General features: G+C 66.0%; 108 protein-coding genes and 7 tRNA genes (1 of these 115 running past the window's edge). 38 read left to right on the forward strand and 77 right to left on the reverse strand.

From position 1 onward, the window contains the following. Nucleotides 1-101 precede the first annotated feature (101 nt). The 3 genes from FPH17_RS00555 (at nt 102) to FPH17_RS00565 (ending at nt 2,936) form a co-directional block, all read left to right on the forward strand. Nucleotides 102-803 (forward strand): ABC transporter permease, encoded by a 702-nt coding sequence (locus FPH17_RS00555; protein ID WP_238397274.1) that lies wholly within the window; start codon nt 102-104, stop codon nt 801-803. A gap of 269 nt (nt 804-1,072) precedes the next feature. Next, nucleotides 1,073-1,936 carry a COX15/CtaA family protein gene (locus FPH17_RS00560; RefSeq protein WP_154878572.1) on the forward strand — a complete coding sequence of 288 codons (864 nt, stop codon included), beginning with the start codon at nt 1,073-1,075 and terminating at the stop codon, nt 1,934-1,936. 40 nt (nt 1,937-1,976) lie between these two features. Further along, the gene (locus FPH17_RS00565) at nt 1,977-2,936 is read left to right on the forward strand and encodes a zinc-binding dehydrogenase (protein WP_154878291.1); all 960 of its coding nucleotides are present in this window, start codon (nt 1,977-1,979) and stop codon (nt 2,934-2,936) included. Here the strand turns inward: FPH17_RS00565 and FPH17_RS00570 are convergent. Then, complete coding sequence (locus FPH17_RS00570) at nt 2,933-3,964, reverse strand: heme o synthase (protein ID WP_425277691.1); 1,032 nt, start codon at nt 3,962-3,964, stop codon at nt 2,933-2,935. The two genes, FPH17_RS00565 and FPH17_RS00570, sit on opposite strands and share 4 nt — an antisense overlap. 236 nt (nt 3,965-4,200) lie before the next feature. On the opposite strand from FPH17_RS00570, the gene tkt reads away from it, so the two are divergent. From tkt to pgl, 5 genes are all read left to right on the forward strand, one after another. Then, nucleotides 4,201-6,282 carry a transketolase gene (gene tkt / locus FPH17_RS00575; protein WP_154878573.1) on the forward strand — a complete coding sequence of 694 codons (2,082 nt, stop codon included), beginning with the start codon at nt 4,201-4,203 and terminating at the stop codon, nt 6,280-6,282. A gap of 108 nt (nt 6,283-6,390) precedes the next feature. Further along, entirely contained in the window at nt 6,391-7,482 is a 1,092-nt protein-coding gene (tal, locus tag FPH17_RS00580) for a transaldolase (RefSeq protein WP_154878574.1), read from the forward strand. A gap of 53 nt (nt 7,483-7,535) precedes the next feature. Continuing rightward, nucleotides 7,536-9,083, forward strand: coding sequence for a glucose-6-phosphate dehydrogenase (gene zwf, locus FPH17_RS00585; RefSeq protein ID WP_244288032.1), 1,548 nt, complete (start codon nt 7,536-7,538; stop codon nt 9,081-9,083). A 16-nt stretch (nt 9,084-9,099) separates the two neighbouring features. After that, on the forward strand, nt 9,100-10,044 hold the full coding sequence (locus FPH17_RS00590) for a glucose-6-phosphate dehydrogenase assembly protein OpcA (RefSeq protein WP_154878294.1): 945 nt from the start codon (nt 9,100-9,102) through the stop codon (nt 10,042-10,044). A 22-nt stretch (nt 10,045-10,066) separates the two neighbouring features. Then, on the forward strand, nt 10,067-10,801 hold the full coding sequence (gene pgl, locus FPH17_RS00595; protein WP_414437230.1) for a 6-phosphogluconolactonase: 735 nt from the start codon (nt 10,067-10,069) through the stop codon (nt 10,799-10,801). Nucleotides 10,802-10,893: 92 nt separating this feature from the next. On the opposite strand, the gene secG is transcribed toward pgl, so the two are convergent. From secG to pyrR, 25 genes are all read right to left on the reverse strand, one after another. After that, a complete protein-coding gene (gene secG / locus FPH17_RS00600) occupies nt 10,894-11,130 on the reverse strand; it encodes a preprotein translocase subunit SecG (protein WP_095276455.1) in 237 nt (78 codons plus the stop codon). A gap of 105 nt (nt 11,131-11,235) precedes the next feature. After that, a complete protein-coding gene (gene tpiA, locus FPH17_RS00605) occupies nt 11,236-12,018 on the reverse strand; it encodes a triose-phosphate isomerase (protein ID WP_095553725.1) in 783 nt (260 codons plus the stop codon). 26 nt (nt 12,019-12,044) lie between these two features. Then, a complete protein-coding gene (locus FPH17_RS00610; protein WP_154878296.1) occupies nt 12,045-13,262 on the reverse strand; it encodes a phosphoglycerate kinase in 1,218 nt (405 codons plus the stop codon). A gap of 105 nt (nt 13,263-13,367) precedes the next feature. Further along, complete coding sequence (gene gap, locus FPH17_RS00615) at nt 13,368-14,378, reverse strand: type I glyceraldehyde-3-phosphate dehydrogenase (protein WP_154878297.1); 1,011 nt, start codon at nt 14,376-14,378, stop codon at nt 13,368-13,370. 445 nt (nt 14,379-14,823) lie between these two features. Further along, nucleotides 14,824-15,834: a DNA-binding protein WhiA gene (gene whiA, locus FPH17_RS00620; protein WP_154878298.1), complete on the reverse strand. Its 1,011-nt coding sequence runs from the start codon at nt 15,832-15,834 to the stop codon at nt 14,824-14,826. Nucleotides 15,835-15,912: 78 nt separating this feature from the next. After that, nucleotides 15,913-16,887 (reverse strand): gluconeogenesis factor YvcK family protein, encoded by a 975-nt coding sequence (locus FPH17_RS00625; protein WP_154878299.1) that lies wholly within the window; start codon nt 16,885-16,887, stop codon nt 15,913-15,915. A gap of 95 nt (nt 16,888-16,982) precedes the next feature. Then, nucleotides 16,983-17,864, reverse strand: a complete 882-nt coding sequence (gene rapZ, locus FPH17_RS00630; RefSeq protein WP_095276437.1) for an RNase adapter RapZ — start codon at nt 17,862-17,864, stop codon at nt 16,983-16,985. A gap of 76 nt (nt 17,865-17,940) precedes the next feature. Further along, nucleotides 17,941-20,013, reverse strand: a complete 2,073-nt coding sequence (gene uvrC / locus FPH17_RS00635) for an excinuclease ABC subunit UvrC (protein ID WP_154878300.1) — start codon at nt 20,011-20,013, stop codon at nt 17,941-17,943. A gap of 36 nt (nt 20,014-20,049) precedes the next feature. Continuing rightward, nucleotides 20,050-20,583: a PH domain-containing protein gene (locus tag FPH17_RS00640; protein WP_095276431.1), complete on the reverse strand. Its 534-nt coding sequence runs from the start codon at nt 20,581-20,583 to the stop codon at nt 20,050-20,052. 78 nt (nt 20,584-20,661) lie between these two features. Further along, on the reverse strand, nt 20,662-21,147 hold the full coding sequence (gene ribH, locus FPH17_RS00645) for a 6,7-dimethyl-8-ribityllumazine synthase (RefSeq protein ID WP_095276428.1): 486 nt from the start codon (nt 21,145-21,147) through the stop codon (nt 20,662-20,664). Nucleotides 21,148-21,272: 125 nt separating this feature from the next. Further along, nucleotides 21,273-21,950: a ribulose-phosphate 3-epimerase gene (gene rpe, locus FPH17_RS00650; protein WP_154878301.1), complete on the reverse strand. Its 678-nt coding sequence runs from the start codon at nt 21,948-21,950 to the stop codon at nt 21,273-21,275. A 10-nt stretch (nt 21,951-21,960) separates the two neighbouring features. After that, a complete protein-coding gene (locus FPH17_RS00655) occupies nt 21,961-23,466 on the reverse strand; it encodes an RsmB/NOP family class I SAM-dependent RNA methyltransferase (RefSeq protein ID WP_154878302.1) in 1,506 nt (501 codons plus the stop codon). Continuing rightward, complete coding sequence (fmt, locus tag FPH17_RS00660; protein WP_154878303.1) at nt 23,463-24,395, reverse strand: methionyl-tRNA formyltransferase; 933 nt, start codon at nt 24,393-24,395, stop codon at nt 23,463-23,465. Before fmt ends, FPH17_RS00655 begins: the two co-directional genes overlap by 4 nt. 108 nt (nt 24,396-24,503) lie before the next feature. Beyond that, entirely contained in the window at nt 24,504-26,513 is a 2,010-nt protein-coding gene (locus FPH17_RS00665; RefSeq protein ID WP_154878304.1) for a primosomal protein N', read from the reverse strand. A 19-nt stretch (nt 26,514-26,532) separates the two neighbouring features. Beyond that, nucleotides 26,533-27,747 (reverse strand): methionine adenosyltransferase, encoded by a 1,215-nt coding sequence (gene metK / locus FPH17_RS00670; RefSeq protein ID WP_238397081.1) that lies wholly within the window; start codon nt 27,745-27,747, stop codon nt 26,533-26,535. A gap of 141 nt (nt 27,748-27,888) precedes the next feature. Beyond that, the gene (gene coaBC / locus FPH17_RS00675; protein ID WP_154878306.1) at nt 27,889-29,115 is read right to left on the reverse strand and encodes a bifunctional phosphopantothenoylcysteine decarboxylase/phosphopantothenate--cysteine ligase CoaBC; all 1,227 of its coding nucleotides are present in this window, start codon (nt 29,113-29,115) and stop codon (nt 27,889-27,891) included. A gap of 100 nt (nt 29,116-29,215) precedes the next feature. Further along, on the reverse strand, nt 29,216-29,515 hold the full coding sequence (gene rpoZ, locus FPH17_RS00680) for a DNA-directed RNA polymerase subunit omega (protein WP_144717015.1): 300 nt from the start codon (nt 29,513-29,515) through the stop codon (nt 29,216-29,218). A gap of 16 nt (nt 29,516-29,531) precedes the next feature. After that, nucleotides 29,532-30,125 carry a guanylate kinase gene (gene gmk, locus FPH17_RS00685; protein ID WP_154878307.1) on the reverse strand — a complete coding sequence of 198 codons (594 nt, stop codon included), beginning with the start codon at nt 30,123-30,125 and terminating at the stop codon, nt 29,532-29,534. 2 nt (nt 30,126-30,127) lie between these two features. Next, nucleotides 30,128-30,451: an integration host factor, actinobacterial type gene (gene mihF / locus FPH17_RS00690; protein WP_095276401.1), complete on the reverse strand. Its 324-nt coding sequence runs from the start codon at nt 30,449-30,451 to the stop codon at nt 30,128-30,130. Nucleotides 30,452-30,753: 302 nt separating this feature from the next. Then, the gene (gene pyrF, locus FPH17_RS00695) at nt 30,754-31,578 is read right to left on the reverse strand and encodes an orotidine-5'-phosphate decarboxylase (RefSeq protein WP_154878308.1); all 825 of its coding nucleotides are present in this window, start codon (nt 31,576-31,578) and stop codon (nt 30,754-30,756) included. Then, nucleotides 31,568-34,924, reverse strand: a complete 3,357-nt coding sequence (gene carB / locus FPH17_RS00700) for a carbamoyl-phosphate synthase large subunit (RefSeq protein WP_154878309.1) — start codon at nt 34,922-34,924, stop codon at nt 31,568-31,570. The genes pyrF and carB overlap by 11 nt, the downstream gene beginning before the upstream one ends. Before the next feature lie 33 nt (nt 34,925-34,957). Then, nucleotides 34,958-36,151: a glutamine-hydrolyzing carbamoyl-phosphate synthase small subunit gene (gene carA, locus FPH17_RS00705; RefSeq protein ID WP_154878310.1), complete on the reverse strand. Its 1,194-nt coding sequence runs from the start codon at nt 36,149-36,151 to the stop codon at nt 34,958-34,960. A 9-nt stretch (nt 36,152-36,160) separates the two neighbouring features. After that, the gene (locus FPH17_RS00710) at nt 36,161-37,477 is read right to left on the reverse strand and encodes a dihydroorotase (RefSeq protein WP_154878311.1); all 1,317 of its coding nucleotides are present in this window, start codon (nt 37,475-37,477) and stop codon (nt 36,161-36,163) included. After that, nucleotides 37,478-38,398: an aspartate carbamoyltransferase catalytic subunit gene (locus FPH17_RS00715; protein ID WP_154878312.1), complete on the reverse strand. Its 921-nt coding sequence runs from the start codon at nt 38,396-38,398 to the stop codon at nt 37,478-37,480. It abuts the gene before it with no gap. Between the two features lies 1 nt (nt 38,399). After that, nucleotides 38,400-39,008, reverse strand: a complete 609-nt coding sequence (pyrR, locus tag FPH17_RS00720) for a bifunctional pyr operon transcriptional regulator/uracil phosphoribosyltransferase PyrR (protein WP_154878313.1) — start codon at nt 39,006-39,008, stop codon at nt 38,400-38,402. A 171-nt stretch (nt 39,009-39,179) separates the two neighbouring features. On the opposite strand from pyrR, the gene FPH17_RS00725 reads away from it, so the two are divergent. From FPH17_RS00725 to FPH17_RS00735, 3 genes are read left to right on the forward strand one after another with little or no spacing between them, the layout of a single operon-like run. Beyond that, nucleotides 39,180-40,514: a TIGR01777 family oxidoreductase gene (locus tag FPH17_RS00725; RefSeq protein WP_154878314.1), complete on the forward strand. Its 1,335-nt coding sequence runs from the start codon at nt 39,180-39,182 to the stop codon at nt 40,512-40,514. A gap of 24 nt (nt 40,515-40,538) precedes the next feature. Next, the gene (locus tag FPH17_RS00730) at nt 40,539-41,090 is read left to right on the forward strand and encodes a type III secretion system chaperone family protein (protein WP_244288033.1); all 552 of its coding nucleotides are present in this window, start codon (nt 40,539-40,541) and stop codon (nt 41,088-41,090) included. Beyond that, the gene (locus FPH17_RS00735; protein WP_095536200.1) at nt 41,080-41,538 is read left to right on the forward strand and encodes a YbjN domain-containing protein; all 459 of its coding nucleotides are present in this window, start codon (nt 41,080-41,082) and stop codon (nt 41,536-41,538) included. The genes FPH17_RS00730 and FPH17_RS00735 overlap by 11 nt, the downstream gene beginning before the upstream one ends. On the opposite strand, the gene FPH17_RS00740 is transcribed toward FPH17_RS00735, so the two are convergent. From FPH17_RS00740 to aspS, 16 genes are all read right to left on the reverse strand, one after another. Further along, on the reverse strand, nt 41,535-42,377 hold the full coding sequence (locus FPH17_RS00740; protein WP_154878315.1) for a PPK2 family polyphosphate kinase: 843 nt from the start codon (nt 42,375-42,377) through the stop codon (nt 41,535-41,537). The genes FPH17_RS00735 and FPH17_RS00740 overlap by 4 nt on opposite strands. A 115-nt stretch (nt 42,378-42,492) precedes the next feature. Next, nucleotides 42,493-43,122: a transcription antitermination factor NusB gene (gene nusB, locus FPH17_RS00745; RefSeq protein WP_154878316.1), complete on the reverse strand. Its 630-nt coding sequence runs from the start codon at nt 43,120-43,122 to the stop codon at nt 42,493-42,495. Then, nucleotides 43,122-43,685: an elongation factor P gene (efp, locus tag FPH17_RS00750; RefSeq protein WP_095276375.1), complete on the reverse strand. Its 564-nt coding sequence runs from the start codon at nt 43,683-43,685 to the stop codon at nt 43,122-43,124. The genes nusB and efp overlap by 1 nt, the downstream gene beginning before the upstream one ends. Before the next feature lie 84 nt (nt 43,686-43,769). Continuing rightward, nucleotides 43,770-44,861, reverse strand: coding sequence for an aminopeptidase P family protein (locus FPH17_RS00755; RefSeq protein ID WP_154878317.1), 1,092 nt, complete (start codon nt 44,859-44,861; stop codon nt 43,770-43,772). 34 nt (nt 44,862-44,895) lie between these two features. Further along, the gene (gene aroQ / locus FPH17_RS00760) at nt 44,896-45,333 is read right to left on the reverse strand and encodes a type II 3-dehydroquinate dehydratase (protein ID WP_095536203.1); all 438 of its coding nucleotides are present in this window, start codon (nt 45,331-45,333) and stop codon (nt 44,896-44,898) included. A gap of 2 nt (nt 45,334-45,335) precedes the next feature. Further along, nucleotides 45,336-46,412: a 3-dehydroquinate synthase gene (gene aroB, locus FPH17_RS00765; protein ID WP_154878318.1), complete on the reverse strand. Its 1,077-nt coding sequence runs from the start codon at nt 46,410-46,412 to the stop codon at nt 45,336-45,338. Between the two features lie 90 nt (nt 46,413-46,502). Then, nucleotides 46,503-47,117 (reverse strand): shikimate kinase, encoded by a 615-nt coding sequence (locus tag FPH17_RS00770; RefSeq protein ID WP_154878319.1) that lies wholly within the window; start codon nt 47,115-47,117, stop codon nt 46,503-46,505. Further along, nucleotides 47,104-48,369, reverse strand: coding sequence for a chorismate synthase (gene aroC / locus FPH17_RS00775; protein WP_154878320.1), 1,266 nt, complete (start codon nt 48,367-48,369; stop codon nt 47,104-47,106). Before aroC ends, FPH17_RS00770 begins: the two co-directional genes overlap by 14 nt. A 12-nt stretch (nt 48,370-48,381) precedes the next feature. Then, nucleotides 48,382-48,768 (reverse strand): prepilin peptidase, encoded by a 387-nt coding sequence (locus FPH17_RS00780; RefSeq protein WP_414437253.1) that lies wholly within the window; start codon nt 48,766-48,768, stop codon nt 48,382-48,384. Nucleotides 48,769-48,907: 139 nt separating this feature from the next. Next, nucleotides 48,908-49,762, reverse strand: a complete 855-nt coding sequence (locus FPH17_RS00785) for a shikimate dehydrogenase (protein WP_154878322.1) — start codon at nt 49,760-49,762, stop codon at nt 48,908-48,910. A 12-nt stretch (nt 49,763-49,774) separates the two neighbouring features. Further along, a complete protein-coding gene (gene mltG, locus FPH17_RS00790; RefSeq protein WP_154878323.1) occupies nt 49,775-50,926 on the reverse strand; it encodes an endolytic transglycosylase MltG in 1,152 nt (383 codons plus the stop codon). Beyond that, nucleotides 50,923-51,420, reverse strand: coding sequence for a Holliday junction resolvase RuvX (gene ruvX, locus FPH17_RS00795; protein WP_095536210.1), 498 nt, complete (start codon nt 51,418-51,420; stop codon nt 50,923-50,925). The genes mltG and ruvX overlap by 4 nt, the downstream gene beginning before the upstream one ends. 162 nt (nt 51,421-51,582) lie before the next feature. After that, a complete protein-coding gene (gene alaS / locus FPH17_RS00800; protein ID WP_154878324.1) occupies nt 51,583-54,252 on the reverse strand; it encodes an alanine--tRNA ligase in 2,670 nt (889 codons plus the stop codon). Between the two features lie 97 nt (nt 54,253-54,349). After that, nucleotides 54,350-55,741, reverse strand: coding sequence for a replication-associated recombination protein A (locus FPH17_RS00805; RefSeq protein ID WP_414437231.1), 1,392 nt, complete (start codon nt 55,739-55,741; stop codon nt 54,350-54,352). Nucleotides 55,742-55,752: 11 nt separating this feature from the next. Then, nucleotides 55,753-57,012: a protein kinase family protein gene (locus FPH17_RS00810; protein ID WP_154878325.1), complete on the reverse strand. Its 1,260-nt coding sequence runs from the start codon at nt 57,010-57,012 to the stop codon at nt 55,753-55,755. 103 nt (nt 57,013-57,115) lie between these two features. Beyond that, a complete protein-coding gene (gene aspS, locus FPH17_RS00815; RefSeq protein ID WP_154878326.1) occupies nt 57,116-58,906 on the reverse strand; it encodes an aspartate--tRNA ligase in 1,791 nt (596 codons plus the stop codon). Between the two features lie 171 nt (nt 58,907-59,077). Here aspS and ypfJ point away from each other — a divergent pair, with 171 nt between their 5' ends. Genes ypfJ through FPH17_RS00840 form a run of 5 tightly spaced genes read left to right on the forward strand, consistent with a single transcriptional unit; the run spans nt 59,078 to nt 64,073 of the window. Next, complete coding sequence (ypfJ, locus tag FPH17_RS00820) at nt 59,078-59,998, forward strand: KPN_02809 family neutral zinc metallopeptidase (protein ID WP_154878327.1); 921 nt, start codon at nt 59,078-59,080, stop codon at nt 59,996-59,998. Nucleotides 59,999-60,049: 51 nt separating this feature from the next. Continuing rightward, nucleotides 60,050-60,778 carry a CBS domain-containing protein gene (locus FPH17_RS00825; RefSeq protein ID WP_154878328.1) on the forward strand — a complete coding sequence of 243 codons (729 nt, stop codon included), beginning with the start codon at nt 60,050-60,052 and terminating at the stop codon, nt 60,776-60,778. A 31-nt stretch (nt 60,779-60,809) separates the two neighbouring features. Beyond that, nucleotides 60,810-61,952: a CE1758 family FMN-dependent luciferase-like monooxygenase gene (locus tag FPH17_RS00830; protein ID WP_154878329.1), complete on the forward strand. Its 1,143-nt coding sequence runs from the start codon at nt 60,810-60,812 to the stop codon at nt 61,950-61,952. A 34-nt stretch (nt 61,953-61,986) separates the two neighbouring features. Then, the gene (locus tag FPH17_RS00835; RefSeq protein ID WP_154878330.1) at nt 61,987-62,649 is read left to right on the forward strand and encodes an FMN reductase; all 663 of its coding nucleotides are present in this window, start codon (nt 61,987-61,989) and stop codon (nt 62,647-62,649) included. Between the two features lie 26 nt (nt 62,650-62,675). After that, nucleotides 62,676-64,073 carry an L-serine ammonia-lyase gene (locus tag FPH17_RS00840; protein ID WP_095536651.1) on the forward strand — a complete coding sequence of 466 codons (1,398 nt, stop codon included), beginning with the start codon at nt 62,676-62,678 and terminating at the stop codon, nt 64,071-64,073. Here FPH17_RS00840 and hisS read toward each other — a convergent pair. The 3 genes from hisS to tpx all read right to left on the reverse strand — a co-directional run bounded on the left by hisS (nt 64,060) and on the right by tpx (nt 66,636). Continuing rightward, nucleotides 64,060-65,379, reverse strand: coding sequence for a histidine--tRNA ligase (hisS, locus tag FPH17_RS00845; protein WP_154878331.1), 1,320 nt, complete (start codon nt 65,377-65,379; stop codon nt 64,060-64,062). The genes FPH17_RS00840 and hisS overlap by 14 nt on opposite strands. 11 nt (nt 65,380-65,390) lie before the next feature. Continuing rightward, nucleotides 65,391-66,071: an MBL fold metallo-hydrolase gene (locus FPH17_RS00850; RefSeq protein ID WP_154878332.1), complete on the reverse strand. Its 681-nt coding sequence runs from the start codon at nt 66,069-66,071 to the stop codon at nt 65,391-65,393. Nucleotides 66,072-66,138: 67 nt separating this feature from the next. Then, nucleotides 66,139-66,636, reverse strand: a complete 498-nt coding sequence (tpx, locus tag FPH17_RS00855; RefSeq protein WP_154878333.1) for a thiol peroxidase — start codon at nt 66,634-66,636, stop codon at nt 66,139-66,141. A 146-nt stretch (nt 66,637-66,782) separates the two neighbouring features. On the opposite strand from tpx, the gene FPH17_RS00860 reads away from it, so the two are divergent. Continuing rightward, nucleotides 66,783-67,745, forward strand: a complete 963-nt coding sequence (locus tag FPH17_RS00860) for a peptidylprolyl isomerase (protein WP_154878334.1) — start codon at nt 66,783-66,785, stop codon at nt 67,743-67,745. Nucleotides 67,746-67,957: 212 nt separating this feature from the next. After that, the gene (locus FPH17_RS00865; protein ID WP_154878335.1) at nt 67,958-68,344 is read left to right on the forward strand and encodes a hypothetical protein; all 387 of its coding nucleotides are present in this window, start codon (nt 67,958-67,960) and stop codon (nt 68,342-68,344) included. A gap of 433 nt (nt 68,345-68,777) precedes the next feature. On the opposite strand, the gene FPH17_RS00870 is transcribed toward FPH17_RS00865, so the two are convergent. From FPH17_RS00870 to FPH17_RS00975, 22 genes are all read right to left on the reverse strand, one after another. Continuing rightward, complete coding sequence (locus tag FPH17_RS00870) at nt 68,778-70,901, reverse strand: bifunctional metallophosphatase/5'-nucleotidase (RefSeq protein ID WP_154878336.1); 2,124 nt, start codon at nt 70,899-70,901, stop codon at nt 68,778-68,780. A 162-nt stretch (nt 70,902-71,063) separates the two neighbouring features. Continuing rightward, nucleotides 71,064-73,343 carry a RelA/SpoT family protein gene (locus FPH17_RS00875; protein ID WP_154878337.1) on the reverse strand — a complete coding sequence of 760 codons (2,280 nt, stop codon included), beginning with the start codon at nt 73,341-73,343 and terminating at the stop codon, nt 71,064-71,066. 76 nt (nt 73,344-73,419) lie between these two features. Then, nucleotides 73,420-73,977 carry an adenine phosphoribosyltransferase gene (locus FPH17_RS00880; protein WP_095545803.1) on the reverse strand — a complete coding sequence of 186 codons (558 nt, stop codon included), beginning with the start codon at nt 73,975-73,977 and terminating at the stop codon, nt 73,420-73,422. Between the two features lie 58 nt (nt 73,978-74,035). Then, entirely contained in the window at nt 74,036-75,655 is a 1,620-nt protein-coding gene (locus FPH17_RS00885) for an ABC transporter substrate-binding protein (protein WP_244288034.1), read from the reverse strand. A 91-nt stretch (nt 75,656-75,746) separates the two neighbouring features. Then, on the reverse strand, nt 75,747-76,973 hold the full coding sequence (gene secF, locus FPH17_RS00890) for a protein translocase subunit SecF (protein ID WP_154878338.1): 1,227 nt from the start codon (nt 76,971-76,973) through the stop codon (nt 75,747-75,749). Between the two features lie 2 nt (nt 76,974-76,975). After that, nucleotides 76,976-78,868 carry a protein translocase subunit SecD gene (secD, locus tag FPH17_RS00895; RefSeq protein ID WP_244288035.1) on the reverse strand — a complete coding sequence of 631 codons (1,893 nt, stop codon included), beginning with the start codon at nt 78,866-78,868 and terminating at the stop codon, nt 76,976-76,978. Between the two features lie 165 nt (nt 78,869-79,033). After that, entirely contained in the window at nt 79,034-79,330 is a 297-nt protein-coding gene (gene yajC / locus FPH17_RS00900; protein ID WP_095276293.1) for a preprotein translocase subunit YajC, read from the reverse strand. Nucleotides 79,331-79,361: 31 nt separating this feature from the next. Continuing rightward, nucleotides 79,362-80,447, reverse strand: a complete 1,086-nt coding sequence (gene ruvB / locus FPH17_RS00905) for a Holliday junction branch migration DNA helicase RuvB (RefSeq protein WP_154878339.1) — start codon at nt 80,445-80,447, stop codon at nt 79,362-79,364. A gap of 7 nt (nt 80,448-80,454) precedes the next feature. After that, the gene (gene ruvA / locus FPH17_RS00910) at nt 80,455-81,054 is read right to left on the reverse strand and encodes a Holliday junction branch migration protein RuvA (protein WP_154878340.1); all 600 of its coding nucleotides are present in this window, start codon (nt 81,052-81,054) and stop codon (nt 80,455-80,457) included. Continuing rightward, the gene (ruvC, locus tag FPH17_RS00915) at nt 81,051-81,608 is read right to left on the reverse strand and encodes a crossover junction endodeoxyribonuclease RuvC (protein ID WP_154878341.1); all 558 of its coding nucleotides are present in this window, start codon (nt 81,606-81,608) and stop codon (nt 81,051-81,053) included. The genes ruvA and ruvC overlap by 4 nt, the downstream gene beginning before the upstream one ends. A 123-nt stretch (nt 81,609-81,731) precedes the next feature. Next, entirely contained in the window at nt 81,732-82,484 is a 753-nt protein-coding gene (locus FPH17_RS00920) for a YebC/PmpR family DNA-binding transcriptional regulator (RefSeq protein WP_095276283.1), read from the reverse strand. An 88-nt stretch (nt 82,485-82,572) separates the two neighbouring features. Then, the gene (locus FPH17_RS00925) at nt 82,573-83,478 is read right to left on the reverse strand and encodes an acyl-CoA thioesterase (RefSeq protein WP_154878342.1); all 906 of its coding nucleotides are present in this window, start codon (nt 83,476-83,478) and stop codon (nt 82,573-82,575) included. An 11-nt stretch (nt 83,479-83,489) separates the two neighbouring features. Continuing rightward, nucleotides 83,490-83,990: a hypothetical protein gene (locus FPH17_RS00930; protein ID WP_095276279.1), complete on the reverse strand. Its 501-nt coding sequence runs from the start codon at nt 83,988-83,990 to the stop codon at nt 83,490-83,492. Next, nucleotides 83,987-85,099, reverse strand: coding sequence for a glycosyltransferase family 4 protein (locus FPH17_RS00935; protein ID WP_238397083.1), 1,113 nt, complete (start codon nt 85,097-85,099; stop codon nt 83,987-83,989). The genes FPH17_RS00930 and FPH17_RS00935 overlap by 4 nt, the downstream gene beginning before the upstream one ends. A gap of 12 nt (nt 85,100-85,111) precedes the next feature. Continuing rightward, a complete protein-coding gene (locus tag FPH17_RS00940; RefSeq protein WP_154878344.1) occupies nt 85,112-86,068 on the reverse strand; it encodes a phosphatidylinositol mannoside acyltransferase in 957 nt (318 codons plus the stop codon). After that, nucleotides 86,069-86,704, reverse strand: a complete 636-nt coding sequence (gene pgsA, locus FPH17_RS00945) for a phosphatidylinositol phosphate synthase (RefSeq protein WP_154878345.1) — start codon at nt 86,702-86,704, stop codon at nt 86,069-86,071. Further along, nucleotides 86,682-87,290 (reverse strand): ATP adenylyltransferase, encoded by a 609-nt coding sequence (locus FPH17_RS00950; protein ID WP_414437254.1) that lies wholly within the window; start codon nt 87,288-87,290, stop codon nt 86,682-86,684. Before FPH17_RS00950 ends, pgsA begins: the two co-directional genes overlap by 23 nt. Nucleotides 87,291-87,297: 7 nt before the next feature. Continuing rightward, on the reverse strand, nt 87,298-89,388 hold the full coding sequence (gene thrS, locus FPH17_RS00955) for a threonine--tRNA ligase (protein WP_154878347.1): 2,091 nt from the start codon (nt 89,386-89,388) through the stop codon (nt 87,298-87,300). A gap of 166 nt (nt 89,389-89,554) precedes the next feature. Further along, on the reverse strand, nt 89,555-90,739 hold the full coding sequence (locus tag FPH17_RS00960; RefSeq protein ID WP_154878348.1) for a Dyp-type peroxidase: 1,185 nt from the start codon (nt 90,737-90,739) through the stop codon (nt 89,555-89,557). A 22-nt stretch (nt 90,740-90,761) separates the two neighbouring features. Next, nucleotides 90,762-91,388, reverse strand: a complete 627-nt coding sequence (locus FPH17_RS00965; RefSeq protein ID WP_154878349.1) for a copper chaperone PCu(A)C — start codon at nt 91,386-91,388, stop codon at nt 90,762-90,764. Between the two features lie 10 nt (nt 91,389-91,398). Then, the gene (locus FPH17_RS00970; protein ID WP_154878350.1) at nt 91,399-91,974 is read right to left on the reverse strand and encodes a copper resistance CopC family protein; all 576 of its coding nucleotides are present in this window, start codon (nt 91,972-91,974) and stop codon (nt 91,399-91,401) included. 369 nt (nt 91,975-92,343) lie between these two features. Then, a tRNA-Val gene (locus tag FPH17_RS00975) sits at nt 92,344-92,415 on the reverse strand. 284 nt (nt 92,416-92,699) lie between these two features. Between FPH17_RS00975 and FPH17_RS00980 the strand changes: the two genes are divergently transcribed. The 9 genes from FPH17_RS00980 to msrB all read left to right on the forward strand — a co-directional run bounded on the left by FPH17_RS00980 (nt 92,700) and on the right by msrB (nt 95,881). Next, nucleotides 92,700-92,775 (forward strand) — tRNA-Gly (locus tag FPH17_RS00980). Nucleotides 92,776-92,791: 16 nt separating this feature from the next. Next, nucleotides 92,792-92,863: transfer RNA gene (locus FPH17_RS00985), tRNA-Val, on the forward strand. Between the two features lie 44 nt (nt 92,864-92,907). Continuing rightward, nucleotides 92,908-92,983: transfer RNA gene (locus tag FPH17_RS00990), tRNA-Gly, on the forward strand. A 32-nt stretch (nt 92,984-93,015) separates the two neighbouring features. Beyond that, nucleotides 93,016-93,089: transfer RNA gene (locus FPH17_RS00995), tRNA-Cys, on the forward strand. 15 nt (nt 93,090-93,104) lie between these two features. Continuing rightward, nucleotides 93,105-93,176, forward strand: a tRNA-Val gene (locus tag FPH17_RS01000). Between the two features lie 44 nt (nt 93,177-93,220). Beyond that, nucleotides 93,221-93,296: transfer RNA gene (locus FPH17_RS01005), tRNA-Gly, on the forward strand. A gap of 68 nt (nt 93,297-93,364) precedes the next feature. After that, a complete protein-coding gene (locus FPH17_RS01010; protein ID WP_154878351.1) occupies nt 93,365-94,096 on the forward strand; it encodes a pyrimidine reductase family protein in 732 nt (243 codons plus the stop codon). Between the two features lie 50 nt (nt 94,097-94,146). Beyond that, the gene (locus tag FPH17_RS01015) at nt 94,147-95,472 is read left to right on the forward strand and encodes a glycosyltransferase family 87 protein (RefSeq protein ID WP_240510461.1); all 1,326 of its coding nucleotides are present in this window, start codon (nt 94,147-94,149) and stop codon (nt 95,470-95,472) included. After that, nucleotides 95,465-95,881: a peptide-methionine (R)-S-oxide reductase MsrB gene (gene msrB, locus FPH17_RS01020; protein ID WP_095534717.1), complete on the forward strand. Its 417-nt coding sequence runs from the start codon at nt 95,465-95,467 to the stop codon at nt 95,879-95,881. Before FPH17_RS01015 ends, msrB begins: the two co-directional genes overlap by 8 nt. 63 nt (nt 95,882-95,944) lie before the next feature. On the opposite strand, the gene hemQ is transcribed toward msrB, so the two are convergent. Next, nucleotides 95,945-96,646: a hydrogen peroxide-dependent heme synthase gene (gene hemQ, locus FPH17_RS01025; RefSeq protein ID WP_095278957.1), complete on the reverse strand. Its 702-nt coding sequence runs from the start codon at nt 96,644-96,646 to the stop codon at nt 95,945-95,947. Between the two features lie 141 nt (nt 96,647-96,787). Here hemQ and FPH17_RS01030 point away from each other — a divergent pair, with 141 nt between their 5' ends. Then, nucleotides 96,788-97,423 (forward strand): DUF3000 domain-containing protein, encoded by a 636-nt coding sequence (locus tag FPH17_RS01030; RefSeq protein WP_154878579.1) that lies wholly within the window; start codon nt 96,788-96,790, stop codon nt 97,421-97,423. An 8-nt stretch (nt 97,424-97,431) separates the two neighbouring features. Next, complete coding sequence (locus FPH17_RS01035) at nt 97,432-98,634, forward strand: HRDC domain-containing protein (RefSeq protein ID WP_244288036.1); 1,203 nt, start codon at nt 97,432-97,434, stop codon at nt 98,632-98,634. Nucleotides 98,635-98,640: 6 nt separating this feature from the next. Here FPH17_RS01035 and dxs read toward each other — a convergent pair whose 3' ends face one another. The 4 genes from dxs to dut form a co-directional block, all read right to left on the reverse strand. Further along, the gene (gene dxs, locus FPH17_RS01040; RefSeq protein ID WP_154878581.1) at nt 98,641-100,563 is read right to left on the reverse strand and encodes a 1-deoxy-D-xylulose-5-phosphate synthase; all 1,923 of its coding nucleotides are present in this window, start codon (nt 100,561-100,563) and stop codon (nt 98,641-98,643) included. 81 nt (nt 100,564-100,644) lie between these two features. Then, on the reverse strand, nt 100,645-101,901 hold the full coding sequence (locus FPH17_RS01045; RefSeq protein WP_154878352.1) for a class I SAM-dependent RNA methyltransferase: 1,257 nt from the start codon (nt 101,899-101,901) through the stop codon (nt 100,645-100,647). Between the two features lie 9 nt (nt 101,902-101,910). Next, on the reverse strand, nt 101,911-102,867 hold the full coding sequence (locus FPH17_RS01050; protein ID WP_154878353.1) for a DUF3710 domain-containing protein: 957 nt from the start codon (nt 102,865-102,867) through the stop codon (nt 101,911-101,913). A gap of 135 nt (nt 102,868-103,002) precedes the next feature. Then, a complete protein-coding gene (gene dut, locus FPH17_RS01055; RefSeq protein WP_154878354.1) occupies nt 103,003-103,485 on the reverse strand; it encodes a dUTP diphosphatase in 483 nt (160 codons plus the stop codon). Between the two features lie 84 nt (nt 103,486-103,569). On the opposite strand from dut, the gene FPH17_RS01060 reads away from it, so the two are divergent. Further along, nucleotides 103,570-104,109: a DUF3093 domain-containing protein gene (locus FPH17_RS01060; RefSeq protein WP_154878355.1), complete on the forward strand. Its 540-nt coding sequence runs from the start codon at nt 103,570-103,572 to the stop codon at nt 104,107-104,109. A gap of 3 nt (nt 104,110-104,112) precedes the next feature. On the opposite strand, the gene FPH17_RS01065 is transcribed toward FPH17_RS01060, so the two are convergent. Further along, nucleotides 104,113-104,409: a DUF4193 domain-containing protein gene (locus FPH17_RS01065; RefSeq protein WP_095278964.1), complete on the reverse strand. Its 297-nt coding sequence runs from the start codon at nt 104,407-104,409 to the stop codon at nt 104,113-104,115. Between the two features lie 152 nt (nt 104,410-104,561). Beyond that, nucleotides 104,562-105,443 (reverse strand): inositol monophosphatase family protein, encoded by an 882-nt coding sequence (locus FPH17_RS01070; RefSeq protein ID WP_238397085.1) that lies wholly within the window; start codon nt 105,441-105,443, stop codon nt 104,562-104,564. Between the two features lie 80 nt (nt 105,444-105,523). Here FPH17_RS01070 and ppgK point away from each other — a divergent pair, with 80 nt between their 5' ends. Continuing rightward, nucleotides 105,524-106,291, forward strand: coding sequence for a polyphosphate--glucose phosphotransferase (gene ppgK / locus FPH17_RS01075; protein WP_154878357.1), 768 nt, complete (start codon nt 105,524-105,526; stop codon nt 106,289-106,291). Nucleotides 106,292-106,505: 214 nt separating this feature from the next. Beyond that, on the forward strand, nt 106,506-108,092 hold the full coding sequence (locus tag FPH17_RS01080; protein ID WP_154878358.1) for an RNA polymerase sigma factor: 1,587 nt from the start codon (nt 106,506-106,508) through the stop codon (nt 108,090-108,092). Nucleotides 108,093-108,161: 69 nt separating this feature from the next. On the opposite strand, the gene FPH17_RS01085 is transcribed toward FPH17_RS01080, so the two are convergent. The 3 genes from FPH17_RS01085 to FPH17_RS01095 are packed head-to-tail and all read right to left on the reverse strand — an operon-like array spanning nt 108,162 to nt 110,746. Next, entirely contained in the window at nt 108,162-108,665 is a 504-nt protein-coding gene (locus FPH17_RS01085) for a DUF4190 domain-containing protein (RefSeq protein ID WP_154878359.1), read from the reverse strand. A 54-nt stretch (nt 108,666-108,719) separates the two neighbouring features. Beyond that, nucleotides 108,720-110,495 carry a DEAD/DEAH box helicase gene (locus FPH17_RS01090; protein ID WP_095534728.1) on the reverse strand — a complete coding sequence of 592 codons (1,776 nt, stop codon included), beginning with the start codon at nt 110,493-110,495 and terminating at the stop codon, nt 108,720-108,722. Then, nucleotides 110,492-110,746 (reverse strand): DUF3039 domain-containing protein, encoded by a 255-nt coding sequence (locus FPH17_RS01095; protein ID WP_095278982.1) that lies wholly within the window; start codon nt 110,744-110,746, stop codon nt 110,492-110,494. The genes FPH17_RS01090 and FPH17_RS01095 overlap by 4 nt, the downstream gene beginning before the upstream one ends. 50 nt (nt 110,747-110,796) lie before the next feature. Here FPH17_RS01095 and FPH17_RS01100 point away from each other — a divergent pair, with 50 nt between their 5' ends. The 6 genes from FPH17_RS01100 to galE all read left to right on the forward strand — a co-directional run. After that, complete coding sequence (locus FPH17_RS01100; protein ID WP_154878360.1) at nt 110,797-111,303, forward strand: DUF3099 domain-containing protein; 507 nt, start codon at nt 110,797-110,799, stop codon at nt 111,301-111,303. Nucleotides 111,304-111,306: 3 nt separating this feature from the next. Further along, complete coding sequence (locus FPH17_RS01105) at nt 111,307-112,854, forward strand: DUF7782 domain-containing protein (protein WP_154878361.1); 1,548 nt, start codon at nt 111,307-111,309, stop codon at nt 112,852-112,854. Then, nucleotides 112,854-113,288: a D-aminoacyl-tRNA deacylase gene (gene dtd, locus FPH17_RS01110; RefSeq protein ID WP_154878362.1), complete on the forward strand. Its 435-nt coding sequence runs from the start codon at nt 112,854-112,856 to the stop codon at nt 113,286-113,288. Before FPH17_RS01105 ends, dtd begins: the two co-directional genes overlap by 1 nt. Nucleotides 113,289-113,475: 187 nt before the next feature. Beyond that, nucleotides 113,476-114,468 carry a sigma-70 family RNA polymerase sigma factor gene (locus FPH17_RS01115; protein WP_095278973.1) on the forward strand — a complete coding sequence of 331 codons (993 nt, stop codon included), beginning with the start codon at nt 113,476-113,478 and terminating at the stop codon, nt 114,466-114,468. Between the two features lie 94 nt (nt 114,469-114,562). Further along, nucleotides 114,563-115,255: a metal-dependent transcriptional regulator gene (locus FPH17_RS01120; RefSeq protein ID WP_154878363.1), complete on the forward strand. Its 693-nt coding sequence runs from the start codon at nt 114,563-114,565 to the stop codon at nt 115,253-115,255. 3 nt (nt 115,256-115,258) lie between these two features. Next, nucleotides 115,259-115,343: the 5' end (the start) of a UDP-glucose 4-epimerase GalE gene (gene galE, locus FPH17_RS01125; protein ID WP_154878364.1), read on the forward strand. Its footprint extends 884 nt past the window's final position; only the first 85 of its 969 coding nucleotides appear in the window; its start codon is at nt 115,259-115,261; the stop codon falls past the right edge of the window.

The following is a 115,343-nucleotide window of genomic DNA, read 5'->3' on the forward strand; positions in this document are numbered from 1 at the left end:
ATGATGCACAGCTGCACCGATCCCAGGACGGTCCAGCCCCCAATCCCAAGCTCGCGCCGGGCACGTTTACTCCCCGCCCGCAGCGCGCCTCCGTGGCCGCAATGGCGGTCGCCCAAGGGCGGATCGAGGCGAAGCTCATGCTGCGCCACGGTGAGCAGCTGCTGCTCAACCTGGTCATCCCTGCGGCGCTGCTCGTGGCGGCAGCGATCGTTCCGGTCTTCGGCGATACCGACTTCCACCAGCTGGTGCCGATGGTCTTCGCCGTCGCCACCACAAGCGCGGGCTTTACTGGCCAGGCCATCGCTCTAGCGTTTGACCGCCGCTACGGTGCGCTGAAGCGGACCGGCGCTTCCGGGGTGCCGCCGTGGACCATCATCGCTGGAAAAATCATCGGCGTCCTGGCCACCGTTGCGGTGCAGATCGTCGTCTTGGGCGCGCTCGCCGTTGCGCTGGGATGGCGCGTCAGTGCGCTCGGCGCCCTGTGCGGCCTGATCACCCTGCTGGTCGGCGTCGCCGCGTTCACAGCAATGGGACTGTTCATGGGAGGCACACTCAGCTCCGAGCTGGTCCTTGCTCTGGCAAACCTCATCTGGCTCGTCCTCATGGGCGTGCTCGGGTGGGTGCAGTACAGCGGTGACGTCGGAGACGCCGGCTGGTGGAACGCGGTCCCCACGGTGGCGCTCGCTGGCGCCCTGACCAAGGCGCTCGAGCTTTCTTTCCACTGGCAGGCGTGGCTGTCGCTCGTGTGCTGGGCTGGGGCGGCCATGGCGGCCGCGGCCCGCTGGTTCCGCTTCGAGGGGTAGCTCCTGTGGCGCACCGCTGCGGAGCTCAACTCGCTCCACGCCCAATCGGATCTCGGAGTTTGGGGCGTCATGCGTTAAGCTGAAGCAGTCATTTCTCAAACTAAAGTTGCACTGCAAAACTGCACACGTGAAAGGGAGCGCGTCTCGTGTCTTCTCCGCAGTTGGGGTCTCCCCAGACTGAGCACAACTCCAGCCACACCACCAGCGATTCGGCACAGGCCGTGGATGCACCAAAGGGGGCATCGCTCAAGGTGCAGCGCATTCTGGCCATGATCCTGTTGCTGTGCCAGGGCGGCATCACCGTCACAGGTTCGCTCGTCCGCGTCACCGGCTCCGGCCTGGGTTGTGATACCTGGCCGATGTGCCACCAGGGCTCGCTCGTCCCTGTCGCGGGGTCGGCTCCGTGGATCCACCAGCTCATCGAGTTTGGCAACCGCACGCTCACCTTCGTCGTTGCTGCAGCATCCATCGCCGTCCTCGTAGCGGTCGTCCGCGCGGGACGTCGCTCCGGTATCAAGTCGCTCGCGGCCGTCTCACTCGGCGGCGTCGTCCTGCAGGCCATCATCGGCGGCATCTCCGTCCTCCTGGACCTGAAGTGGTGGGCCGTCGCCGTGCACTTCCTGCCCTCGATGGTGCTGGTCGCCGTCGCCGCCGTGCTCTACATGCGCATTGCGGAGCCGGATGATGTCGCACCGACGAGGCGCGTCCCCAAGGCCGCCGTGACCTGGGCAATCATCGCCGCCATCGCGCTAGTATTCGTCCTGGTGACGGGCACCATGGTCACCGGCTCCGGTCCGCACGCTGGCGACGCCACCGCCGGTTTGGAAGGCCGCCTCGAGATGGACACCAGGGTCCTTGCGTACGTCCACGCAATCTGCCTGTACCTCTACCTCATTGCCACGCTGGTCACCGTGTACATGCTGCGCCGCCACAAGGCGCCGAGCGACGCGATGCGCACCGCCCTCGTCCTCATCGTGCTCATCCTGGTCCAGTGGGCGATCGGCGTCATCCAGTTCAGGCTCGGCGTCCCGCGCTGGACCATCCCGGCGCACATCGCAATGTCGTCCACCGTCGTCGCGTTTACCGCCTTCCTGTGGGCGCACAGTTCGCGTCGTCTCCCCACACTCGTCTAACCTCCCACGCACACCGCGCCCGCCGGGGTACGCTTTGGCTATGCACGCCATCATCAGCGATTCCCCCGGCGGGCCGTTCCGTTTCACTCGCGTCGATCCCCCAGTTCCCACACCCGAGCAAGTGCTTATCGACGTCACCTACGCCCACGTCCAACGCGACCCCACTCCCGCCCCTGGCACCGGCATCCCCGGTGCCGCAGGATGCGGGCGCGTGGCTCACGACCCTGTCGGTGAGATCGCCGCTGGCACGCTCGTCGCCTTTTGCGACGCGCAGGGAGCGTACGCGGAGCAGGTTGTCGTCCACCGGGACCGGATCGCCGCCGTCCCGGAATCCATCGACGATGAGGTCGCCGCGTGCATGCTCGCTCCCGGCATACTGGCGCACGCACTCCTCTACGGCGTCCGCGACACCGCGGACGGCGACACCATGGTGGTCACAGGCGGAGGCGACGAGCTCGGCCTCGCCGTGACTCAGTTGGCAGCGGGATTGGGCGGCACGGTGTTTTCAGTGGTCTCAACGGCACACGAGGAGGAATTGGCGTACGACGCCGGCGCGACCGGCGTCTTCCGCTACTTCCCTGACGCGGCGCAACGTATTTGCGAGGCCAACAGCGGCAGCGGCGTCGACGTCGTTATCGAGGCGTCACAACCGCCTCTGCCCGAGGCGCTCCACCCCTTCGACCTGGCGCTGCAGGCCTGCCGACCGCTTGGCCTGATCTGCGCCGTCGGCGGCTCGGTGCTCGCGGCTGGGAGGAGCGCAGACGCGCTCCTGAACGAACTCGACGAGCATGGGGGGCTGTTCCTTACCGCCCCTTCGTTGGACTGGTACACGCGCACTGCGGACGAGTTTCGCTTGCGGTCCCAAGCGGTCACGCGTGCCGTCGAGGATGCGACGCTGCGCTTCCCTATCGGCGGGGTGTTCTCGCTCGCCGAGGCGGACGCCGCGCACGAGGCGCTCGCGGATGCCCAGCGCGTTGGGAGTGTGCTGCTGCGCGCTTAGAAGAGGCCGCCGATTGTCGGCAGGCCGAGCACGGCGTCCACAGAGAGGCCGAGGAAGAGCGCGGCGAGGTAGTTGTTGGACAGGATGAATAGCTTAAGCGGCTTGACGTTCTCGCCGCGGCGCACGCCGTTGTGCAGGCGCGTGGCCATGACGAGGAACGCGGCACCGGACGCCACCGCCACGACGAGGTAGATCCAGGACGTCGCCGGGACGAGCGCGAGGGAGACGATGACCGTCCACCAGGAGTAGATGACGATCTGGCGCGTCGTCTCCTGCGGGGACGCGATCACCGGCAGCATCGGGACTTCTGCGCGGGCGTAGTCGTCCTTGTACTTCATGGCCAGCGCCCAGGTGTGCGGCGGGGTCCAGAAGAAGATGATGAGGAACATGACGATCGCCTGCCACCAGCGGTCCGGTGAACCGTCGTGCACGTTGTCCCGGATCGCAGCCCAGCCGACGAGGACCGGCATGCAGCCCGCAGCGCCACCCCAGATGACGTTCTGCCAGGTCTTACGCTTCAGCCACTTCGTGTAGATGAAGATATAGAAGAAGTTGGTGAAGATGATGAACAGCGCTGCCAACCATGACCCGCACACGAGCCCGAGCCAGAGCACGCTGACGATGAGCAAGACCCAGGCGAATACCGCAGCGCGGTGCTTGGTCACCTTGGCGCGCACGAGCGGGCGCGCGCGTGTACGACCCATCTTCTGGTCAATGTCGTAGTCAGCGACCATATTGAAGGCGTTGGCAGCGCCCGCACCCATCCATCCACCGAGCAGGGTCGCCAGGATCAGCCACACGTGGACGGTGCCGCGATCTGCCTGCAGCATCGCGGGGATGGCGGCTACCAAGAGAAGTTCAATGACCCTCGGCTTCGTCAATGCGAAATACGCCTTCACGGTCTCCAAAAACTTCTCCTTACAGCGTGTTGTCCGCGCCGCCGTCGGCGCAACTGCTTCGTGGGCGGCCGTGTTGGGATACGCTCGCAAGCGTCCTGCGGTTTTGCCACCCGTATCATTCCTTTGGATGATGTTAGCCCTAACCTTGCACTGCGCCCAATCGGACACGCACTCCTTACGGCCGGTGTGGGCGGATTGGTGGACGCTCACCGCAGTGACTCAAAATACACTGCCCGCACACGGCGCACCGCCGGGTGACTACACTAAGACGGGTGCCCGGCCCATCGCCGGAGCGGAAAAGTAATGCCAACCCAATGAATGAGGAAACTGTGACACAGTCGACGCTGCCCCCGGAACTTCAAGCCATGACCGTCCGGAGCTACCCGGACGACTGGACGCAGACCGATACGCGCGCGGTGGACACCGCCAGGATCCTCGCTGCGGATGCTGTTGAGCGCTGCGGATCGGGCCACCCCGGCACCGCTATGTCGCTTGCTCCGTTGGCCTACACGCTCTTCCAGCGCGTCATGCGCCTGGATCCCACCGACCCGCACTGGGTCGGCCGCGACCGCTTTGTCCTGTCAAACGGCCACTCCTCGCTGACCCAGTACGTGCAGCTCTACCTCGGCGGCTTCGGCCTGGAGCTGGATGATCTGAAGCAGCTGCGCACCTGGGGTTCCAAGACTCCCGGCCACCCGGAGTACAACCACACCAAGCACGTCGAGATCACCACTGGCCCGCTGGGCCAGGGCCTCGCTTCCGCTGTGGGTATGGCGATGGCCGCGCGCCGCGAGCGCGGGCTGTTCGATCCCGAGGCCCCTGCTGGCCAGAGCCCGTTCGACCACTTCATCTACGTCGTGGCCGGCGACGGCTGCCTGCAGGAGGGCGTGACCTCCGAGGCGTCCTCGCTCGCGGGCACGCAGCAGCTGGGCAACCTCATCCTTTTCTGGGATGACAACCGCATCTCCATCGAGGACGACACCCAGATCGCGTTCACCGAGGATGTGCTCGCCCGCTACGAAGCCTACGGCTGGCAAACCATCACCGTTGAGTCCGGAGAGGACGTCGCAGCAATTGAGCGCGCCGTCGAAGAGGCTAAGGCGGAAACCGCGAAGCCGACCATCATCCGCCTCAAGACGGTGATCGGCTTCCCGGCCCCGAATCTGCAGAACACCGGTGCCGCTCACGGTGCCGCGCTCGGCTCCGAGGAGATCAAGCTGGTCAAGGAAGAGCTCGGCTTTGACACCGACGTCGACTTCCCCGAGGAAGAGGACGTGATCGCCCACACCCGCGCGCTCGCCGAGCGCTCCGCCGCAGTGCGCGAGGAGTGGCAGCAGGGCTTCGATGACTGGGCTGCTCGCAACCCGGAGCGCAAGGCACTGTTCGACCGTCTCTCCGCGCGTGAGCTGCCGGAGAACTGGAAGGCCGAGTTCCCCACCTGGGAGCCCGACGCCAAGGGCCTGGCTACCCGCAAGGCGTCCGAGGCGGCGATCCAGGCCGCTGCGGCCGCGCTCCCGGAGCTGTGGGGCGGCTCCGCTGACCTGGCCGGTTCCAACAACACGCTGATCAAGGGCGCGCCGTCCTTCGGCCCTGAGGCGATCACCACGAACAAGTTCACTGCCGAGCCGTACGGCCGCAACCTCCACTTTGGCATCCGCGAGCACGCGATGGGCGCCATCATGAACGGAATCGCCCTGCACGGCGGCACCCGTGTCTACGGCGGTACCTTCCTGATCTTCTCCGAGTACCTCTACCCCGCCATCCGCGTGGCCGCCCTGTCCGGCATCGACGGCTACTACGTGTTCACCCACGACTCCATCGGCCTCGGCGAGGACGGCCCGACCCACCAGCCGGTAGAGACGCTCACCGCGCTGCGCGCTATCCCGGACCTCGCCGTCATCCGCCCGGCGGACGCCAACGAGACCTCGGCTGCGTGGATCGCCGCGCTGGAAGGCCGCGAGCAGCCGAAGGCACTCGCCTTGTCGCGCCAGAACCTCCCGGTGCTCGAGGGCACGAAGGAGAAGGCGTTCGAAGGCGTGGCCAAGGGCGGCTATGTGCTTGTCGACGCCACCGCGCCGACCCCCGACGTCATCTTCATCGCCTCCGGCTCGGAGGTGCAGTACGCCGTCGAGGCAGCCGCGCTGCTGGCCGAGGATGGCGTCGCCGCCCGCGTGGTGTCCATGCCGTCCATCGACTGGTTCCTCGAGCAGTCCGACGAGTACCAGCAGCAGGTCCTGCCCAAGGAGGTCAAGGCACGCGTGTCCGTCGAGGCAGGCACCGCGATGCCGTGGCACCGCTTCACGGGCGACCACGGCCGCAACGTCTCCCTCGAGCACTTCGGCGCCTCCGCACCGGGCGCGGAACTCTTCGAGCGCTTCGGCTTCACCACCGAGCACGTGCTGCGCGCGGCCCGCGAGTCGATCGAGTCCGCGAAGTCTGCACAGTAGCTCTGTCTCTTTACCCACCCACATCGCACACATCAGCTACGCCAGGTCGCAGTCGTATCTGGCGACCTGGCGCCCTGGAGAAAGGACCGCATCGTGGCACACGACAACATGGTTGCAACCAACCGCATTTATGACATCGGCACTTCCGTCTGGCTGGACGATCTCTCCCGCGACTTGCTCAACGGTCAGGGGAACTTCGAGACGTTCCTCCTCGAGCGAAACATCCTCGGGATCACTACCAACCCGTCGATCTTCTCCGCGGCAATCTCCGCCGGCGGCGACTACGACCGCCAGCTCGAGGAGCTGCGAAAGGAGGGCGTCTCCGCCGAGGAGGCCGTGTACCGCATGAGCATCGCGGACGTCCAGCAGGCCTGCGACGTTATTGACCCCATCTACCAGGACACCAACGGCCGAGACGGTCGCGTGTCCATCGAGGTCGACCCTCGCTACGCCCACGACGAGGAGAAGACCATTGCGCAGGCGCGCGAGCTGTGGAAGCAGGTCGGCCGCCGCAACGCCATGATCAAGATCCCGGCCACCGACGAGTCGCTGCCGGCGATCACCACGGCCCTGTCCGAGGGCATCAGCGTCAACGTCACGCTGATCTTCTCCGTCGACCGCTACAAGCAGGTCATCGACGTCTACAAAGAGGGCATCAAGCTCGCCGCCAAGAACGGGCATGACGTGGAGCACATCCACTCCGTCGCGTCCTTCTTCGTCTCCCGCATGGACGTCGAGGTGGATAAGCGCCTGGAGACCATCGGTACCGACGAGGCCCTCGCGCTGCGAGGTAGGGCGGGCATCGCCAACGCCCGCCTGGCCTACCGCCTCTTCCTCGACTCCTTCAACGACCTGGACGAGCTCCCGCCGCGGGCAAACAAGCAGCGCCCGCTGTGGGCGTCGACCGGTGTGAAGAACCCCGAGTACCCCAAGAACATGTACGTCGTCGAGCTCGCCGGCCCGGACACGGTCAACACCATGCCGATGGGCACGATTGACGCCGTCAACGAGATGAACGAGCTCAAGGGCGACACCCTGACACACGGCGACGAGGCGGCGAAGCAGGTCTTCGACGGCCTGGAGCAGGTCGGCATCGACATGGACGATGTCATCGCGGTGCTGGAGCGCGAGGGCGTGGAGAAGTTCGTCACCGCGTGGCAGGACCTGCTCGACTCCACTGAAACGAAGCTCAACAGCTAACCTCTAAGGGTTCATTGTTCCGGAAGCGGTACGCAAAAGGAGACGCGACAAAGGTGATCGAAGAGAGAGACGCGCAGGTACAGCGGGGTAATCCGCTGCGGTCGGCCGTCGATAAGCGGCTGCCCCGTATTGCCGGACCATCTGGCCTGGTGATTTTCGGGGTCACCGGTGACCTGGCCAGGAAGAAACTCCTTCCCGCCGTCTACGATCTTGCAAGCCGCGGCCTCCTGCCGGCCGGATTCGCCCTCGTCGGGTTCGGTCGGCGCGACTGGAGCAAGCAGGACTTCGAGGACTATGTCCGCGAGGCGGTCGAGGCGCGCTCGCGAACCAAGTTCAACACCAACGTGTGGAACCGCCTGGCGGAAGGGATCCACTTCGTCTCCGGGGCATTTGACGACGACACCGCGTTCGATCGGCTCGCCACCGTCCTCGCCGAGATGGACCGGAGCCAGGGCACCGCCGGAAACTGGGCGTACTACCTCTCCGTGCCGCCGGAGTTCTTTGCCAACGTGGTCCACCAGCTGGACCGCTGCGGCATGGCCCACCCCGGAGACGGGCAGTGGCGCCGCGTGATCATTGAGAAGCCGTTCGGACACGACCTCGCCTCGGCGAAGGAACTGAACAAGGTGGTCAACACCGTCTTCCCCGAGCACGCCGTGTTCCGCATCGACCACTACCTGGGCAAGGAAACGGTGCAGAACATCATGGCGCTGCGCTTTTCCAACCAGATGTTTGAGCCGATCTGGAACTCGCACTACATCGACCACGTCCAGATCACCATGGCCGAGGACATCGGGCTGGGCGGCCGCGCCGGGTACTACGACGGTATCGGCGCGGCGCGCGACGTGATCCAAAACCACCTCATCCAGCTCCTCGCGCTCGTGGCGATGGAGGAGCCGACGTCTTTCTCCCCGCACCAGCTGCGCTCGGAAAAGCTCAAGGTGCTGCGCGCGACCTCGCCCACCGGACCGTTCGAGGAGACGACCGCCCGCGGCCAGTACACCGCCGGGCTGCAGGGCTCCGTACCAGTCGTGGGCCTGCGCGACGAGGAGGGCTTCGACCCGGACTCCGCGACCGAGACCTTCGCAGCCTGCACCCTGGAGATCAATTCGCGCCGCTGGGCCGGCGTGCCATTTTACCTGCGCACCGGAAAGCGTCTCGGCCGACGCGTGACCGAGATTGCGCTGGTGTTCAAGCGGCCGCCGTACCAGCCCTTCTACCCGGACCAGACGAACTTACTCACCAACAACGCCGTGGTGATCCGCATCCAGCCGGACGAGGGCGTGCTCATGCGCTTTGGCTCGAAGGTGCCGGGCGTGGGCCTGGAAGTCCGCGACGTCAACATGGACTTCGCGTACTCGGAGGCGTTCACCGAGCAGTCGCCCGAAGCCTACGAGCGACTCATCCTGGACGCGCTGCTGGATGAATCGAGCCTCTTCCCCACCAACGCCGAGGTGGAGCGCAGCTGGGAGATCCTCGACCCGATCCTCAACTTTTGGGCCCAGCAAGGCCGCCCCGACGAATACGAGGCCGGCACCTGGGGTCCGGCGTCGGCGAACCACATGTTGGAAAAGGACGGCCGCGTCTGGCGGCGCCCCTAAGAAAGGATTTGCGGCTGTGATCATCTCACTCCCGGACACCACCACCAGCCAGATCGCCAACGCGCTGATCCAAGCGCAAGAAAACTTCTCGCTGTCCTCGGGTCGCGTGCTCACCCTCCTTGTCGCCGCACGCGACACCGAGGACTCCGACACGATCCTTGAGACGGTGCGCGCCGCGACCCGCGAGCACCCCGCCCGCGTGCTCGTGCTTTTGCTTGGCGACGAAACCGCGCCCACCAGCATGAACGCCGACCTCATCGTGGCCGCGCATTCGGGCGCGTCCGAAATGGTCGTCATGCGCCTCTTCGGTGACCTCACGCACCACCTCGGCGCCGTGGTCACCCCGCTGCTGCTGCCGGACACGCCGATTGTGGCCTGGTGGCCAAACGAGGCCCCCGCCTGCCCGAAGGAGGCGGAGCTGGGCAGCATCGCGCAGCGCCGCATCACCAACGCCCACTCCGATGCCTCCGGGGACCAACTCCGCGCCCGCACGGACGGCTACCAGCCCGGCGACTCCGACCTCGCGTGGTCCCGCATCACCCCGTGGCGCGGGGCCGTCGCCTCCGCGCTGGACCGCTACCACGACGACCCGGTGCAATCCGTCCACATTGACGGTGCTGCTGACGATCCTTCCGTGGACATCGCCGCCGGCTGGCTCGCCGCGTGCCTCAACGTCGGCGTGACGCGCGGTACCCGCTACTCCACGAACGACTCCGCAGCGCACGGCGCACCCATCACGCGGCTCGCGCTGCATTGTGGCGGGGGCGACGTGACGATCGAGGTCGTCGACGACAACACTGCCCGCATCACCGTGCCGGGAAGCCCCGACTCCTACGTAGCGCTGAGTGCGCGGACCGACGCGGAGTGCCTCGCCGAGGAGTTGCGCCACCTGGACAACGATGTCACCTACGCGCGCGCCCTCCGGGGTCTGGCCAGCGTCACCCGCGCGACAGAGCAGTAAACACACCAGAAGGAGGCCGATTGTGCCAGCACACGTGACTGTTTCCCAGTTCCCCGACCGTCCCGCCCTCGTTTCAGCAGTCGCGGAACAGTTCGCCGACCTGTTGCGGGGTATTCAGGCTGACCCCACCGGGGGAATTCACAACGACGGCGTGGCGCGCGTCGTCCTGACCGGCGGTACCGCAGGCATCGAGCTGCTCAGCGCCATGGCAACGCTGAAGGACATCGACTTCAACCGCGTCGAGTTCTTCTTCGGCGACGAACGCAACGTCTCCGCCACTCACCCCGACTCCAACGAGGGACAGGCCCGCGCCGCGCTGCTGAGCAAGGTGAACGTCTCCGCCGAGCGTATCCACGGCTGGGGCCTGGACGGCGGTGACATGTCGGACCAGGTGCGCGAGTACGCGTCAACGGTGGCCCAGCACGCCCCGCGAGGGTTCGATCTCCACCTCCTCGGCATGGGCGGCGAGGGCCACATCAATTCGCTCTTTCCCCACACCGACGCCGTGCGCGAGGACACGCGCACCACGCTCGCCGTCACCGATTCGCCCAAGCCGCCGGCCGAGCGCGCGACACTGACATTGCCGGCAGTGCGCAGCGCCGAGCGAGTGTGGTTGCTCGTTGCTGGAGCGGAGAAGGCGGAGGCCGCGTCCCACGTCGCACACGGTGCGCCGGCCGATGAGTGGCCGGCCGCCGGCGCGCAGGGCCGCGCGGAGACGGTGCTCTTTGTCTCCGACGACGCCGCCTCGATGCTTTAAGCAAAGCGCTTACCGACGCCACGGGCCCCTCCCAGCATTGTTTGCTGGAAGGGGCCCGTGGTCTGTGCCGTATTGCTACGTGCTTGTGCGCGCTACGCCGAGTAGGTCTGGATCAGGTTGAGCGCGATGATGCACGCCACCCAGATCAGCGAGATGATGATGGTGTAGCGGTCCAGGTTCTTCTCCACGATGGTGGAACCGGACAGGTTGGACTGCACGCCACCACCGAAGAGGCTGGACAGGCCGCCGCCCTTGCCCTTGTGGAGCAGGACGAACACGGTCGCAAGCACCGACGCGATTACGAGCACGATCTCCAATGCCAACGTCATGCGGGACGATCCTCCACTTTCAAATGGGATGTTGGTGAACTTGCTAAATCGTACACCATGGGGAACGCGCCCCGTGCAGCGACCATGCGGTCTGCTGCACGGCGCCTACTGGACCGAGTTTGCTGCTGCAGCGGCCAGCTTGGCAAAGTCCTCGCCGTTGAGCGAAGCACCGCCGACCAGACCGCCGTCGACGTCAGCCTGCCCGACGATCTCGGCGACGGTGTTGGCCTTAACGGAACCGCCGTAGAGGATGCGGATGCCGTCGGCGGTGGCGTCGTCGGCAAGCTCGCGCACGAGCTCGCGGATGGCGTGGCACACTTCCTGCGCGTCCTCGGCGGACGCGACCTTGCCGGTGCCGATGGCCCACACGGGCTCGTAGGCGATGACGGTGCGCGATAGTTCCTCGGTGGTCAGGCCGGCCAGGGAGGCGCGGGTCTGGTCCTCAACGAAGCTGACGTGCTTGCCTTCCTCACGGACCTCGAGGGGCTCGCCGACGCAGACGATCGGCGACATGCCGTGATCGAGGGCCTTCTTCGCCTTCGCGGCAACGAGCTCGTCCGACTCGTTGTGGTACTGGCGGCGCTCGGAGTGTCCGACGACAACCCAGGTGCAGCCGAGCTTCTCCAGCATGGTGGCGGAGATCTCGCCGGTGTAGGCGCCGTTGTCGTTGGCGGAAACATCCTGCGCACCGTAGGTGATCTGCAGCTTATCGCCCTCAACGAGGGTCTGGATGGAACGCAGGTCAGTAAACGGAACGGTCAGTGCGACGTCGACAAGCTCGTAGCCGTCCTTGGGGAACGCGAAGGCGAGCTTCTGAGCGCTGGAGATCGCCTCGAGGTGATCCAGGTTCATCTTCCAGTTGCCTGCGATGAGTGGTTTACGTGCCATGGATTTCTCCTATCGTTTCGGCTTGGTTACTTGGACAGGACTGCGACGCCCGGCAGTTCCTTACCCTCGATAAGTTCGAGGGAAGCGCCGCCGCCGGTGGAGATGTGGGAGAAGCCCGCCTCATCCAGGCCTAGGGTGCGCACGGACGCTGCGGAGTCGCCGCCGCCGACCACGGTGAAGGAGTCGTTGTTCTTGGTCGCAGCGATCATCGCTTCTGCGACGGCCTTGGTGCCGGCGGAGAACTTCGGGAACTCGAAGACGCCCATGGGGCCGTTCCAAAACACGGTCTTGGAGTCCTCAATAGCGGCGGCGTACTTCTTCGCGGTCTCCGGGCCGATGTCCAGGGACATCCAGCCCTCCGGGATGCCGTCCAGGTCCACGATCTTCGTCTCCGCGTCCTTGTCAAACTTCTCAGCGGCGGAGAGGTCGACCGGCAGGAGGAGCTTGTCGCCGTAGCGCTCGATGAGCTCCTTGCAGGTGTCGATCATGTCTTCCTGCAGCAGCGACTCCTGGACGTTGTGGCCCTGCGCTGCGAGGAAGGTGTAGCACATGCCGCCACCGATAACGACCTTGTCTGCCTTCGCTGCGAGCGCCTCGATGACGCCGAGCTTGTCGGAGACCTTGGAACCACCGAGGACAACCACGTACGGGTGGGCCGGGTCATCCTTGACGGAGGACAGCGTGGACACTTCCTTCTCCACCAGGTAGCCGGCGTATGCGGGGAGCTTCTGTGCGACGTCGAAGACCGACGCCTGGGCGCGGTGGACGACACCGAAGCCGTCGGACACGAAGGCACCGTTGTCGGCGGCCAGCGCGGCAAGCTCGGCCGCGAACTCGCCGCGCTCGTTCTCATCCTTGGAGGTTTCGCGCGGGTCGAAGCGCACGTTCTCCAGCAGGAGGATCTCGCCGTCAGTCAGGCCGTTGGCGCGCTCGTGCGCATCTTCGCCGGAGACGTCGCCGGCGAGAGCAACGAACTGACCGAGGCGTTCGGACAGCGCTTCAGCGACGGGCTTCAGCGAGAACTTCGGGTTGACCTCGCCCTTCGGGCGGCCGAGGTGGGCCATGGCGATCACCTTGGCGCCGCCGTCAAGCAGTGCCTTCAGGGTGGGAAGGGACGCGTCGATGCGGCCCGGGTCAGTAATGTTGCCGTCCTCGTCGAGCGGGACGTTGAAGTCGGAGCGGACCAGAACGTGGCGGCCTTCCACGCCTTCGTCGAGAAGCTGCTTAAGCGTCTGCGTTGCCATTGTTGTCTCCTTGAGTTTGTCGTGTTTGTTGAGGGGCTCTCGGGTGCTGAAAAAGCCCGGTGCATGCGCATGCGCACACACCGGGCTCATCCGCTGTACCTAGTTTTACAGGTTGTCAGCGACGTGCTTGGTCATGCGCACGAACTGAGAGGTGTAGGACCACTCGTTGTCGTACCAGGAGATGACCTTGACCAGGTTGCCGTCGATGACGCGGGTCATGCCAGCGTCGAAGATAGCGCCGTGGGTGTTGCCGATGATGTCGGAGGAAACCAGCGGCTCCTCGGAGTACTGCATTGCGGTGCCGAGAACCTCGTCCTCGGTGGCCTTCTTCACTGCAGCGTTGACCTCTTCAGCGGTGACGTCCTTGTTCAGCTGGACGGTCAGGTCGGTTGCGGAGCCGGTGATGGTGGGCACGCGCATTGCGAAGCCGTCGAGCTTGCCCTCGAGGTTCGGGAGCACCAGGGCGACTGCCTTTGCAGCGCCGGTGGTGGTCGGGACGATGTTCTGAGCTGCAGCGCGGGCGCGACGCAGGTCCTTGTGCGGTGCGTCCTGCAGGCGCTGATCACCGGTGTAGGAGTGAACGGTGGTCATCAGGCCAGACTTGATGCCGAACTCCTCGTCCAGCACCTTGGCCAGCGGAGCCAGGGAGTTGGTGGTGCAGGATGCGGCGGAGATGACAGTTTGACCGTTGGTGTAGGAGTCGCTGTTCACGCCCCACACGTAGGTGCCGTCGACGTTCTTGCCCGGAGCGGAGATGATGACCTTCTTCGCGCCAGCGTCGATGTGAGCCTTTGCGGTGTCGCCGGAGCGGAAGACGCCGGTGCACTCGAGCACGATGTCGACGCCAGCCTCGCCCCAAGCCAGGTCGGCCGGGTCCTTCTCAGCAGAGACTTCGATGCGACGACCGTCGACGGTGATGGAGTTCTCGTCGAACTCAACATCGTGGCCGAACTGGCCGTAAGCGGTGTCGTACTTCATCAGGTGAGCGAGGGTCTCGTTGTCAGTCAGGTCGTTGATCTTGACAACCTCGAGCTCGCCCTGGAACTTGTCCTGGATGATGCGGAATGCAGAGCGGCCGATGCGACCGAAGCCATTGATGCCAATACGAGTAGTCACTGTAAATTACTCCTCTTGTTGAGTCGTGTCGGTTGAGATGCAGCGCACCTCATACGGTCAGGTCTGAGAAGCGGAACCTCGTTCGGCGGGGCGCTTCACCTGCGCCGATGCCGTCCATTGGCTCACTTCCTGGCCTGTCGGACTCCAGTGTAGCGACGGACCAACAACCATGCATCGACCTTTCCGCTTCTCGTCAACCCCACAACAACCGGACACAATCGGACGAAAATCCGGGGGTAACTTCCCCAATACCGGTGTGGGTTTTGCGCCCGGTTGACATTCCGGCCGCCCCCTCCTCCTCCCAGCTACACGCCTTCAGCACGGCAATCGCGACCGCTCCCCCTCCACCTCTCGAACTCCAGAAAGGTGATGCTGAAACAACTTTCGGGTATGGCATATTTCACACCACCCGGAAATAGACGAGTGTGCGAGTTGTGATGTCGTTTTACTTCGCGTTCGAGGCGTCGTCGTCCGGCTCGCCGCGCTCGGCCTGCTCAACCGCGGCCTGCGTGTTCGGGATCCCCAGTTCTTTCGCTTCCTTGTCAGCCAGGGAGAGCAGGCGGCGGATGCGACCTGCGACGGCGTCCTTGGTCATCTGCGGGTCCGCGAGCTTGCCCAGCTCCTCGAGCGAGGCGTGGCGGTGCTCCACACGCAGATACCCCGCCTCCGCGAGGTGCTCGGGCACGTTGTCGCCCAGGATCTCCATCGCGCGCTCCACGCGGCGCGCTGCCGCGGCCGCCGCCTGTGCGGACCTGCGCGTGTTCGCGTCGTCGAATGTTGCCAGCCGCTGCCCCGAACGCGCGCGCAGCTGCTTCCGCTTGCGCTTTTCGTCCCACTCCAGGCGAGCGAGCGGTGCGCCCATCCTGCTCAGCAGGATGGCGATCGTCTCCCCGTCGCGGACGAAGACTCGCTCGATGCCACGCGTCTCCTTCGTCCGCGTCGCCACGTCAAGCCGGTGCCCCAACCCGACGAGTGCCAAGGCGGCAGTTTCCTCAGGGCACGCCACCTCGAGCGCCGCGGTGCGCCCTGGCTCAGTGAGCGAGCCGCGGGCGAGGAACGCCCCGCGCCAAGCAGCCTCCACATCCGCGATCGGGCCGGAGATGATAGTGTGCGGCATACCTTCCACGGGATGCCCGGAGGCCGTGACCAAGCGGAGCTTCCGCACAACCTCGCGCAACCCGTCGGAAACGGTCACCACGCACTTGCGTTCCTTGCTCGCGGAACCGGGGGCGATGACCTCGAGCGAGGTCGCGACACCGGTGGTCGCGTCAAGCAACTGCTGCAATCGCTCGGCGACGGGGTGCTCGGCAAGTTCAACGCGCAGGACCGTACCGTGTGGCGTCTGCTCGTACGCTCCGGCGTACCGGATCATCGCCGTTGCTTCCGCAATCTGCGCGCTTGCCTGGGTGACGCGTACGCTCAGCAGCTCATCTTTGACTTTCGCGGTCAGCGCCACCGTGGTCCTTTCCCTTCGCAGTTGATATCTCGCAGGCCTCTCGCTTCGCACCGGGGCCAGGTGTACCGACGTCTGATTCTAGCGTGCCCGGTACAACTCCAAAATTGCCGTTGCCAACTTGTCCGGGTCGTGCTTCTCGGCCTGCTTGCCCTCCGGCACGGGGTGGTGGACGTCACGGAACGCGATTTTTGCGCCGAGCCGTTCCGCGGCGCGCTGGAGATGCGTGCGCTCCCCCTCAGATGGGCTGATGTGGTTGTCCGCGACGAGGTAGTCGACCTGCAGCTCTGGCGCGTGTTGGCTAAGGACGTGGATGTGACGCTCCGTACTAAAGCCCGGGGTCTCCCCGGCCTGCGGCAGAAGGTTGAGCATTACCACGACCATGGCGTCCGTCTTGTTCAGCGCAGCGACGATCTCCGGAACCAGGAGGTGCGGGAGCACGGACGAAAACCAGGAGCCTGGCCCGATGGTGACGATGTCCGCATCCCGAATCGCCGCCACGGCTTCCGCGGAAGCTGCGGGCTGCTCGGGCAGCAAGCGAACCCGCCGGACAGCACCAGAGGTGGACGCCACCGCCGCCTGACCACGCACGGAACGGAGAACGCGGGGGTCATCATCAAGCCCGGAGACATCCGCCTCGATGTCCAACGGCTGTGAGCACATCGGGATCACTCGGCCCGCGGACCGCGTCCACTTCGCCACAATGTCCAGCGCGGTCTGCATGTCGCCGAAGCGCTCCACCAGGCTCACCAGCATGAGGTTTCCTAGCGGATGTCCCGCCATCACACCGTTTCCCCCGAAGCGGTGCTGCAGCGCCTCGCGCCACAGCTCCCCGTCCTCGTCGTCCGCAGTGAGCGCGGCCGTGGCCATGCGCAGGTCTCCGGGCGGGATGATGGGGAACTCACGGCGCAAGCGGCCGGAGGAGCCACCATCATCGGCGACGGTCACGACGGCGTTAATGTCCGTCGCTTGCGCACGCCGCGCAGCCAGCAGTGTTTGATACAGACCATGACCGCCACCCAGGCAGGTGAACGCAAGGCGTTCGCTCGAGCTCATCGCGGTCTCCTTTCAACGGGGAAGCTATGAAGAATTGGATACGGCAAGGTGGCGGGCCCTCTGACCCGCCCACCCAGTGTGGTTGCGCTGCAGCGCTAGTTTCTGCAGAGGTCGCGGTGCAAGACGTTGACTTCCAGGCGTGGCTTCTGCTGCAGCCGCCGGCCGATTTCCTCTGCGACCGCGACGGACCGGTGGTGCCCGCCCGTGCACCCCACCCCGACGGTGATGAAGTCCTTGCCCTCGTGCTGGTAGCCCTCAAGCGTGCTACTGAGCAGTCGCACAAAGTTGTCGATGAACGGTTCCGCGTCCTCCCGGCTCAGCACGTAGTCCGACACCGGCTTGTCCACGCCACGGAACTCGCGCAGCTCCGGCACCCAGTAAGGATTCGGGAGGAAGCGCACGTCGAGCACGATGTCCGCGTCGCGCGGCGAGCCGTGTTTGAACCCAAAGGATTCCAGTGTGACGTGCTGCTTCCCGGTCGCAAGCTCGCCTATCGACGCCTCAATCGAACGCCGCAGGTCGTGCACCGATTGATTGGTCGTGTCAATGATCACGTCGGCGATGTCGCGCACCGGCTCGAGCGCCTCGCGCTCACGCTCGATGCCGTGCTGCAGCGTGTCCCCATCCTGGAGCGGGTGGGTGCGCCGCACCGAGTCGAACCGGCGGATCAGCACGTCATCACGCGCCTCGAGGTACAGGATGAACGGGGCGAACCCGAGCTTCTTGATCTCCGAGATCGTATTCATCAACGAACCGTTGAACTTCCTCGCGCGCACGTCCGTCACCACGGCGAGACGCGACACCGGGGAATCCTTCGCGGTCGACATGCCCACCAGCTCCAGAATCAGCTGCGGGGGCAGGTTCTGGGACACGAAATAGCCCTTGTCCTCAAAAATCTTCGCAGCGGTGGAAAGCCCGCCGCCGGACAAGCCGGTAATGATGACCGGGTGGAGCGGTTGGTCCTGGTGCTGAGTCATACGGCCATCCTAACGGAACTCGGACCGCGCCTGTCCCAGCCTGTCCCAGTCCGCGGAGGAACTTGCAGTGAGGTGCTCATTCTCCCTTGTGCAGGTGCTCGTAGATCGTCGCGGCCAGCTTCGGCCCTACGCCGTTGACCTCTTCGATTTGCTCCACGGACGCCGCTTTCATCTTCTTCACGCTGCCAAAGTGCTTGACCAGCTCCGACCGTCGGGAGGACCCCAGGCCAGGGATCGCGTCCAGGGCGGAGGAACGCATGCGTTTGGAGCGCTGCTGGCGGTGGTACGTGATGGCAAAGCGGTGGGCCTCGTCGCGGATCTGCTGGAGGAGATACATTCCCTCCGAGTTGCGCGGCAGGATCACCGGCTCGTCATCGTCCGGCACCCAGATTTCCTCGAGGCGCTTGGCCAGGCCGATGAGTTGGACATCGACCACGCCCAGCTCGTCGAAAATTGCCTGCGCGGCATCGACCTGGGGCTTGCCGCCGTCGACGATGAACAGCTGCGGCGGATACGCGAACCGCTTGTTGTTGGTCGTCTCCACCTCGGAGGCTTCCTCCGCAAACATCACTGGGGCAGACTCCTCGTCCGGGTTGGCCAGCTTGTCCTCGTTGTAGCGCTTGAAGCGGCGGCTGGTCACTTCGGCGATCGAGCCGATGTCGTTGGAGTGACCGTCGCCGGCGGCTTCCTTGATGCGGTAGCGTCGATAATCTTGCTTCTTGGGCAGGCCATCCTCAAACACGACGAGCGAGGCCACCACGTCGGTGCCCTGGATGTGCGAAATATCCGTGCACTCCATCCGAAGCGGCGCCTCCTCCATGCCAAGCGCGTCCTGGATGTCCTGGAGCGCCTGGGAACGGGCGGTGAGGTCGCCGACCCGCTTCAGCTTATGCTGGTGCAGCGCATCGGCGGCGTTCTTGCGCACGGTCTCCATCAGGGCCGCCTTGTCACCGCGCTGCGGGACGCGGATGTTCACCTGTGCGCCGCGCAGGCCCTCGAGCAGCTTCGTGACTTCCTCTTCCTCGTCCGGCATCGCGCACACGAGGATCTCCTTGGGCACCGGAACTGGCGAGCGCACCTCCGCGTGCGATTCCTGGTCCACGCCGCGGCGTTTGATGGTCTCCGCGGCCCGCCGGGCGTCCTCCGCCTGCTCCTGCTTTTGGCGCTCCACCGCGTCGGAGTAGTACTGCACGAGGAAGTTCTGCACGAGCACGGGCAGCGCAGGATCTGGCCCATCCCCGTCGAGGCGCTCCGCGGAGCCGGGCTCGTCGCCAGACTTCTCCACCACCCAGCCGCGCTGCGAGCGGATGCGGCCGCCGCGGACGTTGAAGATCTGCACCGCGGCTTCCAATTCGTCCGTATCGAAGGCGATGATGTCCGCATCCGTATCGGGGCTGAGCACGACCGTTTGGCGCTCCATGACCTTTTTGACGGCGCCGAGGTCGTCGCGAAGCCGCGCGGCCTTCTCAAACTCGAGGTGCTCAGCGGCGGACTCCATCTGCGCAGTCATATCGCGCACGACCTTGTCCGTGTTGCCGGACATAAACCCCATAAAGCCAGCAACGATGTCTTCGTATTCCGACTCGTCGACCCTGCCCACGCAGGGCGCGGCGCACTTGTCGATGTACCCAAGCAGGCAGGGGCGCCCCAACGTCTCGTGGCGGTTATACACTCCGTTGGAACAGGTGCGGATGGGAAACACCCGGGTGAGCAGGTCAAGTGTTTCGCGCACTGCCCACGCGTGGGAATACGGGCCGAAATAGCGCACCCCCTTCCGCTTGGGCCCGCGATAGAAGAAGGCTCGCGGGTACCGCTCGCGCACGCTCACGGCGAGCATCGGGTACGTCTTATCATCCCGATACATCACGTTGAACCAAGGATCGAACCTCTTGATCCACGTGTACTCGAGCTGGAGCGCCTCCACCTCGCTGGCCACCACGGTCCACTCCACCGAGGCCGCGGTGAACACCATCTGCCTGGTGCGCGGGTGCAGGTGCTCGGGCGGCTGGAAGTAGTTGTTCAGCCTTGCGCGAAGGCTTTTAGCCTTGCCCACGTACACGACACGCCCGTTCGCGTCGCGGAACTTATACACTCCCGGCTCCGTCGGAATGGTCCCTGGGGCCGGGCGGTAGTCCTTCGGGTTCGCCACGTGGGCGCTCCTCCTTCACACATCGGCGACAGGAGGTTAATCCTGCGGCATGTACTTCGCTTCAAGCTCTCGGAATTGGCCAACGGTGCGCAACGCGCTCTCCTTGTCTCCGGATTGGATGGCCCACAGCGGGACGTACTCAAAGTCCGGGAGTTCAAGGCGCGCCATGCGGGCACCCTTGGGGAACGAGAGTCCGTAGACCACGAGCCAGGGGTAGAACCTCGTCCCGATGATGTTGGAGACCTCCACGCCGTCTTCATTAGCGCGAACGCGGGGGCGGGTCAGGAAGTACCAGGACAAGGCGGAGATGATGAGTCCGACGCCGATGAACGCGAACTTGTCCACGCCGGTGATGGCCACCCCGGTGAACTTCACGTCCACGACGGCCGACATAAAGATGTGCACAGCCATCACCACGATGATCCAGACGATGGCCACACGCCTGAGAAACGGCGACTTCGCCGTGAATTCCCACGGCTTGGACGACGTCACCGCGTGGGGGTCGAGAGCGTTAAGGTACGCGAGTTCTTCGTCGCTGAGCTTCCTCGATTGGGTTGTATCCTCCGACACTCGCTTCTCCCTTTCCTGCCTCGTCTATAGGTGTGCTGCGTTGGGGTACCAGGAACCTGCTACGGGTCCCTTCGGATACTAGTCCCGCTCGTGCAGCGCCCGTACTTTGCCCAGCTCGACGGCGGCGCTGAGCGCGGCTCGTACGGCCAACGCTCCCCTGTCTTCTTTCGCGTCCTCGCCACCGGAGCGCTCGTAGGCCTGGTCCTCGTCCTCGACGGTGAGCACACCGTTGCCCACCGGGGTGCCCTCGTCCAGCGACACCCTGGTCAGGCCGCTGGTTACGGAGTCGCACACGACCTCGAAGTGGGCCGTCTTGCCGCGGATGACGCACCCGAGGGCGACCACCGCGTCGTAGCGGCGCGCGCACGCCTGCGTCACCACGGGGAGCTCCATCGCGCCATCCACGAGGTACTCATCTGCCTTCGCCCCGAGCTCGCGCGCGGTATCCCGCGCGCGCTCGCGCATCATGTCCACAATGCGTGCGTTCCAGCGGGTCGCCACAATGGCGAGGGTGTATCCCTCAGCGTTCGGGGAATAATCCTCCGGCGCACCGGAAGCGGTCATGCGTACAACACTCCTTCAACGCGCGTACTGCGCGAGGCGTAGGTCCCGAGCCGGCGCCCGTCGCAACGCGCGCGCCCTGGGATGAGATGGGTTTTGCGACAGACTGACAGGGTTCAGGATACGTGTCAACTCGCGGAACCGGGACCGCTGGCCGCCTCCTGTGCCAATTCGCGCAGTCGCTCCACCGCCTGCGCAGGATCGTCGGCGCCGAACACGGCGGAGCCCGCGACGAACGCGTCGACGCCAGCCTCCGCGGCTTGGGCGATGGTCGTGTTGCCGATTCCACCGTCGATGCCGATGATGGTGTCCAAGCACTCTGCGGCAATGTGGTCGCGCAACGTCATCACCTTGCGCAACACCTCGGGCATAAACTTCTGCCCGCCAAAGCCGGGCTCCACGCTCATCACCATGACCTGATCAAACTCCGACACCGAGTCGAGGTACGGCTCGATCGGGGTGCCAGGCTTGATGGCAAAGCCAGCCTGGACGCCGAGCTCACGGCACTGGCGCGCCGCGGCAACGTGGTCCCTGGTCGCCTCCACGTGAAAAACCAGCCGGTCGCCGCCCGCCTCGACGTAGGTGGAGAACCACCGCTCCGGCTCCTCGATCATCAGGTGCATGTCCAGGAACTGGTCGGTGACACCGTTGACGGCTTTGGTCACGTCGGGCCCGAACGAGAGGTTGGGCACGAAATGACCGTCCATGATGTCCACGTGGAGCAGGTCTGCCGAGGGGACTTTCCGCACGTCCGCGCCAAGATTGGCGTAGTCGGCGGCCAGGATGGAGGGGGCGATGTAGATCATGCCACCAAGCCTACTTCTTGCGCAGGACCGCGAAGAACATCGCGTCGGTGCCGTGCCGGTGCGGCCACATCTGCACGCTCGGAAATTCGCCGGTGTGCTCCATTCCGCAGGCGAACCCGGCGGCGTCGAGTTCCTCAACCCCGCCGTCGCCCAGCGCCGCGTCGACGACACCGCGCGTCTCCCGCAGGTCCGGTGAGCAGGTGGAGTACACGATGACGCCGCCGGGGCGCGCGAGGCGAATCGCGGAGGCAAGAAGCTCCGATTGCAGGGTGGTCAGCTCAGCGATGTCTCGCTCGGACTTGGTCCAGCGCGCCTCCGGGCGACGGCGCAGTGCGCCAAGACCGGAGCAGGGGGCGTCGACAAGCACTCGGTCGTAGCCCGGTGCGAGACCAGGATCGCGGCCGTCCGCGGTGTGGACGCGGACCGGGAGACCGTCGGTTGCCTTGCGGACGAGCTCGGCACGGTGCGCGCTGCTCTCCACGGCGTCGACCGACGCGCCGTCAATGCGCGCGAGCGCGCCCATCAGCGCCGCCTTGCCGCCGGGGCCTGCGCATAAGTCAAGCCATTTACCTTGATCTCCCTCGACGGGCACCTCGGCGACGGCGCGTGCGATGAGCTGCGAGCCCTCGTCCTGCACGGCGGCGAGCCGCTCACGAACTGGCTCGAGCTGACCGGGATCACCCTCATCGAGGTACACCGCGTACGGGGAGTATGTCCCTTCCTCCCCGCCGATGCTCAGTGCCAGCTCCTCGGCGGAGAGCTCGCCGGGCCGGGCGACCAGGTGCACGGTGGGGCGAGCCGAATCCGACTCGAGGGCGCGCTCCAGCTCGGCTAGCTGGTCGGGCGAGGATTCGCTGTCGAGCCCGAGCGCGGCGAAGAAGGAGCGTGCGATCCAGGCCGGGTGCGCGTGGCGGAACGCCGCCGCCTCCAGCGCGCCGGAGGGCGTGAGCCGGTCAAACCACTGCTGGGGCGTGGAGCGGTCGACCGTGCGCAGGATGCCATTGGCAAAGCCCTTCGCCTTACCTTGACCGGCGGCCTCGACCAGCCGCACCGACGTGTCCACCGCCGCGTGCGAGGACACCCGGGTGTAGAGCAGCTGGTAGGTGCCCAGGCGAAGCGCCGCCAGCACCCGCGGGTCGATCCGGTCCAGCTCACGCGAGGAGTTCTCCGCGATCACCGCGTCCAGCACACCCTGTGTGCGCAGCGCACCGTACGTCAGCTCGGTGGCAAACGCCGCGTCGCGCCCGGAGATCTTGCGCTCCCGCAGCAGCGCCGGCAGCGCCAGGTTCGCGTACGCGCCCTCCTCGCTCACGCGGAGCAGCACGTCAAAGGCCGCCTCTCGCGCCGCGTCTCCGGTACGCGTAGCGGGCCCCCGCTTGCTGGCGCCACCACGCCGGCTCGCCTGGCCGCGGCGGTCACCCCGGCTGTTCTTCTGCCCCTTGCGCTCGGACTCCTGGTTGCGCGCCGACTCCTGGCTGCGCCGCCCTGCGGAGCGGGATCGGAATCCTCCGCTCATGCGAACACCACTCCCTGCTCAATCTGCGCCGGCTGTAGGCCGCGGCCCCAGTCGGCGGCGTTCATCCGCTTCTTTCCCGGCGGCTGGATCGTGCCCAGCACCACGTCCTGCGTCGCGGTGCCCACGACAACCCGGTTCTTTTCTACCCGCACCGCGCCGGGAGTGAGCGTGTCTTCGCCGGTAAGCGCGACGGGGCCCAGCTTGTAACGGTCGTCGCCCACCGTCGTCCACGCGCCGGGGCCCGGGGTGTGGGCGCGCACGGCGCGGTCGATGTCGGCGGCGGCTGCGGACCAGTCCACGCGGGCGTCGGCAGGCACGATCTTGGGCGCGTAGGTGGCCTCCCCCGATTGCGGTGTGGGTGTGACCGTGCCATTTTCGAGCCCCGTCATGGTGTCCACGAGGAGGTCCGCACCGGCGTAGGCCAGGCGCGTGAGCAGATCGTCGGCGGTGTCCTCCGCGCCGATGGTCTCGGTGATGGTGCCGAGGACCTCGCCGGTGTCCAGACCTTTGTCGATGCGGAAGGTGCTCGCGCCCGTCTCCGCATCACCCGCGAGGATCGCGGACTGGACCGGCGCCGCGCCGCGCCACCGCGGCAGGAGCGAAAAGTGCAGGTTGACCCACCCGTGCCTCGGTATGCCCAACATGTCCTCGGGGATGAGATTGCCGTACGCCACCACCGGGATTGCGTCAGGCGCCAGCGCCGTGAGTCGGTCCCGAATCTCCTCGTTTTCGCGCAAGCTCTCCGGTGCCAGGACCTCGATGCCGTGCTCGACCGCGAGCGCCTTGACCGGCGAGGGGTGCAGCGTACGGCCGCGCCCGCGCCGCGCGTCGGGCCGAGTGAGCACCGCCACGACCTCGTGCTGTGAATCAATGAGTCGCTGCAACGCCACCACCGCTGGTTCCGGGGTGCCGGCGAACACTAGCCGCATATCCTTCTCCTCCCCCGGTCGCCCGGGCTTATCGACGTCACCGCCCCCGCACCACTCGTGCGCCGCAGGCAGCGTTTGCCCGCCCAGTCTACTGCTCCTCCGCGGCGCCTAACCCACGTCTATCGGGTTGACCTGAACGCGCAGGGGAAGGGTCTGCCGCCGCGCCGCCCGGTTGATCAGTCCGGTGCGGAGCGCCGTACCAAGCGCGGCGCGGCCATGGAGCGGTGAGCGCACGAGCATCCGCTGGGCCGGGCCGTACTCGCCCCGGTCCCATTCACCCGGGACGTCGATCCCCGGCGGGAGGTCGACCGGCCCGAGCACCTCCGCGTGGTCCGGCAACTCCACGTTGCCAAAGAAGTCGTCCAACGCCTTGCGCGGCGCGTCCACCACAGCGATGTGCACCGCGGGCGGGAAGCGTGCGTCCCGCCGCTGCGCCAGCTCGAGTGCCGCGTGCCCGCGGGCGTCCCACCGGATCAGATGCTGCACGACCGGGAGCGACGGCTCCGCGACCACGACAACCTCGCCGCCGTCGGCGTGCGGCTGCACGAGCGCGGCAGCGGCCGCCCACTTGGCGTACGTGTCCTCCACCGCCCGCAGGTCCGGCCGCTGCAGCAGCGCCCACACGTCCAGCAGCACAGCCGCGCCGTAGCCTCCTTCCGCGACCGGCTCAGCCCCCGGGGTGGCCACAATGATCGCCGGCTCCGCGGGCACGGCATCCAGGACCTTGTCGCCCCACGACGTGCGCACCCGGAACTGCGCGAACGCCCTACCAAGCTCCTCCGCCGTGCGCTCGGTGCCCAGCACCATCGCGCGCACCCGTTTCGACCCGCACTCCGGACACACGTGCGCCGGGTCCATGCGGCCGCACCACCGACACGTCGGCGCCGCCGCCTCGCCGCCAGCGGGCAGGCCGAGCGGGCCGTTGCACCACCTGCAGCGCGCCGGCGCGCGGCACTGCCCGCAGGCCAGGGACTGGATGTAGCCGGTGCGCGGGACCTGGAAGAGCACGGGCGTCCCGCGGCGCAGCGCAGCGCGCGCAGCCATGAAGGCCGCCGACGGCATCCTTGCCTGCCGCGCCCGGGGGTCCCGCTCCATAGCGGCGTCCGAGTCCCCCGCCGCGTGGATGCGTGGGCTGACCTGCCGGAGCACCGCCCGCGGGGCGAGCAGCTCGTGCATCCAACCGCGCTCCACAAACAGCTGCGTTTCCGCGGTCCGCGCATACCCGCCGATGATCAGCGGCACCTGCTCCTGCGCCGAGCGGGTGGTGAGTACTTCGCGTGCGTGAGCGTAGGGCGCGCGGGGGTCAACCAGGCTCTCGTCCCCATCGTGCATGAGCACTATCAACCGCAAGTTGCGCACGGGGGCAAACGCCGCCGAGCGGGTCCCAACTACGATCCGGCCCTGGCCGTGCAAGATCGAGAGGTAGCGTGAGTACCGCGCCTGCGGCCCCTGCTTCGCGGTGAGCGTGGTCACCTGGCGCGCCGAAACATGCTCGCGCAGCGCTGCTTCGCACCGTTCCACGTCGCGCTGGTCGGGCACGACGACGAGCGCGCCGCCCCCGCTGAGCGCGACCTTCACGGCGAGCGCCCCCACCGTCGCGGCCCAGTCCTCTCCAGGCACGACCTGCCAGGCGGCGCGTGCGAGTTTCCCGTCCAGGACTGCGTCCACAAAGCTCTCCCCGTAATGATAGGAACTCCACGCAGAGAGGTCTGGCTCGGTCGCCTCCCCCAGCTCGCCCCAGGGTGTCGACGTATCGGTCTCCTCGGCTTTGGCGTGACGCGCCGGAATGGCGGAGCGGTAGATGTCGGAGCGGACGCCGGCGTAGCGCTGCGCGAGGGCGTCGATAAGCAAGCGCAACTGCTCTGGCGCGACGACCTCCGGTGAGATGACGCGCTCGATGAAGCGAAGGTTCCCCTCGTGCGAAGAAACCGCAGTGCGCTCGAGCACGATCGCGTCCACCAGCCGGCCCGCAAAGCGGATCCGCACCCGCACCCCGGGCTGCGCGGCTTCGGAGTCGCCCTCCGTGACCAGGTAGTCGAAGGGGCGGTCCAGCTGCGCCAGGCCCAACATCGGCAGCACCCGCGCGACGGGGTACTGGGCTGCGGGCGAAGACGACATGCTGCCCGAGTTTAGCGCACTAGCTGGCGGCGGCCTTGAGCTCCTCCGCCTTGTTCAGCTGCTCCCACGGCAGCTGAACATCGGTGCGGCCGAAGTGCCCGTACGCTGCGGTTTGGGCGTAGATCGGGCGCAGCAGGTCAAGCTCGCGGATGATCGCGGCAGGTCGGAGATCAAAGACCTTCTCCACGGCCTGCTGGATCGTGGCATCCGTCTGCCCCTCGGCGGCGGTGTCGAAGGTCTCCACGTACAGGCCCACCGGGGTGGCGCGGCCAATGGCGTACGCCACCTGGACCTCGACGCGCTCCGCCAGGCCCGCGGCGACGATATTCTTGGCCACCCAGCGCATTGCGTACGCGGCCGAGCGGTCCACCTTTGAGGGGTCCTTGCCCGAGAACGCCCCGCCGCCGTGGCGAGCCATGCCGCCGTAGGTGTCCACGATGATCTTGCGGCCGGTCAGACCGGCGTCCCCCATCGGGCCGCCGAGCACAAACGAGCCGGACGGGTTCACCAGCAGCTTCGTGTCCGGCGTGTAGTACTGCTCCAAACCGGCGTCCTTGACTACCCACTCGAGCACCTCGGTACGCAGGGCGTTGCGCAGCGCATCGCCGGTGAAGTCCGGGTCGTGCTGCGTGGAAATTACCACCGTGTCCAGCGCGACAGGGGTGTTGCCGTCGTAGGCAAAGGTGACCTGGGTCTTGCCGTCGGGGCGCAGGCCCACCACTTTGCCCATCTTGCGCACCTCGGTGAGCCTCCGCGCAAGGCGGTGCGCGGTGGAAATGGGAAGCGGCATGTACTCCGGCGTTTCATTCGTGGCGTACCCAAACATGAGGCCCTGGTCGCCGGCACCGGCCTGATCGTTCGCCTCCGCGGAGGACTGCTCGCGGACCTCCTGCGAGGTCGACACGCCCTCCGAAATTTCCAGCGACTGGTCACCGATCGCGATGTTGACGCCGCACGTACGCCCGTCGAACCCCACTTCGGACGACGTAAAGCCGATGCTGACCAGCTTGTCGCGCACGATCTTCGCAATGTTGGAGTACGCCGTCGTGTTGACCTCGCCCACCACGTGCACCTGTCCGGTGGTGACCAGAGTCTCTACAGCCACGCGCGCTGCGGGATCCTGCGCGAGTATGTCGTCCAGGATGGCATCTGAGATGGCATCGCAGATCTTATCGGGGTGGCCCTCGGTCACCGACTCGCTGGTGAACAAACGGTAGTAAGGATCAGTAGACAAAATGGTCTCGCTTTCGGTGCAGCACTGTTTCGTATCTCATCGCCGTGCAGGCTAAGCGCGAGCGGGGCGAACGCTTATCGACGCCACCTCGCCCCACGCGAATGAACACCACGATAGACCAAGCTGTCTAAGTTGGCAACGTTATGCTTCCGTGTCGTGCCCCGCGGCCTCAATCGCGCTCCAGATCTGCGCCGCGACCTCGTGCTTGGTGCCGTCCTCAATCGTGGCGACCCCGCCGTCGCGCGACAGCAACCACCCCGAGTTCCGGGCTTGCCCAAAAACCTTGCCGCCCGAGACGTCGTTGACCATCAGGAGGTCCGCACCCTTGCGTGCCAGCTTTGCCTTCCCATACTCCAGCGCGTTATCCGTCTCAGCCGCGAACCCCATAATCGCCGCCGTCGTCTCCCCGTTGTCACGCATGTCAACGAGCCCACGCAGAATGTCCGGGTTTTCTACCAGCTCGATGCGCTCTAGCGACGCATCGGCCTGCCCCTTCTTCAGCTTCGAGGTCGCCTCGTGCGCCGGCCGGTAATCTGCCACGGCGGCGGCCATGATCACCACATCCGCCTCGGGAGCACGCGAGCGCATCTCGCGCTCCATGTCGCGGGTCGAGGTCACCCGTACCACGTCTGCACCAGCCGGGGTCTCCAGCGCCTCCGTGTTTCCCGCAACCACAGTGACCTGCGCGCCCTTGTGCGCGGCAATATCGGCCAGTGCAAAGCCCTGGCGCCCGGAGGACCGATTACCCACGTACCGGACCGGGTCGATGTTTTCCTGCGTGCCCCCGGCGCTGACCAGCACGCGCTTGCCCTCCAGCGGGCGGCCCAGCGGCCCGGTCGTGGCGACCGTGCGCGCGAGCTCCGCAATCGCCTGAGGCTCGAGCAACCGACCGGGGCCAGAGTCCTTCCCGGTCAGCCGCCCGTGCGCGGGCTCCAGGACCGTCACCCCGCGGCTGCGCAGCGTGGCCACGTTCGTTTGCGTGGCAGCGTTGTGCCACATCTCCGTGTGCATCGCCGGTGCCACGACGACGGGGCACGTGGCCACGAGCACCGTCGCGGTCAGGAGGTCGTCCGCGCGCCCCGCTGCAATGCGCGCGATCACGTCCGCAGTCGCCGGGGCCACCACGATCAGGTCAGCCTCCTGACCAATGCGAACGTGCTGCACCTCGTCGACCCGCTCGAAGACACCGGTGTCCACCGGGTGCCCGGACAGCGCCTCGAATGTGGCGGCGCCGACGAAGTTGAGCGCGTTGGCGGTCGGGACCACGCGGACGTCGTCCCCCGCCTCTTTGAAGTCTCTGATCAGGTGGCAGGCTTTGTATGCCGCGATACCGCCGGCGACGCCGACGACTACGTTGCGTTGACTCATGGTGGCCTAGTCTACGCAAACGGCACCACCCGCAAACCCAATGCAGGCTTGCTCGGTGGTGCCGATTCGATTTCTCAGGCGACGCGGGGCCGCCGAGGCGTTACTGGCCCTCTTCGTGCTCGAGGAGACCAGCCTGGATCTCACGCAGCGCAATGGACAGCGGCTTCTCCCCCGCCTCCGGGGTGACCAGCGGGCCGACGAACTCAAACACGCCGTCCTCGGAATCCTGGTAGAAGCTGTTGATCTGGCGTGCGCGCTTCGCGGCGAAGATAACCAGTGCGTACTTGGACGACACCTTGGTCAGCAGCTCATCAATCGGAGGCGCAGTAATGCCTTCGGGTGCGTCGTAGGACTTGTCCTCGGTAGCTTCCGGGGCTGCCTGCGACGGTTCCTCAGTAATGTTGCTCACTAAAAACCTACTCGCTTGTGTTGTTGTTCGATGTATTCATCAGGATGCTGGCAATTGCCGCGACGGCCGAATCCACGTCATCGTTGACCACAACGCTATCAAACTCATCCTGAGCGTTGAGCTCTTCACGAGCCGTGGTGAGACGACGCTGAATCACGTCCTCGGTCTCGGTGCCACGCCCGGACAGGCGCTGCACCAGAATCTCCCACGATGGCGGGGCAAGGAACACCGTTCTTGCCTCCGGCATCAACTGCTTGATGTTGCGAGCCCCGGCGAGGTCAACCTCCACGAGCACGGGGCGACCGGCTGAGAGGGCCTCACGCACCGGACCGGACGGGGTGCCGGAACGCTGCAGGCCGCCGTGAATGTCGGCCCACTCCAGCATCTCCCCCGCGTCAATCCGGCGCTGGAAGTCATCAGCGCTGACGAAGAAGTAGTCCTCCCCGTCGACCTCGCCCGGGCGGGGTGCCCGGGTGGTCATGGAGACGGAGAAGTAAAGATCCGGGACGTCGCTGACAAGCCGCCGCACCACTGTCGATTTCCCTACAGCGGAGGGCCCGGCCAGGACGACCAGGCTCCCACGCGGCGCTGTCTCAGTCATCTCTAGTCCTCGGAGAAGCCGAAGCGCTCCAGCAGGGCGCGACGCTGACGCTCGCCCAGGCCGCGCAGACGGCGGGTCTGTGCGATTTCCAGCTCTTCCATGATCTCGCGGGCCTTGACCTTGCCCACCTTCGGCATCGCCTCGAGCAGTGCGGAGACCTTGGTCTTGCCGATGATCTCGTCGGACTCAGCCTTGTCCAGCACGTCCTTGAGGTCGGTGTCGCCGCGCTTCAGCGAAGCCTTCAGCTCTGCGCGCTGCTTACGTGCCTCTGCCGCCTTGGCAAGTGCTGCCTTACGCTGCTCATCAGTCAACTGTGGAAGTGCCACTGGTTCCTCCATGTGTGTAGTAGTACGTATCGGTCCAGTTCTACCGAAACCGTCAAGCCGAGTCCACCACACGAATCCACAGGGCCGTTCAACAGCCCGAATGCCATCCGTGCAACTCTCAGTTCTGGCTAAGTGTAGCACTGGGTCAGATCCTCCGCGCCGACGCGCGCCGGGGAGCGTGCCCCGGCCACCGCACCGCAACCGCGGCCCGATGCGTCAAACGATTTAACCACGTCAACGCGTTGACGGAACTAAACTACCAGGGTTTTTGCCCAAAAGCGCAAACGACCCCGGCAAAGCTCCTATTTTGCCAGCTCACCGGCCCGGCCGCGAAGTTTCCCCACGTCAGGGCCAGCACTGAGCACGGACCGCGACACGTTCGGAAACACCAGCCGCGCCTGCGCGCCGGCGATGCGCGCCACGTCATCCATCGTGGCACCCTGCGCGCCCACCCCGGGCATGAGCACCGGCGCGTTGAGGCGCTCGAGCAGGGGCGGCTTGCCGACGGTCGCGCCCACCACGACACCGACGTGACCGACGCCGGATTCGGCATCGCCGTTGTACGCCGCGCACCCGTCGACCATGTACTGGGCGATCGTGCGGTCGTCGATAACCGAGCTCTGGAACGCCTCCGCCTCCGGATTTGAGTTCGCGGCCATGATGAATACGCCCTTGCCGTGCTCGCCGGCCAACTCGATGGCGGGCTCCAGCGAGCCGACGCCGAGGTACGGCGTCAGCGTGACCGCGTCGGCCTCCAGCGGAGCTCCTGGCTCCAGCCAGGCGGCCGCGTAGCCGGCCATGGTCGAGCCGATGTCGCCGCGCTTCGCGTCCGCCACCGAGAGGGTGTCGCGCTCGCGCAGCGACGCCAGCGTCTCCTCCAAGACCGCAAAGCCGCGCGCACCGAAGCGCTCAAAGAACGCGACCTGCGGCTTCACCAGGGCGACGTGCCCGGCGAACGCCTCGACGCAGATTTCCGCGAAGCGGCGCAAGCCGTCAACGGAGTCTGGCAAGCCCCACTGCTGCAGCAGCGCGGCGTGCGGGTCGATGCCGACGCACAGCCGACCGTGGCGCTCGCCCGCGGCGACGAGACGATCGGCGAACCCGGGCTGCGGGGCGCTACTCGGCATCGGCGCTCGCCTCTTCCTTGGCTGCATGCTCGAGCTCCTGCAGGCTCATCACAGTGATCTCGTTGTCCCGGATCGCCTCGATGCCCTGCACGGCCGCGGTCACGCCCTGCACCGTGGTCATGATCGGCACGCCAGCGACGACAGCCGCCGCGCGAATGTCGTAACCGTCATGGCGGGCACCGGAGGAACCGGCCGGGGTGTTGAGGATCAGGTCGATCTCGCCGTCATTAATGCGGTCCACAATCGAGGTTCCCTCGCCGCCCTCGCGCACCTCGGAGGCCTTCTGAGCGACCTCGCACTCGATGCCGTTGCGGCGCAGCATCTGGGCGGTGCCGGCCGTAGCCACCACCTTGAAGCCCATGGTGTACAGGCGCTGGATCGGGAAGATGAGGGTGCGCTTGTCGCGGTTGGCCACCGAGACGAAGACAGTGCCCTCCGTGGGCAAGGCGCCAAACGCTGCGGTCTCCGCCTTCGCGTACGCCACGCCGAAGGACGGGGCAAGGCCCATCACCTCGCCCGTGGACTTCATCTCCGGGCCGAGGATGGTATCCAGCAGCGAGCCGTCTGGGCGTCGGAAGCGCGTGAACGGGAGGACCGCCTCCTTCACCGCGATCGGGTGCTCAAGCGGGAGGGAGCCGCCGTCGTAGTCCGACGGGATCAGTCCCTCCTCGCGCAGCTGCGCGATGGAGGCGCCCATCATGATGCGCGACGCGGCCTTGGCCAGGTGCACGCCCGTCGCCTTCGACACGAACGGGACGGTGCGCGAGGCGCGCGGGTTTGCCTCGATGACGTAGAGGATGTCGTCCTTGAGCGCGAACTGCACGTTCATCAGGCCCTTGACGCCGATCCCGTGCGCCAGTGCCTCCGCGGAGCGGCGCACCTTGGCAATGTCGTCCGGGCCGAGTGTCATCGGCGGCAGCGCGCAACCGGAGTCGCCGGAGTGGATACCGGCCTCCTCGATGTGCTCCATGACGCCGCCGAGGTAGACCTCGTCGCCGTCGCACAGCACGTCCACGTCGATCTCGATCGCGGAGTCCAGGAAGCGGTCTACCAGCACCGGGTGGTCCGGCGACAGCTCGGTGGCGCGCTCAATGTAGTCGTGCAGGCTCGCCTCGTCGTAGACGATCTCCATGCCGCGGCCGCCCAGCACGTAAGAAGGGCGCACGAGCACCGGGTAGCCGATGCCGTTGGCCACCTCGCGCGCTTCGTCGAAGGAGGTGGCGGTGCCGTAGGCAGGCGCCGGCAGGTTCGCTGCGGTGAGCACGTCGCCGAACTCGCCGCGGTCCTCCGCCAGGTCGATGGCTTCCGGGCTGGTGCCCACGACAGGCACGCCGGCATCCGCAAGCCGCTGCGCCAGGCCCAGCGGGGTCTGGCCACCAAGCTGGACAATCACGCCAGCCACCGTGCCGGACGCCTGCTCGGCGCGGTAGATCTCCATAACGTCCTCGAACGTCAGCGGCTCGAAGTAGAGGCGGTCTGCGGTGTCGTAGTCGGTGGAGACGGTCTCCGGGTTGCAGTTGACCATCACCGTCTCGTAGCCAATGCGCGACAGCTCAAGGGCCGCGTGCACACACGAGTAGTCGAACTCGATGCCCTGGCCGATGCGGTTCGGGCCGGAGCCGAGGATGATGACCTTCTCGCGGCCAGTCTCGGCGACCTCGGACTCCGCGTTCGGGTCCATCTCGTAGGCCGAGTAGTGGTACGGCGTCTGCGCCTCGAACTCACCCGCGCAGGTGTCCACCGTCTTGAACACGGGGTGGATGTCCAGCGACCAGCGCAGGGAGCGCACGCCGTCTTCGCCGGCCAGCTCCGGGCGCAGCGCGGCGATCTGGGCGTCGGACAGCCCATACGTCTTGGCCTCGCGGAGGAGGTCGGCGTCGAGCACGGGGGCGTCGGCAAGCGTGCTCCTGAAGTTCACGAGCGCCTGCAGCTCGGCGAGGAACCAGGGGTCGATACCGCTGGCCTCGTGCACGAGCTCGATCGACGCGCCGAGGCGCAGGGCCAGCTCGACGTCGTACATGCGCTTGTCCGTCGGCGTCTTCAGGTCATCCAGCACGGCGTTGAGGTCCTGCTCGCGGCCTTCCGCGAAGTACTCGTCGGGCTTGGTCCAGAAACCGTTCGGCTTGTCCTCCATCGAGCGCATGACCTTGTTCAGGCTCTGGATGTAGTTGCGGCCAATGCCCATTGCCTCGCCGACCGCCTTCATGGAGGTGCCGAGGGTGTCGTCGCTGCCAGGGAACTTCTCAAACGCAAAGCGCGGCATCTTGGCAATGACGTAGTCCAGGGTCGGCTCGAACGCCGCCGGGGTTTCGCCGGTGATGTCGTTGGTGATCTCGTCGAGGGTGTAGCCGATGGCCAGCAGCGAGGCGATCTTTGCAATCGGGAAGCCAGTGGCTTTCGACGCCAGCGCGGACGAGCGCGAGACGCGGGGGTTCATCTCGATGGTGATGATGCGGCCATCGTCCGGGTTAACCGCGAACTGAATATTGCAGCCGCCGGTGTCCACGCCGACCTCGCGGATGATCGCGATGCCCTGGTTGCGCATGGTCTGGTACTCGCGGTCGGTAAGCGTCAGCGCAGGCGCCACGGTCACGGAGTCGCCGGTGTGCACGCCGAGCGCGTCAACGTTTTCGATGGACGCGATGACCACGACGTTGTCGTCGCCGTCGCGCATGAGCTCCAGCTCGTACTCCTTCCAGCCGAGGATGGATTCCTCGATGAGCACGTTGGCCTCCGGGCTGGCCTCCAGGCCGCCACCGGCGATTCGGTCCAGGTCCTCCATGGAAAACGCCAGGCCGGAGCCGAGCCCACCCATGGTGAAGGACGGGCGCACGACGACGGGCAGTCCCAGCTCGGCGACGGTCTCGTGGACCTCGTCCATGTTGAAGCAGACTCGGGAGCGCGCAGACTCGCCGCCGATCTTGGCAACGATGTCCTTGAACTTCTGGCGGTCCTCGCCGCGCTCGATGGCGTCGATATTTGCGCCGATGAGCTCCACGCCGTGCTTGGTCAGGATGCCCTGGCGGTCCAGCTGGATCGCAGCGTTGAGGGCGGTCTGTCCGCCGAGGGTTGCCAGGATGGCGTCAACCGGGGTGCCCTGTTCGGCCTCGCGGGCGAGGATCTTGTCAATGTATTCGGGCTCGATCGGCTCGACGTAGGTGTGGTCGGCGAACTCCGGGTCGGTCATGATAGTGGCCGGGTTGGAGTTGATGAGGGTCACGCGCAGGCCCTCCTCCTTAAGCACGCGGCACGCCTGGGTACCCGAGTAGTCAAACTCGCAGGCTTGACCGATGACGATTGGCCCGGAACCAATAACCAGGACGTGGTTGATGTCGTTGCGTTTCATCGTGAATTCTCCCTTGTGTTTCCTGGTTCCTGGTTACTGTGCGTTCGGGCTGTGCTGCTGCATGAGCTCGATGAACTGATCAAACAGCGGGTTCGCGTCGTGCGGTCCGGCGGCAGACTCCGGGTGGAACTGCACCGAGTAGGCCATGCCGTTATCCAGCGCGACGCCCTCCACGGTGTCGTCGTTCAGGCAGGTGTGCGACACCACGGCCGAGCCGAAATCCGTGTCGAATTTCTCGCCCACGCCAACGCCGTCCGGCGCCTTCAGCGCGAAGCCGTGGTTTTGCGAGGTGATGTCAATCTTGCCGGTCAGGTGGTTCTTCACCGGCACGTTGATGCCGCGGTGGCCGAACTTCATCTTGAAGGTCTCCAGCCCCAACGCGCGGCCGAGGATCTGGTTGCCAAAGCAGATGCCAAACAGCGGCAGCTTCTGCTCGAGGACCTTGCGGGTGATGTCCACCATCTCGTCGGCGGTCGCCGGGTCGCCCGGGCCGTTGGAGATGAACACGCCGTCCGGGTTGTACTGAGTGATCTCCTCAAAGGGAGTGTTCGCAGGCACGACGATGGTCTCCACCCCGCGCTTGGCCAGGTGGTTCGGGGTCGCCGTCTTCACGCCCATGTCGTACGCCACGACGGTGAAGCGCTTCTCCCCCTGCGCCTTGACCGTATACGGCTCATCCGCGCTGACCTCGGCGGACAGGTCGGCTCCAGCCATGCTCGGCTGCTCGTTTACCAGCGCCACAAGCTTATCGACGCTCTGTGCAGCATCCTCCCCCACAAAAATGCCAGCCGGAATGGAGCCGAAATTGCGCAGGTGGCGCACCACGGAGCGGGTGTCGATACCGCTGATGCCCACGATGCCCTGGTTGCGCATCTCCTCTTCCAACGAACGCTCCGCGCGCCAGCTGGAGACCCGCTTGGATAGGTCGCGGATGATCAGGCCGGCAACCCAGATGCGGTTGCCGCGGGACTCATTGTCCTCGTCGTTCCAGCCGGTATTGCCAATCTGCGGTGCCGTCATCACGACGATCTGGCGGTGGTAGGACGGGTCCGTCATGGTCTCCTGGTAGCCGCTCATGCCAGTGGTGAAGACGGCTTCGCCGTACACCGGCTCGATCGTCGCGGAGTCCTGCGAGTCGCGATCAGCCGAGACGGCGCCAAAGGCGGTTCCGCGGTAGACGTTGCCGTCTCCGAGCACGAGTGCCGCAGGGATTCGAGATTGAGTCATGGTGGTTCCTTACTTCGTGCTGGTTGTGGTGTCGCTTGGGGTGGCGCGGTAGGTCACCTCGCCGCGCAGCAGCGTCAGTGCCACGCTAGTGGAAAACTCGGTGCCCTCGTAGGGCGTGTTCGAGGCCTTCGAGCGGAGCTCCTCGCCGTGTACGGTCCACGCGGCTCCCGGGTCAACGAGCACCAGGTTCGCGGGCTCGCCCTCCGCAATCGGCCGGCCCTGGTCAGCCAGGCGGAGGATCTCCGCGGGGCGCTCGCTCATTACCTTGGCCACAAAGCGCCAATCTGCCAGCCTGGATTCGACGAAGACCTTGGCAATGATGGCCAGCGAGGTCTCCAGCCCGAGCATGCCCGGCTTCGCGTGTTCGAACTCCACGCACTTATCCTCGGAGCCGTGCGGCGCGTGGTCAGTGGCCACGACGTCCACGGTGCCGTCGAGCAGTGCGTCGCGCAGCGCGACCGTATCGCGGGACTCGCGAAGCGGCGGGTTGACGCGGAAGACGCCGTCGTAGGTTTCCAGCTTCTCGTCCGTGAGCAGCAGGTGGTGCGGGGTAACCTCGGCGCTTACCGCGATGCCCTGGGACTTCGCCCACCGCAGCAGTTCCACGGTGCCCTCAGTCGAGGCGTGGCAGATGTGCAGGCGCCCGCCGTAGTCACGCGTCATGATCACGTCGCGTGCCACCACCGATTCCTCGGCGACGCGCGGCCAGCCGCCCAAACCGAGTCGTGCGGCCACCTCGCCCTCGTGCGCGACCGAGTCCGCGGTCATGCGGTGGTCCTCGGCGTGCTGAGCCAGCAGGACGTCGTACGCCTTCGCGTACTCCACCGCGCGGCGCATCACCTGCGGGTTGTTGACGCACTTGCCGTCGTCGGAAAACATCCGCACGTGGCCGCGGCTCATCAGGCCGATCTCGCTGAGCTGCTCACCTTGAAGCCCCTGCGTGATCGCGCCAACCGGGTACACGTCGCACTTCCCGTAGGCCTGGCCCTTTTCCCACACGGCGTCAGCCAAAAACGGCTGATCAATCACCGGGCTGGTGTTCGCCATAGTGAACACCGCGGTGAACCCACCCTTCGCAGCGGCGTCCGAGCCGGTGGCGATGGTCTCGGTGTCCTCGCGGCCCGGCTCGCGCAAGTGGACGTGCATGTCCACCAGGCCCGGCAGAAGCACCTTCCCCTGCGCGTCGATGACCTCGGTGTCCTTGACGCTCTCGGCGTCGTTGGCGCCGAGGTCGGTGCCGATGGCGGTGATCACGCCGCCGTCGATAAGCACCTGCACCTCGTCCTCGCCGTACGGGCGCACGTTCTTCAACAGAATCTTTGCCATTTACTTTTCCTCTCCCGCAAGCAGCGTAAACAGCACGGCCATGCGCGTGTAGACACCGTTGGTTACCTGCTGCAACACCGCCGTGTTCTGGCGCTCCGCAACAGCAAAATTGATTTCCATTCCGCGCAGCATCGGGCCCGGGTGCATGATGATCGCGCCGTCCTTCATGCGGTCCGCGCGAGCCGCGCTCAGCCCGTACAGCGAGGCGTACTCGCGGTGCGAGGGGAAGAAGCCGCCGTGCATGCGCTCGGCCTGCACGCGGAGCATCATTACCACGTCCGCGTCCGCAACCTCCGCGTCCAAGTCGTAGGCCACGCGCGCTGGCCAGTGCTCGACCCCGGTGGGCAGCAGGGTTGGCGGCGCGACCAGCACGACCTCCGCGCCGAGCAGCGTGAGCAGGTCAACGTTGGAGCGGACCACGCGCGAGTGCACGATGTCGCCCACGATGACCACCTTGCGCCCGGCGATCTCGCCGATGCGCTGGCGCATGGTCACCGCGTCCAGCAGGGCCTGGGTCGGGTGCTGGTGCTTGCCGTCGCCGGCGTTGATGATGCTGGTCTCCGGCAGCCACTGTGTAAGCAGCTTCGCGGCACCGGATGCGGAGTGGCGCATGATGATGGCATCGGCGCCGACCGACTGCACCGTGAGCGCCGTGTCTTTGAGGGACTCGCCCTTCTTCACCGAGGAGCTGGAAGCGGAAATGTTAATCACGTCCGCGCTCATCCACTTGCCCGCGGTCTCAAACGAGGAACGCGTGCGGGTGGAGTTCTCGTAGAACAGGGTGAAGATGGTGCGCCCACGGAGTGTGGGCAACTTCTTGATGTCGCGGCCGTCCAGGGCTTCCTTGAAGCGGTCGGCCTCATCCATGATCGCGATGGCGTCGTCGCGGGTGAGATCCGCGATGTCAACGAGGTGTTTCATGCTACTTCGCCTCTCCTTCGGCGGCCGGTGCGGTCCGGCTGAGCGTGACCGCGTCGCGGGCATCAATCGGCGTGAGCGTGACGGACACGTCCTCCGTGAGCGCGGTCGGAATGTTCTTGCCCACGTAGTCGGCGCGGATGGGCAGCTGCCTGTGCCCCCGGTCCACCAGCACCGCGAGCTGGATCGCGGCCGGGCGGCCAATGTCGCGCAGCGAGTCGAGCGCTGCCCGGATGGTGCGACCGGAGTATAGGACGTCGTCCACGAGGATCACCGTCGCGCCGTCAAGCGGCGCGGGGATGCTTGTGGGGCGCAGCGCGCGGTGCGGCTTGTCGCGCAGGTCGTCCCTGTATAGGGTCACGTCGAGACTTCCAACGGGGACCTCTACGCCGGAGAATTCCTCGACGGACGCAGCGATCCGCTTTGCCAACGGCACGCCCCCGGAGGGGATGCCAAGGAGCAATACTGGCGACGCCGGTGCGTCGCCCGCCTCTGACTTCAGCGCCGAATCCAGCGCCGTCTTTTCAATGATCTGGTGCGCGATGCGTGCGATTGTGCGCGCGACGTCGTCTGCCGTCAGCAGCTCTACGGTCGCGCGGTTATCTTCACTCATCATGCCTCCTTCCCCGCCTCACAGTGCGGAATTTAAAGGATGCTTGTCTGGTGCATGCAATATTCACAATGTGCCGTCTTCTCAAATACCCCTGGGCGCATCAGCGCCTAGGGTGGAGACTGACACAGAGTCTAGCACCCGATGCGTAAACACAGTCACGGAGCAGCGACCATGGGAATCACCGCAGAACACACCGTCCCCGCACCCCGCCTCGAGGTGTGGAATTGGCACGCGCGTCCGGGGGCGGTCACCCGGCTCACCCCGCCGTTTCTGCCCATGACAGTGGCGTCCGAGGCCGCATCGCTTCGCTCCGGCACCACCGTCTTTGCCCTCCCCGCAGGCCAGTGGTGGGTGGCGCAGCACCAACACTCCGGGTACGAGTTCGCCCGCTCATTTGAGGATGTCGCCGCCAACCAGCCGGTGCGCGCACTGACCAAATGGCGCCACCGTCATACGTTCCGGGACTCAGTCGAGGACGCTGGGAGCACAGTGCTTCTCGACGCCGTGTCTACCCCCACCCCCGCCCCGCTGCTCACCCCGGCGTTTGCCTACCGCCAGCGTCAGCTGGTCGGCGACATCGTCTTCGCGCAGTCGCTGCCTGCTTCGGCGCCCCTCGTCATCGCCCTCACCGGCTCGAGCGGGCTGGTGGGCACCCACCTCCGCGCGCAGTTGACCACCCTGGGCCACACCGTCATCCCGCTGGTCCGCCACACCGCCGGCCCCGGCGAGCGCCAGTGGGACCCGGGCAATCCGCACCCCGACCTGCTCGAGGGGGTCGACGCGGTAATTCACCCGGCAGGCGAATCGATCATGGGCCGCTTCACCGATGCGAAAAAGCGCCGCATCTGGGACTCGCGCGTCGCGCCGACGCGGAAGCTCGCCGCACTCGCCGCGGAGTCGGGCGTGCGCACGTTCATCTCCGCCTCCGCCGTCGGGTACTACGGCACCGAGGCGGGCGGCTCCCCTCACGCCGAGGACGCCCCCGTTGGCGCCGGCTTCCTCGCCGAGGTCTGCCAGGCGTGGGAAGAGGCGGCCCGCGTGGAAGGGCTGCGCGCTGTGCAGATCCGCACCGGTCTCGCACTGTCTGGAGCGGGCGGACTCCTTCCCGTGCTCAAAGCGAGTGTTTCGGCGGGGCTCGGCGCCCGATTTGGCAGCGGTGAGTTCTGGATGTCCTGGGTGAGCCTCGACGACCTCACGGACACCTACGTTCGCGCGCTCCTGGATCACACGGTGTCTGGACCGGTGAACGCGACGGCCGCGCAGCCCGTCACGAACGCGGAGATGTCCGCCGCCCTCGCGGAGGTCCTCCGGCGCCCCGACCTCCTGCCCATCCCGACCTTCGGACCAAAGCTGCTGCTCGGCTCGGAGGGAGCCGCCGAGCTTGCGCTCGCGGACCAACGGGTGGACGCGGCGGTCGCTCGCCAGCGCGGGTGGGTGCAGCGCTACCCCACGCTGCGCTCCTCGCTGGACCACGAGCTGGGTCGCGAGGACCTCCTCGAGGCGTAGGCGCTACCAGGTACAGTCGTGCGTGTGACTAACAACGAACACGCACCCGACCAGACCGGCGGAGAGGCGACGATCCCGCCCACGCCGGACGAAGACACCGTTGCCAAGGTCAACGCCGACGCGCAGGCGGACCCCGCCAACCAGCTGCACCCCGTGACCATTGAAGCGGTGGAGGAGATTTTCAAGGCGGAAAACCTGGAGTACCGCGTAGAAAACGGCACCCTGCTGTCCGGCTTCGTCAACGCCGCGATCGTCGTGGCGATCGACCAGGACCACCTGGTGTTCGAATCCCTGTGGCGCGGCGAAATCCCCAAGGACATGGCCTCCCACATCCTGCTCGCCACCAACGAGCACAACCAGACCCACTTCGCCCCCACGCTCCGCTTCTTCGAGCAGGGCGAGGACCACATTGCGATCAGCGCGGTGCGCTCGATGGACATTACCCACGGCGCGTCGCACAACCAGCTCGGCGCGTTCATCATGAGCTCCATCGACGTCGTGCTGCAGGCGCTTGATTTCCTGGCCACCTCGTTCCCGACCCTGGTTACCTGGGAGGACCCGCACAATGAGCACTAATGACGCACAGACCTACACCTCACTCGTGACCATTGATCGCATCGCCGATGCGATGAGCGCGCACGGTGTCACGATCGAACCCGACGCCAGCGGCCGCGCCGCGGTGGCCAACCTCAACGGGTTCAACGTCCTCTTCGTCCTGCTGGACTCCGTGGCGATCATCCGCGCGGATGCGTCGACCGAGACCCCGGCGGACAGCCCCGACCCCACGGTTTACCTCGCCGCGAACCAGGTGAACTCGACCTTCCTCGACGCACGCGCGCTCGTGGTCAACAAGGCCGACACGCTCATCGTGCGCACCGAATCGGAGACCCAGGTCGCAGCCGGCATGACCGACGAACAGCTGCAAAGTGCGCTCAAGCTGAGTATCGACGGCGTCTTGCAGGCCCAGGACGCCATGCGCGCGCTTGTCGACGAAATGACGCAGGCCCGCGAGAACCGTGACTAGGACTCGGCGAGGCGCTTGAGTTCCTCGTCCTTGTCAAAGGTGGCTTCCGGCCACGTGAGGTCGAGGGACGCGAGGGCGTCGACAAGCAAGGTTTTGACCACGGCACGGCAATACTTCTTGTTGTCGGAGGGGATGCAGTACCAGGGGGCCTCATCCGTCGAGGTCCTGGTCATCGCGATTTGGTAGGCCGCCATGTACTGCGACCACAATCTGCGGTCATCAATATCGCCCGGGTTGTACTTCCAGTGCTTGTCCGCCCGCTCGATGCGGTCCTTCAAGTTTTCCGCCTGAAAATCGCGGGAAATGTGCGGCATCACCTTAATGATCTTGGTGCCCCGGGCGGCCGCCTCCTTTTCAAAGTCCACGATCGCGCCGTAGCGGCGCTCGATCTCCTCCGGCGGCGCCATCTGCTTCACGCGCTGGACCAGCACGTCCTCGTAGTGTGAACGGTCGAAGACGCTGACCCCGCCAGGCTCAGGCAGGTGTGGGTAGAAACGCCAAAGGAAGTCGTGCTCTGCTTCCTCCTCGGTCGGCTTGCCAAACGCCTGAATGTGGACGCCCTGGGGATCCATTGTCGGCCCGACCACGTGGCGGATGAGGCCGCCCTTGCCGGACGTGTCCATCCCCTGCAACACCAAGAGGACGGAGCCGGCGTCCTCGTTTCCCGCGCGGCCGTTGGCAAAGAGCAGCTTGTGCAGCTCGCTCAGCTCATCGTCGTACGCGTTGAACGCGTCGTCCACGTCGGACACGCCCGGGGTGGCTGCCGGGTCGACGTCGTCGAGCTGAAAGTTGGGCCCGACCATGAAAGACTTCGCATCTTCAATCGTCACCTTGGACATGGTTCCTCCTGTGTTGCTCCCCTACGGTGCTGTATCTGCCAACGCAGGATACAGCGAATGGTGCCCGCCTTTCCGCAGACACCATTACGTTCTTCCACGTTCCTCTCGTTGCCGCCTAGCTTTCCAGCTTCTCGGCGACCGCAGCGCGCGATTCGGGCGGGACCGCGGCGCCGGCGACAACAGCGGTGACGGCACGCTGCGCATCATCTGCAGACGATGCCTCCTGCTCGCCGACACCAGTTTCCTCGGTTCCCTCAGTACTCTCAGCGCCCTCAGCACTCTCAGCGTCGTCGCCGAACGGCGCCTCCGGGGCGCCGCGCTGCGCGATACCGTCGAGCACGACGTTGATATACGGCGACGCCGCCGCACCTGAGTACTCCGCCGCCATCTCCACGCCTTCTTTAATGGAAATCGGTGCGTCAACGTCCTCGTTGTACATGATCTCCCACGCGCAGACGCGGAGGATCTGCCGATCCACGGCTGGCAGGCGGAACAGCTCCCAGTCGTCCACCAGGTAGCGCTCGATGGCATCGTCCAGGTCGTCGAGCTGTTCGGCGGCACCGGAGATGATCTGGCGGGTGTAGTCCGCCACCGGCGCCACCGAGTTCTGCGGGTTCCGGGACAGCTCCGCCCGGTCTTCTACAATTTCCACCGGATCCACGTCGCGCGTTTCGGCCTCGAAGAGGATGTCCACCGCGCGGCGGCGGGCGCGGTAGCGCGCCCCGTGGCGTTTGTAGTCAGGCATTAGTTGCTCACGCGGGAGAGGTACTCACCCGTGCGGGTGTCCACCTTGACCACGTTGCCGGTCTCCAGGAACAGCGGAACCTGGATCTCAGCACCGGTCTCCAGCGTCGCCGGCTTGGTGCCGCCGGAGGAACGGTCGCCCTGCAGGCCCGGCTCGGTGTGCTCGACCTTGAGGTCGACGGAGATCGGCAGCTCGGCGAACAGCGCCTCGCCCTCGTGGAAAGAGACCTGCACGCGCATGTTCTCCAGCAGGAAGCGTGCCGCGTCACCGAATTTGTCAGCGGGCAGCTCGAACTGCTCGAAGGTCTTGTCGTCCATGACGACGTAGCTTGTGCCGTCGTTGTACAGGTAGGTCATGTCGCGGCGGTCCACGGTCGCGGTCTCGACCTTCACACCGGCATTCCAGGTCTTATCAACGGTCTTGCCGGTGACAACGTCCTTGAGCTTCGTGCGCACGAATGCGGGGCCCTTACCCGGCTTGACGTGCTGGAACTCAATGATCTGCTGGAGCTTGCCCTCGTTCTTGAGCACGAGGCCGTTCTTGAAATCGGCGGTAGTTGCCACGTGAAACCTTTCTTCTGGCGTGCCACAAAGCGTGGCCCAACGATGTTGAGACAGTGCGTTCAACAGTGTGCAAACACAACAATGCTACAGCACTGTCAAGTCCTTGGGGAACTTCGTGATCACCTTCGGCGCGCCGGAGGTAATGAACAGGGTGTCCTCGATCCTCACGCCGCCGCGCCCCGGGACATAAATACCCGGCTCAATGGTCAACGTCATCCCTTCCTGCAGCGTACCCTTGCCGGTCTTCGCTGCGTACGGTGCCTCGTGGACGTCCAGGCCCACGCCGTGCCCGGTGGAGTGGACAAAGTATTCGCCGTACCCGGCGGCCTCGATCACGTCGCGGCAGACGGCATCCACGTCGACCAGCTTCGCCCCCGGTACCGCCGCGCGCACACCGGCGAGCTGGGACTGCAGGGTGACCTCATAGATCTCTCGCAGGAAGTCGTTCGGCTCCCCCAGCGCGAACGTGCGCGTCATGTCGGAGTTAAAGCCGAGGCGGAACATGCCGTAGTCAATGGTGACCAGGTCACCCGTTTCCAGCGTCCGCTCGCCGGCGCCGTGGTGCGGCTTGGCAGAGTTCGGCCCAGAGGCGACGATGGTGTCAAAGCTGGGGCGCTCCGCGCCGAGTTTGCGCATGCGGTACTCCAGGTCCGCGGCGACGTCGCGTTCGGTGCGCCCGGGGGCGAGCTCGCCGGCGTCGATAAGCTGCTCGAGCGCCTGCGTGGCCAGATCGGCCGCTTCCTCGAGTCTGGTCAGCTCGAGCTGGTCCTTGAGCAGGCGGATCTCCTCGACCGCGCCACTGACGGGCACCAGTGTGACGTCCTCCGGGCAGGCGTTGCGCAGCGCTTCCAGCTCGGAGACGCTTACGTAGTCGGCCTCGAAGCCCACGCGGTGGCCGTCCACCACTCCCGCCAGCAGCTCGGTGGCCACCTTGCGGGTGATCGTTGCCGGGACGTCCGGGACCTCTTCCGAAATCTGCGTGGCGTAGCGGCCATCTGTCGCCACCTTCGCGGTACGGTCCTTGGACACCAGCAGGGCGCCGTTGGAGCCGGTAAAGCCGGAGAAGTAGCGCACGTGAATCAGGTGGGTCAGCAACATGTCGTCGATCCGCTGCGCCGCCAGGCTCGAGGCCAGCTTGCGGCGCCGGGTTTCAAAACGAGTATCTGCCAGTGACATTCTTTCCTCCTGACGCGAGTTGTACGTGAAAGTTCTACTCTACGTTGTTGGCAAAATATTCGAGGGCGAGCAGGTAGCCCTGCGTGCCAAGCCCTGCGATTACACCGCGCGCGATCGGCGACAGGTACGAGTGGTGGCGGAACTCCTCCCTCGCGTGCACGTTGGAAATGTGCAGCTCAATGAACCCGCGATGGTCCGTCAGTTCCACGAGCGCATCGCGCAGCGCCACCGAGGTGTGCGTCCACCCGCCCGGGTTGATGATCACGGGCCAGCGGTGGTCTGCAGCCTCGTGGACCCAGTCCAGCATCTCGCCCTCGTGGTTGGTCTGGCGCACCTCGACCTCCACGCCGAGCTCGGCTGCGCGATCGTGCAGCCGCTTCTCGACGTCCCCCAGCGTCTCACTCCCGTACACCTCCGGCTGCCGCTTCCCGAGCCGGTTGAGGTTCGGGCCATTGAGCACAAGAATCTTCACAGTTACGCCTCCTGGGTGGGTTGGGAAATTGCGTCGTACGCCGCGCGCATCTCCTCGACGGTTGCGTCCTCGAGCCGCGTGCACGAGCCGAGGGCGTTGAGCACCACGAAGCGGATGCGGCCGTCGCGGTTCTTCTTGTCGTGCGTCATCGCCTCGTACAGCTCGTCGAAGGCGCCCGGTTCGTACGTCGTGGGCAAGCCGATGAGGGTGAGGATCTCGCGGTGGAGGTCCAGCAGGGTGGCGTCGATAAGCCCGCGCTCGTGCGCGAGGTGCGCCGCAAACATCATGCCGACACCGACCGCGTTGCCGTGGCGCCAGGTGTATTGCTCGCGACGCTCGATGGCGTGGCCGAGCGTGTGCCCGTAGTTGAGGATTTCGCGCAGCCCGGATTCGGTGAGGTCACGGCTGACCACGGCTGCCTTGACGGCGACGGAGCGCCGCACGAGTTCCTCCCAATTCCACTCACCATGGGCGCTGCCGTCGCGGTAGAGGTCGAGGATCTTCGGGTCCGCGATAAATCCGGTCTTGACCAACTCGGCGGAGCCGGACACGATCTCCTCCTCCGGCAGCGTAAAGATCCGCTCGAGGTCAATGAACACGGAGTCCGGCTCGTGGAACGCGCCGACCAGATTCTTCCCTACCTCGGTGTTCATGCCGGTCTTGCCGCCTACAGCGGCGTCCACCATCGCGAGCAGCGTGGTCGGAACCTGGATGACCTTGATGCCGCGCATCCACGTCGCGGCGACGAAACCCGCGATGTCTGTGGCCGCGCCGCCGCCGAGGCCGATCACCGCATCCTGGCGCGAGAAGCCGCTCGTGCCCAGGAGGTCCCACAGCGTGCTTGCCGTGTCCAGGGACTTGCCCGCCTCCGCGTCCGGGATCTCCGCCATCACCGGCTGAACGCCCACGGCTTCGAGGTCGCCCGCGATGCCGCGCGCCACCGCCTTGAGCGCAGCCTGGTGCACGATCGCCACCTTGCGCGCCCCAATCTCTTTGGCGCGAGGCGCGACCTGATCAGTAATGCGGTGCGAGATGTGGATGGTGTACGGCGAAGGTCCGGTGACCTCGACGTGTGCCATAGTGTGCTCCTTTGTGGACGAGTGCCGGTGTGGTCCGATTCTTCCCCAGAATGCCCTCGTGCGCCTGCTACGGCACGCGCTTGTCCGCGCCTACTCCTCCGAGGACTCGATGATCCCCAGAATCTCCGCAACGACACGCTGTGGGGGGCGTTGGTCCGTGCGAACGCGGTAGTCCGCAACCTCACGGTAGAACGGCTCGCGGGTAGCCAGGAGGTCGCGGTAGTGCTGCGCCGGGTCGTCCGCGTTGAGGACTGGACGTGACGTCTCGTTCGCGGTCCTGCGGATGCCCTCCTCCGGGCTGACGTCAATCCACACCACCGTGTGGCGCTGCAGCAGCTGGCGCGTCGAAGCGGTGAGGATCGCCCCGCCGCCCAGGCTCACCACGCCACCGGTCGCCAGCGCGCGCGCCACGCACCCCGCCTCGATTTCTCGGAAGCGTTCCTCACCGACCTCGGAGAAGATCTCTCCGCAGGCCTTGCCCTCGGACTGCTCGATGAGCAGATCAGAGTCCACGATCGGCAAGTTCAGCGCGCTAGCAATCCGGCGCCCGATCGTCGATTTTCCGGCGCCAGGCGGGCCGACCAGCACGACCCTGGGTACGGACGCAACGACGGAGGCCTGCGCAGTGGGCTGGGAATCAAGCGCGGTATCCAGCTCGGGGGTGGTCGCTTCGTCGCGATCCTGCGCTGGCTCAGTGAACGTCATTGGCGTTGCCTTCCTTCTTCTCGCCTGCCGCCTCGTGCGCCGCGCCGTCCGCAAAACTGAGGCGGCGGCGCACGTTTTCGTTGTACGCGTCGATGTTGCGTTTCGTCTCCGCGAGGCTGTCGCCGCCGAATTTTTCCAGCACCGCGCGCGCAAGCACGAGGGCCACCATGGCCTCGGCGACCACGCCGCCGGCGGGGACGGCACACACGTCGGAGCGCTGGTGAATGCCTGTCGCAGCCTCGCCCGTGGACATGTCGACCGTCTGCAGGGCTCGGGGCACGGTGGAGATCGGCTTCATCGCCGCACGCACGCGCAGCTGCTCGCCATTCGTCATGCCGCCCTCCAAGCCGCCCGCACGATTGGTCAGGCGGTGCACGCCGTCCTCGTCGCGCACCATTTCGTCGTGGGCCTCGGACCCGCGACGGCGGGCTTCCTCGAAGCCGTCGCCAATCTCCACTCCCTTGACCGACTGGATCCCCATGAGCGCGGCAGCGAGCTGCGAGTCCAGGCGGTGGTCACCAGAGATGTGGGACCCGAGCCCGATGGGCAGTCCATCCACGATGACCTCGACGATGCCGCCAAGGGTGTCGCCAGACTTCTTGGCCACCTCGATGCAGGAGACCATGTCCTCCTCGGCCTCCTTGGAGTACGCGCGCACCGGGGAGGCATCAATCGCATCGATGTCTGCATATGTCGGTGCGGGGCCAGCGTACGACTCAGACTCGCCGATCGAGATCACGTGCGAGAACACTTCGACGCCCAACGTCTCGCGCAGCAGCGAGCGCGCGACAGTCGCCGCCGCGACGCGTGCCGCAGTCTCGCGAGCGGAGGAACGTTCCAGGACCGGACGCGCGGAATCGAACCCATACTTGAGCATGCCGGCAAAGTCCGCGTGGCCCGGACGCGGGCGAGTCAGGCGCGCTCCGCGCCCGGACGACATCGCCTTTGCCACCTCGTCGTCTTCCATGTCCAGCGGATGCGGCGACATGATCGTCGTCCACTTTGCCCACTCGGAATTGCCAATTTGAATAGCGATTGGGCTGCCGAGCGTTCTGCCATGCAAAATGCCTGTGAGCAGCGTCAGCTCGTCTGCTTCAAACTTCATGCGCGCGCCACGGCCGTATCCAAGTCGGCGGCGGGCGAGGTGGTGCCCGATCTCCTCCTGGGTCACCGGCACTCCGGCGGGCATATCTTCAATGAGCGCAATCAGCGCTTGTCCATGGGATTCCCCAGCGGTAGTCCAACGAAGCATGAAGGCATTGTCTCACAACGTCGCCGCGATCGAGCTCTTTAGCCCAACAAATGTTCCAACGGCCCACGCCGCTGCCAGCATCTGGGGGCCGTGCGGCAGTGCCGCTCGCCCTGCCATCCACCCGCGCACAACCGTGAGCAGCCCCGCGAGCCCCACCGCGGCGAGCACCGCGAACGGACCTCCGAGCGCGGCGAGAAGCACTCCGAGCGGGGCGGCAAGCTTTACATCACCGCCGCCCATGCCGGGGCCAACGAGGTAGGCGGCAGGCCACACAAGGCCACACGCGAGGTACGGCGAGGCGACGCAGGCTGCCAGGGCAACGAGCGCGGGCGGGACCGTCAGCCCATTGGGCAAACGGGAGTGTTTCGCGTCAATGCGCGCGAGCACGATGCTCCACACAACCAAACCGCACATGGTGAGCCAAGTAGCAATGCCAGACCCAAGTGCCGCGCTGAAGAGCGCTCCCCCAATCCCCATGGGGCGACAGTCTAGGCTGCCGCCACGCACGCCGCAGAGCGAGCGCTGTGCTGGCACAGTGCTAGCGCGATGCCCCCGCTTCCCCGGCGCCACTGACCAGCTCATCCCAGTGGCGCATGAGTGCATCTCTCATGGCGCCACGAGGCGCCGCCACGCCGGTGAACTGCTCGAACTGCGAGTACGACTGCCCGGCGAGCATGGTGAGCCCGCCGACCGTCGGGTACCCGTTAGCGGCGGCTCGCACCGCCAGCGGCGTCGGCCACGGGTTGTAGATCACGTCGAGGACAGGCGCGTGTCCAAGCTGTACATCGTAGGGCGCGACCGCAGCTGCCGGGACAGTGGAGACAATGACGTCGGCGCGAACTGCAAGTGCTTCGAGGTCGCCGGTGTAGCCGTGAAACTGGAAGTCCACGCCTTCCACCAGCGGGGCGATCTCGCCAGATCGGTCGGAGCGGTTCACCACGTCGATGCGCGATACACCCGCGTGGCGCAGCGCCCACAGCGCGGGGCGCGCCGTGCCACCGGCGCCGATGACCAGGGCGGTGCGCGGCGTCGCCTCGCCGAGCAGCGCGGAGAGCGCCGTGGCAATTCCCTCGCAGTCGGTGTTGTCGGCGTACCAGCCGACGTCGGTACGCACGAGCGTATTCGCGGAACCGATCGCGGTGGCCCGCTCTGACGCCGTGGTAGCGAACTCCAGGGCCGCGAACTTTGCGGGCATGGTGACGGAGAACCCGCGGTAAGTCGGATCGGCCCCACTCACAATCGCCGGCAGCGTCTCCGCGGTGCATTCGATGCGCTCGTACGCCCAGCCGTCGAGACCCGCGGCCCCGTACCCAGCGGTGTGGAGCACGGGCGACAGCGAGTGTTCGATCGGGCTGCCGAGGACCGCCGCGCGGTGCGTCGGTGGCTGCGTCATGGTGGTCCGCCCCTACCGCTGGGAGTCAAGCACGCCGGAGTCGATCGCGCGGCGCGTGTCTTCCTGGTGCTGCTCGAAGGTGTCGTTGAACACGGTCGTGCCGTCCTTGTCCACGGTGACGAAGAACAGCCAGTTGCCGTCGGCGGGGTGCTCCATCGCGTCGAGGGCCTCGACAGACGGCGAGGCGATCGGGGTCTGCGGCAGCCCGTCCATGGCGTAGGTGTTCCACGGGGTGACGCGCTGGCGGTCCTCGTCCGTGGTCGCGACCTCAACGTTGGGCAGGCCGTAGTTCACGGTGGAGTCAAACTCCAGGCGCATCGGCTCGTTGAGACGGTTCAGAATCACTCGGGCGACCTTGTCAAACTCGCCAGCCGGCGCTTCGCGCTCAACCAGCGAGGCGGCAACCAGCAACTCGTACGGGCTGAGGCCCACGTTTTCAGAACGGGACGCGATGTCGGTGGAGTTGTACACCTCAGCGGAACGGGTAATCAGGTCCGTGAGGATCTGCTCCGCCGTCGCACCCGGGTCAATGATGTACTCGCCCGGTGCGATCAGGCCCTCCAGGCGCTTCGCGTCGCCCTTACGCGCGTCCACCGTCTCGACGGCCCACTCCGGCACGCCCAGGCTCGCCGCGTCCGCATCGGACGCCACGTGGTTGAGGCGCTCGACGTCCACGCAACCCTGCGCCATCTCGCTGCCGCACGTCACGTTCTGAATCATGGTGAGGATGCCTTCGCGCTTCTGCCCACCAACCACGTTGATGTCCATGAGCGTCGCGCCGCCGTAAACCTGGAGCGGGGTGACCTTCTTGTTCGGGTCCAGCAGCGCAGACACGGCGCTCTCCGCGCTCATTTCCTTTTCCAGGCGGTAGAAGCCCGGCTGGATGTTGTCGGAGTCTGGGTCGCTCGCAGCCGCGGCCTGGAACGCCTTGTTGGAGCCGACGATGCCGCGCTCCTCAAGCTCGGGACCGAGCGCGGAGATATTCGAGCCCTCGGGGATCTCCACGACCTGCTCCTCGCCGTTACCTTCGCCCTTAAAGTCAACCGGCGAGGCGGTTTGGTGCGCAACGGCGATCCACGCAATTAGGCCGATGATCAGCAGGATTGAGGCGACGAGGACCGCGATCCCTCGCGTCCGCCGCTGGGCGTTGTTTCGGGAAGTCACGATTCGTTCTCCTTGAGGTAGTTGTGCCGGCCATCAAGCCACGTTTGCAAGATTTCCACTGCCGCCGCTTGGTCGATCACGGCTCGCTGGTCCTTTTCGCTGCGGCCGGAGGCCCGCATCGCGTGCGTCGCCGCGACAGTCGTCAGCCGCTCGTCCGCCATCCGCACGGCGACGTCGCCGTTGCGCCGCCGGATACGGAAGGCGATCTCCTTGGCGTGCTTCACGCTCTTGGAGCCGTTTCCTTTGAGGTCGCGGGGAAGCCCGACGACGACTTCGACGACCCCGTAGGCGTCGATAAGCTCGAGCAACCGCTCGATGTCCTCGCCGTCGCGGTCCTTGAACCCGGTCACGCGCTTGACGGTCTCCACCGGCATGGCCAGCTTCGCGTCGCGGTCCGACGCCGCGACACCGATGCGGACCGTGCCCACATCGATACCGAGTCTGCGCCCCGGGCCGGGGTCTTCGACGCCCGGTGTGTCAGGCTCAACCTTCAAAAGTTTCTCCGATCTACAGGTCGGGGCTCATGCTTACGAGCAATCGCTTATCGACGCCAGCGTCAAACCGCGTACGGCGCTCACAGCCAAAGTACCGCCTACGCACAAAAGGCCAGGACACGCCGACGGCGTGTCCCTTGACCAATTTGTTACATTTGCAGCTTACTTGCCGGCGAGCTCCTCGCGCAGCGCGGCCAGGCCAGCCGTAATGCCGTCCGGATTGCTGCCGGAGCCCTGTGCCAGGTCCGGCTTGCCGCCACCCTTGCCGTCGATGTAGCCACCGACCAGCTTGACCAGGTCCCCAGACTTCACGCCGGCGGCGACGGCCTCCTTGTTTGCGGCCACGGCGAACGGGACCCTGCCGCCGTCGTTGGACGCCAGGGCCACCACGGAAGGCTCGGTGCCGAGCTTGCCTCGGACGTCCTGGGCGATGGTGCGCAGATCGCCGCCGGACACTCCGTCCGGAAGATGGACGGCGACGAGCTTGAACGCACCGACGTGCTCCGCGTTCTTTGCCAGGCCCGCCGTCTGCGCGAGCAGCTGCTGGCGGTGCAGCGCTTCGATCTCCTTCTCCGCGGCGCGGAGGCGCTCTGTGAGCTGCGCGATGCGGTCGGGCAGCTGGTCGGTCGGGGTCTTCAGCTCCGCCGCGATGCCGGAAGCCAGGGCCGCCTCCTTGGAGAAGTAATCGAAGGAGTGCATGCCCGAATAGGCCTCGATACGGCGCGCGCCGGAGCCGACGGAGGACTCGCCCAGCACGGCGACCGGGCCGATCTGCGAGGAGTGCGCGACGTGCGTGCCGCCGCACAGCTCGATGGAGAACGGGCCGCCGATCTCCACTACGCGCACCTGGTCGCCGTAGTTCTCGCCGAACAGCGCCATCGCGCCCATTTCCTTGGCCTTGTCCAGGGAGGTCTCGATGGTGTTGACGGCGAAGTCCGCGTCGACCGCCTGGTTGGTCACGGTGGCGATCTCTTTGAGCTGGGCGTCGGTGAGCTGGTCGGTGTAGTTGAAGTCGAAGCGCAGGTAGCCCGGCTTGTTCAGCGAGCCGGCCTGGACCGCGGTGGGCCCAAGCACCTGGCGCAGCGCAGCGTGGATCAGGTGCGTTGCGGTGTGTGCCTGGCGCGCGCCGTGGCGCCAGGCCTCGTCCACCTCAGCCGTCACGGTCTGGCCGAGGTCCAGCCCGCCGTGTTCCACAGTGGCCTTGTGCACCCAGAGCTTCTTGCCCACCTTCTGCACGTCGTTGACGTTGAGCACGGTGTCGCCCACCACGATGCGGCCGCGGTCTGCCATTTGGCCGCCGGCCTCGGCGTACATCGGGGTGGCATCGAGGATGACCTCGACCTCGTCGCCGGCCGTCGCCTCGTTCACCTTCGCGCCATCGCGCACGAGGCCGAGCACCTTGCCCTCGTGCGACAGCTCGCCGTAGCCCACGAACTCGGTGGGGTGCGCGTCAACCCACTCGCGGTAGAGCGACTCGTCGATGTTGCCCTGCTTCTTCGCCTTATTGTCCGCCTTCGCGCGCGCACGCTGCTCCTGCATCGCCGCGTCGAACGCCGCCATGTCCACGTCGAGGCCAGCCTCGCGCGCCATCTCCAGCGTCAGGTCGATCGGGAACCCGTAGGTGTCGTGCAGCTCAAAGGCCTGCTCACCCGGCAGCGTCGTGGCGCCGGACTCGCGCAGCGCGGAGGCAGCCTCGTCGAAGCGGCTGGTGCCGGAAGCGAGCGTCTTCAGGAAGGCGCGCTCCTCGGCCACGGCGACGCGCAGGATGCGCTCGCGGTTGTCCGCAATCTCCGGGAACGAAGGCGTCATGGTGTCCATGATCGTGTTCATGAAGACCTCGAGCACCTTGCCCTCGGCCCCCAGCAGGCGGGCGGAGCGGACGATGCGGCGCAGCAGGCGGCGCAGGATGTAGCCACGGCCCTCGTTGGACGGGGTCACGCCGTCCAGGATGATCATCATGCCGGTGCGAGAGTGGTCCGCAATGACGCGGAAGCGCACATCATCCTCGTGCTTCCCTGCGTCGTACTGGGTGCCCGTGAGCCTGACTGCCTCGTCGATCACCGGCCGCAGCAAGTCGGTCTCGTAGACATTGTCAACGCCCTGGAGAAGGCACGCGACGCGCTCGATGCCCAGGCCAGTATCGATGTTCTTCTTCGGCAGCTCGCCAAGCAGGTCGAAGCCGCCCTTCTTGTCGCCTTCGCCGCGGATGGATTCCATGAACACCAGGTTCCAGATCTCCATGTAGCGGGAGTCGTCCGCCTCCGGGCCGCCCTCCTTGCCGTACGCAGGTCCTCGGTCGTAGTAAATCTCGGAACACGGACCGCACGGTCCAGGCACGCCCATGGACCAGAAGTTGTCCTCCATCCCCATGCGCTGAATGCGCGACTCCGGCACGCCAATCTTGTCACGCCAGATTTCCAGGGCCTCGTCGTCGTCCAGGTAGACGGTGACCCACAGGCGCTCCGGGTCCAGGCCGAAGCCGCCGTCCTCGACCGAATTGGTCAACAGCGTCCACGCGTGGGTGATCGCGCCTTCCTTGAAGTACTGGCCGAAGGAGAAATTGCCGGCCATCTGGAAGAAGGTGTTGTGGCGGGTGGTCACGCCCACCTCCTCAATATCCAGCGTGCGCACGCACTTCTGAATCGAGGTGGCAAGGCCGTTTTCAAACGGCGGGTTCTGCTGGCCCAGGAAGTACGGCTTGAAAGGCACCATGCCGGCGTTGACAAAGAGCAGCTGCGGGTCGTCCAGGATCAGCGAAGCGCTCGGCACGGGCGTGTGCCCTGCCTGAACAAAGTGGTTGGTAAACCGCTCACGGATCTCATGTGTCTGCACGAGGTGATGTCCTTTCAAAGCTCGTATTTGTCCCGCACTACTCTACCCCGGCGTGTGAATCCGGAGACAGTGCGCGTCGATAAGCAATGCCCTGCGCTTAGTCCTTTCCCCGAATCACGCGGCGCAGCCGACCGAGGAAATCGCGGATCCGCTTCTCCGCTCCGTGATCGGTCGGCGTGTAGTACTCCGCGCCGAGCAACTCGGCCGGGAGGTACTGCTGCGTCACCACGCCGCGGGGGTCATCGTGCGGGTACTTGTAGCCGACGGCATTGCCCATCGCCTTCGCGCCCTCGTAGTGGCCGTCGCGCAGGTGCGGGGGCACCGCGCCGATGTTGCCGGCGGCAACGTCCTGCTGCGCGCGGGTGATCCCCTGGATGACCGACGGCGACTTCGGCGCGGTGGCGAGGTGAATCGTCGCCTGCGCAAGCGGGAGCCGGCCCTCCGGCATCCCGATGAACTGCACCGCGTTCGCCGCGGCGATGGCCGTCTGCAGCGCGGAAGGATCCGCCATCCCGATGTCCTCGGACGCGTGGATGACCAGGCGGCGTGCGATGAAGCGGGGGTCTTCGCCCGCCTCGATCATCCGCGCGAGGTAGTGCAGCGCGGCGTCCACGTCGGAGCCGCGGATCGATTTAATAAACGCGGAGACGACGTCGTAGTGCTGGTCGCCGTCCCGGTCGTAGCGCACCACCGCGCGGTTCACGTTGTCGCGCAGCGTGTCCACCGTGATCGTCCCGCCGGCGGGCACCGCCTCGGCCGCCGCCTCCAGGTAGGTCAGCGCCCGCCGCGCGTCGCCGCCGGCCAGTGTGATCAGCTGCTCGCGGGCATCATCCGCAAGCTCCACCGTGCCGGCGAGCCCGCGCTGTGCCACGACCGCGTTCTCAATCACCTTGCGCAGGTCCCCACGAGAGAGCGACTCCAGCTTGAGCAGCAACGAACGGGACAGCAGCGGGGCGACGACGCTGAACGAGGGGTTCTCCGTCGTCGCTGCAACCAGCAGGACCGTCCGGTTTTCCACCGCCCCCAGCAGCGCGTCCTGCTGGGTTTTGGAGAAGCGGTGGACCTCGTCAATAAACAGCACCGTCTTCTCGCCCCGGATGAGGTCGCGCCGCGCTTGGTCGATCACTTCGCGCACCTCTTTCACGCCGCTGGACAGGGCCGAAAGGCCGACGAAGTTCTGCTCCATCGTCTGCGCGATCAGCGACGCGATCGTCGTCTTGCCCGTTCCCGGCGGCCCGTACAGGATGACGGAGGCCGCACCCGAGCCCTCGACGAGGCGGCGCAACGGCTTCCCCTCGCTGAGCAAATGCGCCTGCCCCGCGATCTCATCCAGCGAGCGCGGGCGCATCCGCGCGGCCAGCGGGGCGGTTTGCCCCGCCTCGAAAAAGCTCGCGCCGCGCAGACCTGCCCCGGGTGCATCGGGGCCGTCGCCACCGAGGCCGGGAGTTGGGCCGCCGAGCCCGCCGCCAAACAAATCTTCTTGTGCCACTGCCACCCCGCCTACGCAAACCGCTTTGCCACGGTGCGGGCAAAGTCAGCGATCACCAGGTACGCCGTGTCGCGCCCGGTGCCGGCAAACGCGGCGAGCGCCTCGAATGTCTTCTGCAGGTCGCGGCGCACGAGCTGCTCCTCCTCGGTGAACGGTCCCTGGCTCTGCGGGCGGAGGATGTCCGAGCCGCCGTGTAGCGTCTCCGCGCCGCTCGCCGCTTCGCCCTGCGCAGTGAACCGTTCACTGTGGGGTGCGACGCCGGCGTCGATAAGCTCTTGCGCGAGCTCGGCATCACTGGCCGCAAGCTCGGCGACGGTGAACTGCCCCATCACGGAGAGGCTGGACAGCGCCCACGCGACCATGGCGCCGGTGATCCGGGCGTGGAGCGTGTCCTCGTGCAGGAATGCGGGCCAGATCCCGCGGACCTCCTGCACCCACGCGCTGATGAACGCCTCGATGGCCACGTCACTGTAACCCCACGCGGAGACGTAGAGCGGGAACCCGGCGACCACGAACGCGACGTCGAAGGAGACGTCGCGGAAACCCGCCCACTCGTAGTCCAGAAACTGCGTGCGGTCCGCGTAGATGATGTTGTCGGGCGACAGGTCAAAGGGAGTAAACGCCCGCGAGCCCCCTTTGAACAGGCGATTGCGCACGTTGGCGGCGGTCAGCCGAACCTCCGTCGGCACGTCGAGCCCGCTGCGTTCGAGCATGTCCAGGCCGAAGCCGAAGCGGTGCGCGAGCAGGCGCTCGCGCAAGTGCTGCATCGTTTCCGCTCCGCTGCGCTGGCGGGCCGCCCGTGCGAACAGCACGTCGAACGCGTCCTCGCGCCCGGCCGAGCCGACGTGCATCCGCCCCAGCGCAGTGCCGAGGTTGCGCAGCAGCTGCACGTGCTGCTCCTCATCCGCGCTGTCCAGCAGCGTGGCCAGGGTGTCGCCCTCGCCCGAATCGGAAATAATGACGATGCGCTGGTCAATGTCGTAGCCAAGAAGGACCGGGCCTGGCCGGACATCTTCGCTTAACGACGTCGTGAACTGGTAGGCAACCACTTCCCGCAAAAAGGCAGCGTCCTCCAGCACGTTGCCGGTCTCCGGCGAGTACTTCACCACGACGGTCCGGTGCTGCAGGAACGGGTTGTTGGACACGCGGGCACGGAACACGCTGGCAACGCCGGAGCCACCCAGACGCTGTACCTCGCCGAGCGTCTGGGTGCCGCCGTAGCGCCGAGTGAGAATCTCCTCCGCCTCGGCGATGATCTGCTCTTGGTCCATGCTGAACCTCTCCTTGCGGGTTACTCGGTTCTCAGTGTGACATACCAGTGGCCCCGGGCGCGACGTTTCCGCCATTCCCGGGGCCGTGGAACCCTATTGGCTCTTACTCAGCCTTCTCGTCGGCCTTCGGCTTGAAGTCCACTCCGGACTCCTTGCGCTGCTCCTTGGTAATCGGGGCGGGCGCATCGGTCAGCGGGTCGACGCCGCCGCCGGACTTCGGGAACGCGATGACGTCGCGGATGGAGTCGAAGCCGCCGAGCAGGGACACGATGCGGTCCCAGCCGAAGGCGATGCCGCCGTGCGGGGGTGCACCGAACGCGAACGCGTCGAGCAGGAAGCCGAACTTCTCGCGAGCCTCTTCCTCGCTGATGCCCATGACGTCGAAGACGCGCTCCTGTACATCGCGCTGGTGGATACGGATCGAGCCGCCGCCGATCTCATTGCCGTTGCAAACGATGTCATAGGCGTACGCCAGCGCTTCGCCCGGGTTCTGATCAAAGTTGTCCAAGTACTCCGGCTTCGGCGAGGTGAACGCGTGGTGGACGGCGGTCCACTTTGAGTGGCCGAGGGCGACATCGCCGGACGCGGTGGCGTCCGCAGACGGCTCGAACAGCGGCGCGTCGACAACCCAGGTGAACGCCCAGTCGCCGTCCTTGATCAGGTCGAGCTTCTTCGCAATCTCGCCACGGGCAGCGCCGAGGAGCGCGCGGGAGGACTTGGTCTCGCCCGCAGCGAAGAAGATGCAGTCGCCTGGCTTCGCACCGACGTGATCGGCAATACCTGCCTTCTCCTCGTCCGTAATGTTCTTGGCCACCGGGCCGCCCAGGGAGCCGTCCTCCTGCACGAGGATGTAGGCCAGGCCCTTGGCACCGCGCTGCTTTGCCCAGTCCTGCCACGCATCGAGCTGGCGACGCGGCTGGGAGGCGCCGCCTTCCATCACGACTGCGCCGACGTACTCAGCGTTGAAGACGCGGAAGGTGGTGTCCTTGAAAAACTCGGTGCAGTCCTGCAGCTGGATGTCAAAGCGCAGGTCCGGCTTGTCCGAGCCGTATTTCTCCATCGCATCCTTGTAGGTCATGCGCGGGATCGGGGTGGTGATCTCGTAGCCGATCAGCTTCCACAGTTCCGTGACGATCTGCTCAGCCAGGGCGATGACGTCGTCCTGGTCGACAAAGCTCGCCTCGACGTCCAGCTGGGTAAACTCCGGCTGGCGGTCGGCACGGAAGTCCTCGTCGCGGTAGCAGCGCGCGATCTGGTAGTAGCGCTCCATGCCGGCGACCATGAGCAGCTGCTTGAACAGCTGCGGGGACTGCGGCAGCGCGTACCAGCTGCCCGGTCGGAGGCGGGCCGGGACGAGGAAGTCGCGCGCGCCCTCCGGGGTGGAGCGGGTCAGCGTCGGCGTCTCGATCTCGGTGAATCCGTTTTCATCCAGTACGCGGCGAGCTGCCTGGTTCGCCTTCGCGCGCAGGCGCAGTGCGTTCGCCTGGCGCTCGCGGCGCAAGTCCAGGTAGCGGTATTTCAGGCGCGTTTCCTCGCCGACTTCGCTGGAGGAGGCGTCCTCGATCTGGAACGGCAGCGCGGCCGCCTTGTTCAGCACGGTGAGCTCGGAGACGTTGACCTCGATCTCGCCGGAGGCAAGGTTCGGGTTCTGCGAGCCCTCCGGGCGCGGTTCAACCACGCCGGTGACCTGGATGACGTACTCACTGCGCAGGTCGTGCGCCGCCTCCGCCACCTCGGATTCGCGGAACACCACCTGCGCCAGGCCGGAGCGGTCGCGCAGGTCGATGAAGATCACGCCGCCGTGGTCGCGGCGTCGGCCCACCCAACCAGTGAGCGTTACGGTCTGTCCATCGAGTTCTTTGCGGAGGTCACCCGCAAGGTGAGTGCGCAGCACGGTCTCTTCCACGTCCTTCCACGTGAGGGCAAAACTTGAACGCCAAAAACTCTACCCGCAGGCGCCGTGAAGCGTTGAAGCGCCCCGGATTGCCGCTTCATTGCCGCTTCTCTGCGCGGCACGGGCGCGGGGATGCAGCGCTGCACGCGGTTTTTTGGCAAGATTTGCAGCATGACGTTTAAGAATGATTTCGGTCAGGGCCAAGGCCGCCGCGCGCAGACGAGTTCCGGCAGCGGCCGGGCAGGAGGCGGCGGCATCCCCATCGCCGTGGGCGGCGGCGGTATTGGCACGATCATTCTGCTGGCGATCGTGTTCTTCCTCAACGGCGGCCTGGGCGGGCTCACCGGCGGCTCCTCTGACCCGCAGGGTCAGTCCCAGCAAAGCCCCGGCGCCCAGGGCGACTACGACCTGAGCCACTGCGATGCCCCGGGCGCGGCCAACGAGTACGACGACTGCCGCGCGGAGGCCACCGCCCGCTCGGTCGACCAGGTGTGGGCAGAAGTCCTGCCGGCGCAGGCGAACATCGAGTACACCCCCGCCGACATCAACCTGTTCCGCAGCAATGTCAGCACTGGCTGCGGGTACGCAACGGCCGATACCGGCCCGTTCTACTGCCCGAACGACACCACTGCCTACCTCGACGTGTCCTTCTTTGAGCAGCTCGGCCAGCTGGGCGGCTCCAACGGCGCACTCTCCCAGGAGTACGTCACCGCGCACGAGATGGGCCACCACATCCAGAACCTCGAGGGCACCCTGGGCCTGAGCGATTACAAGAACCCGGGCGAGGACTCCGCCGCCGTGGCCATCGAGCTCCAGGCCGATTGCTACGCCGGCATCTGGGCCAAGCACGCCTCCGAGGGGCCGAACGCGGCGCTCGAGCCGATTACGGACGAGCAGTTGAACCAGGCAATTCAGACCGCGCAGGCGATCGGCGACGACAGCATCCAGCGCAAGTCCGGCGGCGATGTGGATCCGGATTCCTGGACCCACGGCTCCTCTGAGCAGCGCGCCGAGGCCTTCAAGTCCGGCTACACCACCGGCCAGATGTCTGCCTGCGATACGCTCAATCGCGGCGTCTACCAGGACGCCTAGGGCCACATCGCTTATCGACGCCCACGTGCCACCACCGCTACCCTCGTGGGCATGAGCGAAACGTCATCCCCCCAGAACCGCGCGGTGCCGTTTATGGCCGCGTTCAACGCCATCGAAGGCTTCCTGCGCGAGGAGCTAGGAGCAAAAAAGTCGGACTCGTTCAAGTGGATGACCAGGCAGGCGGCGAAGAAGGGCGTGGTGAGCCGCGAGCAAGCCGACCTGCTTGTGGAGTACGCGGAGCTGCGCAACGCGATCTCGCACGGCGAGTACCGCGACCTGCGCCCCATTGCGGAGCCGCTGCAGGAGACCGTGGACGAGATTGAGCGTTTGCGCGACGCGCTGCTCACCCCGACGCTGGCCCTCGAAGTGGTCCAGACGCAAGCCGTGATTACGTTCGCTCCGGACGACGACATCCGGGAGCCGCTGCGCGCGTTGCGGGAGACCGGCCACAGGCAGTTCCCCGTCTACGAAGCCGGCGCATGCGTCGGGTTGCTCACCACCAACGCGCTGGCTCGCTGGCTGGCGGGCGAACTGGACGCAAACAACCACCTCACCCCAACCACGGTCAAGCAGGTGCTCGATCTGTCGGGGCGGCACGACCAGCCGGTCTTCCTACCACGCTCCGTCACCGCCGCAGTAGCCGTTGATGCGCTGACCACGCCGCTGGACAGCGGCGCGCTCCCCCGCCTGGCCATCATCACCGAGTCAGGCTCACCCAGCCAGCGCCCCTTCGCGGTACTGGTGGCCACCGACATTCCTGCCCTGCTGGCTGCCCGCTAACCGCGACGATCAACGGAAAGGACACCCACGGTTGCAGTTCGGCGTCTTTACCATCGGCGACGTCACCGCGGACCCCACCAACGGCACGACCCCGACCGAGAAGCAGCGGATCGACGCGATGACACAGATCGCGCTGAAGGCCGAAGAGGTCGGGCTCGATGTCTTCGCCACAGGTCAGCACCACAACCCGCCGTTCGTCCCGTCCTCCCCGACGACCCACCTGGCTTACATTGGTGCGAAAACCTCCCGCATTCCGCTCTCAACGTCAACCACGCTGATCACCACCACGGACCCGGTCAGGCTCTCCGAGGATTACTCCTTCTTGCAGAACCTGGTGGATGGCCGCATGGACCTCATGCTCGGGCGCGGTAACACCGGCCCCGTCTACCCCTGGTTTGGCAAGGACATCCGCAAGGGCATCCCACTCGCGGTGGAGCACTACCACCTCCTGCGCAGGCTGTGGCGCGAGCAAAACGTCAACTGGGAGGGCACGTTCCGCACCCCGTTGCACGGGTTCACCACCACGCCCGCGCCGCTTGAGGGCGTGCCGCCCTTTGTGTGGCACGCATCCATCCGCTCGCCGCAGATCTCCGAGCAGGCGGCGTACTACGGCGACGGGTTCTTCCACAACAATATTTTTTGGAACAAGGAGCACACCGCGAAGATGGTGGGCATCTACCGTCGGCGCTTCGCCGCGTACGGGCACGGCGGGGCGGATCAGGCCATCGTCGGGCTCGGTGGCCAGGTGTACATCGCGGATTCCGAGGAACAGGCGAAACGCGAGTTTCGCCCCTACTTTGACAACGCGCCCGTCTACGGCCACGGGCCCTCGCTGGAAGAGTTCACCGACATCACCCCGCTGACCGTGGGCACTCCCGAGATGGTCATCGAGCGCACGATGCAGTTCGCTGACTGGGTCGGGGACTACCAGCGCCAGCTGTTCCTCATTGACCACGCCGGGCTCCCACTCGAGGTGGTGCTTCGCCAGATCGAGCGCCTCGGCTCGGAAGTGGTCCCTGAGCTGCGCAGAAGGATGGAAGCGCGCCGCCCAGGCCACGTTCCGAGCGACCCGCCCACGTTTGCGTCCCTCGCACGTGCAAAGCGCGATGGGAAGAATCTGGCGCACTTTCGCGTTTCACCCGGAGAAGCACAGGAGCAATCCGAGCACGAATAGTCGGGCGATATAGCGAAGGAGCACCCACCACAGCATGAAGCAGCTCATGGTAGTCACCGCAGGTCTGTCGCAGCCGTCCACCACGAGACAGGTGGCGGATGAGATCGCGGCGGCGGTCCGCTCCGCCGTCGGCGGGCGTGGCGAAGACCTCCAGGTCACCACGATCGAGGTCCGCGAGTACGCCACCGAGCTCATGCAGCTCATGCTCACCGGGATGCCCTCCCCCAGGCTTGATCAGGTCAAACAAGATATGTCCGCCGCCGACGCCCTCGTCGCGGTCTCCCCGGTTTTTCAGGGCAGCTACAGCGGCCTGTTCAAGATGTTCTTCGACGCCCTGGACCCCAACGCGTTGACCGACATGCCCACCATCGTCGCCGCGACAGCAGGCTCTGAGCGCCATTCCCTCGTCACCGAATACGCGCTCCGCCCGCTGCTCACGTACCTGCACGCGACGGTGGTCCCCACCTCACTCTTCGCCGCCACTGCTGACTTCGGTGATGCCAACGGCGCCTCGTTCCAGCGGCGGATCAGCCGCGCTGCCAGCGAGCTCGCAGCGCTTATCGTCACCACCAGCGGCGCGGTCGAAGGATTGAGCGGCCCGCCGGAGGGCGTCACTCGCCGCACCGGCACGGACCCTGACGAAGATTTCGTCCCGTTTTCCCAGCTGTTGGAAGGCCACACGGGGACGCGGAGCTAATCCCACGATGCGGTATCATCGCGCGCATGCCCCACAATACTGTTAGCGTCGTTGACCTTTTCAGCATCGGTATCGGTCCGTCGTCTTCGCACACGGTGGGCCCGATGCGCGCATCCCTCGCGTTCGTCGAACAACTCGGCGTGCTGCCCGCATTCGTCCGCGTGGAACTGCGCGGCTCCCTCGCCGCCACTGGCGTGGGCCACGGCACCGACCGCGCAACGCTGCTCGGCCTGGTTGGCTACACCCCCACGACCACGTCGGCCGACATCGCCCCGAAACCCGGCGACCCGGTGCCCGAACGCGGTATGATCTCGGGCCCTGCCGGCGAGGTCGAGTACGAGGTGACGTTTAACCCCACTCCGGTCTCGCAGCACCCGAACTGCCTCATCTTTGACGCCTGGGACGCCGACGGTAACCGCATCGCCACCCGCAAGGAGTACTACTCCGTCGGCGGCGGCTTCATCTTGGACCGCACCGGCATGGAGGAGCACCGCAACGAAGCCGGTGTGGCCACCGTCCGCGACAACGAGCCCGCGCCGTACGAGTTCAACGACGCGAAGACCCTCGTCGCACTCTGTGAAGAAAGCGGCCTGTCCATCGCCGAGCTCGTGCGCGCCAACGAAGAGGCGCTGCATGGCAAAGCGCTTCTCGACGCCCACCTCGACGCCGTCTGGGACGTCATGCAGGAATGCGTCGCCCACGGGTTGAAGACGGAGGGCACCCTGCCCGGCGGCCTTGGCGTGAAGCGCCGCGCCCACCGCCTCCACCGCCTGCTCACCGCGGAGTACGAGGAATCCACTGCCCGCGGCCTCGACGCCATGGAATGGGTCAACCTCTACGCGCTTGCCGTGAATGAGGAAAACGCCGCCCACGGCCAGGTCGTCACCGCGCCCACGAACGGCGCCGCCGGCATCATCCCCGCGGTGATGCACTACTGCCGCGATTTCACCGACGGCGCGTTCACCCAGGAGCAGGCGCGAAACTTCCTGCTCACCGCTGGTGCGGTGGGCATCATCATCAAGACAAACGCGTCGATCTCCGGAGCCGAGGTCGGCTGCCAGGGCGAGGTCGGCTCGGCCTCCGCGATGGCCGCCGCCGGCATGTGCGCGGTCCTTGGCGGTACGCCGGCGCAGATTGAGAACGCGGCCGAGATTGCGCTCGAGCACAACCTCGGCCTCACGTGCGACCCGGTCGGCGGCCTGGTGCAGGTCCCGTGCATCGAGCGCAACGCCATCGGCGGGGTAAAGGCGATTAACGCAGCCCGGCTGGCCAAGCTTGGCGACGGCACCAACATCGTCACCCTCGACGACGTCGTCGAGACCATGGCGACGACCGGCCGCGACATGATGACCAAGTACAAGGAGACCTCGATGGGCGGCCTGGCAGTCCAGCTCGGGCTGCCAGTCAACATCACTGAGTGCTAATAGAGGCGTGTGAGCGCAGCTGCGCAATAACCGCCTCGGCGCTGAGCGCCACGGTCTCCTGACTGTGCGCGGCGAGGTCCTTTATCGCGATCTCGCCGGATTCCAGCTCGCGGTCGCCGAGGACGAGCGCATACTTGGCGCCGGCGCGGTCGGCGCCCTTCATGGCGCCCTTGAGCCCGCGGCCGCCGTAGGCCATGTCGGCGGAGACACCGGCGGCGCGGAGGGCGTCGATAAGCACTGCCATGCGCGCCTGTGCGGGCTCGCCGATGCCGACACCGAACACGTCGACGCGGCGATCCACCCCGTCGAGGGTGACGCCTTCCGCCTCGAGGGCGAGCACGGCGCGGTCCACGCCGAGGCCGAAGCCGATGCCAGAGAGGTCCTGGCCGCCGATCTGTGCCATGAGCCCGTCGTAGCGGCCGCCGCCACCGATGCCGGACTGCGCGCCGAGGCCGTCGTGGACGAACTCGAAGCAGGTCTTGGTGTAGTAGTCCAAGCCGCGGACCATACGCGGGTTCACCACGTACTCCACGCCCATCTCGTCGAGGGACGCACGCACCTGGTCGAAGTGCTTGCGGCAGTCATCATCGAGGTAGTCGAGCATGAGCGGGGCGTCCGCGGTCATTTCGCGGACCTTCTCGCGCTTGTCGTCAAGCACGCGCAGCGGGTTGATCTCGGCGCGGTGGCGGGTCTCCTCGTCCAGCGGAAGGGAGAACAGAAAGTCCTGTAGCTTCTGGCGGTACTCAGGGCGGCAGTTGCGGTCGCCCAGGCTGGTCAGCTCCAGACGGAACCCGGTCAAACCGATAGACCGGAAGCAGCGGTCCGCGAGCGCGATGACCTCCGCATCCAGCAGGGGGTCGTCCACGCCGATCGCCTCCACGCCGACCTGCTGGAGCTGGCGGTAGCGGCCGGCCTGCGGGCGCTCGTAGCGAAAGAACGGGCCATAGTAGTTCAGCTTGACCGGCAGATACCCGCGGTCCAGGTTGTGCTCGATGACGGCGCGCATCACACCCGCCGTCCCCTCCGGGCGCAGCGTCACCGAGCGGTCGCCACGGTCCGCAAAGGTGTACATCTCCTTGGACACCACGTCCGTGGACTCGCCAACGCCGCGGGCGAACAGCGTGGTGTCCTCGAAGACAGGCAGCTCAACGTGCTGGTACCCGGCCAGGTGAGCCTGCCGCGCGAACTCGTCGCGGACTCGGTGGAATGTCGCCGACTGCGGCGGCACGTAATCTGGCAGGCCTTTCGGGGCAGACAGCGGCTGGAACTTCGGCTGGACCTTCTCGGTCTTCTTCGATTCACTCACGGGTTCAAAGTTTAGCGGTCCGGGTTGGCCTGCAGCAGGAACGGGTTGGTCGCGCGCTCCTGCCCCATCACGGTGGTCGGTCCGTGGCCGGGCAGCACCACGCAAGCGTCGTCGAGGTCCCACACGGGACCGCGTAGCGACGCGCGCATCGCGGCGGGGTCCGAGTGCTCGAAGTCCGTGCGGCCGATCGCGCCGCGGAACAGGACATCGCCGGAGAAGACCAGCGGGCCGGTCTCCCTCGCCGTTTCCGTCTTGTCCTCCGCTGCGTCTTCCACGAGCAGCACACATCCCGGTGAGTGCCCGGGGGCGTGTCGGACGGTAAAGGTGGTGTCGGCGAGGGTGAGCGAGTGGGCGTCGAGAAGCGAGCGCACCTCGCGCGGGGGTTGCATCGACGCGGCGTCGAAGAGCTGGCGGGTCGAGTCCGGCAGGCCGAGGCCGCCGTCGAGCATGAACTCGTCGTCTGGGTGGACGTACACCGGGACGTCGAAACGGGCAGCGTCCCGCGTGTGGTCAAGGTGGCCGTGGGTGCAGATCGCGGCGGTGAGCGTCGCCTGCTCGCGGGTGAGAAACTCGGTGACGGGCTTGTAGGCGCCCATTCCGGGGTCGATCACCACCGCTTCGCGTGACTCCTCCGAAAGGAGCACGTAGCAGTTGGTTTGGAACGGGCCTGCGGCAAAACCTGAACGCTTCATACGGCAATAATAAAGCGGGCGCCCGACCCAGTGGCCGGAAGCGCCCGCGTGCGGGGAGCAGACGTGCTTACTTCAGCGCGTCCTCTGCTGCCTGGTAGTCCGGCTCGGTGGTGACCTCGGAGACGAGCTCGGTGTGGATGACCTTGTGGTCAGCGTCCGTCACCACGACGGCGCGAGCGCACAGGCCCTTGAGCGGTGAGCCCTCGAGGGTCAGGCCGAAGTCGTCGGCGAAGGAAGAGCGGAACGCGGACAGCGCCTCGACGCTCTCGATGCCCTCGGCGGCGCAGAAGCGCTGCTGCGCGAACGGCAGGTCCTTGGAGATGCACAGGACCTCCGTGTTGTCCAGGGAAGCGGCAAGCTCGTTGAACTTGCGCACGGAGTTCGCGCACACGCCGGTGTCCAGGGACGGGAAGATGTTCAGGACGAGGCGCTTGCCGGAGTAGTCCGCCAGGGACTTCTCGCTCAGGTCGCCCGCGACGAGCGTTGCGTTGGGCAGCGCGTCGCCGACTTTGGGCAGCTCGCCGGAAGTAGTGGTCTCATTGCCTTCAAAAGAAACGGTAGCCATGGGCGCGATTCTATGGACGCGAGTCAGGCCTCGCAAGGGTTGAGCAAGCAGCGCCCCAAGCACTGCTAGGCTTAAACCCCGAAATTCACCTGCCGAGCGCACCAGCGCTTAGCGACGCTACGCAATACACAAGTGAGGTATCTCAGGTGGCCGACAACCAAAAACGGGGCGAGGAAGCCCTCACCCACCTCAAGCGCGAGCTTGATTCCCGCGACCGCAAGGAAAAGTCCAAGCCGCTCACCGTGGCGGCGCTGTCCGCAGTGGTGATTGCCGTGGTCGGCGGCGGCATCTACTTCGCCGCGACGCAAAATGACGGAAACGAGGACGCCACGGCTCAGGACGCCACCGCATCCTCGGAAGCCGCCGAGTCCTCCGAGACCGAGCCCAGCATCGACCCCTCCCAGTTCGAGGCGGTGGCCACCGAGCGCGCGACGGCGCTGCCCGCGACCGTGTCCTGCTCGTACAACGACAGCCCACAGGCTGGCGAAGGCGAGGCTGGCAAGCCGAAGACCGAGGACGTCTCCACGGAGGGCAAGGTCAACGTCGAGCTGGACACCAGCGCAGGCCCGATCGGCATGGAGCTGGACCGCAGCGTCTCGCCCTGCACCGTCAACGCCATCGAGCACCTGGCCTCGGAGAAGTACTTCGACGGCAGCGTGTGCCACCGCTTGACCACCAACGAAGGTCTCAAGGTCCTCCAGTGCGGCGACCCGTCCGGCACCGGTTCGGGCGGACCTGGCTTCCAATTTGCCAACGAGTTCCCCACCGACGAGGCCCTCGAGTCCGTCGACGAGTCCCAACTCCAGATCCCCGAGGGCGTCTCCGACGAGGAGAAGGAACAGTACAAATCCATGGCCCTGCAGCAGGACCAGAAGCGTTACCCGCGCGGATCCATTGCGATGGCCAACGCTGGCGTAGGCACGAACGGCTCGCAGTTCTTCCTCAATTATGGCGATTCCATCCTGCCCCCGATGTACACCTACTTTGGTCAGATCAACCAGGAGGGCCTTGACACCCTCGACGCGATCGCCGAGAAGGGTACTCAGGACGGTGGCCAGGACGGCGCGCCCGCCGAAGAGGTTAAGATCAATTCCGCTACCGTCAAGTAGCGCGCACGATACTTTCTGGTATCGTCGTCCGTGCCGCCAGGCATCTCTGAGCGCATCCGGAATATTTCAAAATACACGTGAGCAGTTCATTTAATGTTCATCTTGCGATGCGAAATGATTGAAGAAATACCGGGAAAACTATTGCGTACCCTTTGGTGTCTGGCTAAGGTAATCAACGTTCAATCGAAGATCTCCGAAAGATAGGGAATCAGATGCAGTTCCGCAAGGGCCTCCTCGCCGCCGCAACCGCAGCAGCTGTCATGTCCACTGGCGCAGTTGCAGCTACCGCTGACACCTCGGTCACCACCCGCACCACCACTCCGACCGCGACCACCAAGGCAGAGCCGACCGAGACCGCAAAGGCCGAGCCGACCACGACCACCGAGGCGAAGCCGACCACGACCGCGAAGCCGACCACGACCGCCAAGCCGTCCAACGGTCCGAAGGTCAACACCGGCGACAGCAACAAGAAGGACGAGGGTTCCTCCGTCAAGGACATGTCCCCGTCCGAGATCCGCGACTGGATCGCAGTATTCACCGCCGTCATCGGCGCTCTGGGCACCCTGTTCGCGTTCCTGGACAAGTACCTGCGCTCGTAATCTCACGGCGCGAGCGCGCACCATTGAGCGCGTAAGCACAGCCCGGCCCCTGTGGCCGGGCTTTTTGCGTGTGATCCTTTGTCTGGCCCGCCGACTCGATGGGTGTCTCGCTCTGCGTCATGAGCGGGATTGGTCTACCTGACGAGAATCGGGTGACGAGGACGTCGCGGTCCCATCTTCTCGCATCTTCGTCAACCCATTCTCGTCAAGTCAGCGCCGATTGGGTGGTAGAGCCTGTTGGAGGCCCAACGCACCGCTACTGCCACACCCAAGATCGAGCGTTCTTCTGGAACTGAGCGTGCCATGCCCCGAAAACGCCGATGCCGGACACAGATTGTGTTGATGAACGCGAGCAGCGGCGCCGTCCCTCTCTTTCAACATTGAGAGGAGGACGGCGCCGCTGCGCCAGGTGAGTTCCCCTACGGGGAGACTGCTAGGAAAGCTTTGCGATCGGGCCAAGTACCTGGTCGATCGGACCAGCGAAGACGACGGCCAGCAGACCCAGGAGGGCAAGCACACCTGCGACGGCGCCCACGATGGTGCCCAGGTTTGCAGTGCTGCCGTCCTGGGCGCCCTGCTCGTCACCCGGCGCCGGTTCCTCGGTCGGCTTCGGCTGCTCGGACGGCTTGGGCTCCTGGGATGGCTTCGGGTCAGCGGCCACGACGGTAACCGGAACCGTCAGCTCGGTGCCAGCGTCGGTGGTGATGCTCAGCGTCTGCTCGCCTGCGGCCTCGGCCGGAATTTCGATGTCCACGGTCGCGCGGCCCTGCTCACCCAGGCCGTTGTCCGCCTCGGTGGTGGAGGCGTCGATGTCGGCGGTCGCGGTGGCGTCGCCAAGCGTGACGGTGGCCTGCTTTGCCATCGGCTCCCCCTCGGACGAGTAGTTGAGGGAGGAGAGCTTGATGGAAGCGGTGGTGCCTGCCTTCAGCTCCTCCGGCAGGACCACGCCGACGTCCTTCTGGCCCTTGCGCACGCCAACTTCGTCGGACTTCAGGTAGTCCACGAATGCCTGCAGGTCGTTGTAGCCAACGTTGAGCAGGTCGCGGACGTCGTCCGGGTTCACAAAGTTGTCGCCGCCAGCAAACAGGAACGAGGAACCTGCAACGCGGTAGTCCTTGTCGTCCTCGAGCGGCTGCCCGTCAAGGGTCACGGAGGTGACGCGCTTGCCGGCCTCAGCCTCCGGGTTGTAGGTGTAGGCGACGTTGTTGGACAGGCCCATGTCCAGGCGTGGGCGGCCGGACTTCTCGGCGTCCTCCTTGCTCTGCCACTGACGCTCGAGGGCGTCCTTGATGGCCTTGCCGGACAAGGTTGCCACCGAGATGTCGTTGCCAAACGGCTGGACCTGGAAGGCCTCCTGGTAGGTCACGTCGCCGGCCTCGAGGTCCGCGCGGACGCCGCCAGCGTTCATGATGCCCAGGTCAATGTGCTCATCGAGCGACGTGTCCATCGCGTACAGCGCGGACTCTGCGAGCATGTTGTTCGCGGTGGACTCAGTGCCGCGGTTCGAGCCGGTGTTCTCCCCGGGGTTGGAGCCACGCAGGTAGGTGTCCTGGACGTTGGCCACGACCTCCTCGCCGAGCTTGCCGGCTTCCGCCTTCGCCTCGTCGACGATCTTCTCCACCTCAGCGTCCGGGGTGATGTCCAAGGTGACCAGGGACTCAGCGTCGTACTGCTCGAACGCCGGTGCCTCGATCTCACCAGTGGTCTTGTTGTAGGTGAAGTCCAGGTCCGTGACGACCTTGCCGTACTCCCAGGACTGTGCGTTCGGCACCGGGGCGTCGGCGTTGACCGCGTTGACGTGGCTGTCGCCGCCGAACATGAAGTCGACGTACTCCGGGTCCAGCTTCGGCGCGCCGGTCTCGACCGGGTCATGGATGAGAGCGACGACCACGTCGGCCTTCTTTTCATCCTTCAGCTTCTTCGCTTCCTCGTTCACCTGCTCGGAGGAGTCAGTGAAGCGCAGGCCGGCGACATTGTCCGGGCTGGACTTGCTCTTGGTCAGGTTGGAGGTGGTGCCCACCAGCGCAACCTTCACGCCGTCAATCTCGACGACCTTCGAGGCCTCCAGGTCGCGGGAACCGTCCTCCTTGAACACGTTCGCGCCGAGCTGGATGTCACCGGTGCCCGGGTTGATGCGGTCAATTAGGTCCTTGTAGCCCTTATCAAACTCGTGGTTGCCAGCAGCGGAGCCCGCCGTGCCAACGGCCTTGACAAAGTCCATGGTGTACTTGTCGTCCGAGATCGCGGAAACGAACGCCGAGCCACCCTGGTTATCGCCGGAGCTGGTGACGATGGTGTTGGCGTTCTTATCACGCAGGTAGTTAATAATGCCGGCAATGTTTGCGGCACCCATCTCGTCGCCCCTCTTCGGGGTGACCTCGCCCGTTTCCTTATCCGTGGACAGGTTCGCCTCGAGGCGGCCGTGGAAGTCGGTGAAGTTTGCAATGCTAATCTGCACCTTCTCATCGTCCGCGGCAAAAGCCGGGACAGCGGTGACCACCAGCGCGGTTGACGTGGTTGCGGCGATCAGCGCGCCGGCGCGACGGAAAGAAAACACTTGGAACTCCTCTGCATGTGAAATAGGGGTCTCATTGTTTTCTAGCGCGAAATCAGCTCGCTCGCAGCACAACGTACGTACTGTGACAGGCCTGCCTTGAGATTCAAGGCGGACGTCGCCAACAATTCACCCGCTGTTCAACTTCGGCACGCAGAGCGCGCTTTACGACGTCACCCTGTAGATGTCGTAGACGCCCTCCACGTTCCGCAACTGATTCATCAGCGCGCCCAGCTGCTTCGTGTCAGACACCTCGATGGTGAACCGTACGTTAGCGATCCGGTCGTCCGAGGCCTGGGAAGACAGCGCCAAGATCGGGAGGTTCTGGTCCGTCATGACGCCGGTGAGCTCTGCGAGTAGCCCGTGGCGGTCCAGTGCCTCGACCTGGAGGGTGGCCAGCGAGGCACCGCCTGCCGTGGTTTTTGTGGACCACGCGACGTCGATAAGGCGCTCCGGCTCCTCACGCAACTTGGCCGCATTGGTGCAGTCGGTGCGGTGGACCGAGACACCCCCGCCGCGGGTGACAAAGCCGAAGATCTCATCACCTGGCACCGGTTGACAACACTTGGCCAACTTCGCCATGACGTCTGGGCTCCCCTGCACGAGGATGCCGCTGGCGGACTCGCGCGACTCCCGCCGCACCAGTTCCGACATCGGGGCGCGGTCCGCGAGCGCATCGACCGCGTCCTCCTCATTGCCAAACAGGTCGACGAACATCTTGCCCACGTGCTGCGCGGAGACGTGACCGGCGCCGATCGCGGTATACAGGGCGTCCACATCCGGGTAGTGCAGCTGCTTGGCCACCCTGCGCATCGACTCCGCCGTAAACAGGCGGTACATGGGCAGCCCTCCGCGCTGCACCTCCGCGGCCAGTGCGTCGCGCCCGGCCTCCAGGTGCTCCTCGCGACGCTCCTTGGCAAACCACTGGCGGATCTTCGTCTTCGCGCGCGGCGAGACCACGAAGTCCTGCCAATCCCGGCTCGGTCCGGCGTTTTGGTCCTTAGAGGTGAAGATCTCCACCCGGTCGCCGGATTCCAGTTTGGTCTCCAAGGCCACGAGTTTGCCATTGACCTTCGCACCAATGCACCGGTGCCCCACCTCGGTGTGCACGGCGTAAGCGAAGTCGACCGGGGTGGACCCCGCCGGCAGGTTCACCACGTCGCCCTTCGGGGTGAACGCGAAGAGCTGCTGGCTGGTCAGGTCGTAGCGCAGCGAATCGAGAAACTCGTCCGGATCCGCCGCCTCCTTCTGCCAATCCAGCAGCTGGCGCATCCACGCCATCTCATCCACTTCGTTCTGGTTACCCCTGTGGGAGCCCTTCGTCTCCTTGTAGCGCCAGTGCGCCGCCACCCCGTACTCGGCGTTGTAGTGCATGTCGTGGGTGCGTACCTGCACCTCGAGCGGGCGGCCCGTGCCCGTCATCACCGTAGTGTGCAGCGACTGGTAGACGCCGAAACGCGGGTTGGAGATGTAGTCCTTGAACCGTCCAGGCATGGCCGAGTACAGGGCGTGGACGACGCCGACCGCGGCGTAACAATCGTGCACCGTATCCACGAGGACGCGGATGCCCACCAGGTCGAAGATCTCATTGAACTCGTGGCCCCGCACCACCATTTTCTGGTAGATGGACCAGTAGTGTTTCGGGCGCCCCATCACCTCGGCCTCGATGCCGTTGGCCTTTAGCTCGGTCTGGATCTGTTCCGTGAGCTCTTGAAGCGCCCGGTCGCGCGAGGGGGCCCGATCCGCCACGAGGCGTACGATCTCCTCGTACTTCTTCGGGTACAGGATGGCAAAGGCCAGATCCTCCAGCTCCCACTTCACCGAAGCCATGCCGAGGCGGTGCGCCAGCGGCGCGATGACGTCGAGCGTCTCCTTTGCCTTCTTCGCCTGTTTCTCGGGTGGGAGGAAGCGCATCGTGCGCATATTGTGCAGGCGGTCCGCCACCTTGATTACCAGCACCCGCGGGTCCTTCGCCATGGCGACGATCATCTTCCGGATCGTCTCCGCTTCTGCGGCCTTGCCCAGCTCCACCTTGTCCAGCTTGGTCACTCCGTCTACCAGGCGGGCCACCTCCGGACCGAAGTCAGCCGTGAGGTCATCCAGGGTGTAGTCGGTGTCCTCCACTGTGTCGTGCAGCAGCGCCGCGACCACGGTGGTGGTGTCCATGCCGATCTCGGAGCAGATCGTCGCCACTGCAAGCGGGTGCGTGATGTAGGGGTCGCCGGATTTGCGGAACACGCCCTCGTGCAGGCGCTCGGCGGTCCCATAGGCGCGGTTGAGCAGCTCGACGCTGGCCTTCGGGTGGTATTTCCGGTGAATAGACAGCAGCGGGTCCAGGACCGGGTTAATCTTCGGGCGTCCGCCGCCCGTGAGCGAGCGCGCCAGCCGCGCGGAGACGCTACGCACCGTTTGACCTGAGCGCTTAGAAGTTTTCTCTTGCGACACCGGGGCCTCCCGCCAGACTCTGAACCAGACTGCACACCGAAACGAAACTCAGTGTAAGAGTCTGATTCTAGTCGCTTCAGCGCCCTCCGTCGTCCAAAACCACCAACGGGGCGTCGCCGAGGCGCTCGCGGCCGCCGAGCCCGTCGACTTCGAGCACGACCACGTAGCCGACGACTTTGCCGCCTGCGCGCTCGATGAGGTTGGTGGCAGCCACGAGCGTGCCACCGGTGGCAAGGACATCGTCGACAAGCACGACGCGCTTCCCCTCAAGCTGCATGCCGTCTTCGGGGATCTCGAGCGCCGCGGTGCTGTACTCGGTCTGGTACTCCTGGGTGATCACCGGCGGCGGCAGCTTGCCCTGCTTGCGGATGGCCAGGATACCAACGCCCATGTCAAAGGCGACAGCGGAGCCGAGCAGGAAGCCGCGGGCATCCAAACCACCGATGAGGTCACCGCCGAGCTGCTTGCTGGCCTCAGCCATTTCGCGGATGACGGCGTTGAGCGCGTCGGCGTCGGCAAGCACCGGGGTGAGATCTTCGAACAACACGCCCTCAGCTGGAAAGTCGGGTACGCGGCGCACCTTATCAGCGAGCGCTTCCTGCGCGGACGAATACTTGTTGTCTGTCTTAGCCATGGGCCGGGGCATCCTCGTTTTCAGAGTGTTGGTACGGAGTGAATTCTGGCAGCGGGAACTATTGCTGCCCACCAGATGACGATGGTATTGCATCCTGCGGCAGGATGCGCCACCGGTCCATGTTCCAGCCGATTCCCGCCAGACCGGTGTACGGCACGACGTTGCCCACACCGCGGTTCACAGCGAACGTGCGGGGCTGCGCGGCCAGCGGCACCGAAGGCAGCTGCTCCCACAGTGCGTGCTCCTGGGCGCGCAGGTTGCTCACCTGGTTGCCCTGGTTTGCTGCGGCGGGGTACTCCTTCATCGGGTCGACCGGGCGCAGCAGCGCGTCGACCTCGCCGTCGGTGACAAACTGCATACCCTGTTCGTCGGTGGCAAGGTGCGGCAGATCCGCCAGCGTCTTGCCCTCCCCCGTCACGTCCACGATGCTCACGCCGGCGGGCTCGCAACTGCGGCGCATTGCCTCGACCATCGCGGCCTGGCGGGCGTTCGGGTACGGGTACGCCACGCGCACCTCCATCCCGCTCAAAACGCTCGCTTCGTCGATATTGACGTCCATGAACGGCGCCGCCACGTCCTCCACGCGGGAGGTGAGCGGATCGTCTTGCTGCAGCACGTGGACCGGGGCGGGCGGAACCTGCACGCCGGCATGCTCGCTCGAAACGGCCGCCACGCCGCGAGGGTCAAGGCACCGCGACAGCGCTTGCCGGTTCTCCGGAATGGCCCAGACCCCGGTCTCAGGGAACGTGAGCATCTCGGAGAGCTGCCCGACCACCGTGGAGATGTCTACCTGGTTGTCCTCGGCGTTCACGTCAAACCACGCCGGGTTCGGGTCGTCCAGGTCCGCGACCTTGAGCCCGCCCCCGCGGTACAGCTCACCGCTGTCCGCGGTGCCCGGCCAGATGACGAGGCGATCGATCGCCGGCCGGTCACCGTAGTAGTGCTCGTTGGCAATCAGGTTCACTTCGCCCTGGGCGCCGAAACTCTCAATCACATACGGGCCAAAAGAAACCTGAAGTTCCGGGTCGAATTGCGCAAAGTCGAACCCGTGGTGCCAGATCTGCGCAATCGGGGCGAGCTGTGCGGGATCCTCGGATTGCAGCGCAGCGTTGAGCTCCTCGACGCTCTTCCCCGCTTTCCGCGCCACAGCGTGCGCGGGCAGCACGGTGCCGGCGCCGAAGAGGTCCTGCCACCGGTCCCCGCGGCCCTCCTTGAACACCACGGTGAAGGTCTTACTGCCCGGGGTGCAGTCGAGGGCCTCGGTGTCGTCGAAAAGCGGAAGGTGCGACCCGAAGATCTCGGGGTGCTGTCCCGCCGTAAACGCGAGCAGGTAGTCGGTGCACGTCACCGGCGTTCCGTCGGAGAAGACGGCGTTGTCCGAGATGGTGTAGGTTACGCGGCGCTGCGGGCCTGGGAGGGGCTGCGCACTGATCAGGTCCGTGTTAGGGATCATCTCCCCGCCCGGCCCCGGCACGAACACGCCCGGGTACAGACGGCCAGACAGGCGGTGCGCCTGCGTGGACGTGCCCTCGAGGCTGCCGGCGTTGGTGGTGAGGAGCGGACCGGACACCTGGTACCCGAAGTGCTGCTCGTCGAGCTTCCCGTTCGGGTCCTCATCACCGCCGCTACACGCCGTGAGCGTCGCCGCCAACAGGCAAGCTGCGCTAAGCGACGCCACCGCGCCTCGGCCCAGCTGATGTGCGCGCCGTGTTCCGTCTGTTTTCCGGTGTGTTCTCCCGTTCTGTGGCACTGCCTGACTCCCCTTCTGTCTAGCGCCCCGGCCTCCAGGTCGCGGCCCCGCCCGGCGTGTCGCCGAACGATTCCGCCCCGGTCCCCTTGCCAGTGGCCTCGCCTGCGCCGGAAGTGCGCTGGGAAATAGAGCCGACGGTGCGCTTCCCATGCTCCGCCACAGTGCCCCCAAGGCCCTCAGCGCCTTCAGTGCCCTCGACACCTTCACCGTGCTCTGCGGTGTCACCGTTGCGGAACGCCTGCACCGCCGCGTTGTGCTCGCGGAACTTCTTTCGGCGCTCGATGAAGGTCACCAGCAGCGAGGTCGCCAGGAACAGCGAGGAGAACACGCCCTCGATCACGCCGATGAGCTGGATGAGCGCCAGGTCGCGCAGCGTACCCACGCCAAGCATCCACACCGCCACGATCATCAGCGCGATAATCGGCAGCGCGGAAATCACGGTGGTGGAGATAGAACGCATCACGGTCTGGTTGATCGCCAGGTTCGCCTGCTCCGCATAGGTGGACCTGCGCGAATCCAGGATTCCGGAGGTATTCTCCTTCACCTTGTCAAACACGATGACCGTGTCATAAAGAGAGAAGGTGAGCACCGTGAGCAGACCGATGATCATCGCCGGGGTGACCTCGAGCCCGAAGAGCGCGTAGAAGCCCATAATGAGGACGGCGTCTACCACGAGCGCGGCGAGCGCGGCCAACGCCATCTCGCGCTGCAGGCGCACTGCCACGTACACGGCCGCGGCGATGACGAACACGAGCATTGCCAGCAGCATGCGCTGAGTAATCGTGTCGCCCCACGACTCGGACACGGTTGAGTCACCGATCGCGTTCGCGGTAACGTCGCCCTTCTCGTCCTTCGGCTGGTACTGCTCAAAGATTGCCTGGCGGGCCTGGTCGATCTGCTCCTGGCTCAGGTGCTCGGAATTGATCTCCAGGGTGCGCGCGTCACCGGCGCCGACGATCTGCGTCAGCTCCGGGGTCACCCCGGTGGCGTCAACAAACGTGTCCTCGACTTCCTCGGCGACGAGGTCGCCAGCAGGCATGGACATCTTCGTACCGCCCTCGAAGTCGATACCCAGGTTGAACCCGCGCGCCAGCATCGCCACGACGGCGACGACCAGCAGGCCGAGGGTGATGGAGTACCAGAGCTTCCGGCGTCCGACGAAGTCGATCGCGCCGTCCTCGGTGTGCAGCCGCTCGCGCCGGTCCATCTGAGCCGCGGGCGCGGTGTTCGCAATAGAACTCGTCATGGTTACTTCTCCTCAGAGTCGTCGCGAGTGGGGGCCAGTTGCTTATCGACGCTTCCCTCGCCGACCTCAACCACCGTGGACCCAGTCGATTCGGCGGTCTTGGCCTGAGTCGTGTCTGTGTACTTGTCTGTGTCTGTGTTCTTCTTCCCGTTCGCAGTGGCAAACGCCTTGGACATACCGCTAACGGACGGTCTGCCCCAGAACTTACTGCGAGACGCCAGGATGAGCAGTGGCGCGGTGACCAGGAAGGTGACGAGGAGGTCGAACACCGTCGTCAGACCCATGGTGAACGCGAAGCCCTTCACGTCGCCCACAGCCAGGAAGTAGATGATCACCGCGCCGATGAGCGTGACCATGTTGCCGGTCACCACGGTCTCCTTCGCTCGGTCCCAGCCGGACGCTGTGGCGGAGCGGAACGTCTTGCCCTTGCGGACCTCATCCTTGATGCGCTCATAGATCACCACGAAGGAGTCGGCCGTCGTACCGATACCGATGATCAGACCGGCGATGCCGGACAGGTCCAGCGAGTAGCCGATCCAGCGACCGAGCAGCACCAGGGACCCGTAGACCAGGACGCCGGAGACCGCCAGGGTGGCCAGCGAAATCAGGCCGTACAGGCGGTAGTACGCGAACACGAACAGGGCGACCAGTGCCAAGCCAACCAGGCCGGCGTACAGGCCCGCCTTGAGCGAGGCCAGGCCGAGTGACGGCGGGACGGTCAGTGCAGTGCCACCCGGCTCGCCGTTTTCACCGGCGAAGGACAGCGGCAGCGCACCGTAGCGGAGGTTGTTGGCCAGCCCCTCGGCCTCTTCCTGCGTGAAGTCGCCGGTGATGGCGGTGGCGGAGCCGACCGGGGTCGCGCCCTGGATCTGCGGTGCGGAAATGACCTGGGAGTCCAGGGTGATGGCGATCTGTTTGCCAATCATCTCGCTGGTCAGTGCCGCCCAGGTGGAAGAGCCATTGACGTCGCCGTTCTGGCTAAACGCAAAGCTGATCTCCATCTGCGAGCTCTGCGGGTTGTAACCACCCGTAATCGGGCGGGCGGTGTCGATCTGCTCGCCGGTCAGGCGCGGACCATCTTCTTCAGTCACGCCCTCAAGCAGCGGTACCTCGCCGAGGAGCAACGGCTGGCGCGTCGAGGAATCGCAGGCGACCAGGGGGCGATCCTCTGCGTCGGTACCCGCGAGCGGGTCGACTTCCTGGGTGGCGCACTTCTGCGACAGGAGGATGAAGGAAGCGAACTGCTTCGTCGGGTCGTCGGACTGGCGGGACTCGCGGAGCATCTCCGTCACCTCGGAGCGGCGGTCGGCCGCTTCAACCGGCCCCTCGGGCTCGGGCAGCGGATCGGCTTCGATCTTCGGCGTATTCGGATTCGGCTGGCCATCCTGGCCGCCCATCGACTGGTCGAGGAGCCCTTGCGCCTCTTCCTTCGTCATCACGCCGTACTTGACCCACTCGTTTGCCATGTCCAAAACCGCCGGGCCAATTGCGGCGGCATCCGGGGAGGGCATCTCCTCCACCGGGCGGAACAGCAGCTGGGAGGTCTGGCCGATGTTGCGGACCTCGGAGGTGTCGTCGCCGGCGGCGGTGATGACGATCGTGTTGCCGTCCACCACGACGGTCGCGCCGGAGACGCCCATGCCGTTGACGCGGTTCTCCAGGATACGGCGGGCGTCGTTAAGCTGCTCGCGCGTCGGCTCCTCACCCTGCGGAACGAGGGTGACTCGGGTACCGCCCTGCAGGTCAATGCCGAGCTTCGGCGATGCCGACTTGTCGCCGGTAAAGAAGACTAATGCGTACACGCCGATGACGATGAGCAAAAACAGCGCCAGGGCTTTGCCTGGCCACGTACGTTTTGATCTCAATTCGCCGGAACGCCGAGTGTTTGAGGACACTGAGCTGACTCCTCTGCTGTTCTTTGATCTTTGCTGCCCAGGGCACCCGAGACGGGTGTCCGGCACTTGCACAACGGATTATGCTACGGCATCGGGGCAAAAAATTGGTGCCCGACCCCTCCCCCGGCATCTGGGAGGCGTCGGGCTGGGTGCCAAGTGCGCTGGCTACTCGGTGTCGGTCGGCACGTCGGCCTGGGTGGAACCCTGCGGGTCTACGCGCTTCATCACGCCCGCGGTTTCCATCGTGGCCACGACGTTCGGGGCCAGCTCCACCTGCAGCGTCTCGCCGTTGTTCTCCACCACGGTGCAGTGGAAACCGGCGACGTTGACAATCCGGTCGCCGGGAGCAATCGAGCGTTGCATCTCCTGCATCTGGCGTTGACGCTTCTTCTGGCTGCGCATCATCAGCAGCGACGGGAGCAAGAAGATGGCCAGGACGATGAGGATGTAAACAATTTCCATGCGCCCATTGTTTCATAGGCCCCAGGTGCGCCTACGAGAGATTAAGTTGGCCCGGCGCTTCCGGAGGCGGCGTGATGCCGAGGTGCTGCCAAGCCGCCGCCGTGGCGACGCGGCCGCGGCCAGTCCGCGCCATCAACCCAGCGCGCACGAGGTAGGGCTCGCAAACCTCCTCGACGGTTGACGGCTCCTCGCCGACAGCGATGGCCAGGGTGTTCACACCCACCGGCCCACCACCGTGGCCACGGATGAGCGAGTCCAGCACGGCACGGTCGAGGCGGTCAAGGCCACGCTCGTCCACGTCAAACACCGCCAGCGCCGCCTGCGCGGCCGCGAGGTCCACGTGGCCGTCGCCGTTCACATCGGCCCAGTCCCGCACGCGACGCAGGAGGCGGTTGGCAATACGCGGCGTGCCGCGCGAGCGCGAGGCGATCTCGACCGCCGCGTCCTCGTCAATGCTCACTCCCAAAATGGAGGACGCGCGGGTGACCACCTTGGTCAGGTCCTCGGCGTCGTAGAACTCCATTTGCGCAGTAAACCCGAAGCGGTCGCGCAGCGGTCCGGTGAGCATTCCGGCGCGAGTCGTCGCGCCGACGAGGGTAAACGGCGGGATCTCCAGGGGGATCGACGTGGCGCCGGGGCCCTTGCCGACGATCACGTCAATCCGGAAATCCTCCATCGCCATATAGAGCATCTCCTCGGCCGGGCGGGCGATCCGGTGGATCTCATCAATGAAGAGGACGTCGCCCTCCATGAGGTTGGACAGCATCGCCGCCAGGTCGCCCGCGCGCTCCAGTGCCGGACCGGAGGTCATGCGCAGCGAGGTCCCCAGCTCCTGCGCGATGATCATGGCCATCGTCGTCTTCCCAAGGCCCGGCGGGCCGGACAGCAGAATGTGGTCCGGGGTGACGTCCCTGCTGCGTGCCCCAGCGAGGACCAGGCCCAGCTGCTCGCGGACCTTCGGTTGGCCGATGAACTCGTTGATGGACTTTGGGCGCAGCGACTTTTCGGCGTCACGCTCGTCGGGTTGCGAGGTGGCGTCGATAAGCGAATTGCCCGGGCGCGCCATGCTATCCGGGCCATCCGGGAGGGAAAATTCGGTCTTTTCTACATCTGACATTGGGGTCTCACTTCTTGCCCAGCTGGGTCAGGGCCGCGCGCAGGAGCGCGGAGCTGGCCTCGTCCGGCTGCTCTGCCGCAATCGCGTCGACGACCGGGCGGGCGCTGCGCTCCGGGAAGCCGAGTCCGACGAGCGCCTCGACGACCTGCTCCGTGGCAAACGAGGTTGTGGCGGCGGGGGCGGGTGCTTCCTGCTCGGGAGCAGCCAGGGTGGCAACCTTGTCCTTGAGCTCGAGCACGATGCGGTCCGCCATCTTCTTCCCCACGCCGGGAATCGTTTGGATGCGCTTGGCGTTTTGCTCCGCGATGTGGGTGGCCAACTCAGCGGGGCTAAAGACAGAAAGCGCGGCGAGCGCCAGCTTGGGCCCCAGACCCGTGACGCTTTGCATGCGGTGGAACATCTCGCGCGCGTCGTCGTCGGCAAAACCGTAGAGCGTCACGCCGTCATCTTTGACCACCATGGAGGTGAGCACGCGGCGCTGCTCGCCGCGGGTAAGCGCGGCCAGCGTCGGTGGGCTTGCCAAGAAGCGGTAGCCGACGCCGGCGCACTCGATGACCGCGTGGTCCAACCCGATCGAGATGACCTCGCCGTTGAGGGAATCAATCATGCCTTCTCCTTTGTCCTTGTGCGCTGTGCTTGGGCCAGCCGCTCAGCGTGCGCGCTCCGTGCGAGCAGCGGGGCCCGCCAGCAGTGGCACACCGCGATGGCCAGCGCGTCCGCAGCGTCCGCAGGCTTCGGCGGCTCCGAAAGCCCAAGGATACGGGTAATCATGACCGTCATCTGCTTCTTGTCCGCGCGTCCGTTGCCGGAAATAGCTTTCTTCACCTCGGACGGGGTGTACATATGCACCGCGATGTCACGCTCCGCCGCCGCGAGGACAAGGACCCCGACCGCGTGGGCGGTGTGCATGACGGTGGAGACGTTGCCGCGCTCAAAAATACGTTCCATGGCGATCACGTCCGGGCGGTACTCGTCCATCCATTCCGAGACCGCGCGCGACAGGCGCAGCAGACGCTCGGAGAGGTCCGCGTCGGACGGGGTGCGCACCACTCCTACCGAGATAGGAAAGATCTGACGACCTCGCCCGGCCTGCACCACGGAAAGACCGCACCGGGTCAGGCCTGGGTCAATCCCCATGACGCGGAGCCCCTCGAGCTGCATTCCAACCTCCCACGAGCAATACACCATCTAACACAAATGTTCTACCACAGGGCGTCGATAAGCGCGAAAGCCCCGCCGGGCACCCGGACGAGTCGGGCGCGCGGCGGGGCGACGCTGCGGAGGCTAGTCGTCCAGCTGGGCGGCGACCTCGTCAGAGATGTTCATGTTGGTGTACACGTTCTGTACGTCGTCCGAATCCTCGAGCGCATCGATGAGGTTGAGGGTCTTCTTCGCGGCAGCGACGTCGGCGTCGACCTCGATGTCTGCGCGGAAGTCCTGATCTGCGCCCTCGACTTCAATGCCCTCGGCCTTCAGCGCGTCGCGCACGGCCTGCGTGTCGGAGGGTTCGCAAACGACCTCAAACTCCTCGCCCAGGTCGTTGACTTCCTCGGCGCCAGCGTCGAGCACAGCCATGAGCACATCGTCCTCGGTCAGCTCGCCCTTCTTCATGGTGACGATGCCGGTGCGCTTGAACATGTAAGCAACGGAGCCGGAATCGCCCATGTTGCCGCCGTTCTTGGTCATCGCGGTGCGGACCTCAGTAGCCGCGCGATTGCGGTTGTCGGTCAGGCACTCGATGAGCAGCGCGATGCCGTTCGGGCCGTAGCCTTCGTACATCACGGACTCCCAGTTCGCGCCGCCAGCTTCCTCGCCGGAGCCGCGCTTGCGGGCGCGCTCGATGTTGTCGCCCGGCACCGAGGCCTTCTTGGCCTTCTTGATCATGTCATCGAGCGTTGGGTTGCCTGCAGGATCGCCGCCGCCCGTACGAGCGGCCACCTCGATGTCCTTGATCAACTTCGCCCACAGCTTGGAACGCTTCGCGTCGTTCGCAGCCTTCTTGTGCTTGGTAGTAGCCCACTTTGAGTGGCCCGACATCTGGCACCCCTTTTTCGTCGCGAGTAGATGAACTTGGCTTAGTATACGTGTCCCCCGCTCACCCCGTTCCGGGGGCCTGCTTGGGGCGCTACTTTGGTTCCGGGCGAGGATCCCGCTCGGGCACGGCGTGGGCGCCCTCGCGAAGGTTGCGCGTCAGCCCCTCCTGCACCACCACGGCGACCAGGCGCCCCTGCTGGTCGAAGATGCGGCCGTGGGTCAAGGCCCGGCCGGCGTGCGCAGACGGCGAGATCTGGTCGTAGAGCAGCCACTCGTCGGCCCGGAACGGACGCAGGAACCACACCGCGTGGTCCAGCGATGCCAGCTGGGCCTGGTGGCCGGGGTGCGCGGCGAGCGCCGAGTGCAGCAGCGTCATGTCTGACATATAGGTCAGCGTGCACGCGTGGAACGTGTCCTCGTCCGGCAACCTCCTCGTCGATCGGAACCACACCACCTGTTGGCTCGTGGTGTATTGGTTCGGCGAGTACATCTCCGGCGGCACCACGCGGATGTCCCACTCGTTGAGGTCGTGGCGCGACCCTGGCCCAAGGTTGGGCGCTTTCGCCTCGGCGGGCAGCTCGTCCGGCGCGGGAACCGCTCGCATCTCGTCTGAGTGCTCCGGGCCTTCATCGCCGGCGCGGTGGAAGCTGGCTTGCATGGAGAAGAGCACTTCCCCGCCCTGGAGTGCCTCGACGGTGCGGGTGGCAAAACTGCGGCCGTCGCGCGGGCGGCCGACGCGATACTCGGTTTCCGCGTTCGCGTCCCCGGGGCGCAGGAAGTATCCGTGCAGCGAGTGGACCTTTTTACCCTCCACTGTGCGCGTGGCGGCCACGAGCGCTTGACCAGCGACGTGTCCTCCAAACGTGCGGACGAAATGGTCCGAGTGCATTGCCGCACCGCGGAAGGTGTCTGGCTCGTTTCCGTCACATCGCTCAAGATCCAGGATGCGCTGGATGTATGTCGGGGACTCCGAAAGGTTCGAAAGTGTAGCGCTCATGTGACACGACCTTACGCATTTCGCGCGGGGGCGGGGCCCTCCAGCTCGGTCATCGTTGCGTATTCCGGCAGTGCCGCGGTACCGCCGAGGTGCAGCGCGCGCACAAGTGGACGCAGCCGCAACGCCCGCGTGTCTGACACCGCCTCGTTGTAAAAACGCAGCGCGAGGAAGACGCGGGTCTCCGCGTCACGGAGGGAGTGTGCAACCTCCGGTGCGCTCCCCGCGCACTCTTTCTGCACGCGCGTGAGCGCCACGGACAGCGCGTCCTCCCGCCGGAGACGGTGTGCAATGTCTCGCGGGTCCAGCCGCACTTCCTCCGTTGCCCGCGCCTGATCGCGCAGCGCGGGCAGTGTCGCCGCGACGACAGCGCACCGCCTGTCGAGCGCCGCCTGCAGCGCGTCACGGGTGCGGTCCACCCTCATGTGCAACCGGTCAAGCCGCTGCGCCGTGAAGTACGCCCAGGCAAGGAACGCGGTGACCGCCACCGCAGCGCACACTGCTAGCCAGGTCATCGCACCGACACCTTCTCTGCCGCCCCGGGCCCGACCGGCGCCACCGTCTCGTAGACCGCCATGATCCGATCGGCCACGGTAGCCCAGTCGTACTCGCGGGCTCGCTGCGTGCCGCGCGCAACCAACTGCCTGCGCAGCTGCGGGTTTGCAACGAGCGCGCGAAGGCAGTCTGCGAGCGCGTCCTCGTCGCCGACGGGAAACAGCACCCCTGCGGGGTGCGCAGTATCAGCGCCGCACACGCGCGCGAATGCCTCCAAGTCACTCGCCACCACGGCGCAGCCGGCGGCCATCGCCTCTACCAGCACGATGCCGAAGGACTCCCCGCCCGTGTTTGGCGCGACGAAAATGTCCGCGCGCCCGAGGATCGCCGCCTTATCCGCGTCGCTCACCGCGCCGACGAACCGCACCCCCGGCACCGGCCGGTGGTGCCCCGCACCCATCACCGTCACCCGTACCGGAAGACCAAGCTTTTCCACACCACCCAAAAAGGTCCCCAACCCCTTCCTCGGTTCATCCAGCCTGCCCAGAAACACGATTTCCATCGCGTCCGTGTGGGCGTTGGCCTTCCACCTGTCCGCCGATTCTCGCGCTCCACGGAACAGCGCCGTATCCACCCCGTTCGGGATGACAATCGGGTCCGTCCCCACTTGCTCCACTTGCCAGCGCCTCGCAAGCTCGCTCACCGCGATCCCGCCGCGGATCTTCTCCAAATTTCCGCGCAGCATGGGCAGCGCGAACCTCAGCGCGTAGGAGCTACGGGCGGACGCGTGGTAGGTCGCAACAATTGGCCCCCGCGCCAGTCGGGTCGCCACCATGGAGTAGCTGGGAGAGTTCGGTTCGTGCACGTGCAGGACGTCGAAGTTGCCGTTCCGCAGGAATTCTCGGGTCACTCGGCTCACCTGCGGCCCGAAGGCGATGCGCGCCACCGAACCGTTGTAGCGCAGGGGTACCGCAAGCCCGCCGCGCCTCACCCATGTTGGCAGTGGAGTGCTCGCCGACGCCGGCCCCAGCACCCGCACGTCGTGCCCGCGGGCGCGGAAGACGCGCGCGAGATCGAGCACGTGCGACTGCACCCCGCCGGGCTTGTCAAAGGAATAAGGGCAAACCATGCCAATGCGCACTTACGCCTCCCCACCCTGTGCAATAGGCTCCCGCCGCGGCTGTGCCTGCTTGCGCCACGCCGCATCCGCGGGCCAAATGGGCTGCAGCGCATGCCAATCCCGCGGGTGCCGAGCGATGTTCGCGGCGAATACGTCCGCGACCCGCTGCGCGGTGACCGCGAGCCCCTCCTGGCCGGCGCCCGGCGTCGCCTCCGGCACCTCAATACCGGTGACGCTGAACCCCCATCGCGGCAGCGTCAGGTCTCGCTCGAACCACGAGTGGGCGACACACAGCGCTGCCCCCGTCTCCTGAGCGAGCTTCGCCGGCCCCGCAGGGATGGTGGTTTCCTCGCCGAAAAAGTCAACTGCGATCCCCTTCCCGGTAAGGTCGCGCTCGCCCATGAGGCAGACGATCCCGTTCCCGCGGAGGACCTCTTTCAGCCGTGCAAACGGAGGGCGCTGCCCGCCGGTGAGCGGGAGGACCTCAAAGCCGAGCTGCTCCCGAAAGTCCACGAACGCATCAAACAAGGCCTCCGGCTTGACCCGTTCAGCGACAGTCGTGAATCCCCCGTAGCGCTGCGCTAACCACATGCCGGCCATGTCCCAGTTCCCGGCGTGGGGCAGGGTGAGGATCAAGCCGTGACCCTTGTCCAGAGAAGCGTCGATAAGCGCCCGCCCCTGCACGCCTGCATCGAGCTCGGTGAGCAGCCCGGGCTGGCCGGCAAGCTGCGGCAAGCGGAACGCCTCGTGCCAATAACGCGCGTAGGAACGCATCGCATCGCGTACGAGCTCGCGCGTCACGCGCTCGGGGCCGACGACGCGGGTGAGGTTGCGGCGGAGCATCTCCGGCCCCGCCCCGTTGCCGGACGCCCAATCGGCGCCCCGCGCGAACACCCGGCCAGTGACGGATTCGGGCAGCCGTCCCACGAGCTTCCAACCGGCGAGGTACCCCGCCGTCACCGGGTCGAGTACTGCCATCTACGCCCCCGCGGGTGGTGCCAGCTTGCCGTCGGACTTGGGGTCGCGCGCCGCGTACAGCAGGCGCTGGCCCACCGTGAATACGGAGCCGACGAGGAGGACCCACAGCGACACCTCGATGGCGTGGTGCACGCCGAAGCCCTCGAGGAAAAGCCCCGCCAGGGCGATGATGAGCCGTTCGGGGCGCTCGATGAGCCCACCGACGATGCGCAGCCCGCCGGCCTCTCCGCGCGCCTTGACGTAACTAATCACCTGCGAGAGCACCAGCACGGCAAGGCAGACGGCCACGTTGTACGGCTTCGCGTTGTCCACGTAGATGAGCCACATGGCGATGGCGGCGAAGAGCGCACCGTCCGTGATGCGGTCGCAGCTGGCGTCCAGCGTCGCCCCGAACGCGGTGCCCCCGCCGCGCAGTCGCGCCATCGTGCCGTCGACCATGTCGAACGCGGCGAAGAAGATAGACAGCAACGCAGCCCAAACGAGGTGGCCGGTGGGGATGAGCACAACGGAGGCGAGCACGGTCGCCGCGGTGCCCACAAGCGTAGTGACGTTTGGGGTCATCCCGACCTTGAGCAGCGCCTTGGCAACCGGTTTGACCACCACGGCAGCGGGTTTACGCCCGTGGACGCTCAGCATCGTCGCCCCCTTCCGGCGCCTCGGCGGAGTCGGTGTCGCGATCGAGCGCCACCCAGGCGTCCGCGAGGACTGCGCGCGTCTCGCGCAGCAGCTGCGGCAGCACCTTCGTCCCGCCGATCACAGTCATAAAGTTCGAGTCTCCCGCCCACCGCGGAACCACGTGCAGGTGCAGGTGATCGCTCACCGATCCGCCCGCCGCCTTGCCCAAGTTCAGGCCCACGTTGATGGACTCCGGGTTGGACACGGACTTGAGCGTGCGGATGGCGAGCTTGGCAAACACCATGAGCTCCGCAGTTTCCGCGTCGGTCAGCGCCTCAAGCGCCGCAACCTTGCGGTACGGCACCACCATCAGGTGGCCCGCGTTATAGGGGTAGAGGTTGAGCAGCGCGTAGACGGTTTCACCACGTGCGATGATCAGCCCGTCCTCGTCGCTCCCCTTCGGGATCTCCACGAAGGGGTCCGCGCTGCGCTCCGGCATCGCTGCAATGTAGTTGGACCGGTACGGGGCCCAAAGTCGCTGCAGCCGGTCCGCGTCGCCGGCTCCCGAGTCCACGTAGTCGCGCGGGCTCGAGCTTGCCGACGCCACGTCGTCCCTACCCTCGGCGCGCTGCAATGGCTTCCTCGCTCGGCTGCGCATTGAGCTTCTCAGCAACCCAGTTGGTAATCAGCTCGACGGCCTCGTCCACCGGCACGCCGTTGACCTGGGTGCCGTCCAGGAAGCGGAAGCTGACCGCGCCGGCCTCCACGTCCCGTGCGCCAGCGAGCAGCATGAAGGGCACCTTTCCGGTGGTGTGGGTGCGGATCTTCTTCTGCATGCGGTCGTCGGAGTGGTCGACCTCAGCCCGGATCCCGGACTCGCGCAGCTTGCTCACGATGCCCTCCAGGTGGTCCGCAAACTCGTCGGCCACGGGAATGCCCACCACCTGGTGCGGTGCGAGCCAGGCGGGGAACGCACCGGCGTAGTGCTCGAGCAGCACGCCGAAGAAGCGCTCGATGGAGCCGAAGAGCGCGCGGTGGATCATCACCGGGCGGGTCTTAGCGCCGTCCGGGCCCGTGTACTCCAGGTTGAAGCGCTCCGGCAGGTTGAAGTCCAGCTGCACGGTGGACATCTGCCAGGTGCGGCCGATGGCGTCGCGCGCCTGCACGGAGATCTTCGGGCCGTAGAAGGCCGCGCCCGCCGGGTCCGGAACGAGCTCCAGGCCAGACTTCTCCGCCACGGAGCGCAGGATGTTGGTGGAGCGATCCCAGATGTCGTCGTCGCCGATGTACTTCTCCGGGTCCTTGGTGGACAACTCCAGGTAGAAGTCATCAAGGCCGTAGTCCTTGAGCAGCGAGATAATGAACTCCAGGACGCTGGTCAGCTCCTCTTCCAGCTGGTCCTCGGTGCAGTAGATGTGGGCGTCATCCTGCGTGAAGCCGCGCGCACGGGTCAGGCCGTGGACCACGCCGGACTTCTCGTAGCGGTAGACGGTGCCGAACTCGAACAGGCGCAGCGGCAGCTCGCGGTAGGAACGGCCGCGGGAGTCGAAGATGAGGTTGTGCATCGGGCAGTTCATCGGCTTGACGTAGTAGTCAACGGCCTGCTTGGTCACATTGCCATCCTCGTCGACTTCGCCGTCGAGCTGCATCGGCGGGAACATGCCGTCCGCGTACCAGTCCAGGTGGCCCGACTTCTTGAACAAGTCGCCCTTGGTCACGTGCGGGGTGTTTACAAAGGAGTAACCGGCCTTCAGGTGGCGCTGGCGCGAGTGCTCTTCCATCACCATGCGGACGATGCCGCCGTCCGGGTGGAACACCGGCAAGCCGGAGCCGACCTCGTCGGGGAAGGAGAACAGGTCCATCTCGTTGCCCAGGCGGCGGTGATCACGTTTCTCCGCCTCCTCCAGCATGGTCATGTACTCGGCGAGCTTCTCCTTGGACTCCCAGGCGGTACCGTAGACACGCTGCAGGCCAGCGTTCTTCTGGTCGCCGCGCCAGTACGCCGCAGACGAGCGGGTCAGCGCGAAGGCCGGGATGTACTTGGTGGTGGGCACGTGCGGGCCGCGGCAAAGGTCAAACCACTCGACATCGCCCGTGCGCGGGTTGACGTTGTCGTAGTGCGTCAGCTCGCCCGCCCCGACCTCGGTCGCCTCGTCCGAATCGGGGTCAACGTTGCCCTTGTCCTGGATCAGCTCGAGCTTGTAGGGCTCGTTCGCGAGCTTTTCCGACGCCACGTCAGCGGACTCGTACACCCCGCGGACAAACTTCTGGCCCTGCTTGATGATCTTCTTCATCCGCTTTTCCAGCTTCTTCAGGTCCTCCGGCGTAAAGGGCTCGGCAACGTCGAAGTCGTAGTAGAAGCCGTCATTGATCGCCGGACCGATGCCCAGCTTGGTGCCCGGGAACTCCGCCTGCACGGCCTGCGCGAGCACGTGCGCGCAAGAGTGGCGGATCACCGAGCGACCCAGCTCAGTGTTGGCGGGGACCGGCGTGAAGGTGGCGGTTTCGGACGGAACGTGCGAGAGGTCCTTGAGCTCCCCCGCCTCGTCCTGGACAACAACGATGGCGTTGTCGCCCTTGTTGGGCAGGTCTAGCTCGCGCATTGCGGCACCGACCGGGGTCCCAGCGGGGACCTCGAAGGGGGCGAACTCTACCTGTACATTCTCATCGGCCTCATCGGCTACGTCGGTTACATCGGTGGCCATTGGCGCTCCTTTGCGCGTCAAAGGGGTCCGCCATACCTGGACGCACCCCACGTGTTCGTTCCGTCCTGCGCCGGGCACAGCGGGCCCAGCACATCGTTGGTAATACTACCCCGCCGGGGTTGGTTGGACTGGGTGGGTGGGGTGCGAGTGGGCGTCGATAAGCAAACTAGCCCTGGAGCAGGCCCTGGCCCCAGTACTCGCCCGCCGCCGTGCCGCGCGGGATGAAGTAGACGGCAGAGCCGATGTGGGTGATCCACTCGTTGAGGCGGTCCGCCTCATTGAGGTGAGTGAGCAGCGGGGTGAAGCTCGCGTCCGGGTCCTGCTGGTAGGCCATGAAGATGAGGCCGACGTTGGAAAGCTCGGTGGCACCCGGCTCCGGCGGCAGGCTGTAATTGTATGGGCGGCGCAGGATTTTGGCGCCGGTGGCGCGGGCGCGGGCCATGTGCGAGTTCGGGTCGATCACCGGCAGCCCGTAGGCGTCTCGGGCCTGAAGGTCGGGCTCGGTGAACTCGTCGCCGCCGGTAAGCGGAGCGCCAGTGTCTAAAGTGCGGCCGACGACCTCTTCGCGAGAGCGGCGGTCCAGCAGCTCCCAGGTGTCAAGGTGCATCGCGATCCTGCGCACCACCAGCGAGGTCCCACCTGCCAGCGGGCCTTCGCTGATCCACACCTGCTGCGCGAACTCCTCGTCGGTGCGGGGGTTCACGGTGCCGTCGACCTGGCCGAAGAGGTTGCGCGGGGTCTCGCCTTCCGGCGTCGCCCCATGCGCGTTGACAAACCCTTGCTGCACCCAGGCGGTACGCACGTAATCTACGCCGGCGCGCGTCATGTGCCGCATCGCCCACGCGCCCATCACCGGGTCGTCGCAGCAGAGTTGGAGCACCAGATCAGTTTGCCCCCACTGCGGGTCGAGCTGATCGCGAGACAGCGCGGGGATGTCGTGAAGCCATGCGGGCGCGACATGCGGCGCCGCGACCTGGAAGATCCGCGGACCAAACCCGCAGGTGATGGTGAGGTTCGCCGGCCACGCGGTCAGCTCCGGCTCGAGGCTTCCCAGCGGGTTGTGCCCCGCGGTCAGCCGCCGCGCGTCCTCCGTCCACAGGCGCATGAGCCGCACGATTGCCTTTGCGTCCACGCCTTGGTTCAAGCGGAAACCAATGAGGTTCAGGCTCGCCTGCGCGGGCTGTTGCACGCCTGCCTGGTGCGCGCCGTCGAAGGCAATGGAGGCACTGCGCAGCGGGAGCTCCTGCGGCGCGGCGTCCGGTTGCTCCGCGCATGAGGAGAGCATGCTTAACGACGCCACACCGACCCCTCCCGCGCCCGCCGCCAAGAATCCGCGCCGAGATACCTCCATCGTCGTGCCTACCCCTTCTTGCCTAGTGACTGTCCGCGTGCTCGTGGGCGGTCATCTCGCCGCCGTCGCCGTACTCCTCGCCACCGGGCAGCATGGAGCGCACGGCCACGCCTTGGACAACGATGCCCTGCTCGCTCCCCTCCGCGTCGGACGTTTCAAAAAACACATCCACCGTGTCACCTGCAGCGATCTCGGGCGCATACCCCATGATCATGAGGTGATCGCCGCCGGGCGCGAGCTCATCGGTCCCGCCTGCCGGAATCGTGATGCCGCCTTCCTTTTGCTGCATCGTGCCGTCGACGGTCTCATGGATCTGGTAGTCCGCCTCCCCCAGCGAGGTAGAGAACCCGGTGATGGTGATGTCGTGGTCCGAGGTGTTGTGGATGGTACCGAAGACCGCGGTCATGTCCGAGCCCTCGGCACTATCGACCGCCGCCTTCGCGCGCACCGTGGCGTCCTCGAGCTTGATGTCGCCCGCGCCCTGCAGCTGCGCTTCGGCATCATTCGCCGTGCTCGACTCATTCACCGCGCTCGAAGCCGCAGTCGTGCTTGGCTGCGCCGAGTCCTCCTGGTTGGAGGGGCTGCAGCCTGCAACGCCGAGGGCGGTCGCCGCGACAAGCGCGGTCGCTATTGTTCGGGTGATCTTCATCGTCTGCCTCCTATCGCTTTTCGCTTGTCGACGCCGCGTCTTCACCATCCAACGCCCGGAACTTCCGGGACTTCGCCAGCGCGGCGACGGCAGCACCAGCGCAGACCAGCACGCCGACCAGGATGCCCAGGATGGTCAACAGGCCCGAGTTGCCGCCCTCTTCGTCGGCGGCTTCAGTGCTGTCGGCGTTGTGTGCAGTGCCGGCCTCACCCGGCTCGAAGGTGAAGCTGGACATCCCCTTCGTCGAGTGCCCGTCAGAGGAAATGATCTGATAGCCGACCGTGTACTCCCCCGGCTCGGCGTTGGTTTCAACCTCGTCGGGGACGTCGATGGTGACAACGCGACCGTCGATCTCCGGCTCGCCGGTAAAGAGCACCTCGCCGTCCGACGCGCGGGAAAGCGCAACGGTGTTGAAGCCCTCCTGCGGCTGCCCCGAGAACTCCAGCGAAATGGTGTCGGGGAAAACTTGGACGGTGGACTCGTTGTCGGGAGTGCCGCTAATCACCGAGTCATGGGCGTAGGCGGTCGGTGCTGCCAGCGCCAACGTTCCGATGACAGCGGCGGCGGCTGTGATGGTGCGTTGCATAAGCTCTCCTTTTCACGTCACGCGAACGTAACGGGTTGTTTACGTTCATGGGAGAGTAGTCGCGCAGAGCTGCCATAAGGTTCCCGGCACCCCAACTTTCGGTTGATATACCCCAATGCGGGGCTAAGGATCCACAGCGTTGCATCAGGATCGTACCCGGTCTCCCCGTCTCCCCGACACTGAGGAGATGAAAAAGCACCGGCAGACCGAAGCCGAGCGCAGATGCGGCACACTTGCCCTCGTCGATCTGCGGGGCAGCCCGACAACAGTCTGGGCAATTTCAGCTTCAATCTAAGATCCCCCCAATTTCCACAAGTCGAAGCAACGCGAAAACCCCGGCGAGAAAACATCTCGCCGGGGCAGAATCAGTGGTCCTAGCTGGGATCGAACCAGCGACCTTTCCGGTGTGAACGGAACGCTCTTCCACTGAGCCATAGGACCGAACGAATTCATACTTTACAACGCCACCCCGTGATTCCACGAATCCGCAGGACACGACACCCTTCGGCACACCTATGGCCCTTACGGAAGTACGGGGATAGCGGTGGCGTCGATAAGCGAAGGGGCGGGCACGTCAAACGACAACGATGTAACTCAGAGATCGACTCGGCGTCATCGGAAATCGGGGCATGACCTCACGATTTGGACTATGATTGCCAACCGGTTAATGTTTTATCTCGCACCACGCAGTGCTGGTCACGATGTTGACAGGCACTAAGGTGCGTGCGGATGTAGCGCAGTTGGTAGCGCATCACCTTGCCAAGGTGAGGGTCGCGAGTTCGAGTCTCGTCATCCGCTCCAATCCCGTAAGGGATGAGCGCGATTAGCTCAGCGGTAGAGCACTACCTCGACACGGTAGGGGTCACTGGTTCGATCCCAGTATCGCGCACAGAGTCTTCACTGCAAGACTCGGGGCAAGCTCATGTTTGCCGCGCGGATGTAGCGCAGTTGGTAGCGCATCACCTTGCCAAGGTGAGGGTCGCGAGTTCGAGTCTCGTCATCCGCTCCAAGTACATACGGGTACTTTGGAGGAAGCTCCACGGTGGATTGGTCGAGTGGTTAGGCAACGGTCTGCAAAACCGTGTACACGGGTTCGATTCCCGTATCCACCTCCAAGCTGGAAACAGCCCGCGCGATTAGCTCAGCGGTAGAGCACTACCTCGACACGGTAGGGGTCACTGGTTCGATCCCAGTATCGCGCACAGAGTCTTCGCAAGAAGGCTTGTGGCAAGCTCACGCTTGCCCCGCGGATGTAGCGCAGTTGGTAGCGCATCACCTTGCCAAGGTGAGGGTCGCGAGTTCGAGTCTCGTCATCCGCTCCACGCAACACCGTCGGGTTCTTCCCCGGCGGTGTTTTTGCATGTGCCCCTGCTTCTTTATGCTGGCATGCATGAAGCAGACACCGTTCACCACCGCCGACCTGCTAGGCCCCACGCTCCCACCCGCCGAGCGCGAGCTGAGGCTGATCGCAGTAATGTCACTGTCCGGCGCCGCCGCCGACGAAGGCACCTCCGAATCGCTCGGTAACGACATCGATGCGGCCCTCCTCACCACGGTCCGCGCATGGTCCGACGTCGTCCTCGTGGGCGCAGGCACGGCCCGCGCCGAAACCTACTCCGGCGCCAAGTGCAGCGAGTCCGAGCGAGACAAGCGGGTCGCCCGCGGCCAAGCCCCCGTCCCACCTATCGCGGTGCTCACAAAATCCTTCGACTTTGACCCGTCCTCGCAGCTATTCACCGACACCGAAGTGCCGCCGGTCTTCCTCGCGCCGCAGGCCTCCCTCGACGATCCAGGCCTCGCCAGCGCGCGCCAGAAGCTTCTCGACGCCAACGCGCAGCTCATCTCCACCGGCGACGGCTCCGCACACGCCATCATCGATGCCCTCCACACCCGCGGTTTCAACCGCATCACCTGCGAGGGCGGACCGGGGCTGTACGGAACCCTCCTCGCGGCCGATCTCGGCGACGTCCTCCACCTCACCATCGACCCGCTCGTCCACGGCAACGTCGAAACCACGCTCTTCGGTGCCGGCGGCAACTACAAGGTGCGTCTCGCCCTGGAAGACGTGCACGCGAGCGACGATTCCGTCATGTTTTGCCGCTACCGTCGCACTGACCAATAGCGGCACCGGCGATACCGGAAACGCGCACCCGGTTCGGTACGGTAAATCGCGTGACTACCAAGCTTCACCCCTCGCACAGCTGGCAGCAGCGGATCAACGCGCTGTGGACCTCGCCCGCGCCGCGCCCAACCGCGGAAGCCGCGCCGCGCAGCAGCACCGGGGTCCTTCACTCCCCCGCCGCCCGCGCTGTAACGGCCGCCGCGTGGCCGCTGGCCATCCTGCTCATCGTGCACCGGCTTGTCGTGCTCGCCCGCGAGGGCTCACCCACCGACGACTTCACCACCGTGTGGGCGGCAACGCACCGCTTCATCCAGCGGGTCCCGGTCTACAACGAGGTCTACCACTACGTGGACCCGCATTACCTGTACAACCCTGGCGCGACGCTCCTGCTCTCCCCGCTCGGATTGGCGGACTCGCCAGACACCGTGCGCCCCTGGTTCATTCTGGCCAACGCGCTCGCGATCATCGGTGCGCTCGCCTGGTGCACCCGTCTTGCGGGTGGCCGGCTCACCGGACCCGTGTTCCCCGTCGCGCTCGCGGCGGCGTTTGCGACGGAGTCGGTGACCAACACGCTGGTCTTTTCCAACATCAACGGCATCCTCCTGTTGGCGCTCACCGCGTTCCTGGCCAGCTACCGCGCCCGCCGCTTCCTCGTCGCCGGGGTTGTCCTCGGCCTGGCCATCCTGATCAAGCCGATGTTCGCCCCGCTTCTCGTCCTGCCGCTCATGCAGCTGCGTTTCGGGGCCGTGGCCGCAGGAATCGCGGTGCCAGCCCTCCTGAATGTAGTGGCCTGGCCGCTTACTCCAGGCGCCAGCGACTATCTGACCAAGCTCGTGCCGTACCTAGGCATCACGCGCGACTACGCAAACTCTTCGCTCGCGGGCTTCGCCGTTTACTTCGGCATGCCCGCCTGGGCGCACGGTCTCCTCTTCGTCGTGCTCGGCGCGGCCGTCGCGGCCGGAGTTCTGGGCCTTGCGCGCTGGCGTTTTAGCGACGAATGGCTCTGGCTCACGTGTTCCACCGCCGTGCTCCTCGCCGGGGTGTGCCTGCTCAGCTCGCTCGGCCAGGCGTACTACTCAATGATGCTCTTCCCCGCCGCGTTTACGGCGCTGCACCGCGCCAGCCCGTTCCACATCGCCGCGCCGTGGGCGGGCCTGCTTCTGTGCGTCAGCCCGCTCCAGTTCAACAGCACCGTCATCGGGCCGGCCGGCCGGTGGCTCAACACATTCCTGCCCACCGCGGGTTGGGCAATCTTCATCGTGGCAATCGCCGCTTGGGTAATCTCAGTGCTAACGCGTAGTCTGCCAGCAGCACCGGCACAGGAGCTACACAAGCCGGGCAAGACACCGGAGGCACAGGAGGCACAGCATGACTGAAAACAGCAACGATTACAGCGCTTTCACTGAGGACGATTGGAAGGCAAAACTCTCCCCCGAGGAGTTCTACGTCCTGCGCCAGGCTGGCACCGAGCCCGCGGGCGTCGGCGAATACACCAACACCACCACCGAGGGCATCTACCGTTGCCGTGCCTGCGGCGCGGAGCTGTTCCGCTCCACCGAGAAGTTCGACGCGCACTGCGGCTGGCCGGCGTTCTTCAGCCCGCTCGCGGGTGATGCGATCATCGAGCGCGAGGACCGCTCGCACGGCATGGTCCGCACCGAGGTGCTCTGCGCCAACTGCGAGTCCCACCTCGGCCACGTCTTCGCCGGCGAAGGCTTTGACACCCCCACCGACCTGCGCTACTGCATCAACTCCATCTCGATGACGCTCGACGAGCGCAAGTAAAACGCTTCTCGACGCCACGTGGACCGCGGCGTCTGCAACGGGGCGTCGACAAGCGTGCTCTGCTTAGGGCAGAATCTTGATGATCTCGCCAATGTCCGCGACGCGGCGACCCGTCTGGAACGGGATCTCCTCGCGCACGTGAAGGCGCGCCTCGGTGTAGCGCATCTTGTGCATGAGGTCCTCGATGCGCTCCAGGCTGGGCGCCTCGAACGCGAGCATCCACTCGTAGTCACCCAGCGTGAACGCCTCAACCGTGTTCGCGCGGACATCGGCGAAGTCGCGCGCGGCTTTGCCGTGGTTGGCCAGGATGCGGCGGCGCTCCTGCGGGTCCATGATGTACCAGTCGTAGGAGCGCACGAACGGATACACGGTGATCCAGGCCTCTGCCTCCTCGCCCATGATGAAGCTGGGCAGGTGGGATTTGTTGAATTCAGCCGGGCGGTGCAGGCCGTTGCCCAGCCACGAGACCTCGAGCAGCTGGCCGAGGGCGGTGGTGCGTCGGAAATCTGCCAGCGCCTTCTGCAGGTACTCAAACTCCTCGGCGTGCCACCAGATCATGAAGTCGGCGTCGGCGCGGATGCCCGTGTTGTCGTAGATCCCGCGTACGACGACCTTGCCTTCCGCCTCAAGGTCCGCGAAGAAGCGCTTTGCTTCCGCGGTCAGCTCCTCGCGCTCGGAGCCGAGAGCACCGGGGATGGCGCGGAACACCGCGAACTGGAGGTAGCGCTGAACGGAGTTCAGTGCGTCGAAATCAAGCTTGGCCATAGGTTTGTATCCTTTCTTCGGCCCGGGCGGGCCAGATCAACCGAAAGTCGTAGGGACAGTCTACGCGCCGGCGGCGCGCGCCACGACGTTCGGCGCGCCTCCCACCCGCGGGCCGCTACGGTAGCTACGTTGAACCCTGTGATGAATTCGGACAACCCCTCCAACACGGGCGACGGCGCACCCGCCTCGCACAGCGACACCGCCTCCCTGCCCGCAGATTTCTCTGCTGCGGTGGAGTCTATGCACGCTGCGAAGCTGCGGCCGGAAGTCACCCTCGGCACCATCCGACCACCCCAGCGGCCCGCGCCATTCAGCCACGCCGTCGGGCTTGAGGTCGACCGCTCCGGCGACGAGGCCGGCACCGTCCCCACAGACAGCGAGGGCGACGCGTTCGGCCGCCTCATCCTGCTGCACTCCCCGGACGCCGAGGAGGCGTGGGAGGGGTCCATGCGCCTCGTGGCCTACATCCAGGCCGACATGGACGACGCGGTCGCGTCCGACCCGCTGCTTCCGGACGTCGCGTGGCAGTGGCTCAACGAGTCGCTCGCCGAAGCCGGCGCGGGCTACACCAACCTCGGAGGCACCGTCACCTCCACGGCCTCCGTCCGCTTTGGCGAGATCGGCGGCCCGCCGCGCGCCTACCAGCTGGAGATGCGCGCCTCCTGGACCGCCGAGGGCATCGACCTCTCGGGCCACGTCGAGGCGTTTGCCAAGGTGCTCGCGCACGTCGCGGGCCTGCCGCCGGAGGGCGTCACCGCGCTGGGTGCACGCAAGTAGTTCGCCCCGTGTGTGAAAAGGTGGATTACAGGCTTGTCGATACGCCCGCTGGCTTCCAGGAGGCGGCCGAGGCGCTGGCGGCAGGCCGCGGGCCGTTCGCCGTCGACACCGAGCGAGCCTCGACGTTTCGCTACGGCGACCGAGCATTCCTTATCCAGGTGCAGCGCGAAGACGCCGGCACGTTTCTCATTGCGCCCGAGGGGCACCGCGATGACGCCACCCGCGCCCTCTCACCGGTGCTGAACGGTGAGACGTGGATCCTCCACGCCGCCGCGAGCGACCTGCCCTGCCTGTCCGAGCTGGGCCTGTGCGCCGGCAGCCTGTTTGACACCGAGGTTGCCGCACGCATCGCCGGATACCAGCGCCCCAACCTGGCCAACATGGTCGAGCGCATCTGCGGCGTGGTGCTGGAGAAGGGCCACGGGCGCGAAGACTGGTCCAAGGTACCGCTGCCCCGAGAGTGGCAGGACTACGCGGCGCTCGACGTGGCCTACCTCACCGATTTGGCCGACGGGCTCGCCGAGGAGCTCGCGCAAACCGGCAAGCTCGAGTTTGCGGAGCAAGAGTTTGCGTACATCCTGGACACCTCCTCCTCGCCCCGCACTGGCACGGGCTCCTGGCGCGACCTGAAAGGAGCCTCGCGGATCAGCAGCGCGCTCAGCATGCAGCTTGCCAGGGCGCTGTGGACTGCGCGCGAGGCACAGGCAAAGCGCTCCGACCGCTCTCCGTCCAACATTCTGCAGAGCCGCGTGCTTGTCGACATCGCACTCGCCCAGCCGACCACCATCCGCGACGTCATGGCTGTCTCGGGGTTCCCGCGCCGACGCAAGGACCTCGCCGCTGCCTGCTTGGACGTGATGGCGAAGGCGCGCGATCAGGACCGCTCAACGTGGCCGACCCGCCCGAAATCAGCGCCGACGGATGTTCCCTCCAAATCGACCATGCGCCGCGAGTACCCCGCGCTCAGCGAGGCGCTCGAGGACGCCCGGGACGAGGTAGCGGATCTCGCCGACGCGCTAAACATGGAGGCGAGCACGATCGCGACCACGAAGCTGCTGCGCGCAGCGGTGTGGAAGGCGTCGCGCTCGCTGCACCCCTGGGATGTGCGGCGCGCTCAGCAGGAGCTCAGTGAGCTCGGCGCGCGGCCCTGGCAGTGCGAGCTCGTCGCGCCGATCATCGCGGCCGTGGGGCTTTCCGCAGCCGACGAGTAGGAGCGGCTAGTTCTCCCGGTCTGCGAGGTCGAGCGCCCAGGTGCGCACCTGCTCGGTCGCAGACTCCGCATCCAGGCCGTACTCCGCCAGCACCTCATCGCGCGACGCGTGCTTGGGGTACACGGACGGGAATGCCAGCTGGCGCAGCGGCGTATCAATCTCCGCGGCGTGGAGCGCCTCCGCGACGGCAGAACCCACGCCGCCGCGCATCACCCCGTCCTCGTACACCACCACCAGGTCCGCCGAGGCAGACATATCGATGAGCTCCGGCGCGACCGGAACTACCCAGCGCGGGTCCACAACCGTAACGCTGATGCCGTCGCCGGCGAGGGCGTCAGCGACCTCGAGCGCCGGGCCCGCGAACGTGCCGACAGCGACGAGGAGGACATTGAGGACGGAGTCATCGTCGCGGTCAAGCGTGGTGCGCAGCACATCGACCGTACCGCGGCGCTCCTTCGCCTCGATGTCAGCGCCGACCTTGCCCTTCGGGAAGCGGACGACGGTAGGGCCGTCGTCAACGCCGAGCGCTTCGTGGAATTCTTCGCGCAGCCGTGCCGGGTCGCGCGGCGCGGCGATGCGGATGCCCGGGACTATCGACGCCACCGAGAAGTCCCACACCCCGTTGTGGCTCGCACCGTCCGAGCCGGTCACGCCGGCGCGGTCGAGGACCACCGTGATGGGGAGGTGCAGCAGGCCGGCGTCCATCAACAGCTGGTCAAAGGCGCGGTTGAGGAAGGTGGAATAGACGGCCACCACCGGGTGCATCCCACCGAGCGCGAGACCGGCGGCGGAGGTGATCGCGTGCTGTTCCGCGATGCCCACGTCGAAGAAGCGATCCGGGAACTCCTCGGCGAACGGCTGCAGGCCGGTCGGCCCCGCCATCGCCGCCGTGATGGCAACAACGTCGTCGCGCTCGTGGCCGGCTCGCAGCAGTTCCTTGGTAAACACGGAGGTCCAGCCGGGAGCGGACTTGGCCAGCGACTCGCCTGTCACCGGATCAATCACTCCAGTGGAGTGCATCTGGTCCGCCTCATTGTTCACGGCCGGGGCAAAGCCGTGGCCCTTCTCCGTCACCACGTGAACGATCAGCGGGCCCTCGTAGCGCTGCGCGTAGTGGAACGCGCTGAGCAGCGCCTTGAGGTCATGGCCTTCCACCGGGCCGACGTACTTCATGCCCAGGTCCGGGAACATCTCCGTGGGCAGCACCTGGTACTTCACGCCTGCCTTGAGCGCGTGGAGCGCTTCGAACGTCCGCTCCCCGACCCAGCCCATAGACTTCAAGGTCTTCTTGCCGGACTCCATGACTTCGTCGTAGCCCGGCTGCATCCGCAGCGCTACGAGCTGGTCGCGCAGTTTGGACAGGTTGTTTGCAAAGCCGCCGATGGTCGGCGAGTAGGACCGCCCGTTGTCATTGACCACGATGACCACGTTGCGGTTGCCCGCCGCGATGTTGTTCAGCGCCTCCCAGCACATGCCGCCGGTGAGCGCGCCGTCACCCACGACGGCGACCACCTTGTCGTCGCCGTTGCCGCTGAGCTCCTTGGCCTTGGACAGGCCGTCCGCGTAGGACAGCGACGCGCTGGCGTGCGAGGATTCCGTCCAGTCGTGCTCCGACTCAGCACGGTCGGTGTATCCGGAGAGCCCGCCTCGCTTACGCAGCGTGTCAAACTTGTCGGCGCGGCCGGTAAGAATCTTGTGCACGTAGGACTGGTGCGAGGTATCAAAAATGATCGGGTCCTGCGGCGAGTTGAACACAGAGTGCAGCGCCAGCGTGAGCTCGACAACACCGAGGTTCGGCCCGAGGTGCCCGCCGGTGGCGGAGACCTTAGCAATCAGCAGCTCACGGATCTCCTCCGCGAGCGCGTCAAGTTCCTCCACCGACAGCTTTTTCACGTCGGTTGGCGATGTGATTCCCTCGAGCATTCCCACTGTTGTCAAGCTCTCCTTCGTCTCGCCGGTATTCCCCGCCATGTTACACCGTGCCGCCACGCTGCCCTATCCTTGCAGCGCTCACGCCCGGGGCGTCAGGAGGACGACGGTTTCGAAGTGGTGGGTGAGCGGGAAGGCGTCGATAAGCATCATGCGCTCGACGCGGTACCCGTGCTCGCCCCAGGTGCCCAAATCGCGCGCGAGTGTTGCGGGATCGCAGCCGATGTGGATGACACGTGGTGGCGCGGCCTGAGCCACCGCGCCGACGACCTCGGCTCCCGCGCCGGATCGCGGCGGGTCGAGCACTACGAGCGCTGGGCTGGGCAGCTTATCGACGCTCACCTCCACCCGAGCATTCCGCACCCGCACATCCAGGTCCGCAAGCCCCGGCTGCGGCGTCCCGGTCGCCGCCGGCGAGTAGTCCACGGTCTCGACGCGGCCCCCACCCAGCGCGCGACTGATCGCTGGCGCGAACATGCCGACGCCGCCATAAAGATCCCAGCCAACAGCACCGGGAGCGTTGGCAGCCTCGCCCCACTGCGCAACGATGTCGGCGTACGCCTGCGGTGCCGCGGTGTGCGCCTGCCAAAAGGCGGTGGCTGGGAAGGTGAACTCGCGGTCGTCGACACGCTCGGTGACCATCCCGGTGCCTTCGATGACAGTGTCGATTGTCTCCGCGCGGCGCCCGCGCTGCACCTTTGCCGTCTCCACGACGTGCCGGGCTCCAGTGGAATCGATCACCGCGATGACCTCGGCTCCCGGAGTGAAGCGGCGACCGCCGGGGCCGACGAGGCCGTCGAGCAGGCCGGGCACCATCTGGGCACAGGGGAACTCGGTTACCAGCTCGGTGGAACGCAGCTTGCGCAGGCCGGCGCGGCCCTCGCTATCCACGCCCAGCCGGGCGCGGGTGCGCCAGCCGTGGTCGGGCGCGAGCGCGGTTTCCTGAAGATCACTGTCGGCTTGGAACCCGTCGAGCACCCCGGATCGTTTCGCCAGGGTACGCAGCTGGCCGACGAGCACCTCACGCTTCAGCTCGCGCTGCGCGGGAGCTGTCACGAAACCGAAGTCGCAACATCCGGCCCCGTGCGCCGCAGCCTGGCACACCTGGCGGGTGCGCTGCGGGGATGGCTCCAGGACCTCGACGAGGTCTGCGCGCGCCCACCGCTTTTTCACCTTGGTGGGCCGGGCTTCGACGCGGTCGCCGGGGATTGCGCCGCGGACGAACACCACACGTCCGTCGGGCGCGTCGGCGATTCCCTCCCCTCCGTGCGCCATTGCGCGGACGGAGACCTCGAGGGTCTCGCCTACCTCAAGTGCCCCGGTTCCCGAGTCTGCCATGCGTGGAAACTACTTATCCTTGTTGAACTGGTTGTTCTGGTCGATGATCTGCTTGAGCGCGTCGCTAAGCAGGTTCGGGTTGCCACTCTGCGGAGCACTCTGGCCCGCAGCGGCGCCTTGGCCCTGCTGAGCACGCTGCTGCACCGCCTGCTGCACCTGCTCTGCGATCTTCTTCGGCAGGATCACATCGAGGGAACTCCCGGCCAGGACCGGGTCGTTGCCGCGGTACACAAAGGATCTCGCTACGATCTCGCGACCCAGCTTTGCCAGGTCGTCCTCACGGCCCTGCGGCGCGGCGAGGGTGACGCGGTAGAGCCAACGCGGACCCTCCACACCGATGATGCGGATCACACCATTGGTACCCTGACCAACGATCTCTTTGCCCCACGGCCCCTGCTCGAAGGTGACCGGCATGCCCTCGTTGCGCATGCCCTCGGCAATCTCCTCGGCGGAGTCGTCCCAGAGGCCACCGCTGCGCGGAGCCGCGAAGGCAACCGGGGTGACGCGACCGTAACGGGTGACAATGTGGACCATCTTCGGCCCCTGCTCACCCATCTCCACCTGCACCTGCGCCTCCTTCGGGAACGGGATGCGCATGGAGTGCAGGTTCAGCGTGGCGCTGGAGAAGTCAGAGAAATCAAAGTCCTCGATGTTGACGGAGTCGCCGTCGAAGGGGCCGGTGCTGCCGTTGATCGGGTCGTAGTCGGTCAGCGGTGCGGTGCCAGCCGCCTGGCCGCCGTCCTGTACTGCGGGTGCCGCCGCCACCGCAAGCTCCGCTGCTTCGGACGCAGCTGCTTGTGCCTGTGCTGCCTGCGCTGCGGCGGCGTCCGCAGTGTCGGTGTGGTTGGTGTTGTCGGTGTTATCGGTGGGCTCGGCAGACTCGGTGTGCTCGGGGACCTGCTGGGCAGCCGCGTCGTTGTCGGCCTTGTTGCGGTTCTTCTTCTTGCCAAACGGCCACAGTGCCATAGTTTCTGTCCTCCTCGCGCCCGGTTGGGCGTTGGTGCGAAATTTTCGCGCTGGTTTCGCGTCGTAAAGTCGTGCCCTTTGACCATAGCGCGCCGCGCCTCAAGCGCGCGGTGGTGGGGCCTTCAACGGTTGGTGCTATTTCGTCCCGGTCGAGCCGTAACCGCCGTCGCCGCGGACCGTTTCATCGAGCGCTTCGACCTCGACGAAGTCAACCAACTCCACGCGCTGGACGACGAGTTGGGCAATGCGCATCCCGCGCTCGACGGTAAACGCCTCCGAGCGGTCCGTGTTCACCAAACACACTTTGAGCTCACCGCGGTATTGGGCGTCGACAGTCCCCGGCGTGTTCACAATGCTTAAGCCGTGCTTCGCAGCGAGCCCGGAGCGCGGGTGGATCAGCCCCACCGTGCCGACCGGTAGGGCGAGGGCCACGCCAGTGCCCACGAGTGCGCGCTGTCCCGGTTCCAGGGTGATTGTCTCGGCGGAGTACAGGTCCGCGCCCGCATCCCCGGTATGCACGCGTTTGGGCAGGGGCAGCTCCTTATCCAGCCGTTTCAGCGGGATCGGCGGCAGCTGGCCCGCGCCAACCAGTTGTGTGTGTTCGTTGTTCTCGCTCATGGTGCCCCACCTTACGGTACGGCTCACACAAGTCGATGCAGCGAATTGGACAGCTCACCCATCCCCTGAACTAAAGTTGCATTCGTGTCTGAAACCTCGCGCTCCAACGATGCAACTGCCCACGCCACCGGCGCCGCAGCGCCCGAGGTACTCTACCGCGAACGACAGTGGGTGCCGTGGTACTGGTGGGCGGCCGGAATCGGCCTGACGTTACTCCTCGCTGCCCAGTTTGCGCTGAACCGCAACGTCTGGTGGCTCATCGTGCCGCTGGTAGTCATCGGCGCACTCGTCGCGTGGTTCCTCACGTGGCTGTCCAATACCACAGTGTCCGTCGAGCGCGACCCGGACGGCTCGCGCTGGCTCCGCGTCGGCGAGGCGAATCTGCCCGCGGACGCTGTTGATCGCGCGATGGTTGTCCCCCGCTCCGCGCGGCAGAATGCGCTCGGCCGCCAGCTCGACCCGGCGGCGTACCTCGTCTCCCACGCGTGGGTCCCCGAGCACGCGCTCATTGTGTTGAACGACCCGGAGGACCCAACCCCCTACTGGCTCATTTCCTCGAAGCGCCCCGAGGCGTTGCTCGCCGCGTTCGTCCCCGAGAAAGCCCCTGCCGACGGGGCTGCGTAAGGCTTACTCGCAGTCCAGGCAGTACTTCGAGCCGTCATCGGCCGTGTACGCCAGACGCTTCTTCTTTTGCACCAGGAAGCAGGAGGCGCAGGTGAACTCGTCGTCCTGGCGGGGCTTGACCTCTACGTTGAGCTCCTCACCGGACAGGTCCTGCGCGGGGATTTCCACTGGCTCGACGATCTCGCCGTCGTCGTCCATGCTGCTGCCGGCTACTTCTGCGGCCTTCAGGCCTTCGAGCGAGTCGGTCTCAATCTCGTCGTCCTCGAGTCGGCGACGCGGCGCATCATAATCCGTAGCCATGGTGTTCTTCCCTCCAGCTCAACGTACAAAATTAAAAAGGTGCGGTGCTTTGTTTTGAGCGTCCTGCCAGGTCCTGCCAGGACGCGTTTGAGCGGAATACTAAAGCAAATGGCTCGATCTGTCACTTTCGCCCCCGACCAGGGACGATGCTGCTAAGCGCCGGCCCCCAAATCGCGCACCGCCCCCGCCTCCTCCAGCAGCCGCGGGAACGATTCCGCGAGCCCCGGAGCGCAGGCGTACATCAATGCGCCATCACCGCCGCGATCGCGCAAGCCCGGGTGGTGCACCACCGCTCCCGCCTCGGCGGCAATCACCGCGCCGGCAGCGTAATCCCAGGGGTGCGTGCCGTGCTCGTAGTAGGCGTCCGCGCTCCCCTCAGCAACGCGGCAAAGGTCCAACGCCGCAGACCCCATGCGGCGGATGTCGCGCACTTGCGGCAAGAGCGTGGTCAGGATCTGCGCTTGCTGGCCGCGCCACCCGGAGTCGTAGGAGAAGCCGGTCTCCACCAGAGCGGTGGCGGTACGGGAGGACCGGGATGTGTGGAGGGGGTTGGCGGTGGCGTCGCTAAGCACGAAAGCCCCGTGCCCGCGGGCGGCGAAATAGGTGATGCCGCGGGCGACATCAGCGACCGCGCCAGCGACGAGCTCGCCGTGCACAGCGACGCCGACGGAGACCGCGTAGGCGGGCAGCCCGTAAATAAAATTAACGGTGCCGTCGATGGGGTCGATGACCCACTCAACGCCTGTCTCGCTCGGCTTCGACGCGCCCTCCTCGCCGATGACGCCGTCGCCGGGACGCAGCTGCGAAAGCTTGCCCACGACGCGCTCCTCGCACCCCTTGTCCACGGCCGTGACCGGGTCAACCTCGGACGTCTTAGTCTGCGCAACCATCTCCACGGAGCCGTGCCTGGTCAGAAAGTCGCGCTGCTTGGCCACGAACCCGGCCGCGTCCTGCACGAGCTCAACGCACAGGTCGCGCAGCTCAGCTGGGGTGGGAGTGTTGGCGGTGCCATTGAGGGAAGTCTGCGTGCTCATAGTCCCCATCGTGCACCGACTTTCCAGGAAGCGCGACTCGCACCGCCCCTTTCATGCCGCGCGTTTGTAAACTGAGCCGTATGAGCGATACGACTGCAACTCATCTCGGATTCGGCGTGGATGTCGGCGGCTCGGGCATCAAAGGTGCCATCGTTGACATGGATACCGGCGACTTCGTCGGCGAGCGTGTCAAAATTGCCACGCCCAAGCCCGCGACACCCCAGGCCGTGGCCGACACCGTCGCGGAAATCGTGCGCGCGCACGACTGGCACGGGCCGATCGGCATCACCCTGCCGTCCGTCATCCGTAACCAGGTCGCGTGTAGCGCCGCCAACATCGACGAAGCCTGGATTGGCACCAACGTCCACGAGCTCTTCTCCGCAGCCCTGGGCACGGAAGACATCGCGGTGCTTAACGACGCCGACGCCGCCGGTCTCGCCGAAGTCGCATTCGGGGAGCCCGAGGCCCGCGAGGGCGCCGTCATCTTCCTGACTTTCGGCACCGGCATCGGGTCCGCCGTCTTTATGGACGGAACCCTCTTCCCCAACACGGAGCTTGGCCACCTGGTCATCTCTGGAGAGGAAGCAGAGCACGTCGCCTCCTCCGCCGCCAAAGACCGCGAGGAACTGAGTTACAAGAAGTGGTCCAAGCGAGTCGACGCCGTCCTGCACGAGTACCAGCGCCTGTTCAGCCCGTCCGCGTTTGTGGTCGGCGGCGGCATCTCCCGCAAGGCGGACAAGTGGGTCCCGAACCTGACGGTGGACGTTCCGGTGGTCGCCGCGCGTCTGCGCAACCGAGCAGGCATTGTCGGCGCGGCGATGGCGGCGAACGAGCACGTCGCGCCGTAATTGATTGGTGCGGCCCAACCACAGCTCCACGACTCATGTACGGTGGGCACCGGACAGCAACCACTCCCGCCCTCGTGGGACGCACCTTTCCGGCTCCGTGACACGCACGATGCGTGAAAGATGCGGCACGATGGCGAGTGCTGGAATAGATTCAGCGCGCGGCCTGTTAGGATTGGCGTTCTAGAATTGGAACCATTGCGCAATCCGACAGGATATGCATACGGATATTCTCGCAGGAAGCAGGGTTGCGCGCAGTGGAAGAAACCGAATCGGCGAAAGGGCGTACGTGGTAGCCAGCGAAGCATCAGGCAATAACACCGTGGAGAATGCAGCACAGGCGTCCTCCGACGGTGGCGCAGGCGACGGTGCAAACGACGCCGCGGCAACTCCGGCGGCGAAGAAGACGGCCAAGAAGGCTGCAAAGAAGACCGCTCGGAAAAAGGCCACGAAGAAAACGGCGAAGAAGTCAGCTCGGAAGAAGGCCACGAAAAAGACGGCCAAGAAGACGGCCCGCAAGTCTGCGAAGAAGACCACCAAGAAATCAGCGGCCAAGAAGGCGACCGCTGCGCACGCAGGCGCTGAGGGCGTGGACGAGGACGAGCTGCGCACCGATGCGCTTGTCGACGATGCCGATACCGTCGACGACCGCGACGACGAAGATTACGATCCCGAACTCGCGGACGAGGACGCCGATTTTGATGACGAGCTCGCCGAGGACATCGACGAGGACGATCTGGACGGCGACGACATCGAAGACGACGAAGACGATGACTCGGACGACGAGGAAGAAGACTCTTCGTCCGTCTGGGACATCGAGGAGTCTGCCGCGCTGCGTCAGGCGCGCAAGGACGCCCAGCTGACCGCGTCCGCCGACTCCGTCCGCGCCTACCTCAAGCAGATCGGCAAGGTCGCGCTGCTCGACGCAGAGCAAGAGGTCTCCTTGGCCAAGCGCATCGAGGCCGGCCTGTACGCCCAGTACCGCCTGGACGAGATGGCACGCGCCGCCGCTGAGGGCGACAAGGATGCCAAGCTCACCCCTGCGGTCAAGCGCGACCTTCGCGCGGTGGCCCGTGACGGCCGCAAGGCGAAGAACCACCTGTTGGAGGCAAACCTCCGCCTCGTGGTCTCGCTAGCCAAGCGCTACACCGGCCGCGGCATGGCGTTCCTGGACCTCATCCAGGAAGGCAATCTCGGCTTGATCCGTGCAGTGGAGAAGTTCGACTACTCCAAGGGGTACAAGTTCTCCACGTACGCCACGTGGTGGATCCGCCAGGCGATCACCCGCGCGATGGCGGACCAGGCCCGCACCATTCGTATCCCGGTGCACATGGTGGAGGTCATCAACAAGCTCGGACGTATCCAGCGCGAGCTGCTGCAGGACCTGGGCCGCGAGCCCACCCCGCTGGAGCTGGCGAAGGAGATGGACATCACCGAGGAAAAGGTGATGGAGATTCAGCAGTACGCGCGCGAGCCGATCTCCCTGGACCAGACGATTGGCGACGAGGGCGATAGCCAGCTCGGTGACTTCATCGAGGATTCCGAGGCGGTCGTCGCCGTCGACGCCGTGTCCTTCACCCTCCTACAGGACCAGCTCCAGGACGTGCTGCACACGCTCTCCGAGCGCGAAGCTGGCGTGGTACGCCTGCGCTTCGGGCTTACCGACGGCATGCCGCGGACTTTAGACGAAATCGGCCAGGTCTACGGCGTGACCCGCGAACGCATCCGCCAGATCGAATCGAAGACGATGTCCAAGCTGCGCCACCCGTCGCGTTCCCAGGTGCTGCGCGACTACCTGGACTAGCCTTACGCGGATACAGCGGTGCCCCGCCCGGAATCCTCCGGGCGGGGCACCGCTGTATGTACGGCTGAATTAGCCAAACTCGCGGTCCGCAACATCTTCCACGCACTTTTCGTAGGCGGCGGTGTCATCCACCAAGTGGTCGCACTCCCCGACGAGGTTGGAAACGAGTCCGACACCGACGAACATAATCACCACGCTGAGCAGCAAGGCGAGCGCGCCGAGGACGATGCCGGCGATAGCCATCCCCTTCCGCGCGCCCGGACCGGTGATCTTCTTCGCGCTCCGGATCCCCAAAATGCCGAGGATGATCGCGATAACACCGAGGAACACCCCGCCGACGATCGTAATGATTGCAAGCATGGCGAGGATACCCACGATCAAGGCAGCAATCGCCATGCCGTTATTTTTCTGTACCCCATACGGCTCGCCCTGCGGGTACGCGCCGCCGTACTGCCATTGCTGGCCCGGCTGGCCCGGCTGTGGCTGACCTGGCTGCGGGTGCTGCCCGTAGTCTGAGAACCCCTCGGGGTGGTTGTACGGACCCTCCTGGTTCGGGTTATAACGATCTGTCATGGTCGTCTCCTTCACTCGTCGCCGTGCACTCGCCCACACTACCGGTCTTTTGCGCTACCAGCCACGCAAGTAGTCAATGCGTTGCTGGAGCTGCTCGGCGTTGCACAGTGCGGTCGGCGGCCCGCCGCACGCCTTCCTTGCCTCCGTGTGGATCGCGCCGTGCGGACGCCCCGTCTTGCCCGCAACGATGGAGACGCGCGTGTTCAGCTCCTTGCGCAGCCTGGGGATCTCATCCGCAGCGGTCTCGCCCCCGCCGCCGGTGGAGCCAGACTTGGACGGTGCGGCGCCGGGCCCAGCAGCGACCGGCTCGCCCAGCGTTTTCGCCCGTTCTGCGGCTTCGCGCTCCGCGGCCTTCCGCGCCTTCTCCTCCGCCTCACGGGCGTCCAGCTGGTCGCTCTGCCGCTTGCGCAGCAGGGTCTTGACCTGTTCGGCGTCCAGCAGCCCCGGGAGCCCAAGGAAGTCTTGTTCCTCGGCGGAACCAGCTGCGGTCGCGGTGCCGTAGGTGGAGCCGTCGAAAATCAGCGAATCCAGCTCAGCGGACGCACCGATGGACTCGTAGCTCGGCCCCTCGTCGGGCTCGTTCTCCTGGCGGTTGGCTTGCTCAATGAGCTCGTCGGACCATCCCTGCTCGCGGTGCGGCTTGCCCAGGACGTGATCACGCTCCTCCTCCATGTTCTCCGCCAGCCCCAACAGCACGGGCACGGACGGCAGGAACACGGACGCGGACTCGCCGGGCATGCGGGAGCGCACGAAACGGCCGATTGCCTGGGCAAAGAACAGTGGCGTCGATGCGGAGGTGGCGTACACACCGACGGAGAGGCGCGGGACGTCGACGCCCTCGGAAACCATTCGCACCGCCACCATCCACTCGTCGCGGGACGCCGAAAACTCCTCGATGCGGTCGGAGGACCCGGGCTCGTCGGAAAGCACCACCGTGACCGGCGTGCTGGAGATCCCCTCGAGCATCTTGGCGTAGGCGCGGGCCGTGGTTTTGTTCGTGGCGATGACCAGCCCGCCCGCGTCCGGCATGTTGGCGCGGATCTTGGTCAGGCGCGTGTGCGCGGCCTGCAGCACGAGCCGGATCCAGTCCCCCTTCGGGTCCAGTGCCGTCTTCCACGCGCGTGCCGTTTGCTCCGCGTTGAGCGGTTCACCGAGGCGGGCTGAGTATTCCTCGCCAGCGGAATCCCGCCATTCTGTCTCCCCGCTGTAGGCGAGGAACACAACGGGGCGCACCACACCGTCCTTGAGCGCGTGCGAATAGCCGTAGGTGTAATCGGCCTCGGAGACGAGGTGCCCCTCGCCGTCCTCGTTGTAGCGCACGAACGGGATCTGTGAGTCGTCGGAGCGGAACGGCGTACCGGTGAGCGCGAGTCGGTGCTCCACGTCGTTGTACGCCTCATAGACGCCGTCGCCCCAGCTCTTCGAGTCGCCGGCGTGGTGGATCTCGTCCAGGATGACCAAGCTGCGCCGCGCCGACGCGACTGCGTGGTGCTTGAACGGGTGCATACCCACCTGCGCGTAGGTGACCACGATGCCGTCGTAGGAGGGGTTCACCGCGGACGAGTTGGTGAAGTTGGGGTCCAGCGACAACCCGAAGCGCTTGGCCGACTCGGACCACTGGTGCTTCAGGTGCTCCGTCGGCACAACCACAATGAGCCGCTGCACCGTGCGGTCGGCCAGGAGGGTGCTCGCCAGCGTCAGCGCGAACGTCGTCTTTCCCGCTCCCGGCGTTGCCACGGCCATGAAGTCGCGCGGTTTTGTACGCAGAAACGAATCAAGGGCCTCTTGCTGCCATTTACGGAGCTGAGGCCCTGGTGTCGACGCTGTCACTTGCGGCGCAGCCCCTCATAAATCCGCTGGCAATCGGCGCAGACCGGGGACCCCGGCTTGGCCTGCTTCTTTACAGAGAACTTCTTTCCGCAGAGCGCGACAACCTGCTTCCCAGAGATCGCGGAATCCACGATTTGGTCCTTCCGCACGTAGTGGAAAAACTTTTCCTTGCCGTCCTCCGTGGTTGACGAGGTGTCCTCCCGGAGGTCGGGGCGCTCAAGAGTCTTCGTCGTCGTATTCACGCCTTCCATCATGCCCCAAAGTGGGTCGGAATTTGCAATGCCCCGCTACCCTTTGCGTTATGAGCGGATCTGACCACACCTTCCACCAACCCGAGTCGGGCGTGCCCGGTCCGCACCCGCACACGATCGACGCCCAGCCGGACGAGGAGCAGCCCCGCCGCCGCCGGCTCCGCCCGAGGCGCTCCCGGCGCGCGCTCATCACCGACGCCACGCGGACCCACGAGCAGGATCTGCAGAGCCGCGAAAAGCAGTATCTGTTGTGGCAGGGTGCCCGCGTGCCACTGATCGCCATCTCCATCCTGTGCGCGGTGCTGGGACATTGGTGGTTCGCCGCACTCTTCTTCTCCATTTCGATCCCGGTGCCGTGGATCTCCGTCATGATTGCCAACAGCCAGGGCGAGGCGCGCGATAAGCGGGACAAAAACGTGTACAAGCCTGCGCTCGCCCGCGAGGAAGCCCAGCTCGCCGCGCAGGCCCGTGCGCAGTTGGAGGCGGGTCAATCGCGCTCTGGTGCCGACCGCTCCCCCGCTATCATCGAGTCCGATCCCGACGCCAGCAAGGAGTAGCCAATGCCTCTCGAACCGCTCCCCGAGTCTCTTCCCAGCGCCGTTCGCGCGCTTGCCGACGCTCTCGCGTCGACCGGTTTTACCGCCGACGGCATCGCCAAGCACCTCGGCCCCCACGCGACTGCGGCGCTCTACCGTGGCGAGCCGGGCGTCGTGCTCGCCGCCTGTGACGCTTCGCCGCTGTCGCGCCTGATCCGTTTCTTCTTGGTACGCGAGCCGGCGTCGCAAGCCCAGCTCGACGAGCTCCTTTCACCTGAACTCGTGCGCATGCTTCTCGACGCCACCGTGATCCGCCCCGCCGCCAACGACCGGTTCGCCGTGGCCCTCGACCTGCGCCCCCACGTCCTCGCGGGGCAGGACCGACTGATCGTGTCGGACCTGGATGCGTCGATGACCGCGTACGTGCCGGGGCCCGACCACGTCCTGGGCGTTGGGTCGGCGTCGCTCTCGCTGCTCAGCGCCTCGCCGGAGACGCCAGTTGGCACGGTGCTAGACCTCGGTTGCGGCTCGGGGGTGCAGGCGGTGGCGCAGGCAGGGGTTGCGCAGCGCGTGGTGGCGACGGACGTCCACCAGCGCGCCCTGGAGCTGGCTCGCGCGACGCTCACTGCGAACCGGATCGACAACGTTGAGCTGCGCCGGGGCCCGTGGTTCGAGCCGGTTGCCGACGAGCGCTTCAACCGGATCGTTGCGAACCCGCCGTTCGTGGTGGGACTGCCCGAAGTGGGCCACGTGTACCGCGATTCGGGGTTGTCGCTCGACGGGGCAACCGAGCTCGTTGTCGGCCAGGCCCCCGCGCACCTGGCGGAGGGCGCGACCGCGTGCATCCTCGGTGCGTGGGTCCACCGTTGCGGCCAGAGCTGGCGCTCGCGCGTTGCTTCGTGGCTGCCCTCCCGCGGTGTGAGCGCCTGGGTCCTGGAACGCGACGTTGTCGACCCGGGCCAGTACGTGTCTACCTGGCTTGCTGATGAATCGGTCGACGTCCGCTCCCCAGAGGCCGTCGAGCGCACCGAGCGCTGGCTTGCGCACTTCCGCGACAACGACGTCGAGGCCATCGGGTTCGGGTGGATCTTCCTCCGCGAGATTGGCGACAACCCCACCGAGATCACCGCCGAAGACCTCTCACACCCGTTCACGGATCCCCTCGGGCCGGAGGTGGACGAGTACTTCACCAGGGCCGAGTGGCTGCGCGGCAAGGGCACCGACGACATCCTGGATGCCGCGTACATGGTGCGCCCGGGCGTGGCGCTGGAAAGGGTGAGCGTCGCCGACGCCGAGGCCGGGATGGGCTTTACGCAACGCGTCACGAGGGTTTCGCGCACGGACGGACCGCGCTTTACCCACGAAGTCGACGACGGTGTCGTCTCGATTCTCTCTGGCCTCCACCCACAGGGGTTGCCCCTGCGCGAGGTGGTGGGGTTGCTGGTGGCGTCACAAGGCGTCGATGACCCGGCGGAACACACACGCCTTAAGAACAACGCAGCGGCGATTGTGGTGGATTGTGTGCGCCACGGCCTCGTCCTGCCCGCTGAGATTATTGCGAAGGAGTCCTGATGAAAGCTGTACTCACGCGAGTGAAGAGTGCTTCTGTCACCGTCGACGGGGAGGTCGTCGGGGCGATCGACTGCCCCGAAACTGGCGGAATCCTCGCCCTCGTCGGCGTGGGCCGCGACGACGCGGAGGACGCGTGGGAGAAGATGGCCCGCAAGATCGCGGAGCTGCGCATTCTCGACGGCGAGCGCTCCGCCCAGGACGCCGGCGCGCCCGTCCTCCTGGTAAGCCAATTCACCCTCATGGGACGTACGGCGAAGGGACGCAGGCCGTCGTGGGCGGATGCGGCGCCGGGTGAGGCAGCTGCACCGGTAATTGCCAAGATCGCAGCGGAGCTCCGCGGCCGCGGCATCACGGTCGAAGAGGGCCGGTTCGGCGCGATGATGGACGTGGCGAGCGTCAACAGCGGGCCGTTCACGGTCCTCGTCGATGCGTGACACGGGGCGAAACCTGGCCGCTACCCACGTTCTAGGGAAGACGTTCCTGGACTGATGCTGAGAGTCGAGCGAGGCAGACGTACGTTGCATAATATTTACGCTCAGCCGGAACAATCGGGAGCGTTGCTCCGTTTGATCTATAAGACTGAACTTACGGTTCGAACCCCTTTCAAGGAGGCAGCTCTTCATGACTCAGCCGGACCACGCTCGTGATGCGGGCAACGAAGAAAACGTTGACCGCGGTAGCCGCCGAAATCAGACCAATGACAATCCGTCGGCGGACCTCGTGCGCGTGTACCTCAACGGTATCGGCAAAACGGCCCTGTTGAACGCTGAGGAAGAGGTCGAGCTGGCCCAGCAGATTGAGGTAGGCCTTTACGCCCAGCACCTGCTGGACGATCCAGAGGTCACGCTCACCCGCGCCAAGAAGCGTGACATGAAGATCCTGGCCAAGGAAGGGCGCAAAGCGCGCTCCCACCTGCTGGAAGCAAACCTGCGCCTCGTGGTCTCGCTGGCCAAACGGTATACGGGGCGCGGAATGCCGCTGCTGGACCTGATCCAGGAAGGCAACCTCGGGCTGATCCGTGCCATGGAGAAGTTCGATTACGCCAAGGGGTTCAAGTTCTCCACCTACGCCACCTGGTGGATCCGCCAGGCCATCACGCGCGGGATGGCGGACCAGTCCCGCACGATTCGCCTACCAGTCCATTTGGTGGAGCAGGTAAATAAGCTCTCGCGCATCCGCCGCGAAATGTACCAGTCCCTGGGCCGCGAACCTACGAATGAGGAGCTCTCCGAGGAGTCCGGCATCGAGGAGTCCAAGATTGAGATGCTGCTGCGCCAGTCGCGCGACCCGGTGAGCCTGGATATGCCCGTCGGCGCGGACGAGGAGGCGCCGCTCGGTGACTTCATCGAGGACGCCGAGGCGACGGACGCCGAAGACGCTGTGGTCTCGACTCTGCGCCACGACGACATCGAGGACATCATCGCGGGTCTGGAGGAACGCGAACAGGACGTGATTCGCCTGCGCTACGGCCTGACCGACGGCGTGCCGCGCACCTTGGACCAAATTGGCCGCCAGTTCGGCCTGTCGCGCGAGCGCGTGCGCCAGATCGAGCGCGAGGTTATGGCCAAGTTGCGCGTTGGCGACCGCGCCGACCGGCTGCGCGACTACGCCTAAGGCACCGCGCGTACACTTGCAGGGCTTGGATGGTCTGTGCGCGAAATGACCCGCGCAGACCGTCTGCACAGAGTGACTCAGAGGGAGAGGCAGCATGCGTGATCTCGTCGACACGACCGAGATGTATTTGAGAACTGTATACGAGCTTGAGGAAGAAGGCATCACGCCGCTGCGCGCGCGCATCGCGGAGCGCCTTGAGCAATCCGGTCCGACCGTCTCGCAAACGGTCTCGCGCATGGAGCGCGACGGCCTGCTCGTGGTCCAGCCGGACCGCTCCCTCGCGCTTACCCCGGCGGGGCGCCAGCGCGCCACCGCAGTGATGCGCAAGCACCGCCTGGCCGAGCTGCTGCTGACCGACGTCCTACAGCTCAACATCGCGCAGGTCCACGACGAAGCGTGCAGGTGGGAGCACGTCATGAGCGAGGACGTGGAGCGCCGCGTCGTCGCCGTGCTGGGCAACCCGACCCGCTCCCCGTTCGGCAACCCGATTCCGGCGTTGGAAGAGCTGGACGCCACGCCGAGCTCCGAAACTGCGTACGGCACCCGCGCGAGCGACCTCGAGCTCGACGGCCCGACCGAGGTCACGGTGGTGCAGGTGAGCGAGATCTTGCAGCAGCTCTCCGCAACCGTCTCCCCGACTGTCGGCGTCGCGTCATTCGTCGGCTCGCAGGTCACCCTCGAGCAGCACGACGGCGGCGCGGTCATGCTCACCACCAAGGACGGCGAACGCGTCGAACTCTCACCCGAACTCGCGCACGCACTGCGCGTTGACCCAGTGGAGGATTAACCCGTGAAGCTTGTAGTCACCGGCGGTGCCGGCTACGTGGGCAGCGTATGCGCTGCTGTGCTCGTCGAGGCTGGCCACGACGTCATCG

It is taken from the genome of Corynebacterium gottingense (assembly GCF_007559235.1).
Classification (GTDB): domain Bacteria; phylum Actinomycetota; class Actinomycetes; order Mycobacteriales; family Mycobacteriaceae; genus Corynebacterium; species Corynebacterium gottingense.

Coding starts and splice junctions, on each gene's coding strand:
- FPH17_RS00555 (WP_238397274.1), top strand. CDS start 102: ATGGCGGTCGCCCAAGGGCGGATCGAGGCGAAGCTCATGCTGCGCCAC.
- FPH17_RS00560 (WP_154878572.1), top strand. CDS start 1,073: ATGATCCTGTTGCTGTGCCAGGGCGGCATCACCGTCACAGGTTCGCTC.
- FPH17_RS00565 (WP_154878291.1), top strand. CDS start 1,977: ATGCACGCCATCATCAGCGATTCCCCCGGCGGGCCGTTCCGTTTCACT.
- tkt (WP_154878573.1), top strand. CDS start 4,201: ATGACCGTCCGGAGCTACCCGGACGACTGGACGCAGACCGATACGCGC.
- tal (WP_154878574.1), top strand. CDS start 6,391: ATGGTTGCAACCAACCGCATTTATGACATCGGCACTTCCGTCTGGCTG.
- secG (WP_095276455.1), bottom strand. CDS start 11,130: ATGACGTTGGCATTGGAGATCGTGCTCGTAATCGCGTCGGTGCTTGCG.
- tpiA (WP_095553725.1), bottom strand. CDS start 12,018: ATGGCACGTAAACCACTCATCGCAGGCAACTGGAAGATGAACCTGGAT.
- FPH17_RS00610 (WP_154878296.1), bottom strand. CDS start 13,262: ATGGCAACGCAGACGCTTAAGCAGCTTCTCGACGAAGGCGTGGAAGGC.
- FPH17_RS00625 (WP_154878299.1), bottom strand. CDS start 16,887: ATGAGCTCGAGCGAACGCCTTGCGTTCACCTGCCTGGGTGGCGGTCAT.
- rapZ (WP_095276437.1), bottom strand. CDS start 17,864: ATGACTCAGCACCAGGACCAACCGCTCCACCCGGTCATCATTACCGGC.
- ribH (WP_095276428.1), bottom strand. CDS start 21,147: ATGACCGCTTCCGGTGCGCCGGAGGATTATTCCCCGAACGCTGAGGGA.
- rpe (WP_154878301.1), bottom strand. CDS start 21,950: ATGATCTACATCGCCCCCTCCATCCTGGCCGCCGACTACGCCAATCTT.
- FPH17_RS00655 (WP_154878302.1), bottom strand. CDS start 23,466: ATGAGCGGAGGATTCCGATCCCGCTCCGCAGGGCGGCGCAGCCAGGAG.
- fmt (WP_154878303.1), bottom strand. CDS start 24,395: ATGCGGCTAGTGTTCGCCGGCACCCCGGAACCAGCGGTGGTGGCGTTG.
- FPH17_RS00665 (WP_154878304.1), bottom strand. CDS start 26,513: ATGTCGTCTTCGCCCGCAGCCCAGTACCCCGTCGCGCGGGTGCTGCCG.
- coaBC (WP_154878306.1), bottom strand. CDS start 29,115: ATGAGTCAACGCAACGTAGTCGTCGGCGTCGCCGGCGGTATCGCGGCA.
- gmk (WP_154878307.1), bottom strand. CDS start 30,125: ATGACTGAGACAGCGCCGCGTGGGAGCCTGGTCGTCCTGGCCGGGCCC.
- pyrF (WP_154878308.1), bottom strand. CDS start 31,578: ATGCCGAGTAGCGCCCCGCAGCCCGGGTTCGCCGATCGTCTCGTCGCC.
- carB (WP_154878309.1), bottom strand. CDS start 34,924: ATGAAACGCAACGACATCAACCACGTCCTGGTTATTGGTTCCGGGCCA.
- carA (WP_154878310.1), bottom strand. CDS start 36,151: ATGACTCAATCTCGAATCCCTGCGGCACTCGTGCTCGGAGACGGCAAC.
- FPH17_RS00710 (WP_154878311.1), bottom strand. CDS start 37,477: ATGGCAAAGATTCTGTTGAAGAACGTGCGCCCGTACGGCGAGGACGAG.
- FPH17_RS00715 (WP_154878312.1), bottom strand. CDS start 38,398: ATGAAACACCTCGTTGACATCGCGGATCTCACCCGCGACGACGCCATC.
- pyrR (WP_154878313.1), bottom strand. CDS start 39,008: ATGAGTGAAGATAACCGCGCGACCGTAGAGCTGCTGACGGCAGACGAC.
- FPH17_RS00725 (WP_154878314.1), top strand. CDS start 39,180: ATGGGAATCACCGCAGAACACACCGTCCCCGCACCCCGCCTCGAGGTG.
- FPH17_RS00735 (WP_095536200.1), top strand. CDS start 41,080: ATGAGCACTAATGACGCACAGACCTACACCTCACTCGTGACCATTGAT.
- FPH17_RS00740 (WP_154878315.1), bottom strand. CDS start 42,377: ATGTCCAAGGTGACGATTGAAGATGCGAAGTCTTTCATGGTCGGGCCC.
- nusB (WP_154878316.1), bottom strand. CDS start 43,122: ATGCCTGACTACAAACGCCACGGGGCGCGCTACCGCGCCCGCCGCCGC.
- FPH17_RS00755 (WP_154878317.1), bottom strand. CDS start 44,861: ATGTCACTGGCAGATACTCGTTTTGAAACCCGGCGCCGCAAGCTGGCC.
- aroB (WP_154878318.1), bottom strand. CDS start 46,412: ATGGCACACGTCGAGGTCACCGGACCTTCGCCGTACACCATCCACATC.
- FPH17_RS00770 (WP_154878319.1), bottom strand. CDS start 47,117: ATGACGTTCACTGAGCCAGCGCAGGATCGCGACGAAGCGACCACCCCC.
- aroC (WP_154878320.1), bottom strand. CDS start 48,369: ATGCTTCGTTGGACTACCGCTGGGGAATCCCATGGACAAGCGCTGATT.
- FPH17_RS00785 (WP_154878322.1), bottom strand. CDS start 49,762: ATGACGCAGCCACCGACGCACCGCGCGGCGGTCCTCGGCAGCCCGATC.
- FPH17_RS00810 (WP_154878325.1), bottom strand. CDS start 57,012: ATGGACCAAGAGCAGATCATCGCCGAGGCGGAGGAGATTCTCACTCGG.
- ypfJ (WP_154878327.1), top strand. CDS start 59,078: ATGACGTTTAAGAATGATTTCGGTCAGGGCCAAGGCCGCCGCGCGCAG.
- FPH17_RS00825 (WP_154878328.1), top strand. CDS start 60,050: ATGAGCGAAACGTCATCCCCCCAGAACCGCGCGGTGCCGTTTATGGCC.
- FPH17_RS00835 (WP_154878330.1), top strand. CDS start 61,987: ATGAAGCAGCTCATGGTAGTCACCGCAGGTCTGTCGCAGCCGTCCACC.
- FPH17_RS00840 (WP_095536651.1), top strand. CDS start 62,676: ATGCCCCACAATACTGTTAGCGTCGTTGACCTTTTCAGCATCGGTATC.
- FPH17_RS00850 (WP_154878332.1), bottom strand. CDS start 66,071: ATGAAGCGTTCAGGTTTTGCCGCAGGCCCGTTCCAAACCAACTGCTAC.
- tpx (WP_154878333.1), bottom strand. CDS start 66,636: ATGGCTACCGTTTCTTTTGAAGGCAATGAGACCACTACTTCCGGCGAG.
- FPH17_RS00865 (WP_154878335.1), top strand. CDS start 67,958: ATGCAGTTCCGCAAGGGCCTCCTCGCCGCCGCAACCGCAGCAGCTGTC.
- FPH17_RS00880 (WP_095545803.1), bottom strand. CDS start 73,977: ATGGCTAAGACAGACAACAAGTATTCGTCCGCGCAGGAAGCGCTCGCT.
- secF (WP_154878338.1), bottom strand. CDS start 76,973: ATGACGAGTTCTATTGCGAACACCGCGCCCGCGGCTCAGATGGACCGG.
- yajC (WP_095276293.1), bottom strand. CDS start 79,330: ATGGAAATTGTTTACATCCTCATCGTCCTGGCCATCTTCTTGCTCCCG.
- ruvB (WP_154878339.1), bottom strand. CDS start 80,447: ATGTCAGATGTAGAAAAGACCGAATTTTCCCTCCCGGATGGCCCGGAT.
- ruvA (WP_154878340.1), bottom strand. CDS start 81,054: ATGATTGATTCCCTCAACGGCGAGGTCATCTCGATCGGGTTGGACCAC.
- ruvC (WP_154878341.1), bottom strand. CDS start 81,608: ATGCAGCTCGAGGGGCTCCGCGTCATGGGGATTGACCCAGGCCTGACC.
- FPH17_RS00920 (WP_095276283.1), bottom strand. CDS start 82,484: ATGTCGGGCCACTCAAAGTGGGCTACTACCAAGCACAAGAAGGCTGCG.
- FPH17_RS00925 (WP_154878342.1), bottom strand. CDS start 83,478: ATGAGCGCTACACTTTCGAACCTTTCGGAGTCCCCGACATACATCCAG.
- FPH17_RS00930 (WP_095276279.1), bottom strand. CDS start 83,990: ATGACCTGGCTAGCAGTGTGCGCTGCGGTGGCGGTCACCGCGTTCCTT.
- FPH17_RS00935 (WP_238397083.1), bottom strand. CDS start 85,099: ATGGTTTGCCCTTATTCCTTTGACAAGCCCGGCGGGGTGCAGTCGCAC.
- FPH17_RS00940 (WP_154878344.1), bottom strand. CDS start 86,068: ATGGCAGTACTCGACCCGGTGACGGCGGGGTACCTCGCCGGTTGGAAG.
- pgsA (WP_154878345.1), bottom strand. CDS start 86,704: ATGCTGAGCGTCCACGGGCGTAAACCCGCTGCCGTGGTGGTCAAACCG.
- thrS (WP_154878347.1), bottom strand. CDS start 89,388: ATGGCCACCGATGTAACCGACGTAGCCGATGAGGCCGATGAGAATGTA.
- FPH17_RS00960 (WP_154878348.1), bottom strand. CDS start 90,739: ATGGAGGTATCTCGGCGCGGATTCTTGGCGGCGGGCGCGGGAGGGGTC.
- FPH17_RS00965 (WP_154878349.1), bottom strand. CDS start 91,388: ATGAAGATCACCCGAACAATAGCGACCGCGCTTGTCGCGGCGACCGCC.
- FPH17_RS00970 (WP_154878350.1), bottom strand. CDS start 91,974: ATGCAACGCACCATCACAGCCGCCGCCGCTGTCATCGGAACGTTGGCG.
- FPH17_RS01010 (WP_154878351.1), top strand. CDS start 93,365: ATGAAGCAGACACCGTTCACCACCGCCGACCTGCTAGGCCCCACGCTC.
- msrB (WP_095534717.1), top strand. CDS start 95,465: ATGACTGAAAACAGCAACGATTACAGCGCTTTCACTGAGGACGATTGG.
- hemQ (WP_095278957.1), bottom strand. CDS start 96,646: ATGGCCAAGCTTGATTTCGACGCACTGAACTCCGTTCAGCGCTACCTC.
- FPH17_RS01030 (WP_154878579.1), top strand. CDS start 96,788: ATGAATTCGGACAACCCCTCCAACACGGGCGACGGCGCACCCGCCTCG.
- FPH17_RS01045 (WP_154878352.1), bottom strand. CDS start 101,901: ATGGCAGACTCGGGAACCGGGGCACTTGAGGTAGGCGAGACCCTCGAG.
- FPH17_RS01050 (WP_154878353.1), bottom strand. CDS start 102,867: ATGGCACTGTGGCCGTTTGGCAAGAAGAAGAACCGCAACAAGGCCGAC.
- dut (WP_154878354.1), bottom strand. CDS start 103,485: ATGAGCGAGAACAACGAACACACACAACTGGTTGGCGCGGGCCAGCTG.
- FPH17_RS01065 (WP_095278964.1), bottom strand. CDS start 104,409: ATGGCTACGGATTATGATGCGCCGCGTCGCCGACTCGAGGACGACGAG.
- FPH17_RS01070 (WP_238397085.1), bottom strand. CDS start 105,443: ATGAGCACGCAGACTTCCCTCAATGGCACCGCCAACACTCCCACCCCA.
- ppgK (WP_154878357.1), top strand. CDS start 105,524: ATGAGCGATACGACTGCAACTCATCTCGGATTCGGCGTGGATGTCGGC.
- FPH17_RS01080 (WP_154878358.1), top strand. CDS start 106,506: ATGCATACGGATATTCTCGCAGGAAGCAGGGTTGCGCGCAGTGGAAGA.
- FPH17_RS01085 (WP_154878359.1), bottom strand. CDS start 108,665: ATGACAGATCGTTATAACCCGAACCAGGAGGGTCCGTACAACCACCCC.
- FPH17_RS01095 (WP_095278982.1), bottom strand. CDS start 110,746: ATGGAAGGCGTGAATACGACGACGAAGACTCTTGAGCGCCCCGACCTC.
- FPH17_RS01100 (WP_154878360.1), top strand. CDS start 110,797: ATGAGCGGATCTGACCACACCTTCCACCAACCCGAGTCGGGCGTGCCC.
- FPH17_RS01105 (WP_154878361.1), top strand. CDS start 111,307: ATGCCTCTCGAACCGCTCCCCGAGTCTCTTCCCAGCGCCGTTCGCGCG.
- dtd (WP_154878362.1), top strand. CDS start 112,854: ATGAAAGCTGTACTCACGCGAGTGAAGAGTGCTTCTGTCACCGTCGAC.
- FPH17_RS01115 (WP_095278973.1), top strand. CDS start 113,476: ATGACTCAGCCGGACCACGCTCGTGATGCGGGCAACGAAGAAAACGTT.
- FPH17_RS01120 (WP_154878363.1), top strand. CDS start 114,563: ATGCGTGATCTCGTCGACACGACCGAGATGTATTTGAGAACTGTATAC.